Origin of the sequence: Paraburkholderia monticola (genome assembly GCF_001580545.1) — a bacterium.
Classification (GTDB): domain Bacteria; phylum Pseudomonadota; class Gammaproteobacteria; order Burkholderiales; family Burkholderiaceae; genus Paraburkholderia; species Paraburkholderia monticola.
This window is the reverse complement of record NZ_LRBG01000002.1, coordinates 1-115,343: the sequence shown is the minus strand read 5'-3', so window position 1 is coordinate 115,343 and position 115,343 is coordinate 1. Positions and strand designations below refer to the sequence as shown.

Genomic DNA, 115,343 nt, shown 5'->3' with positions numbered 1-115,343 from the left:
CGTTCGCGTCGATGTCGAAGCTCACTTCGATCTGCGGCACGCCGCGCGGTGCCGGCGGAATGCCTTCGAGGTTGAACTCGCCGAGCAGCTTGTTGCCCGCTGCCATTTCGCGTTCGCCCTGGAACACCTTGATCGTCACGGCGCTCTGATTGTCGTCAGCCGTCGAGTAGACCTGCGCGTGCTTGGTCGGGATCGTGGTGTTCTTGTTGATCATCTTCGTCATCACGCCGCCGAGCGTTTCGATGCCGAGCGACAGCGGGGTCACGTCGAGCAGCAGCACGTCCTTGCGGTCGCCCGACAGAACCTGGCCCTGGATCGCGGCACCGACGGCCACGGCTTCGTCCGGGTTCACGTCACGGCGCGGGTCCTTGCCGAAGAACTCCTTCACCTTTTCCTGCACCTTCGGCATACGGGTCATACCGCCGACCAGGATCACGTCGTCGATTTCGCCGACCTTCACGCCTGCGTCCTTGATGGCCACGCGGCACGGCTCGATCGTACGTGCGATCAGTTCTTCAACCAGCGCTTCGAGCTTCGCACGCGTAATTTTCAGGTTCAGGTGCTTCGGACCCGATGCGTCGGCCGTGATGTACGGCAGGTTGATTTCGGTCTGCTGGCTCGACGACAGCTCGATCTTGGCCTTTTCAGCCGATTCCTTCAGGCGCTGTAGCGCGAGCACGTCCTTCGACAGATCGACGCCCTGCTCCTTCTTGAACTCGCCGATGATGTAATCGATGATGCGCTGGTCGAAGTCTTCACCGCCGAGGAACGTATCGCCGTTCGTGGACAGCACTTCGAACTGCATTTCACCGTCGACGTCCGCGATTTCGATGATCGAGATGTCGAACGTGCCGCCGCCGAGGTCGAACACGGCGATCTTGCGGTCGCCCTTTTCAGCCTTGTCCAGCCCGAATGCCAATGCGGCCGCGGTCGGTTCGTTGATGATCCGCTTGACTTCCAGACCGGCGATGCGGCCTGCATCCTTGGTGGCCTGACGCTGGCTGTCGTTGAAGTACGCGGGCACCGTGATCACGGCTTCCGTGACGGTCTCGCCGAGGTAGTCCTCAGCGGTCTTCTTCATCTTGCGCAGCACTTCGGCGGAGATCTGCGGCGGCGCGAGCTTCTGGTCGCGCACTTCGATCCATGCGTCACCGTTGTCGGCCTTCATGATCTTGTAGGGCATCAGGCCGATGTCCTTCTGCACTTCCTTCTCTTCGAAGCGGCGGCCGATCAGGCGCTTGACCGCGAACAGCGTGTTGCGCGGGTTCGTGACCGACTGACGCTTCGCAGGCGCGCCAACGAGGATCTCGTTGTCTTCCATGTACGCGATGATCGACGGCGTGGTGCGCGCGCCTTCCGAGTTCTCGATCACCTTGACCGAGTTGCCTTCCATGATCGCCACGCACGAGTTGGTCGTGCCGAGGTCGATGCCGATGATTTTGCCCATTTTTACAAATCTCCTGACTTTGATCGCTGCGGAAAGCGCCCGGTTGGCCCATCTGGCGGCGGGACGATCCGCTCTCAATTCATACCTGCACTCAAAATAAGTGCGGCCACATCGTTTTCAAGACCTCTTTTGCGATGCGGTCTTTAATTTTTTTCAATCATGGGGCGGGCTCCTGAATCTTCGCTGCGAGCCCGCTCCGTCAGCCTGCATGGCGCCCCGGCGCGGCGCGCCGGAAGTGCCTGAATCGACTGGATTTTTTGCGACACGAAGCAACGTTGCAGGCGCGAGGGAGCAAACGCCCGAGCAGCGCCTCGCCGTGCTTACTTCGGCGCCGCGACGGTCACGAGCGCGGGACGCAGCACCCGATCCGCGATCACGAAACCCTTTTGCAGCACCGCGACGACGGTATTCGGCTCCTGGTCGGCCGGCACCATCGAAATGGCCTGATGGCGATGCGGGTCGAACTTTTCGCCGACCGGATTGATGGCCACGACCCGGCCCTTCTCGAGCGCGCCGCTCAACTGACGCAGCGTCAGCTCGACGCCTTCGCGGACCTTCTGCAGGTCGTCGGACGAATGGGCAACGGCCGCCTCGAGACTGTCGACCACCGGCAGCAGATGCTCGGCGAAGCTCTCGATCGCAAACTTGTGCGCCTTGGCGACGTCTTCCTGAGCGCGACGGCGCACGTTTTCGGTTTCGGCCTTCGCGCGCAGGAAGCTTTCCTGCAAATCGGCGATCTTCGCCTGAGCGTCGGCCAGCGCCTGCTCGCCGGCAGCCTGGGCCGGTTCAGTGGTGGCGCCGGTGTCCTGCTGCTGAGCAGCGGCCCCAGCGGCCTCGGCGGCCTGGCGCGCGGCTTCGTCGGCGGGCGTGGGATTCTGGCTCGTCGGGTTCTCTTGCGTGTTTTCCATGTCGCTGAAAGTCGTAAAAAAGTAAAAGCCAAAGGCGGTGAAAGCCGCTTCGACGCGCGGCGATCCGTGCGTTGCCAGATCGCGACACGCGTCTTCGCGCCGAGCCGCCAGTCCGGACCCCAGATGGGGCCTGAAAAAGCCGTTTCAAGCGGCTCAGCGGGTTTTTTCGCACCACCGGTGTGCAGGCGAAACGCGCCGTAACAACCATTATCCTGGCGCAATCAGATAGGGATTGAGTGCGGCTCGCAACTGACCTATTCTCCAGTCATGGAGCGGAAACGCCACGTTAACCCTAATTTAACGTAAGCCTTACCGAAGCCTGACAGTTGTACCGATAGCCTGTCTCAGCCCACCACCTTCCCAAGGGGAGTACCGTGAAACTGACCTTTGCAATCGGGGTGGTCGCACTGGTACTGATCGCGGGCACCACGACCATCTGCATGTCCGGTGCGGTCAACGACCACACCACCGAGTACGGCGGCGTTCACGCCACGATGGAGCAGTTTTTCAATCCCCACCTGAAAATCTGTCGATAGTGCGCCGGTCGCGTTTGGTCGGTCGCCCGTGCAGCGCGGCGGCCGGCTCGTGGTACACCTTGCGCCGCTCCTGCTCGACCCGCCGCTTCGCCTTGCTCTCCTCGGTTTCCACATAAAGCGTCTGCGCGACGCTCGCCGGGCCACGTACGTCGCACACGCCCAGCACTTCCACCTGCCACACGAACCGCTCGATCTCGATTTCGACGAGATCGCCGACACGCACGTCCTTCGCCGGCTTCACGGCCGCGCCGCCGATGCGCACGCGCCCCTTCTCGACCGCGTCCGCCGCCAGCGACCGCGTCTTGAAAAAGCGGGCGGCCCACAGCCATTTATCGATGCGCAGCTTCGCGCCCGGTTCGGTTGAGATGCGGTAGTTCATCTGCGTATTCAAGCTCCCGTGGTGTGCGGCACAGGCGCCGCCTGCACCGGCCAGCCCTGCAGGTTCTGCGCGACGATTTCGCCGAGCGCGGCAACCCAGGGTTGCGACGCGTTCAGACAGGCGATCCGGTGAAACTCCTTGCCTCCCGCCTGCAGAAATTCGCCGCGCACTTCCATGCCGATTTCCTCGATCGTTTCGAGGCAGTCGGCGGTGAAGCCCGGACAAAACACGTCAGCACGTCGCACGCCTGCCGCGCCGAGTTCCTTCAGCGTCGGTGCCGTGTAGGGTTGCAGCCATTCGGCCTTGCCAAAGCGCGACTGGAACGTGATGCGGCATTCCACCGGCGTGAGATCGAGCGCCTGCATCAGCAGCGCGCCGGTCTGCTGGCATTGCTCGTGGTACGGATCGCCCAGGTCGAGGGTGCGCTTGGGCACCCCGTGGAAACTGAGCACGAGCTTGTCGCCTGCCGCGAAGTCGGGGCGGCCATGCAGATGCCAGTAGTGATGCACCTGCGCGGCGAGCGCCGCGATATACGCCGGGTGATCGGCGTATTGACGCACCGTGCGAATCTCCGGCTGATTGCGCATGCGCTTGAGCGCGGAAAAGGCTTCGTCGAAAGCGGTTGCGGTGGTCGACGACGAATACTGCGGATACATCGGCATCAGCAGCACGCGCTCGGCGCCCGCGAGCTTCAGCTGATTGAGCATCGCCGGAATGCCGGGTGTGCCATAGCGCATCGCGTAGTCGACCAGCACCGTGTAGTCGTTCAGTTGCAACAGGTGGCGCAACCCCTCCACCTGCTTTTCGGTATGCACGCGCAGCGGCGAGCCCTCCGGCATCCAGACCGCCGCATACTTCTTCGCGGAGCTGCGGCTGCGAATCGGCAGGATCAGCAGACGCAAAATGAGCTGCCACAGCAACGCTGGAATTTCGACTACGCGCGGGTCGGACAGGAACTGCGCGAGATAGCGGGACACCGCGCGCGGCGTCGGCGCGTCGGGCGTGCCGAGATTGATCAGCAACACGGCGACGCGATGCGACGCAGCGTTCTGTGAAGGCCGCTCGAGATCGAAGCGCATAGGCAGCAGAATTCACCGCTTTACGCGGCGAGTCGATTCAGTGGAGATTCATTATAGCGGCGCGGGTTCTGCCTGGCGCCGCCAGACACCCCTGGCCATTCGGACGATTGGCAGACGCCGCGGGTTCGCGCATCATGACCGGCACGGGCTGCGATGACGGCAGCGCCGCGCGGCGAGAGGACTACTGCTGGCTGAGCGTCATGGACAGCAGCCGCGCGGTGATGTCGACGATCGGAATCACGCGGTTGTAGGCCATGCGGGTCGGCCCGATCACGCCGAGCGTGCCGACGATCTTGCCGTTTACCTCGTACGGCGCGGTGACGACGCTCATTTCCTCGATCGGCACCAGAGTCGATTCGCCGCCGATGAAAATCTGCACACCCGCCGCGTGACTCGACACGTCGAGCAACTGGAGCAGGCTGGTCTTCTGGTCGAAGACATCGAACAGCTTGCGCAGGCGCGCCATGTCCGACGAAAGATCGGCGACTTCGAGCAGATTGCGCTCGCCCGAGATCAGCACGGTCTCGCCGGTGTCGGATTCGTCGGTGCTCGCGGTGACGGCCGCGTGCATCAGCGAGGTCATGTCGCCGCGCAGCTCGTCGATTTCCCCGCGCAGGCGGCGGCGCACTTCGTCGAACGACAGGCCCGCGAAGTGCGCGTTGATGTAATTGGAGGCTTCCACCAGCTGCGACGGCGAAAAGTCGCGCTGGGTCGCGAGGATGCGGTTCTGCACGTCGCCTTCGGGCGTCACGATGATCAGCAGAATGCGCTTGTCGGACAGACGCATGAATTCAATCTGCTTGAACACGTGGCTGCGGCGCGGTGTGAGCACGACGCCGGCGAACTGCGACAGGTTGGACAGCACGCTCGCCGCCGCGGCGACGATTTTCTGCGGCTCGCCCGCCTGCAGCGTGGTCTTGACGGTGCGCATCACCGCTTCCTCGTCCGCGGCGGATTCGACCGTCAGCATCGTGTCGACGAACAGGCGGTAGCCACGCGGCGTCGGAATGCGCCCCGCCGACGTATGCGGACTGATCACGAGCCCCAGATCCTCGAGGTCGGACATCACGTTGCGGATCGTGGCCGGACTGAGTTCGAGGCCCGAATAACGTGACAGGGTGCGCGAGCCGACCGGCTGACCTTCGGCGATGTAGCGCTCAATCAGCGTCTTGAGGAGGGTTTGTGCGCGAGGATCTAGCATGACGAAAAATTTTAGCTCAGTGGCACCGCAGCCGGGAGCGCCCGCGGCGCCCGCTCCCGTCGCATGGATCGCCGTCAGCCGGCTCGCATGTCATCGGGTCTTCACCATTCTAACGATAATCACGGCATGCGCAGACGCCCCGCGTGCGCCGGCCCGCTCCCGGGTCGGTCTGCGGTTCTTTTCAGGCCCTACCTATGGTGTAATGCCGGCATGCAAGTGACCAGCCAGTTCAAGACCGTCGCGCTCGTCGGGCGCAGCAATACGCCGGGCATCGGCGAGCCGCTCCTCGCGCTCGCCGAGGTCATCGCGAAGCTCGGCCTCGAAGTCGTGTTCGAAGCCGACACCGCGGCCGAAATCGGCGTAACCGACTACCCGGCGCTGCGCGCCGCCGAAATCGGCGCGCGCGCCGACGTCGCCGTGGTGCTCGGCGGCGACGGCACGATGCTCGGCTTCGGCCGCCAGTTGGCGCCGTATCGCACGCCTTTGATCGGCATCAACCACGGGCGGCTCGGCTTCATCACCGACATCCCGATCTCCGACATGCTCGAGATCGTGCCGCAAATGCTCTCCGGCAATTTCGAGCGCGAGGAGCGCGTGCTGCTGGAAGCGCGCATCGTGCGCGACGGCACGCCGATCTATCACGCGCTCGCGTTCAACGACGTGGTGGTCAACCGTAGCGGCTTCTCGGGCATGGCGGAGTTGCGCGTGTCGGTCGACGGCCGCTTCATGTACAACCAGCGCTCGGACGGCCTGATCGTCGCGACGCCGACCGGCTCGACCGCGTACGCGCTGTCGTCGCAGGGGCCGATCCTGCATCCGCAACTGCAGGGCTTCGTGCTGGTACCGATCGCGCCGCATGCGCTGTCGAACCGGCCGATCGTGCTGCCGGACGAGTCGAAGGTCAGCATCCAGATCGTTTCCGGGCGCGAAGTGAACGTCAATTTCGACATGCAGTCGTTCACGTCGCTGGAACTTGGCGACACGATCGAGGTGCGTCGTTCGCGTCACACGGTGCCGATGCTGCATCCGGTCGGCTACAGCTATTACGCGACGTTGCGCAAGAAGCTGCACTGGCACGAGTACCCGTCGCACGAAGAAGACCAGAAGCCGCAAGCGGCTCCTTGAGGCGCACACGCCGCCGCGGCCGCCACCCGAACCCCAAGCTCATCCCGACGACCTCCATGCTTCGCCATCTCTCGATACGCGACTTCGTCATCGTCGCCGCGCTCGACCTCGAATTCGACAGCGGCTTTACCGTTTTCTCGGGCGAAACCGGCGCCGGCAAGTCGATCCTGATCGACGCCCTCGCGCTCGCGCTCGGCGCACGTGCCGAGGCGAGCGTCGTGCGTACCGGCGAGAGCCGCGCCGACATCACCGCGGAGTTCGAAACCCACGCGCAGGTCGACGAGTGGCTCGACGCGCAGGCGCTCGGCGCGACTGACGACGACAGCCAGCACGGCGGCACCGTGATGCTGCGACGGGTGGTCGACGCGAACGGCCGCTCGCGCGCGTTCATCAACGGTACGGCGGCCACGCTCGCGCAGCTGCGCGAAGTCGGCGAAATGCTCGTCGACATTCATGGTCAGCACGCGCATCAGTTGCTGATGCGCCCGGACGCGCAGCGCGAACTGTTCGACACGCACGCGGGTCTGTCAGACATGGCCGCCGCGGTGACGCGCGCATGGCGCGCGTGGCGCGACAAAGCGCAGGCGGTCGAGCACGCGCAGACGCGCGATCGCGAGCTGCAACTCGAGCGCGAGCGACTCGCGTGGCAGCTCACCGAGCTCGACAAGCTCGCGCCGCAGCCGGGCGAATGGGAAGAGGTCAACACCGAGCATCGGCGGCTGTCGCATTCGGCGAATCTGATCGACGGCGTGCAGGGTGCGCTCGGCGCGCTGTCCGAATCGGACGAGGCGATGATCACGCAGCTCGGCTCGATCGTGTCGAAGGTGCGCGACCTCGCTGAGATCGACCCGGCGCTGAACGACGTGCTCGCCGCGCTCGAACCGGCCGAAATCCAGTTGCAGGAGGCCGCGTACTCGCTGAGCCATTACGCGCAGAAACTCGAGCTCGATCCGGAGCGGCTCGCGCAGGTCGAAAAGCGCCTCGACGCGCTGCATTCGACGGCGCGCAAATTCCGCCTCCAACCCGAGACACTGCCTGAAGAACACGAAGCGCGCCGCAAGCAACTGGCGGCGCTCGACGCGGCCGCCGACCTCGACGCGCTGCGCGCCGCCGAAGCGCAAGCGAAGGAAGTGTTCATCGCGGAGGCGAAAAAGCTCTCGAAAGCGCGCGCGAAAGCGGGCAAGGCGCTCGGCGAGGCGGTTACGACTGGCATGCAGGAACTGTCGATGAAAGGCGGCAGCTTCGAAGTCGCGCTGGTGCCGCTGCCCGAAGGCGGCGCGCATGGGCTCGAGCAGATCGAGTTTCGTGTCGCCGGTCACGCCGGCGTGCCGCTGCGGCCGCTTGCGAAGGTCGCCTCAGGCGGCGAACTCGCGCGGATCAGTCTCGCGCTGGCGGTCATCGCGAGCGCGGCCAGCCCAACACCGACGCTGATCTTCGACGAAGTGGACACCGGCATCGGCGGTGGTGTGGCCGAAGTGGTCGGGCGGCTGCTGCATCAGCTCGGCGAGGCGCGCCAGGTGTTGTGCGTGACCCATCTGCCGCAGGTCGCCGCGCGCGGCGATCATCATTTTCAGGTCGCGAAGACCGGCAACGGCCAGGGCGGCACGCTCAGCAGCGTGACCTCGCTCGACAAGGCGAGCCGTATCGAGGAAGTCGCGCGGATGCTCGGCGGCCTCGAAATCACGGCGACCACGCGCAAGCACGCGAAGGAAATGCTGGCCGCCTGAGTTGGTGCCGTGCGTCGGCCACGGCATGTCAACTGCTTCGGGTTGGCCGGGACCTCGCACTGATCCCGGCCACGCAGGATGCACTACGCGAAGGTCGGCGCCCTCACCCGAACACCCTCTTCCACAACGCCAGCACCGCCTCGCGCTCGGTCGCGACCAGCGCGGGTTCGACCCGCGCCTTCTCCATCCCGTCGAGCCGCAGCGTGTGCTGCAGCTTGCGATAGCGCCGATACGCCGCGCCGACCGTCTCCGCTTCGGCCTCGCTCATCAGCCCGAACCGCGACACCTCGCGCAACAGCGCGATATTGCCGGTATTGCGGATCAGCTCGGGATCGCGCGCCGCATGCAGCAGTACCCAGTACTGCACGGTGAACTCGATATCGACCATGCCGCCGCGGTCGTGCTTCAGGTCGAACAGGTCCGGCGTATGGTTCGGGTGGCCCGCCTCGACGCGCGCGCGCATCTCGACGATCTCCTTCGCGAGCGGCGGCGCTTCGCGCGGCGTCGTCAGCACCTGTTCGCGGATCGCCTCGAACTTCGCGCCGATCTCCGGATCGCCCGCGCAGTAGCGCGCCCGCGTCAGCGCCTGGTGCTCCCACACCCACGCGGTGTTCGCCGCGTCGCCCTCGCGCAGCTGGTAGCGGCGAAACGCATCGAGGTCGGTGACGAGCAGGCCCGACTCGCCATTCGGCCGCAGCCGCAGATCGATGTCGAACAGCGTGCCGGCACCGGTCGCGGTCGTGAGCCACGTGATCAGGCGCCGCGTGTAGGTCGCGTAGACGTCGGCGGCGGCATCGTCGGGGTCGTCGTAGAGGAAGATCAGGTCGAGATCCGACGCGTAGCCGAGCTCCTTGCCGCCGAGCTTGCCGTAGGCGATCACCGCGAAGCGCGGCGCGTCGCGGTGACGCTTCGCCAACTGGTTCCAGACGGCTTCGAGCGTCACGTCGAGCACCGCGTCGGCGAGTTCGGACAGCCGGTCGCTGACGTGCTCGACGGAGAGCTTGCCGGCAAGATCGATCAGCAGAATGCGAAACACCTCGGCCTGATGCGCGTGGCGCAACAGATCCATCTGCTGCTCGACGCCGTCGGCGGCCGCGAGCCGCCGGCGCAACGTGCGCTTGAATTCGGGCCAGTCGAACGGGCTGTTGATCGCGTCGCCGTCGAGCAATTCATCGAGCAGCTGCGGATGGCGGATCAGATAGCCTGCCGCCCAGCGCGAGCCGCCTAGCACCGACAGCACCTGATGCAGCGCTTGCGGATATTCGGTCAGCAGCGCCAGATAGGCGCCGCGCCGGCTCACCGCTTCGAGCAGATCGAAAAAGCGCGCGACCGTATCGCCACGCCGCCCGGCCGGCTCCAGCGTGCGCGCGGCTTCGAGCGCGCGCTGCGCGACGATGTCGAAACGCTGCCGGCTGCGCTCGTTCAGGCCCATGTAGCGCGACGAACGCCACACCGCCTGCAGCCGCACGAGCAGTTCGTTCGGCGCGGCCACACCCAGTTCGACGAGCCGCGCGCGCAGCGCGTCGTCGGCGCTATCGTCGGCGAGCGCGCTGCTCCACACCCACGCGGCGGCGCCATCCTCGGGTGCCGCGCAGCCGTCGCGGCCGCCCACCTTGTCGGCGAAAATCTGGTCGAACTGCTGTTCGACGAACTCGCGATGCGCATCGAGCTTCGTCATCAACTGCGGATAGTCGTCGCAGCCCATCGCGCGCGCGAGCGCCACGCGGTCTTCGGGGTCGACCGGCATCGCGTGGGTCTGCGCGTCGTTGCGGTATTGCAGACGATGTTCGAGCTCGCGCAAAAAGCGATAAGCCAGCGACAGCTTCACGCACACCGACGGGTCCATCAGCCCGTGCGTGGCCGCGTGGCGCAGCACGGCGAGCGTCGGCCGCACGCGAAAACCGGCGTCCTGGCCGCCGCGGATCAGTTGAAACACCTGCGCGCTGAATTCGATCTCGCGGATGCCGCCACGGCCGAGCTTGATGTCGTCGGCCTTGTCGGGCCTCATCGACGCGCGGCGCTGCGCCTCCTGGCGAATCTGCAGATGCAGCGCGCGAATCGCGCTAATGACGCCGAAGTCCAGATAGCGTCGATAGACGAACGGCGTGACGATCGCATCGAGCTGCTTGTGCAGCCGTTGCGCCGAAGCGCTCGCGCCCTCGGACACGAGCCGGCCCTTGATCCACGCGTAGCGCTCCCACTCGCGGCCCTGCACGTAGAAATACTCTTCGAGCATGCCGAGGCTGCACACGAGCGGCCCCGAATCGCCGTTCGGCCGCAGACGCATATCGACGCGAAAAACGTAGCCGTCGGCGGTGACTTCGGCGAGCGCGCCGATCAGCCGCTTGCCGAGGCGCGCAAAGAACTCCTGGGTCGCGAGCGGCGCACGCTGGCCGCCGGCGGTCTCGCCGTCGTCCTCGTAGACAAAGATCAGGTCGATATCCGACGACACGTTCAGCTCGCGGCCGCCCAGCTTGCCCATGCCGACCACGCCGAGCGTGAGCCGTTCGCCCTGCGGGCCGCGCGGCTCGCCATAGAGCGCTTCGAGTTCGGCGGAGAGCACCGTCAACGCGCGCTGGATCGTCGTTTCCGCGAGATCGGTCATCGCGCCGGTGACTTCGGCGATGTCGGCTTCGCCGGCCAGGTCTCGCTCCATCACCGCGCAGAACACTTCGGTGCGCAGCCGGCGCAGCGCGCGCTTCAGCGCATCTTCATTGACCGGTGCGCCGGCTGGGCCAGCCGCCTCGGCGCACAGTGCGTCGAGACGCGCTTCGATGCGCTCGCGCGTCAGCGGTTCGTCGGCCAACGCGCTGACATGCGCGACGAGTTGCGGACGCGCCGCGACGGCGCGAGCGGCGTAGTGTGAATAGGTGGAACTCAAAAGAGTGGCGTCAGTCATCAAAAGTCTGGCTCGCTCGTTGCTTGATCGAATTTGTCCGGCGGTATCTGGCGATGTCCCCGGGGTCGTTGTCGTGTCGTTTTGTTGCGCAATCGGCACACGGCGACCAGCGCGCCGAAGGCCGTGCCGGAAAGCCTCGCCCGACCCCGTCAAGGGCCGCGGCGCGGCGTGCGGACAGGGTTTGCCGGAAGTCCGCCGACGCTTTCCCGTGTGTTACATTTCGTCGTTAATTCGCAAAACTACCATACGCCCAGCCGCCGCAGCATGCCCGAGCGAAACGAATCCGCCGACCCGCAATCCACGTCGCAGGTCCGGCATGTGAGCGGAAGCGACCACATCGTGTTGCGTCGGACCTTGCGCGTGCTCGCCACGTTCGCGCTCGTCCTCTATTTCATCGCGACGGGACTGTTTCTGGGCTTGCGCTATGTGGTGCTGCCGCGCATCGACAGCTTCCGGCCGCGCATCGAAGCCGCGGTGTCCGACAAGCTGCGCACCCAGTTCACAATTGGCCGGCTCGCGCCGCACTGGAGCGGCTTCCAGCCCGGCGTCGACGTCACCAACCTCGTCATTCGCGATCGCGACGGCCAACCCGCGCTGACGATTCCGCACGCCACCGCGACGGTATCCTGGCGCTCCCTGTGGGAATTTCACCCCGCGCTGTCGAGCCTGATCGTCGATCAACCGGACGTGCTGGTGTCGCGCAGCGAGGACGGCGTCATGTCGGTCGCGGGCGTGCCGGTGCCGACGCGCCACAGCGGCAACGACACGCTGTCCACCTGGCTGTTGCGCCAGCAGGCGATCGTCGTGCGCGGCGGCGTGCTGCGCTGGCGCGACGCGACGCACACAGCGCCGGAACTCGCGCTGCGCGACATCCGCATCGCGATCCTCAACGACGGCCACGACCACCGCATGGCGCTCCAGGCACCGCCCGACGGCCAGGTGTTGAAGGGCCCGCTCGATTTCCGCACGCGCTTTCGCCACACGCCGCTCTCCGCGATCGGCAAGCCGATCAACTGGACCGGCCAGGTGTACATGTCGACGGGCCCAGTCGATCTGCCGACGCTCGCGCGCTACGTCAACTTCCCGATCGAGGCGTTCGCCGGCCGCATCGACAACGCCATCTGGATCGACTTCGCCGAAGGCCGCATGACCCAGGCTGGCGGCCAGTTGAACGGCAACGACGTCGCGCTGCGCGTGCGGCCGACCCAGCCGAAGCTGCTCGTGCCGATCGCCCATTTCACCTGGCGCGTGCAGGCGGGCGAAGGCGACTACACGCTGCAACTGACGGACCTGCGCGCCGAACTCGGCCAGCCGCCGCTCGAAGACGGCACGCCGCTCACGCGCATCCTGCGCTTCCAGACCCTCGACAGCCGCTACCGGACCGCGTCGCAGCAGCACGGGCAGCTCTTGAGCATCAGCGGTGATCGGGTCGATCTCGGCATCCTCGCGGAATTCAGCCGCGCGCTGCCCCTGCCGCGGCACTTTCTGAACGAACTCGTGCGCATCAATCCGCGCGGGCTCGTCGCGAACTACCTGATCGAGGTCGAACGCGGCAAGCCGGAATCCGGCGAGTTCGGCGCCGACCGCCGACCGACCGGCGCGGAGCCGATCGAGCGATATCGCTTCAAGGGCGATCTGCAGGGCATCAGCTTCGCCGCCCAGGAGCCGGGGCCGGGTCTGACACCACGTGGCCACCCGCGCGCCGGCGTTCCCGGCATCGAAAACCTGTGGGGCAACGTCGACGCCGACGAAAAGGGCGGCCACGCGAATCTCGACACGTCCAACGTGGCGATCACGCTGCCAGGCGTGTTCGACGACCCTCGCCTCACGATTGCCCGTCTACACGGCCGCGCCGAGTGGACGATGGGCGCGAAGGCACCGGGCGACACCCGTCCGGCGTTCGCGGTCAAGCTCAGCGATTTCGGCGTATCGAACCCCGACGTCGAGGCGACCGCGACCGCGAGCTACAGCAATCCCGGCCACGGCCGCGGCTCGCTCGACCTGAAGGCCGACTTCAAGCGCGCGCAGGTGACGCGCATCGCCCGCTACCTGCCGACCGCGATCAGCGAGAAGCTGCGCGTGTACCTGGGCCACGGGTTGCAGGCCGGCGTGTCGCGCGGCGGTACGATCGAAGTGCACGGCGACCTGACCAAATTCCCCTATGCGCGCGACCCCGACGCCGGCGTCTTCCACATCGTCGCGCCGTTCACCGGCGGCAAGTTCGATCCGACGCCTTTCCCGCCGCGCAACATGCGCAACGGCACGCCAAACGTTTGGCCGCCGTTCGACGGCATCGACGGCGTGTTCGAGCTCAAGCAGAACCTGCTGCGCTTCGACATCGACCGTGGGCGCTACGAGCGGGTCGTGCTGACCGGCGTGAACGGCCGCATCGACGACCTCGGCACGAAAGGCTCGAACCTGACGATCCAGGGCAACGGCCGCGGCCCGCTCGCCGACATGCTCGATTACGTGAACGGCAGCTCGCTCGGGATCATGGCTCGGCATCAGACCGAGAAGATCCGCGCCGAAGGGCCTGCGTCACTCGCGCTGAAGCTGACGATCCCCCGTACGCCAAAGCCGCATATCGGCGTGGAAGGCGCGCTCGGCTTCCAGAACAACCGCTTGAGCGTGAATAACGTGCCGCCGCTGTCGCAGCTGAACGGCCGGGTGCGCTTCACCGAGCACACGGCCGAGGTCGACCGGCTTTCCGGGCGCTTCCTCGGCGGCGACGTGCATGCGAACGGCGGCTTGCGGCAGGACGGCACCTACGCGCTCGCGCTCGACGGCCATATCGCCGTCGATGCCGCGCGCGAGCTGAGGCTGCACGGGCCGGCCGCCCAGGTGCTCGCGCATATGAGCGGCAGCGCGCCTTACGCGCTGAGCGTCACTGGCGCGAAGGGCCGCCTGCCGGAAGTCAGCGCCGATTCCGATCTGACCGGGCTCGGCCTCGACTTTCCGGCGCCGTTCAGCAAGCCGGCCGGCAAGGCGTTGCCGCTGCACTTCTCGGTCAATCCGTCGAGGGCGCCGGGCGAGGCCGGCCTCGAGCGCGCCGACCTGACGTTCGGGCCGGTCGCTGCCGCGTATCTGCTGCGCTATCAGCCGAAGGTGCAGCCGAATACGCCACCGACCGTCGTACGCGGCGCGATCGGCGTGAACCGGCCGGCCGATCTGCCGTCCGAGGGTGTGGTTGCGGCGGTCGACATCAAGGAGTTCAACGCCGACGCCTGGCGCGCGCTCGCCGCGCAACTGCGTGCAGGCGCGGCCGAGGCCAATGGCGCGAGCAGTTCCGCCGCCACGAGCGGCACGGCTGCCCCCGCCGCCGCGCCGAATCCCACGCTCACGCAATTCCTGCCGAATCGCTTCGCGGTGCACATCGACAAGCTGACGCTGCTCAAGCGCCACTGGGACAACGTGATCGTCGGCGCGTCGCACATCGACCGCACCTGGCAGGCGAACATCGCGTCGAACCAGGTGTCCGGTCACGTGTCGTGGCTGCCGGGCGCGACCCGCGAATCGCCGGGCGAACTGGAAGCGCGCTTTGCGCGCGTCGTGATTCCGTCGGTCGAGGACAAGGACCTGCTCGGCCCGGCGATGCAGGCGCCCGCGCTGAACATGCCGTCGATCGATCTGGTGGTGAACGAGCTGATCGTGCGCGATCGCAACGTCGGCCGGCTCGAGGTCGACGCGCACAACTACGACGAGAACGGCGTGCCGGTCTGGCAGCTCGACAAGCTCGACGTGACGAATCCCACCGCGACCCTCACGGCCACCGCGAACTGGCGCACGTCGACCGAGCTGCCCGCCTCGGCCGAGGAAGCCACCCCGCGTCGCACCGTGTTCGATTTCAAGCTCGACATCAAGGATGCCGGCGCGATGCTCGAGCGCTTCGGCCTGCCAAAGACGCTCAAGAGCGGCAGCGGCTCAATTTCGGGCAAGGCGGTGTGGCAAGGTGGCCCGACCACGATCGACTATTCGACCCTGAACGGCAACGTCGCGCTCGATCTGCGCCATGGCCAGATCCTCAAGGTCGAACCGGGGGTCGCGACGCTGCTCGGCGTGCTGAGCCTGCAAAGCCTCGCGCGCATCGCCACGCTCAATTTCCGTGACGTGATCGGCGAAGGCCTGCCCTTCTCGAGCGTGACCGGGAGCGCGCAGATTCATGACGGCATCGCCCGCACCGACAACTTCAGGATGGTGACCGCGCCCGCGCGTGCCGAGATGGTGGGCACGGTCGACATCGCGCAGAAAACCCAGGACCTGCATCTGCACGTGGTGCCGACCATCAGCGCGGGCTCGGCGGTGATCGCCGCGACGATCGTGAATCCGTTGATCGGCCTCGGCGCGCTGATCGCCGATGTCGCGTTCTCGCATGGGGTGTCACAGGTGTTCGCGCGCGAGTACGCGATCACGGGCTCCTGGACGAAACCGCACATTGAGCGGGTGCAGGCTGAAGGGGGTAAGATGGACGCTCCGGCTTCGGCCGTGGAAGCGCACTGAGTTTTGCCGGTTCGATGGGCCTTGGCGGCCCTGCCCCGAAGGTCCGTCAGAATCGGCTCGCATTGTGCGACGTCGTGTTCCCGAACCACGTCGCCAGCGAGGAAGCCGCGCCAACCCAGTGCGTCGACAGCGGCGCAGCCAGCCGAGAACCATGCGGGCGGTGCGCGCATCCCGCACCGCCGCCCCGCCGGGAGTCTTTTCACACGCTCATGAGCGAAACACACGTCACTTCATCCGCGTTGGCCCCCACATCCGGTGACCCTGGTGCCGGCCCCTTCCGGGTCGCCGCGTTGCAGATGGTCAGCACACCGGATCGCGAACGCAATCTCGCCGACGCAGAACGCCTGATCGCCGAAGCCGCCGCCGACGGCGCGCAACTGGTGCTGCTACCCGAATACTTCTGCTTCATGGGCTTCAAGGACACCGACAAGCTCGCAGTGCGCGAGCCGTATCAGGACGGTCCGATCCAGCGCTTTCTCGCCGACGCCGCGCGCCGCCACCAGATCTGGGTGATCGGCGGCACGCTGCCGATCATCGCGCCGGAGGCGTCGCGGGTGCTGAACACGACGCTCGTGTTCGATCCGCACGGCAACGAAGCCGCGCGCTACGACAAGATCCATCTGTTCAATTTCGAAAAAGGCGAAGAATCGTTCGACGAAGCGCGCACGATCCGCCCCGGCACCGCGGTGCAAGGCTTCGACGCGCCATTCGGCCGGGTCGGCCTGTCAGTCTGCTACGATCTGCGCTTTCCCGAGCTGTACCGGCGCATGGGCGACTGCGCGCTGATCGTGGTGCCATCGGCGTTCACCTATACGACCGGCCGTGCGCATTGGGAGCTGCTGCTGCGTGCCCGCGCGGTCGAAAACCAGTGTTACGTGCTCGCCGCGGCGCAAGGCGGCAAACATGAAAACGGCCGCCGCACCTGGGGCCACAGCATGCTGATCGACCCGTGGGGCGAGATCGTCGCGGTGCGCGACGAGGGCGCCGGCGTGGTCGCGGGCAACCTCGAACGCGCGCGCATCGACGAAGTGCGGCAGAGTCTGCCGGCATGGCGTCATCGCGTGCTGACCTGAAACCGACATTGAAACTGCGGCGCCTGACATGCATATAGAGACGCAGGCGCTCCCCGACCCCTTCGTATCGAGCAGAACATACTTCGCATGAACATCATCGAACCCGGTATCCGTAATCTCGCCGCCGCCAAGGACATCCTCCTCACGCCCTATGGTCTCGACGAGTCGTTGCTCACGCGCACGCTCGCTGAAATCTTCACGCACCGCGTCGACTACGCGGACCTGTACTTCCAGGCCACCCGCAGCGAAGCGTGGAGTCTCGAAGAAGGCATCGTGAAGTCGGGCAGCTTCAGCATCGATCAGGGCGTCGGCGTGCGCGCCGTGTCGGGCGACCGCACCGCGTTCGCCTACTCGGACGACCTCTCGCCGGAAGCGATTCGCCAGGCGGCCATCGCCACGCGCGCGATCGCCAAGGCGGGCGGCGGCAAGCAGAAGATCAAGGTGGCGTCCTCGCTCACCGGCATCGCCGGGCGTGATCTGTATCTGCCGTCGGACCCGCTGCATTCGCTCGACGCAACCGCCAAGGTCAAGCTGCTCGAGCGCATCGAGCAGATGGCGCGCGGCCGCGATCCGCGCATCCAGCAGGTGATGGCGGGCCTCGCCGGCGAATACGACGTGGTGCTGGTCGCGCGCAGCGACGGCGGCTTCGCGGCCGACATCCGGCCGCTCGTGCGCGTATCGGTCACGGTGATCGCCGAGCAGAATGGCCGCCGCGAAATCGGCAGCGGCGGCGGCGGCGGGCGCTTCGACTACGGCTATTTCACCGACGAAGTGCTGTCGCGCTACGTCGACGACGCGGTGCACGCGGCGCTCGTCAACCTCGACGCGCGTCCGGCGCCGGCCGGCGCGATGACCGTGGTGCTCGGCCCGGGCTGGCCCGGCGTGCTGTTGCACGAGGCGATCGGCCACGGGCTCGAAGGCGACTTCAACCGCAAGGGGTCGTCGGCGTTCGCGGGACGCATCGGCGAGCAGGTCGCCGCGAAGGGCGTCACCGTGGTCGACGACGGCACGCTGCCGAACCGCCGCGGCTCGCTCAACATCGACGACGAAGGCAACCCCACCCAGTGCACGACGTTGATCGAGGACGGCATCCTGAAGGGTTACATCCAGGATACGCTGAACGCGCGCCTGATGAAGATGCCGGTCACCGGCAACGCACGGCGCGAATCCTACGCCGCGCTGCCGATGCCGCGCATGACCAACACGTACATGCTGAACGGCGACAAGGATCCGCAGGAGATTCTCGAATCCGTGAAGAACGGCCTGTATGCGGTGAACTTCGGCGGCGGCCAGGTCGACATCACGAACGGCAAGTTCGTGTTCTCGGCCTCCGAGGCGTACATGATCGAGAACGGCAAGATCACGTATCCGGTCAAGGGCGCGACGCTGATCGGCAGCGGCCCGGAATCGCTGAAGTACGTCACGATGATCGGCAACGACATGAAGCTCGATTCGGGCGTCGGCGTGTGCGGCAAGGAAGGCCAAAGCGTGCCGGTGGGTGTCGGTCAGCCGACGCTGCGCATCGAACGCATGACGGTTGGCGGAACGGCCTGATTTCGCAGTGCATGCATGCTTCGCGCACGCAACGCGCGAAGCATGCGGGTTTTCCGCATTTTTCGACGTCCCAGCTTGTCAGCCGAGCCTGTACCGGGTTATAAAGTCACTCACCCTTTTTTGACCAGCGACGCATTTAATTCGCCATGTCCGCCAAATTTTATTTTTACTTTTTTTGGTATCTCAGACCGCTGGCGGATCGAGAGGGGTGTTAGTGCACGCAGGACACCAAGAATTCCCGAAAAACCGCCAGCTAGCCTGGCGGTTTTTTTTCGTCTCACGCTTTTCGACACCTGGCTGACATTTTGTCGTTGACCATTATTTGATCGTCGTCCGCTCTGGCATCGCTGCCGGCGAACACGCTACGAACCGATTCAGGAGAACCCCATGCCCCCGCACAACACCGACGATGTCCGCATCCGCGAATTGAAGGAACTCACGCCGCCCGCTCACCTGATCCGCGAATTTGCCTGCGACGAGACGGTGTCGAATGTGATCTACGACTCGCGCACCGCGATGCACCGCATTCTGCACGGCATGGACGATCGTCTGATCGTCGTGATCGGCCCGTGCTCGATTCACGATCCGAAGGCCGCGATCGAATACGCGGGGCGACTGATCGAGCAGCGCAAGCGCTTCGCCGGCGAGCTCGAAGTCGTCATGCGGGTGTACTTCGAAAAGCCGCGCACGACGGTGGGCTGGAAAGGCCTCATCAACGACCCGCACATGGACAACAGCTTCAAGATCAACGAAGGTCTGCGCACCGCGCGCGAGTTGCTCTTGCGCATCAACGAACTCGGCCTGCCGGCCGGCACCGAGTACCTCGACATGATCAGTCCGCAGTACATCGCCGATCTGATCTCGTGGGGGGCGATCGGCGCGCGCACGACCGAATCGCAGGTGCATCGTGAACTGGCTTCGGGACTGTCGTGTCCGGTGGGCTTCAAGAACGGCACGGACGGCAACGTGAAGATCGCCGTCGACGCGATCAAGGCCGCCTCGCAGCCGCATCATTTCCTGTCGGTCACGAAGGGGGGGCACTCGGCGATCGTATCGACCGCGGGCAACGAGGACTGCCACGTGATACTGCGCGGCGGCAAGACGCCGAACTACGACGCCGACAGCGTCAACGCGGCCTGCGCCGATATCGGCAAGGCGGGTCTCGCCGCGCGTCTGATGATCGACGCGAGCCATGCGAACAGTTCGAAGAAGCACGAGAACCAGATTCCGGTGTGCGCGGATATCGGCCGTCAGATCGCCACGGGTGACGAGCGGATCGTCGGCGTGATGGTGGAGTCGCACCTCGTCGCGGGGCGCCAGGACCTGCAGGAAGGCCGCGAGCTCACGTACGGGCAGAGCATTACCGATGCGTGCATCGGCTGGGACGAAAGCGTCGCCGTGCTCGAAGGCCTCGCCGAAGCGGTCAGGCAGCGCCGCATCGCGCGTGGCAGCGGTAACTGAACACCTGGGCTAGCGCCACTGCGACGACTGCTCAGTAGTCCGTGGAAAAACCCGGTTCAATTTCGAACCGGGTTTTTTTATTTGATTGGCCATTCGGACGAATGGTACTCAGCCGGCCACCTCGATATCGTCATAGCTCGTTGCCTGGTCGCATGCATGACTTGACCGGGCTGGAGAATGCGTATAAGATTTTATACATGAGGTGGCGATGGAGCAGGAAAAAGAAATTCGCTGGCTAGGCTCCAGCTACCGCGATTTGCTCGCTTTTCCCGACGAAGCACGTCGTCTCGCAGGGTTTCAGCTTCACAAGATTCAGTCCGGACTCGACCCCGACGACTGGAAACCATTCGACTCGATCGGCGCGGGAACGCGCGAAATTCGCATCAAAGACGAGAACGGCATCTATCGCGTGATGTATGTGACCAAATACGCCGAAGCGTTGTACGTGCTGCATTGCTTTCAGAAGAAAACGCAGAAGCTCGGACTGCACGACAGAAAAATTGCCGAAACGCGCTACCGCGCCATCACTCATTACAGGACGACCCAGCCATGACGATCGACACGAATATTCGTCACGTAACGCGACCCGGCGCGAATGTGTTCCTCGAACTCGGTTTTTCCGCCGAGGAAGCAAAGCGCCTTCACGCCGCGTCGAAAAAGCAGATCAACGATACACGGCTGCTCAAGGAACAACTGATGACCGAGCTGTCCACGTGGATCGAACAGCATCATCTGAAGCAAGCCGAGGCGGCCGAAATCCTGATGGTCTCGCGCCCGCGCGTCTCTGACGTCGTCAACAAGAAGACCACCAAGTTCACGATCGACACGCTCGTCGAAATGCTGAGCCGCATCGGCAAGCCGGTGACGCTCGCCGTCGGTTGAGCGTCGGCTCGCGCCAATCACCATGCGTGGCTATGTGCGCTTGTGCGCTGCCGTTCAATGCGCGCCGCGATCGTGCTGCCACAGCACGTCGGTGCCGCCGTCCGCGCGATTGAGCACGCGCGCCAGCACGAACAGCAGATCGGACAGCCGGTTCACGTACTGACGCGGCGCCGCGTTCAGCGCCTCGTGTTCGCCGAGCGCGACGATCGCGCGCTCGGCGCGGCGGCATACCGTGCGGCACACATGCGCGAGCGCAGCCGCGCGCGAACCGCCCGGCAAAATAAATTCCTTCAGCGGTGGCAGCGTGGCGTTGTAGTCGGCGAGCCAGCCGTCGAGCTGCGCGAGATGCTGCTCGGTAATCATCGTGTGACCGGGAATGCACAACTCGCCGCCAAGATCGAACAGGTCGTGCTGAATGGCGACCAGCGCCGCGCGCACGTTCTCGGGCAGGTTTTCGCACAACAGCACGCCGAGATTCGAATTGAGCTCGTCGACGTCGCCAATCGCGGCGATACGCTCACTGTTCTTGCGCACGCGACGGCCGTCGCCGAGACCGGTGGTGCCGTCGTCGCCGGTGCGCGTCGCGATCTTGCTGAGGCGATTGCCCATGATGTCTCCCCCTCCGTTCAGTGGCGATGCGGCCACCACGTTTATCCATATTGCACGCATCGTGAAATCGTCGCCATTATATGAGCGCAAGTCGGCCTGGCGCCGGCCAGCGGGCGAACGGCGTAAAATGAAACAGCTGCTGTAAACAGGCTGCTCTATAAAGATTTTTCCGACACAGGAGACATGCGTGAACCATCCCGTGCCGCCGGCCCCGCTGCGCCGGCCGTTTCCCGCCGAATTGCTGAATCAGCTCAAAGCCGCCTTCGGCGAGCGCGTGTCCGTCGCCGAATCCGTGCGTACGCACCACGGCCGCGACGAATCGCCTTTCGATCCGCAACTGCCGGACGCCGTCGTCTTCGCGCGTACGACCGAAGACGTGCAAACCGCCGTCAAGCTATGCGGCCAGTACGACGTACCGATCATTCCGTACGGCAATGGCTCCTCGCTCGAAGGACATCTGCTTGCCGTGCAAGGCGGCGTGTCGATCGATCTGTCGGAAATGAACCGGGTGTTGTCGATCAACGCCGAAGACCTGACCGTCACCGTCGAGCCCGGCATCTCACGCAAGCAACTGAACGAAGCGCTGCGCGACACGGGCCTGTTCTTCCCGATCGACCCGGGCGCCGACGCGAGCATCGGCGGCATGTCGGCCACGCGCGCCTCGGGCACCAACGCCGTGCGCTACGGCACGATGCGCGAGAACGTGCTCGGCCTGACGGTCGTGCTCGCCGACGGCCGCGTCATCAAGACCGGCTCGCGCGCGCGCAAATCGTCGGCGGGGTACGACCTCACCCGTCTGTTCGTCGGCTCGGAAGGCACGCTCGGCGTGATCACCGAAATCACCGTGCGTCTCTATCCCCAGCCGGAAGCGGTATCGGCCGCGGTGTGCGCGTTCCCGTCGATGGGCGATGCAGTGCGTGCGGTCATCGAGACGATCCAGATCGGCGTGCCGATCGCGCGCGTCGAGTTCGTCGATGCGCTTGCAATCCGCTCGATCAATCGCCATTCGAACCTGACGTTGCGCGAAGCGCCGACGCTGTTCTTCGAATTTCACGGCACCGAGGCCGGCGTCAAGGAACAGGCCGAACTCGTGCAGGAAATCGCCGCGCAAAATGCAGGCGAAGGCTTCGAATGGGCGACGCGCCCCGAAGACCGCAGCCGTCTGTGGAACGCGCGTCACAACGCCTATTTTGCGATGCTGCAACTGAAGCCCGGCTCGCGCGCGGTCACCACCGACGTCTGCGTGCCGATCTCGCGTCTCGCCGAATGCGTGGTCGAAACGGAGCAGGATCTGTTGGCCTCGCCGCTGCCCTGCCCGATCGTCGGCCATGTCGGCGACGGCAACTTCCACGTCGCGATCCTGATCGACCCGAACAAGCCCGAAGAGCTCGAGGAGGCCGAGCGCCTGAACCATCGTATCGTGCAGCGCGCGCTGCGCATGGACGGCACCTGCACCGGCGAGCATGGCGTGGGGCTGCACAAGATGGGCTTTCTGCTCGAAGAGCATGGCGACGTCGCGGTCGATACGATGCGCTCGATCAAGCACGCGCTCGACCCGCGCAATCTGATGAATCCGGGCAAGATCTTCGCCTGGGCGGCGGCCTGATTACGAAAGTGACGCGAAGCAGGCTGCACGAAACAGCCGGCTCGAACCAGCAAGCCGGATTGGCGCAAGCCACGAGGAGACAACTCACATGAACGCACCCGCTGAACTGTCGGCCGAAGTCCTCGCGCAGCGTCAGCGCGAAGTCGTGCAGGCGCTGATGGCCGTGTTGCCGACCCACTGTCTGCTGTATCGCGAGGAAGATACCGTCGCGTACGAATGCGATGGTCTCGCCGCGTACCGGCGGCTGCCGCTCGCCGTCGCGTTGCCGGAAACCGAATCCCAGGTGCAGCGCATCGTGCAGATCTGCCATCGCCTCGACGTGCCCATCGTGCCGCGCGGCGCGGGCACCGGCTTGTCGGGTGGCGCGATGCCGATTCGGCACGGCGTGGTGGTGTCGCTCGCGCGCTTTCGCAAGATCGTCGAGGTCGACTCGTATGCGCGCACCGCGACCGTGCAGCCGGGCGTGCGCAATCTGGCGATCTCCGAGGCCGCGGCGCCGTATGGTCTTTACTACGCGCCGGACCCGTCGTCGCAGATCGCCTGCACGATCGGAGGCAACGTGTCCGAGAATTCCGGCGGCGTGCATTGCCTGAAGTACGGCCTCACCGTGCACAACGTGCTGCGCGTGCGCGCGGTCACGATGGAAGGCGAGATCGTCGAATTCGGCTCGCTCGCGCCGGACGCGCCGGGGCTCGATCTGCTCGCGGTGCTGATCGGCAGCGAGGGCATGTTCGCGATCGTCACCGAGGTCACCGTCAAGCTGATCCCGAAGCCGCAAATGGCGCAGGTCATCATGGCCAGCTTCGACGACGTCGTCAAAGGCGGCGACGCGGTTGCCGGCATCATCGCGGCAGGCATCATTCCGGCCGGTCTCGAGATGATGGACAAGCCCGCCACGCGCGCGGTCGAGGAGTTCGTCAACGCGGGCTACGACCTCGACGCGGCCGCGATCCTGCTATGCGAATCGGACGGCACACCCGACGAAGTCGCGAACGAAATCGTGCGCATGACCGCGGTGCTGCGCGAGCACGGCGCGACCCGAATCCAGATCTCGCGCACGGAAGCCGAGCGGCTGCGCTTCTGGTCCGGGCGCAAGAACGCATTTCCGGCCGCCGGCCGCATTTCGCCGGATTACTACTGCATGGACGGCACCGTGCCGCGCCGCAGTATCGGACCGCTGCTCGCACGCATCGAGGAGATGGAGAAGACCTACCAGCTGCGCTGCATCAACGTGTTCCATGCCGGCGACGGCAACATGCACCCGCTGATCCTGTTCAACGGCAACGACCAGGACGAGTGGCATCGCGCCGAGTTGTTCGGTTGCGACATCCTCGAAGCCTGCGTCGAGCTGGGCGGCACCGTGACGGGCGAGCATGGCGTCGGCATCGAGAAGATCAATTCGATGTGCGTGCAGTTCTCTCCCGAGGAACGCGACACGTTCCACGCGGTCAAGCGTGCCTTCGACGCGCCCGGCCTGCTGAACCCCGACAAGGGCATCCCCACGCGGGCGCGCTGCGCCGAATACGGCAAGATGCACGTGCGCGGCGGGCTGCTGCCTCATCCCGAGCTACCGCGCTTCTAACGGCTGGCGCAGCCACCGTTCGCCGCGCCCGCGCCGGTCCTCGCGCGGGCGCGGCGCCGTGAGCCTCCTCCGACTGAAGTACCGACGCGCGGCGCTCCCCGTGCGGGTGCGCTCCGGCTTGTCAGCGGGCCCCCGCCCGGTACAATCAAACGAAACACAACGAGCAGGACACCATGGAAGAGGACGACATCGTCGCCGTATGGTCCGAACGCGTGCGGTCGGCCAGCGCCGAGGGACGCGCGCTGCGCGTCCGCGGCGGCGGCACCAAGGACTGGTATGGCCAGACGCTGGAAGGTGAGATCCTCGACACGCGCGCTTATCGCGGCATCATCGCGTACGATCCGGCCGAGCTCGTGATCACTGCGCGCGCGGGCACCCCGCTGCTGGAAATCGAAGCCGCGCTCGCCGAGCACGACCAGATGCTGCCGTTCGAGCCGCCGCACTTCGGTCCGCAGGCCACCTTCGGCGGCTGCATCGCCGCGGGCATTTCCGGGCCGCGCCGGCCTGCCGTCGGCGCCGCGCGCGACTTCGTGCTCGGCGCCGTCGTGATGAACGGCCAGGGCCAGGTGCTGCACTTCGGCGGCCAGGTCGTGAAGAACGTCGCGGGCTACGACGTGTCGCGGCTGCTGGCGGGCTCGCTCGGCACGCTCGGGCTGATCCTCGAATTGTCGGTCAAGGTGCTGCCGCGGCCGCAGGTCGAAGCCACACTGAAGTTCGACATGAACGGCACCGACGCGGTACGCAAGCTCAACGAATGGGGCGGCCGGCCGCTGCCGATCACCGCGAGCGCATGGCGCCACGGCACGCTCGCGGTCCGGCTCGGCGGCGCGGAAGCCGCGGTCAAGGCCGCGCGCACCGGGCTCGGCGGCGAGGTCGTCGATGCGGTCGAAGCCGAACGTTTCTGGGCCGGCCTGCGCGAACAGACCGATTCGTTCTTTGCCGGAATTCCGCCGAAGGCCGCGCTGTGGCGCCTCGCGCTGCCGACGATCACCGAGCCGCTGCAACTGCCCGGCGCGCAACTGATGGAATGGGGCGGCGGCCAGCGCTGGTGGATCACCGATACCGACGCGCAAACCGTGCGCATCAGCGCGAAGCAGGCCGGCGGCCACGCCACGATCTTCCGCTGCGGCCACGGCTACGACCGCAGCGCCGGTGTGTTCACGCCGCTGCCCGCGCCGCTGATGAAAATCCATCGCGGCCTCAAACAAGCATTCGACCCGGCCCGGATCTTCAACCGCGGCCGTCTCTACTCCGACTTCTGAGCGACGCGATGCAAACCAACCTCGCGGACTTCATTCGCAATACGCCCGATGGCAACGAAGCGGACGCCATCCTGCGCAAATGCGTGCATTGCGGTTTCTGCACGGCCACCTGCCCGACCTATCAACTGCTCGGCGACGAGCTCGACGGCCCGCGCGGGCGCATCTATCTGATCAAGCAGATGGTCGAAGGCGCGCCGATTACGCGCAGCACGCAGGTTCACCTCGACCGCTGCCTCACCTGCCGCAACTGCGAGTCGACGTGCCCGTCGGGCGTGCAATACGGGCGGCTCGTCGAAATCGGCCGCAAGCTGACTGAAGAGAAAGTCACGCGTCCGCTCAATCAACGGCTGATGCGGCGTCTGCTCGCGAGCGTGCTGCCGAACAGCGCGATCTTCACGCCCGCGATGCGCCTCGGCCAGCACGTGCGCGGCCTGTTGCCGAAGAAGCTGCGCGACAAGGTGCCGGCGCGCCAGCGTCCGCTCGAATGGCCGAGCGCGAAACACGAACGCAAGGTGCTGATGCTGGCGGGTTGCGTGCAACCGTCGATGATGCCGAACGTCAACATCGCGACCGCGCGCGTGTTCGATGCGCTCGGCATCGAGACGCTGGTCGCGCCCGAGGCCGGCTGCTGCGGCGCGATCCGCCTGCACCTCGGCTACCACGACGAAGCGCTCGACGACCTGCGCGCGAACATCGACGCATGGTGGCCCTACGTCGAACAGGGCGTCGAAGCGATCGTGATGAACGCGTCGGGCTGCGGCGCGACGGTCAAGGAATACGCGCACCTGCTGCGCCACGATCCCACGTATGCGGAGAGAGCGCGCCGCATCGTCGAACTGACGCGCGACGTCGCCGAGATCCTGCCCGAGTTCGAAGAACAGCTCGTCGCGATCACACGGCGCCGCTCGGTGCACACGGTCGCGTTTCATCCGCCCTGCACGCTGCAGCACGGTCAGCAGATCCGCGGCAAGGTCGAGCAACTGCTCGGCGCGCTCGGCGTCGAAGTGCGCCTGCCCGCCGATAGCCATCTGTGCTGCGGCTCGGCCGGCACCTATTCGCTGCTGCAGCCGCGCCTGTCGTATGCGCTGCGCGATCAGAAGCTCGAGCGTTTGCAGGCGCAGGAGCCGCAGGTGATCGTGTCGGCGAACGTGGGCTGCATCGCGCATCTGCAAAGCGGCACCTCGACGCCGGTCGCGCACTGGATCGAACTGGTGGAGCACATGCTGTCCGTATAATCGGGGCATCGTCTTCGCTGAATACCGGTTCGTTCCATGTCCGATCTGCTTCACTCTCTGCGTCACAACCTCGCTGACGTGCAGCAGCGCATCGCGAGAGCCGCGCAAGCGGCCGGCCGCGATGCGCAGTCCGTCACGCTGCTCGCGGTCTCCAAGACGTTTCCCGCCGATGCCGTGCGCGCCGCTCATGCGGCCGGTCAGCGTGCGTTCGGCGAAAACTACGTGCAGGAAGCGCTCGACAAGATCCAGACGCTCGCCGATCTGCGCGCGTCGCTCGAATGGCATTTCATCGGGCCGCTGCAATCGAACAAGACGCGGCCGGTCGCCGAGCATTTCGACTGGGTGCATTCGGTCGATCGGCTGAAGATCGCGCAGCGGCTCTCGGAGCAGCGCCCCGACAATCTGCCGCCGCTCAACGTGTGCCTGCAGGTCAACGTCAGCGGCGAGGCGTCGAAGAGCGGCGTCGCGATCGCCGAGGCGGCCGCTATCGCGCATCAGATCGCCGCGCTGCCGAAGCTGAAGCTGCGCGGCCTGATGTCGATTCCCGAACCGGCCGGCGATCTCGACGCGCAACGCGCGCCACATCGCGAACTGCGCGAGCTGTTCGAGCGCTTGCGTAACGACGGGCTCGCGCTCGATACGCTGTCGATGGGCATGTCGGCCGATCTCGAAGCCGCCGTGCTCGAAGGCGCGACGATCGTGCGCGTCGGCACCGCGATCTTCGGCGCGCGCGATTATTCGCGCTGAGGTTCGAAGCCCTCACTCGCATTTCCGCCTCTCACCTGAACCTATCCGGACCATCATGAAAATTGCGTTTATCGGCGGCGGCAACATGGCCGCGGCGTTGATCGGCGGCCTCATCAAACGGGGCGTCGCACCCGCGGACCTGTACGCGATCGATCCGAACGAAGACGCGCGCAAGCGCAACGAGCAGCAATTCGGTATCCGCACCGGCGCGGCCGCGGACGGCGCGCTCGCCGCCTACGACGCGGTTGTGCTCGCGGTGAAGCCGCAGATCCTGAAGAGCGTGGCCGAATCGGTGGCGCCGCATCTGCGCGCGGCGCAGCTGGTCGTCAGCATCGTCGCGGGCATTCGCATCGGCGACATGTCGCGCTGGCTCGCTGGCCATAGCCGCATCGTGCGCGTGATGCCGAATACCCCGGCGCTGATCGGCATGGGCGTGACGGGCCTCGTCGCCAGCGGCAGCGTCGACGAAGCGGGCCGCGCGCTGGCCTCGCAAGTGCTCGGTGCGGTCGGCGAAACGGTCTGGTTCGACGACGAAGCGAAGATCGACGCGGTCACCGCGATCTCAGGCAGCGGACCGGCCTACGTGTTCTATTTCATCGAAGCGCTGCAAGAAGCCGCGCGCCAGCTCGGCATGGACGAAGCGCAGGGCCGCGCGCTCGCGGTCGCGACGTTCACCGGCGCCGCGCAACTCGCGGCCAATTCCGACGAGCCGCCGAGCGTGCTGCGCGAGCGCGTGACGTCGAAAGGCGGCACGACCGCGGCGGCGCTCGCCTCGTTCGACGCGAGCGGCATCAAGGATGCGATCGTGCGTGGCGTGCTGGCCGCCGACGCGCGAGCGCGCGAGATGGGCGACGAGTTCGGCAAGCAGTAAAGGGAATCGGCGGGAACCGGCGGGCACCGGCGTCGCGAGGGAACAGCAGCGCTCCGACGCCGGCAATCCGCGTACGTGAATTAAAACGAAGCCACCACGTAGTGCGCGGCAATCCCCGCGAACAACGCGCCGCCGAGCCAGTTGTTGTGCCGGAACGCAGCGAAGCACGGCATGCGCTCGCGGTTGCGGATCAGCGTGTAGTGATAGCACGCGCACCCTGCCGCGGCCGCCCAGCCGAGCCAGTACAGCAGACCAAACCCGAGCGTCACGCCGATGCCAACGTAAATCCCGAGCGTCACGGCATAGCACAACATGACCGCGGTCACGTCGAAACGGCCGAAGGTCAGCGCCGACGTGCGGATGCCGATCTTGATGTCGTCATCGCGGTCGACCATCGCGTATTCGGTGTCGTACGCGACGGCCCAGAAGATATTCGCGATCAGCATGACCCAGGCGAGCGGCGGCACGTGATCCTGCACCGCGGCGAACGCCATCGGAATGCCAAAGCCGAACGCGATGCCCAGGTACGCCTGCGGAATCGCGAAGAAGCGCTTCATGAACGGATACGTGCCGGCGACGAACAACGCAACCACCGACAATTCCTTCGTCAACGCATTGAGCGGCTGAATCAGCAGAAACGCGACCAGCGACAGAACGGTGGCCAGCACGACCGCTTCCCATGCATTGATCTTGCCGGACGTGATCGGCCGGTTTTCGGTGCGCTTCACGTGACGGTCGAAATCGCGGTCCGCGTAGTCGTTGATCGCACAGCCGGCCGAGCGCATCAGCACCGTGCCGAGCGTGAAGATCACCAGCAGCTGCCACGATGGATGACCACCTGACGCGATCCACAGCGCATTGAGCGTCGGCCACAGCAGCAGCAGGCTGCCGATCGGCTTGTCCATGCGCACGAGGCGCAGATACAGGGGAAGTCGAGCGAACATGGGACGAACTCGGTGAAGTGCGAACACGGTCCGCCTATTTTACGGGAAGCGCACTGCGGCCCGGAGACGCGCGCCGGCTGCGCAAAAAACAAAGCCTCCCGTGCAGGGAGGCTTGTAGGCTTTCAGCTCAGCGCAGGCGTTGCCCACGCCGGCATCAGACGTGACTCGAGCGGCTTAACCGCGGCAACTCAGGCGAGCAGCGAGCGCAGCATCCACGCGGTTTTTTCGTGCGTCTGCATGCGTTGCGTGAGCAGATCGGCGGTCGGTTCGTCGTTAGCGGCTTCCGTCGACGGGAAGATCGCGCGCGCGGTGCGCACCACGGCTTCCTGACCTTCGACCAGCTGGCGGATCATGTCTTCCGCGGCCGGCACGCCATCCGCTTCGGGGATCGACGACAGCTTCGCGAAATCCCTGTAGCTGCCCGGCGCATGCACGCCCAGCGCGCGGATACGTTCGGCGATCGCATCGACCGCGAGCGCGAGTTCGTTGTACTGCGTTTCGAACATCAGATGCAGCGTGTTGAACATCGGACCCGTCACGTTCCAGTGAAAGTTGTGGGTCTTCAGATACAGCGTGTAGGTGTCGGCGAGCAGACGCGACAGACCATCGGCGATCTTCTTGCGATCCTTGTCGCTAATGCCGATGTTGACTTGCGGTGCGGCTGCGGTTTCTTTCTTGGCCATGATGACTCCTTCGAAGAGTGATACGAACCGGTCGGCAGATGACGGTCTGCGGAAACAGAGATAAAACGTTCGACAGTGTAGCGTGAAATGCCGCGAGGTTTCCGTGAGCCGTGCCTGAAAGCCTTGCTGCGCGGCCGTCCTGGCGGCCCAGCGCTCAGGCGCCCAGCGCGTGTTGCAACGCCTGCGCGGCGATCACCGCAAAGCCGCTCGCGACGATCGCAAAGCCCATGACCTTGCGCAGCATGACCGCCTGCCGTTGCGCCTCGATGTCGCGCGGGGCGACTGGAGCGCCAATGGTTGCCAGCATCGTCTGAATCATGATCGTACTCCCGGTTCGTATCGTGACGGCCGCGACGCAATGCGCCGCGGCGTCGGTTACCTTGTTACTGCTTACCTTTCTGCAATGCGGCGAGCGCCGCGATCACCCCTTGCGCGTAAGCCGGATCAGCGCGACGGAAATGCTCGATCTGACGCGCGACGATCTCCTGCGGCACGCCATCGATATGTCGCGCGATATTGCCGAACAGACGCTCACGCTGGGCGTCGTCGAACAACGCGAACAGCATGCGCGGCTGCGTGTAGTAGTCGTCGTCCTCGCGATGCTCGTAACGCGCGACCGCTCCCGCCGCGAGCGACGGCTCCGCGGCATTCGCGTCCTGCGCGAAGTCGCCGAAGCGATTCGGCTCGTAGTTCACGTTGCCGCCGAGATTGCCATCGGTGCGCATCGCGCCGTCGCGATGGAACGAATGCGCGCGCGGCACACGCGGCGCGTTCACCGGAATCTGATGGTGGTTGATACCGAGCCGGTAACGCTGGGTGTCACCGTACGAGAACAGACGCCCCTGCAACAGCCGGTCCGGCGAAAAGCCGATGCCCGGCACCACGTTCGCCGGCGTGAACGCTGCCTGTTCGACGTCCGCGAAATAGTTCGCCGCGTTGCGGTTCAACTCGATCGTGCCGACGTCGATCAACGGATAGTCCTTCTGCGACCACACCTTCGTGATGTCGAACGGGTTGAAGCGGTAATTCGCCGCGTCCGCTTCCGGCATCACCTGAATCGCGAAGCGCCACTTCGGGAAGTGGCCCGCGTCGATACTGTTCACCAGATCGCGCTGCGCGCTCTCGCGATCATTGGCGACCACCTGGGCGGCTTCGGCGTCGGTGAAGTTCTCGACGCCTTGCAGCGACTTGAAGTGAAACTTGACCCAGAAGCGCTCATCGTTCGCGTTGATGAACGAGTACGTGTGCGAGCCGAAGCCGTGCATCTGCCGGTAATTCTTCGGGATGCCGCGATCGCTCATCAGAATCGTCACCTGATGCAACGACTCAGGATGACGCGACCAGAAATCCCACGCGGCGACATTGCTGCGCAGATTCGTGTACGGATCGCGCTTTTGCGTATGAATGAAGTCCGGAAACTTCAAAGGATCGCGGATGAAGAACACAGGCGTGTTGTTGCCGACCACGTCCCAGTTGCCTTCTTCGGTGTAGAACTTGATCGAGAAGCCGCGCACGTCGCGCTCGGCGTCGGCCGCGCCACGCTCGCCGGCCACCGTCGAAAAGCGCATGAACAGCGGCGTTTCCTTGCCGACCTGCGCGAATACCTTCGCCTTCGTGTAGCGCGAAATGTCGTGCGTCACGCTCAGCGTGCCGAACGCACCCGAACCCTTCGCGTGAACACGACGCTCGGGAATCACTTCGCGATCGAAATGGGCGAGCTTTTCGAGCAGCCAGACGTCCTGCAACACGACCGGACCGCGCGGGCCGGCGGTCATCGAGTTCTGGTTGTCGGCGACGGGGGCGCCGGCGGCGTTGCTGAGCTTATGTTCGGACATGCGTACTCCTGCGTGAATTTTTTCGGATCAGAGGAAAAGCGCGCGGCATCCGCTCGGCGGATGCCGTGGTGGATCGACAGGTCAGGCGCCCAGCACCCGGTCGACCAGCAACGACACGGCGATCGTGCGGATGCTTAGCGCGACGGCCGCGGTGGCCGGTTGAGCAGGAACAGCGTGGATGGACTGAGAATCCGCTTGCATGGTGTTTTCCTCCGGGCTGGCCTCACGCCCCTAGTCTTGGGACGGGCGCTGAGCCTTGTCGAATAAGGGGATCGGGCGATCCCTGGAGGAAACTATATCAACCCTATCGAATATTCGTATTTGATTAATTTTATCTATTCGATAGGGCTTGCGCCCTTTTATGCAGCGCGACGGCGAGTCAGTTGACGGCGGCCGGCAGATCGAGCTTTCTGACGCCCGGCAGGTCGCAGGCGGCGATGGCTTCGCAGATCGCCTCGATTGCGGGCATGCGCGTGAAGCTCTTACGCCACGCGAGCACGACGCGGCGATCGGGGACCGGCTCGTCGAACGCGACGTAGCTGAGCAGGCCCGCATCGATACCGCCCGCATGCGGCTTGACCTCGTGCACCGACATGCGCGGCAGCACGGTAATACCGACGCCGCTCGCGACCATATGGCGGATCGTTTCGAGCGACGAGCCCTCGAAGGTCTTCTGGATGCCATCCGCGTTCTGCGAGAAGCGCATCAGCTCGGGACACACGCCGAGCACGTGATCGCGGAAACAATGGCCGCTGCCGAGCAGCAGCATGGTTTCCTGCTTCAGGTCGTCAGGGTCGATCTTCGGGCGGCTTTCCCACGCGTGACCGGACGGCAGCGCGACGACGAACGGCTCGTCGTACAGCGGGCGCAGCATCAGACCCGTTTCGGGAAACGGCAGCGCCATGATCGCGACGTCGATTTCGCCCTGCTTGAGCAGCTCGATCAGCTTCAGCGTGTAGTTTTCCTGCAGCATCAGCGGCATTTGCGGCACGCGCCGGATCATCTGCTTGACGAGCGTCGGCAGCAGGTACGGTCCGATCGTGTAGATCACGCCGAGGCGCAGCGGACCGATCAGCGGGTCCTTGCCCTGCTTGGCGATTTCCTTGATGGCGAGCGTCTGCTCGAGCACCCGTTGCGCCTGCGTGACGATCTGTTCGCCGATCGGCGTGACGCTGACCTCGCTGGTGCCGCGCTCGAAAATCTGCACGTTCAGCTCGTCTTCGAGCTTCTTGATGGCCACGGACAGCGTGGGCTGGCTGACGAAACACGCTTCGGCGGCGCGGCCGAAGTGCCGCTCGCGGGCCACCGCCACAATGTATTTCAATTCGGTGAGCGTCATTCGGGGATCAATCAGTCCGATGGATTCGATAGATTCTAGTTATACACCTATAGGGTCGGTTCGCCAAGCTTTTAGCCGATCCGCAGACCGCGGGCGCTGCGCTCAAGCCTTCAGATACTGCTCGCGCGCGCCGAGCCAGCGCGCCAGATGCTGGAGAACGACGTCCGGATACTGCTCGAGCAGCGTCGCGGCGGCTTCGCGCGCCGGCTCGATCAGGTGCTGATCGTTCTGCAGGTCGGCGAAACGCAGCATCGCCGCACCCGACTGCCGCGCGCCGAGAAACTCGCCGGGGCCGCGGATTTCGAGGTCGCGCCGGGCGATCTCGAAGCCGTCGGTGGTTTCGCGCATCGTCTGCAGGCGTGCGCGGGCCGTCATCGAGAGCGGCCCGGTGTAGAGCAGCACACAGACCGACGCGGCACTGCCGCGCCCCACCCGTCCGCGCAACTGATGCAGCTGCGCGAGACCGAAGCGCTCGGCATGCTCGATCACCATCAGCGACGCGTTCGGCACGTCGACGCCCACTTCGATCACCGTGGTCGCGACCAGCAGCTGGATCTCGTTGCGCGAGAACGCGTCCATCACCGCGGCCTTTTCGGCCGGCGCGAGACGCCCATGCACGAGCCCGACCTTCAGCTCCGGCAGCGCGGCCACCAGCGTCTCGTAGGTCTCGACCGCGGTTTGCAATTGCAGCGTCTCGCTTTCCTCGATCAGAGGACACACCCAGTACACCTGGCGCCCCGTCAGCGCCGCCTCGCGCACGCGGCCGATCACCTCTTCGCGGCGCGCGTCGGACACGAGCTTCGTGAGGATCGGCGTGCGGCCGGGGGGCAGTTCGTCGATCGTGGAGACGTCGAGGTCCGCGTAGTAGGTCATGGCGAGCGTGCGCGGAATCGGCGTCGCCGACATCATCAATTGATGCGGCTGGAAGTCGGCCGCGCCGTCGGCGGCGCCCTGCGCCTTCGCGCGCAGCGCGAGCCGCTGCGCGACGCCGAAGCGATGCTGTTCGTCGACGATCACGAGCCCCAGGCGCGCGAACTCGACCGCGTCCTGGATGATCGCGTGCGTGCCGATCACGAGCTGCGCGGTGCCGAGCGCGGCCGCTTCGATCGCGGCGCGCTTCTCCTTCGTCTTCAGACTGCCCGCGAGCCACGCGACGCTCACGCCGAGCGGCTCGAGCCAGCCGCGCAACTTGCGCGCGTGCTGCTCGGCGAGGATTTCGGTCGGCGCCATCAGCGCGGCCTGGTAGCCGGCGTCGATCGCCTGCGCGGCGGCGAGCGCCGCGACGATCGTCTTACCGCTGCCGACGTCGCCCTGCAACAGCCGCTGCATCGGATGCGGCTGCGTCAGATCGAGCGCGATCTCGCCGCCGACGCGCTCCTGCGCGGCCGTCAGCGAAAACGGCAGCGCCTTCTGGAGCCGCGCGACCAACGCCGCCTCGTCGCCGAGCTTACGGCGCGGCATCGCCGGCGCGGCGCGCTCGCGACGCTCGTCGTGCGCGCGCTTGAGCGACATCTGCTGCGCGAGCAGTTCCTCGAGCTTGATGCGCACCCAGGCCGGATGCGTACCGTCGATCAGCGCCGTTTCGTCCGACTGCGCGCCCGGATGATGCAGCGTGCGCACCGCGTCCATCAGCGACGGCACGCCGAGCGGTTCGAAAAACGCGCGCGCGACCGGCTCGGGCAGCAGCTCCGGCAGCGAGGTGCGCGCGAGCGCGTTGTCGATCGCCTTGCGCAGATATGCCTGCGACACGCCCGCCGTGCTCGGATAGACCGGCGTCAGCGCCTGGGGCAGCGGCGTGTCTTCGTCGACGACGCGCACGGCGGGGTGCACCATCTCCATGCCGAAGAAGCCGCCGCGCACGTCGCCGCGCACGCGCAGGCGCGCGCCGGGTGCCATCTGCTTGACCTGCGAGCCATAGAAATTCAGAAAGCGCAGCACGAGTTCGTCGCCGTCGGCGTCGCGCAGCTTCACGAGAAGCTGCCGGCGCGGGCGATAGGCGATCTCGTTGTCGAACACCACGCCCTCGGTTTGCGCGATGCCGCCCGGCAGCAGGTGGCCGATCGGCGTCAGCGAGGTTTCGTCTTCGTAGCGCATCGGCAGATGCAGCACGAGATCGATGTCGCGCGTGAGGCCGAGTTTGGCGAGCTTGTCGGCGGTTTTGACGGGGGCTTTGGGGGCGGACTTTGCCGTGGTGCCGCCTTCGGCCGCCTCGCTCTCCCCCGTCTCCGCTCGGGCACCGGGGCGCCGCGGTTCGGCGCCCGCTTCGAGGGTGGCAACGGACGTTCGGCGGTCGGACAAAGGCATGGGCTGCTTCGCAAGTACAATATCGGCTGCTGTCGAAAGGAAAGTCGTGCCGCCCTTCGCGCGTCCAACGTAGGCAGGATGCGGCTCAGGGCGCGCGCGGGCTGCTTCGGCGTCCCGCCATCATAGCCGCCCGGCTCCGGCTTCGGCTCAATTCAGTCCCAAATCCAGTTCAACCCGGCAGTCCCAACCCGGCAGTCCCAACCCGCTTCCAGTCTTTCGCATGTTTACGCTTTCCGATTTCGATTTCGATCTGCCGCCCGAGCTGATCGCGCAAGTCGCGCTGCCCGAGCGCAGCGCCAGCCGTCTGCTCGACGTGGACGCCGCAGGCGCCGCCGATGGCGCCGCTCGCCTGATCGACCGTCGCTTCACCGAGTTGCCCGAGTGCCTCGCGCCGGGCGATCTGCTCGTCTTCAACGACACCAAAGTGCTGAAGGCGCGCTTCTTCGGCCAGAAGGCGAGCGGCGGCAAGGTCGAAGTGCTGGTCGAGCGCCTGACCGGCGAGCGCAGCGCGCTCGCGCAGATTCGCGCGAGCAAGAGCCCGCAGGCGGGCACGGCGATCCGCCTCGCGGATGCGTTCGACGTCACCGTCGGCGAGCGCGTCGATCAGTTCTACACGCTGCATTTCCCCGCCGACTGTCTGACGCTGATCGAGCAGTACGGCCGTCTGCCGCTGCCGCCGTACATCGAGCACGATCCCGACGCAACCGACGAAACCCGCTACCAGACCGTGTTCGCCCAAAACCCGGGCGCGGTCGCCGCGCCGACCGCCGGCCTGCACTTCGACGACGCGCTGCTCGCGAGGCTCGACGCGCATGGCGTCGAACGCGCAACGCTGACGCTGCACGTCGGCGCCGGCACGTTCCAGCCGGTGCGGGTCGAGAACATCGCCGAGCACAAGATGCACAGCGAGTGGTATCACCTGCCGCAAGCGCTCGCGGACAAGATCGCCGCGACCAAAGCGCGCGGCAACCGCGTGATCGCGGTCGGCACGACCTCGATGCGCGCGCTCGAAGCCGCCGCGCGCGACGCCGAAGCCGCCGGCCACCCGCTCGCCGCGGCGAGCGCGGAAACCGACATCTTCATCACGCCGGGCTACCGGTTTCGCGTGGTCGACCGGCTGGTCACGAACTTCCATTTGCCGAAGTCGACGCTGCTGATGCTGGTGTCGGCGTTCGCGGGCGTCGAGACGATTCGCGCCGCGTACCGTCATGCGATCGAGGAGCGCTACCGCTTTTTCAGCTACGGTGACGCGATGCTGCTCACGCGGCGCGATGCATAGACCGGTTCAAGCGCCGCTTCGACGTTTTGCCGCTTCGACGGTTTGCCGTTTTCCCAGCCGCCGCGATCCGTCGTGGCGGTTTTCATTGATTGCGCCGGACTGTTTTCCGGTAGCACAGGAGTGAACCCAATGACCCTCGGTCATCCCTCGCAACAGACTGCCCACGAGCGCCCGCAAGACGACATCGGCGGCCTCAAATTCGAACTGCTCGGCACCGACGGCCTCGCGCGCCGCGGCCGCGTCACGCTCAATCACGGCGTGGTCGAAACGCCGATCTTCATGCCGGTCGGCACCTACGGCACCGTGAAGGCGGTCCAGCCGCGCGAGCTCGAAGAAATGCACGCGCAGATCATCCTCGGCAACACGTTTCACCTGTGGCTGCGCCCCGGCCTCGAAACGATCGAGGCGCACGGCGGCCTGCACGGCTTCATGGGCTGGAACAAGCCGATCCTGACCGACTCGGGCGGCTTCCAGGTGTTCTCGCTCGGCGATCTGCGCAAGATCACCGAGGACGGCGTCACGTTCGCGTCGCCGATCAATGGCGACCGGCTGTTCCTGTCGCCGGAAGTGTCGATGCAGATCCAGAAGGTGCTGAACTCGGACATCGTCATGCAGTTCGACGAGTGCACGCCGTACGCGACCAACAACATCCCGACCTCGCACAAGGACGCGGCCGAATCGATGCGCATGTCGATGCGCTGGGCGCAACGCTCGATCGACGAATTCCAGCGCCTCGGCAATCCGAATGCCCTCTTCGGCATCGTGCAGGGCGGGATGTTCGAGGATCTGCGCGACGAGTCGCTCGCCGGCCTCGCGGAAAAGAACTTCCACGGCCTCGCGATCGGCGGTCTGTCGGTCGGCGAGCCGAAGGAAGACATGATGCGCATCCTGAACCACATCGGCCCGAAGCTGCCGGCCGACAAGCCGCACTACCTGATGGGCGTGGGCACGCCGGAAGATCTCGTGGCCGGCGTCGCGGCCGGCGTCGACATGTTCGACTGCGTGATGCCGACCCGCAACGCGCGCAACGGCTGGCTCTTCACGCGTTTCGGCGACGTCAAGATCCGCAACGCCACGCACAAGAACTCGCTGCGCCCGCTCGACGAGCAATGCGGCTGCTACACCTGCCGCAATTTCACGCGCGGCTATCTGCACCACCTGCACCGCGTCGGCGAAATCCTCGGCGCGCAGCTGAACACGATCCACAACCTGCACTACTACCTGGAACTGATGCAGGAAATGCGCGACGCGATCGAGGCAAAGCTGTTCGACGCCTTCCGCAAGCGCTTCCACGAAGATCGCGCGCGCGGCGTCGAAGCGTCGTCCTGACGGCGCGGCGCGCGGATTCCGCTAAGGAATCCGCGCTTTCATCGCGTGCCGCAGGTCGACAACTTACAATTCACTTTCGCCGAGTGCTGAATTTGCCCCGAATCGGACCGATAAACGGTTGATCGCAAAGCCGATTCGCCGCGCCGGCGCGCGTGTGGCCGGTGGTAGAATAATCGGCTGACTTTTTAGCTACTTTTGACTGAGAACGGAGAGACCAACGTGTCGTTTATTTCCAATGCCTATGCACAAGGCGCAGCAGCTGGTGGCATCGAATCGAACCTGATGAGCTTCCTGCCGCTGATCCTGATGTTCGGCGTGCTGTACTTCATCATGATTCGCCCGCAAATGAAGCGCCAGAAGGAACATCGCAACATGCTCTCAGCGATGGCCAAGGGCGACGAAGTCGTGACGAACGGCGGCATCGTCGGCAAGGTGACGAAGGTCGGCGAAGCCTACGTCGGCGTCGAAATCTCGGAAGGTACGGAAATCACCGTGCAAAAGGCGTCGATCACGACGATTCTCCCGAAGGGCACGATCAAGTCGCTTTAAGGCCTGCTCTCCCGCGTCCGGCGCGGCCTCGCCGGCAGTTCAGGCACTTCGCCGAACCGCCCGCGCTCATCGCCGGACGCATCGCATCCAAGCCAACCTTCCCGTTGGACCACTCATGAATCGCTACCCCCTCTGGAAATACGCCGTGATGCTGGTGGCTCTGGTCATCGGCCTCGTGTACACGCTGCCCAATCTGTACGGCGAAGCGCCGGCGGTGCAGGTGTCGAGCGGCAAGGCCACGGTCAGGCTCGACGCCACCACGCTCGCGTCGGTCGAAGCCGCGCTCGCGTCCAATCAGATCAAGCCGACCGCGGTCACGTTCGACAACTCGCAGACCAACGCGAACATCCGCGTGCGCCTGACGGACACGGACACGCAGCTGCGCGTGAAAGACCTGCTGCAGAAGTCGCTCAATAGCGACCCGAACGACCCGCAGTACATCGTCGCACTGAACCTGCAAAGCGCGTCGCCGAGCTGGATGACCGCGCTGCGCGCACTGCCGATGTACCTCGGTCTCGACCTGCGCGGCGGCGTGCACTTCCTGCTGCAGGTCGACATGGCCGGCGCGCTGAACAAGAAACTCGATTCGGACGCCTCGGACGTGCGCACGCTTTTGCGCGACAACAACGTGCGCGACGGCGGCGTGAATCGCGTGGGCCAGTCGGTGGTGGTGAATCTGGCCGACCAGGCCACGGCGGACGCGGCGCTCAAGCTGCTCGGCCGCGGCGTCAGCGAACTGCAGTGGGCGTCGCAGCCGAACACCGGCGCGGACGGCGGCGTGCAGCTCGTCGGCACTTTCACGCCGGCCGTGCAGCGCGCGGTGCAGGACGCCGCGCTCAAGCAGAACATCACGACGCTGCATAACCGCGTGAACGAACTCGGCGTGGCCGAGCCGGTGATCCAGCAACAGGGCGCGGACCGCATCGTGGTCGAGCTGCCGGGCGTGCAGGACACCGCGAAGGCGAAGGACATCATCGGCCGTACGGCGACGCTCGAAGCGCGCCTCGCCGACCCGGTCAACACGCATCCGAATCCGAACGACCCGGTGCCGCCGGGCGATGAACTCTTCACGCAAGGCAACCAGGCGCCGGTGCTGCTGCGCAAGCAGGTGATCTTCACCGGCGACCGCATCATCGACGCATCGGCGGGCTTCGACGAGCATCAGCGTCCGTCCGTCAACATCCGTCTCGACTCGGCCGGCGGCCGCGCGGTGCGCGCGGTATCGCGCGACAACATCGGCAAGCCGATGGCGATGGTGCTGTTCGAGCGCGGCAAGGGCGAAGTGCTGACGGTCGCGACCATTCAGTCGGAACTCGGCGACCGCTTCCAGATCACCGGCCAGCCGACCCCGCAAGCGGCCGCCGACCTCGCGCTGCTGCTGCGCGCCGGTTCGCTCGCCGCGCCGATGGAAATCATCGAGGAACGCACGATCGGCCCGAGCCTCGGCGCCGACAACATCAAGAAGGGCTTCCACTCGGTCGTGTGGGGCTTCGCGGCGATCGCCGTGTTCATGATCGCGTACTACATGCTGTTCGGCGTGATCTCGATGATCGGCCTGTCCGTGAACCTGCTGCTGCTGGTTGCGGTGCTGTCGATGCTGCAGGCCACGCTCACGCTGCCGGGTATCGCCGCTATCGCGCTCGCGCTCGGTATGGCGATCGACGCGAACGTGCTGATCAACGAGCGCGTGCGCGAAGAACTGCGCAACGGCGCGCCGCCGCAACTGGCCATCCAGAACGGCTACGCGCATGCATGGGCCACGATTCTCGACTCGAACGTGACCACGCTGATCGCCGGCCTCGCGCTGCTCGCGTTCGGCTCGGGTCCGGTGCGCGGCTTCGCGATCGTCCACTGTATCGGCATTCTGACGTCGATGTTCTCGGCGGTGTTCTTCTCGCGCGGCATCGTCAACTTCTGGTACGGCGGCAAGAAGAAGCTGAAGTCGCTGTCGATCGGCCAGGTATGGCGTCCGCAAGCGGCGGCGGCAGGCTCGGCCGCCTATGCGGGCAACAGCCTCGGCGAGAACGACGCCGCGACCGACACCGCGCAGGCCATCGCCACGGCGAAGGCGAGCGCGAAGGCAAGTTCGAAGGCACCGGCCGCGGCCGGCGCGCAGGGTCGCGCGAAGCCGACCGTGCGTCGCCGCAATACGCCGGGTACGTCGACGTCGAACGACTCGACGCCGCAGAAACCGGGTTCATCCCGCTGAGTCCCGGAGAACAAGACCATGGAATTTTTCCGTTTCCGTAAAGACATTCCGTTCATGCAGCGCGCGTTGATCTTCAACGCGATCTCGCTGATCACCTTCCTCGCCGCCGTGTTCTTCCTCGTGCATCGCGGGCTGCATCTGTCGGTGGAATTCACCGGCGGCACCGTGATCGAGGTGCAGTATCCGGGCGCGGTGCCGCTCGACCCGGTGCGTAACACGCTCGGCAAGCTCGGCTACGCCGACGCGCAGGTGCAGAACTTCGGCTCCTCGCGCGACGTGCTGATCCGTCTGCCGCTGAAGTCGGGCTACACCTCCGCCCAGCAGAGCGAGCAGGTGATGGGCGCGCTGAAGGCCGAGACGCCGGAGGTGCAATTGCAGCGCGTCGAGTTCGTCGGTCCGCAGGTCGGCAAGGAACTCGCCACCGACGGTCTGCTCGCGCTCGCGTGCGTGGTGGTCGGTATCGTGATCTACCTGTCGTTCCGCTTCGAATGGAAGTACGCGGTGGCCGGCGTGATCGCTAACCTGCACGACGTCGTCATCATTCTCGGCTTCTTCGCGTTCTTCCAGTGGGAGTTCTCGCTCTCGGTGCTGGCCGCGGTGCTCGCGGTGCTCGGCTATTCGGTCAACGAGTCGGTCGTTATCTTCGACCGGATTCGCGAAACCTTCCGCCGTGAACGCAAGATGAGCGTGATCGAAGTGATCAACCACGCGATCACCAGCACGATGTCGCGAACCATCATCACGCACGGCTGTACGCAGATGATGGTGCTGTCGATGTTCCTGTTCGGCGGCCCGACGCTGCATTACTTCGCGCTCGCGCTGACGGTCGGTATTCTGTTCGGTATCTACTCGTCGGTGTTCGTCGCCGCGGCGCTCGCCATGTGGTTCGGCGTCAAGCGCGAAGACCTGATCAAGGACAAGAAGGAACGCATCGATCCGGACGATCCCAACGCGGGCGCGCAGGTTTGATGCGCGCGTAGCCTCAGGCGTGCGCAAATAAAGAAGGCCGGTTCTGTCGAACCGGCCTTTTGCGTTTACTCCGCCCTGATGAAGTAGCGTCTAGCGGAACCCCAGCTTGCGCCGCGCACCGAGCAGCGCCGCGATGCTCAGGAGCGCGGCAAACATCACGTAGAAGCTCGGCGCGGCCTTCGAGCCGGTCGCGCTGATCAGCCACGCGATGATGAACGGCCCGAAGCCGCCGAAAATCGTCACCGCGACGTTATACGCGAGCGACATGCCGGTCGTGCGCGTTTGCACCGGGAAGATCTCCGAGAGCAGGCCCGGCGTCGCGCCGAAGTAGCCGCTGACGAGAAAGCCGAACACGATCTGCCACACGATCAGCGTGCCGAAGCTCGGATGCGCGATCAGATACGCGAACGCCGGATAGACGAGCACGAGCAACAGCACCGCCGCGCTCAGCATGATGCGCGTGCGTCCATGCAGATCCGACCAATGCCCGGCCACCGGCGAGAACACCATCTGGATCAGCCCCGTCACCGCGATCGCCGCGAACGCGACCGATGGCGCGAGCCCCAGTTGCCGCACGCCATAGGTCGGCATGAACAGCATCAGATACGCGGAGACGGTCCCGAGGATCACCACGCCCATCGCGATCACGAGCCGCAGCTTCTGCGTCGCGAACGTATCGCGCAACGGCGTCTGCGTGGTTTCGGCGGCGAGGAATTCGGGCGTCTCGTCGAGCCGGGTGCGGATGTAGAACGCGACCGGCCCGATCAGCAGACCGAAGAAGAACGGCACGCGCCAGCCCCACGACGCCATCTGCTCCGGCGACAGTTGGCCGGTCAGCAACGCGCCGAAGCCGGCGGCGAGCAGCGTCGTCAGACCCTGACTCGCCATCTGCCAGCTCGCGTAGAAACCGCGCCGCCCCGGCACGTGCTCGGCGAGAAACGCGGTTGCGCTGCCGAACTCGCCGCCCGCCGAGAAGCCCTGCATCAGCCGCGCGAGCACGAGGATCAGCGGTGCAGCGACGCCGATGCTCTGATAGGTCGGCAGAATCGCGATGATCAGCGTGCCGCTCATCATCAGCAGGATGGAAAGCGTGAGCGCCGCCTTGCGGCCCGCGCGGTCCGAGTACGCGCCGATCACGATCGCGCCGAGCGGCCGCATGAAGAACGACACGCCGAACGTGCCGAGCGTGAGCAGCAGCGAGACGGTCTCGTTGCCCGCCGGAAAAAACAGCCTCGAGATGATCACGGCGAAAAAGCCGTACACCACGAGGTCGAACCATTCGAGCGCGTTGCCGATCGAGGCGGCCGCCACCGCGCGCCACGAATTCTGTCGGCTTCCGGCGACGCTTGCTGCTGTCGTTGCATTCATCCAGATCTCCTGTGCTGCGCGAAATAGTTATCGACGCGAACGCATGACGCCCGCGCTGGCCGCACCGGCAACGCGCACCGCCGGCATGACTCGATGCGCTCTATTTAACTGAAAAAATAAAAGTGACGCGAGCGGCAAATGGACGATGCCCGCCCCGTATGGGCGCGGCGGGCGCGGCGGTCGCGACAGGCGATAAAAAAAAACCGCTTCGTCGGCGAACGACCGAAGCGGTTTTCGTGTTGCGGCGCAGCGCGCGCCGCCAGTTGCCAAGGCGGGAGCGCGCTTGCTACTGCTTGATGCCTTCCGACTGGATATGCAAGCGCGTCTGCATGCTGAAGCCGTACTTCGCACCGAAGTCCATGCCGTAATCGGCGCGATTGAATTCGGTGCTGGCCTCGACGCCGCACACTTCGCGCTTGAGCACCGGATGCTGCATGCACTTGAACGAATCGATCTTCAGATTCACCGGCTTCGTGATGCCGCGAATCGTCAGCGTGCCGATCACCTCGACCGGCTTGTCGCCATCGAACTTTATCTGCGTGCCTTTGTAGGTCACGCTCGGATACTTCTCGACGTCGAAGAACTCGGGGGACTTCAGATGCTCGTCGAGCTTCGGGTTGCCGGTCTGCACCGAAGCAGGATCGACGCTCACGTCGACGGTGCCGGTTTTGGCCGCGCGATCGAGCGTCACCGTGCCGGTGGTCTTCGTGAACTTGCCGCGCCAGATCGACAGACCGCCGAAGTGATCGGCCTCGAAGCTCGGAAACGTATGCATCGGATCAAGCGTATAGGTGTCGGCGGCGAAGGCGCCTAGCGACAGCGACGAAGCCAGCGCGCCAACTGCGATCAACATGGACGTTTTCAATTCGTGCTCCTGTTTGCGTTGAAAATCGCGGTGCAACCTGCGATGGAAAAGCGGCCGCGCCCCACGTGGCGCGGCAGACATCGCGAACGCCGCGCGGGTTACTTGTGCGCGGCGACGATATGAAACTTGATCACGACCTCGTCGGCGACGACCGACGTGTCCTTCCATTCGCCAGTGCCGACGTCGAACTGCGAGCGCTTGATCGGCAGCGCGCCGTCGAAGGTCCGCGTCGCGCCCTGCTGGCTCACCGTGACCGGCACCACGACGGTCTCCGACTTGCCCTTGATGGTCAGCTTGCCGGTCACCTTGAACTGGTTGCCGCCGGCCGGCGCGATCGCGCTCGACACGAACGTCGCGCTCGGCCAGGTCTTCGCGTCGAACCAGTCCTTGCCGCGCACCTGCTCGTTGTAGCTCTCGTCGCCGAGGTCGTAGCTGCCGACGTCGATGTCGATCTGCGCGCTACCGGCCGCCGGCTTGGCCGGATCGAAGCTGAGCTGGGCGGTGAACTTGCCGAACTTGCCTTCGACCGGCACGTTCATCTGCTTCGAGGTGGCCGTCACCGAGCTCTTCGCGACGTCGACCTGCGCAAGCGCCGCGCCCGCGGCGGAGAGCGACGCGGCCGCGAAGGCGGCGAGCATGTAGCGATAAAACGAGACCTTCATGGTTGTCCTTATTTGAGGAAAGGGAGCATGCGCGACAGCAGGCCGTCGCGATCCAGCCATTGATGCTTCAGCGCGCCCGCGACGTGCAGCGCGACCAGCACCAGCAGCGTGTAGTTCAGCGCGATGTGCAGGTTCTTCAGCACTTCCTTCAGGTGCGGATCGGGCGCGATCAGGCGCGGCAGCGGAATCAGCCCGAGATAGACGACCGGCACGTTCGCCGCCGAGCTATACAGATAGCCGGACGCGGGAATCACGATCATCAGCACGTACAGCAGCAGATGCACGAGATGCGCGGCGCCGCGCTGCCAGTTCGGCATGCCGCTCGGCATCGCCGGCGCGCCGTGGGTCGCGCGCCACAGGATGCGCACGATCGCGAGCGCGAACACGGTCACGCCGATCCATTTGTGCCACGAGAAATAGCGCAGCTTGGTCGGCGTGAAGCCCGGGATGTCGGTCATCACCCAGCCGAGCGCAAAGCCGCAGACGATCAGGAGCGCGATCAGCCAGTGAAACGCGATGGCGGTCCGCGTGTACGACTGCTGGGTATCGAACGATGGATTCAGTGTCATGACAGATCAACGCAAGCTGGTAGAAGTTAACGGCGCGCCGCGGCCACCTATTCCGTGCTCATCGCCATTCAGCGACATGGCGCGCGGCCGACGGGGCGGGCATCAGCGCCAGCAACGGCCGCCGAGGACGCTAAGGCCGCCATGCTACCCCAAGCGCGAAAAGCTGGCAGAAGCGCATCGGAGCGACGGGTCCGGATATTGCGACACAACGCCCCGGCGGGTTCGCTCCGACGCCGGCGTGCTCAAAAAATCGGGGACGGGAAAGCCCCGGTTCCCCGGCGACCGGGCCAAACCCCGCGCCAGGCGCGCTTCACGCCGCTCGCGGGGGCGCGTTTGGTACTATTGCTGCTCACCGCCGCCTGCCTCCTCATCGAAAACAGGCCTTGCACGCCGCCACCACGTCGTTAGCCCATCCGCCGTATGGAACATGACAACCTGATCGCGTGCCATGAATGCGATACGCTGTTCCGCAAGCCACGGCTTGTCGGGCGCACCGCCGCGCGCTGTCCGCGCTGCGGCGCGACGCTCTATCGCGGCGTCTCGCGCAAGCTCGACGCGATCTGCGCGCTGACGCTCGCCGCCCTGATCACATTCGTGATCGCGCAGGGCTTTCCGATCGTCGAACTCGACGCCAACGGCATCACCTCGCAGACCACGCTGTTCGGCGCGCTCGTCGCGCTGTGGGGCGAGGACATGCAGATCGTCGCCGTGATGGTGTTCTGCTCGACGATCCTCTTTCCGCTGACCGAACTCGTCGCGCTGCTGTACGTGCTGGTGCCGCTGCGCGCCGGCTACGTGCCCGCGCACTTCAACCGCGTGCTGCGCGCGATCCAGTTCGTGCGGCCGTGGGGCATGATCGAAGTGTTCATGCTCGGCGTGCTGATCACGATCGTGAAGATGGTGAGCCTCGCGCGCGTGATTCCCGAAGCGGCGCTGTTCGCGTTCGGCGCGCTGACGCTGATGTTCGCGGTCGTCGTCACGTTCGATCCGCGCGTGCTGTGGGACCTCGCCGATGAAATCGACGCGCGTGGCGACCGGCCCTTGCCGCGCACCTCAGCCGACAGCGCGGCGCTCGCGGTCGGCCCGCTCGCCGCTCCGCCGGCGCCGTCCGCGAGCATCGCTGAGCCGGCCGGTGGCGCCGCTGACGGCCCGTCGGATCGCCCAGCGGGCGCCGCTCCGCCCGGCTTGCCGCCCACGCCGCGCGAAGGATGAGCCCGCGATGAAATACGTCACCGCAAGACGCTCGGGCCTCGTCTCCTGTCATTCGTGCGGGCGCGTCGAGGCGCGCATCCGCTCGGTCACGCCGCAGCACTGCAGCCGCTGCGGCGCGCACCTGCACTCGCGCAACCCCGACAGTCTGATGCGCACGTGGGCGCTGCTGATCGCCGCGGCGCTGCTGTATATTCCCGCCAACCTGCTGCCCGTGATGCACACGTCGTCGCTGCTCGGCTCCGAGGACGACACGATCATGAGCGGCGTCGTCTATTTCTGGACTTCGGGCGACTGGCCGCTCGCGGTGATCGTGTTCATCGCCAGCATCATGGTGCCGATGCTGAAGCTCTCGGTGCTGGTGCTGCTCACCGTCACGGCGCAGCGCCGCTCGCGCTGGCGCCCGCAGCAGCGCACGACGCTGTACCGGATGGTCGAGCGGATCGGCCGCTGGTCGATGCTCGACGTGTTCGTCGTCACGCTCACCGTGGCGCTGGTGCGCTTCAAATCGCTGGCCGTGATCACGGCCGGACCGGGCGCGATCGCGTTCGGCTCGGTCGTGATCCTGACGATGTTGGCCTCCATGCAATTCGATCCACGACTCATCTGGGACCCCGTGGAAGGCAGTACCCCAAAACCTCAGGATCTTCACCATGACTAGCCCGCAAGGACCGACGCCCGCCTCCGATGACGCGCCGCGCAGCGATTCGAACGGACCCAGACTGCCGCCCCAACTGCCCGACCCCGACATCGAGCCACGCAGCCGCTGGTTGCCTTCGCTCGTCTGGGTGATTCCGCTGATCGCCGCGCTGATCGGCATCGCGCTCGTGATCAAGTCGGTGACCGAGCGCGGGCCCGTGATCACGATCAGTTTCACCAGTGCGGAAGGGCTCGAACCGGGCAAGACCCAGGTCAAGTACAAGGACGTCACCGTCGGCTCGGTGAAGACGATCACGCTGTCGCAAGATCTGTCGCACGTGCTCGTGCAGGTGCAGCTGACCAAGGAAGGCGGGCAGTTCGCGGTCAAGGACTCGCGCTTCTGGGTGGTGCGTCCGCGCGTCGGCGCGAGCGGCGTGTCGGGCTTGACCACGCTGCTCTCGGGCGCCTACATCGGCGCCGACGCGGGCCGCTCGAGCGACAGCGCGAGCAACTTCGTCGGTCTCGAGACGCCGCCGCCCATCACCGGCGACCAGAAAGGCCGCCAGTACACGCTGCACGGCGATTCGCTCGGCTCGATCGACATCGGCTCGCCGATCTTCTACCGGCGCGTGCAGGTGGGCCAGGTGGTCGGCTTCTCGCTCGACAAGGACGGCACCGGCGTGACGATGCAGGTATTCGTGTCGTCGCCGTTCGACCAGTACGTCGGCACCAACACGCGCTGGTGGCATGCGAGCGGCGTCGATCTGCGGCTCGATTCGAGCGGCTTCAAGCTGAACACGCAGTCGCTCGCGACGGTGATCGTCGGCGGTCTGTCGTTCCAGTCGCCGCCAGGCCAGAACATGGGCCCACAGGCGCCGAACAACAAGACGTTCCGCCTCGGCTCCGACGAAGCGGACGCGATGCGCGAACCGGACGGCATCCCCTTGCGCGTCGTGATGAACTTCAACCAGTCGCTGCGCGGGCTGTCGATCGGCGCGCCGGTCGACTTCCGGGGCATCGTGCTCGGCCAGGTGACCAATATCGGCATCGACTACGATCCGAAGACGCAGAGCTTCACGATGCCGGTCACGATGAACGTGTACCCGGACCGCCTCGGCAAGCGCTTCCGCGAGACCGCGCCGCAGCCGGGCACGCTCGCCGGCCAGAACATGCTGCAGGAACTGGTCAGGCACGGCCTGCGCGGCCAGCTGCGCACCGGCAATCTGATCACGAGCCAGCTGTATGTGGCGCTCGATATCTTCCCGAAAGCGGCGCCGGCCAAGGTCGACGTGACGAGCGACCCGCTCGAGCTGCCGACCATTCCGAACACGCTCGACGAATTGCAGCTTCAAGTCGCCGACATTGCGAAGAAGCTCGACAAGGTGCCGTTCGACCAGATCGGCGACAACCTGAACAGCGCGCTGAAGAACGCCGACCAGCTGTTCACGCGTCTCGACAAGGAAGTCGTGCCGCAGGCGCGCGATACCTTGAGCGCCGCGAAGCAGACCTTCAGTTCGGCCCAGGCGACCCTGCAGCAGGACTCGCCGTTGCAGTCCGACGTCCATCAGGCGCTGCAGGAACTGACGCGCACGTTGCAATCGCTGAACGCACTGTCGGATTACCTCGAGCGTCATCCCGAATCGCTGTTGCGCGGTAAATCAGGAGATAAACCATGATGCTTGCCCGGCTCCCCCGCCCGCCGCGCGCGCTCGTGCGCGGTGCCGTACGCGGCGTCGTGTATGGCGGCGCGCTGGCCGCGGCGCTCGCCATCGCGGCGTGCTCGACGCCGTCGAGCCGTTTCTATACGTTGGGCGGCGCGGACAGCGCAGGCGCCGCCGCGACGGGTGGCACGCCGGCCGTCGCGCGCACGGGTGTCGCGCCGGCGTGGCTGATCGAAGTCGCCCCGGTCAACGTGCCGCCGCAAGTGGCCAGAAATCAGCTGGTCGTGCAGACCGGGCCGACTCAGGTGCAGTTGCTCGAACAGGAGCGCTGGGCCTCGCTGCCCGGCGATGAAATCCGGCGCGCGCTGTCGACGAATCTGACGCAGCAGCTCGGCACCATCGATGCGTTCGGCACCGCGCGCCCCGACGACGTGGCCGTGTACCGGATCGCGATGAACGTGCAGCGCTTCGAATCGTGGCCCGGCTCGCATGCGTTGCTCGACGCGGTATGGAGCGTGCGGGCCGTGCGCAGCAATGCGGTGATGACGTGCCGCAGCGTGGTCAGCGAGACGGTCGGCGGCGGGTATGACGCGCTCGTCGATGGACATCGGCGCGCACTCGCGGAAGTGTCGACGCAGATCGCGGCCGGCGTGCGGGCGATGGCGGCGGCTGCCGTTTCTACCCCGGCCACGCCGGGCAAGGCGTCGTCTTCGGCGAGGCCGGCAGCGGCGCCGGTCGTGCCGCCCTGTCCTGCCGCATCACCGGCCGCGGCAGCCGGCGCCTGATCGAGCCGCGCCGGTCTCGAAGCCCCGCTTCGGCCGGCGCGTGCTCGCAACATTTTGCAGTCGAGCCGATTGCGCGAGCCTACGCAGGAAGAACCCATGTTCGACTCGATCAAACGACTGGTCAAAAAATGGCGCGCATCGCGCGACGGCGGTCATCAGCTCGACACGCTGCTCGCGATCGCGGACAAGCGCGCGCCCTATGCGGAACGCAGCGAATGGCTGATCGAACTCGCACACTGGATTCGCCGCGGTCATGCTGTGCGGCCCGCTGCAACTGACACCGCCGACACCGCCGCCCCGCAGTCCGACCCCGCGCACACGCGCATCCGCTACCTGCTGCGCGTGCTCGACCGAAACCCCGCGTGGAAGGCGCACGTCGCCGGCATTCTGCGCGCGCTCCTACGCGAAAGCGACGGCCTCTCGCTACTGTGCGACGCCGGCATGCCCGTGCATTCGGGCTTCTTCGGCGCGGTATTCGAGCGTCTCGAAGCGTCGCTGATTCCACCCGCGCCGAACCGCCGCGACCTCACGGCGATCGTCACGCTGATGTTCAACGCCGAGCGTGACGCCGAATGGATCGACACGCTGCCCACCGATCTGCTCGCGCGCATCCACGCGCTATTCGATTACGCGCCCGATGACGAAGAAGACCAGCGCGACAGCACGCCCTTCTCGCTCGACCTGTTGGCCGCGCTGCACAACCTGACCTGCCAGATCAGTTCGACCGGTTTGTCGCAAACCGTGCGCAGCCGCCTCGGCGGCGAGCGCACCGACGACCGCCTTGACGACACGCGCGACGCACGCACCGCCAATGGCAGCGACGTGCGCGCCGCGATGGAAAATCAGCCGTTCTACCGCCTCACCCGCGCGATGCTCGCGGTCGAAGCCGCGCACGATGCGTCCGCGGCGGGCGGCCCGCAGGAGCCGCTGCTGCGCGAGGTCAACTATCTGCGGCTGCTGCTCGACGAATGCCGCTGCGCGACCGACAACGTATTCGCGCACCTGTACCGCAACGGCGTGAGCGTGGACATCGTGTTTCAGGTCCAGCGCATGCGCATGCGCATCGAGCGCGCCGAGCATCTGCTCGATGCGTGGATGGCGCAGCACGATCTGCGCGCGGCCGCGCGTCTGACCGCCGAGCTCGTGCGCGCGAATCAGGCGAGCCAGAGCGTCGCGCATCTCGCGCGCAGCAATTCTTCGCTGCTCGCGCGCAAGATCGTCGAGTACAGCGCGGATACTGGCGAACATTACATCGCGCGCGATCGCGCCGAGTATCTGAAGATGATGCAAATGGCGGCCGGCGGCGGACTCGTGACCGTCGTCACCGTGTGCGTGAAGTTCGGCATCACGGGCGCGCATCTGCACGCGATGCTCGAAGGCGTGCTCGCCGGCTTCAACTACGCGGCGAGCTTTCTGCTGATGCACTTTCTGCACTTTTCGCTCGCGACCAAGCAGCCCGCGATGACCGCGCCGACGCTCGCGCGTGAACTCGACGGCGCGGACACGCCAGCGGGCGTCGACAGTTTCGTGAGCTCGGTGACCGCGCTGATGCGCACGCAGGCCGCCGCGGTGCTCGGCAACGTACTGGTGGTGTTCCCCGTCAGTCTTTGCGTGGATCTGCTGTGGAGCGCGATGTTCAACCACGATCTGATTTCGGCCGACAAGGCCATCGCGACGCTGCAGTCGTTCTCGCTGCTCGGGCCGACGCCGTTCTATGCGGCGCTGACCGGCGTGCTGCTGTGGTCGTCGAGCCTTCTCGCGGGCTGGGCGGACAACTGGTTCATCCTGCATCGCGTCGCCGACGCGCTCGCCTACAACCGGCGCCTGCGCATGACGCTCGGCGTCGCCGCTGCCGACCGCCTCGCGCGTTTCTGCCGCGCGAACGTCGCGGGCGTGGTCGGCAATGTCACGCTCGGCCTGATGCTCGGGCTCGTGCCGGTCATCCTGACCGCGTTCGCCTTCAAGTTCGACGTGCGTCACGTGACGCTCTCCGCGGGCTCGATCGGCGTGGCCATCGGCGTGCTCGGCGAAAGCGCGCTGAAGATGCCGGCGCTGTGGTGGGCGGTGGCGGGCGTCGGCAGCATGGCGATACTCAACGTCGCCGTGAGCTTTGCGCTGGCGTTTTACATGGCGACGAAATCGCGCGATTTGCGGGGCAGTGCGGTGCGCTCGCTGCGCGGGGCGATCTGGCAACGGCTCAGGCGGCATCCGCTGGAGCTGGTGTGGCCGGCCAAGGCGGTACGCGAGACCAGCTGACGCGAGTCCAGAGGACGTCAGCGGACGCCCCGGCGCGCCGATCGCGTCGGGCCGCCGACCCCGACCGCGTACAATAGCGCCTTATCCAACGCCTTCCGGCAACCTCAATGTCCTTCGATTTCTTCCTTCCTTGTCCGCGCGGGCTCGAAGCTCCGCTCGCGGCCGAACTCGCCGAAATTGCCGCCCAGCATCTGGACGGCGCCGCCTTCACGGCGGGCGCCCAGGTGCCGGGCGGCGTGCATTTCCGCGGCGGCTGGGCCGCCGGTATGGCGGCCAATCTGCACTCGCGTCTGGCGAGCCGCGTGCTGCTGAAGATCGCGCAGCGCCCCTATCGCAGCGAGCAGGACATCTACGCGCTCGCGCTCGAACAGCGCTGGGAGCAGTGGTTCTCCGCGCACGAGACGCTGCGCGTCGATGTGACCGCGATCAAGTCGCCGCTGCGCAGCCTCGAGTTCACGACGCTGCGCGTGAAGGATGCAATCTGCGATCGTCTGCGTGAAAAAAGCGGCGCGCGGCCGAGCATCGACACCGCGATGCCCGACGTGCGCGTGTTCGCGTTCCTGACCGCGACCGACTGCACGCTGTACCTCGACACCTCGGGCGATCCGCTGTTCAAGCGCGGCTGGCGCCTGGACAAGGGCGCGGCGCCGCTGCGCGAAAACCTCGCGGCGGGCATTCTGCGTCTGACCGGCTGGCAGGCCGGCACGCCGCTCTACGATCCGATGTGCGGCAGCGGCACGTTCCTCGCGGAAGCAGCGCAGGTCGCGTTGAACATCGCGCCGGGCGTCGAGCGACGCTTCGGCTTCGAGAAGCTCAAACAGTTCGAGGCGCGCAGCTGGCAAGCGCTGAAGGGCGCCGCGCTCGAAGCGAAAAACGCGGCGCGCAGCTCGCGCGCCGATCTGCAGATTTTCGGCAGCGACATCTCCGGCGACATGCTCGAAAAAGCCCGCGCGAACTTCGAACGCGCCGGTTTGCCGGCCATCGCGCTCAAGCAGCTCGACGCGCGCGACATGGCGCCGCCCAGCTCGGCACCGGGCATCCTCGTCGCGAATCCGCCGTATGGCGAGCGGATCGAAGTGCGCGGCCGCAATGCGCGCGGCGAGCTTCGCGAAGGCCGCGGCAATCGCGACGACGACGGCTTTCGCCGCGTTCAGGAAGAAGCGCCGGACAGCGAGTTCTTCCAGTTGCTCGGCAATGCGTTGAAGCAGCGCTTCACTGGATGGCATGCGTTCATCCTGACGTCGGATCGCAAGCTGCCGGGCCAACTGCGCTTGCGCGAATCGACGAAGACGCCACTCTTTAACGGCGCGCTCGAATGCCGGCTGTTCCGCTTCGATCTGATCGCGGGCAGCGTGCGGCAGCGTCCGCAGGGCGAGACGCCGGCCGCTTGAGGCAGCGTCGAGCGGGCAGCGCGCTGTCGTTGTCGTTATCCTCGTCGTTGAGATGAAAACCGCGGTCCTCGAGCCGCGGTTTTTTATTGCGCCAGCTGAGCGCGTCACCGCGCGTGCGGGCACGGTTACGGTATTCTTCCTGTCCCCATATCGACAGGACAACACACATGATCCGCTTCGCATCCCTGCTGGCCACTGCAGGAATGTGCGCACTGACCGGCCTCGTGCCGGCCCACGCTGCGACCGCCGAACCCGCTTCCGCGCAGGCGGCCGATTTCACCGAGCACGACTTCCAGTTCGCCGACGGCACCTCGTTGCCGGAGATCCGTATTCACTACGTGACGCTCGGCACACCGCACCGCGATGCGCACGGCGAGATCGACAATGCGGTCCTGCTGTTGCACGGCACCACGGGTACCGGCAAGGCCTACCTGACACCGACGATGCAGCGCGAACTGTTCGCCGCGGGCCAGCCGCTCGACACGAGCCGCTATTTCATCGTGATCCCCGACGGCCTCGGCCGCGGCGGTTCGAGCAAGCCGAGCGACGGCATGCACGCGCGCTTCCCGCACTACGGTTATGGCGACGTCGTCGAGGCGAACCATCGGCTGCTCGTCGAGGGCTTGCAGGTCCAGCATCTGCGCCTCGTGCTCGGCACGTCGATGGGTGGCATGCAGACCTGGATGTGGGGCGAGCGCTATCCGCAGATGGCCGACGCGTTGATGCCGATCGCGAGCCAACCGATCGCGATGGCCGGGCGCAACTGGCTGTGGCGTCAGATGATCGTCGGCGCGATTCGCAACGACCCGGGCTGGCAGGGCGGCGACTACGCGGCGCAACCGGGCCAGTGGACCCGCGTGATGCCGATTTTCACGCTGATCACCAACAACCCGGCGCGCATGCAAAGCGAAGCGCCCACGCGCGACGCGTCCTCGAAGACCTATGACACGCTCGTCGACAACGCCGGCAAGACCGACGCCAACGACGTGCTGTACTGGTTCGAGTCGTCGTGGGACTACAACCCCGCGCCGGAGTTGTCGAAGATTCGCGCGCGGCTGTTCGCCGTCAATTTTGCCGACGACCTGATCAATGCCGCTGACCTCGGCGTGATGCAGCGTGAGATGAAGGCCGTGCCGAACGGCGGCTTCGTCGAGATGCCGGAGACCGCGCATTCGTACGGCCACCAGACGCTGGCTCATCCGGAAGTGTGGAAGCCGTACCTCGCGCAGTTGCTGAGCGATACCGGCAACACGCACTGAATTCACCGCACCGTCCTTCGCGGGACCGACTCGCCGAGCGGTCCCGCAATCGCCTGCCCCGCTGTTCCCCTTCCGTCGAACGCCCTCGCTTTCGATCCTGCCCTTCATATTTGCAAACGTTTGCCGTAAACCCTAATGACCTGCGTACCGTCCCGGTACGCCGCATTCCCCGTTCCGTTGTTTCGAGGCATCCATGTTTTCGAACCTCACGATCCGCACGCGTCTGGCCCTCGCGATGGGCTTTCTCGGCTTGCTGATGGCGATCGGCGCCGCGCTCGGCGTCACCGGCATTGCGTTGAGCAACGCCGACCAGAAGGAGCTGTACAGCAACGAGCTTGCGTCGGCGAGCGCGCTCGGCAAGTTCAACTTCTTCTACGCGCGCGGCCGGCTCGTGCTCGACCGCATCGCGGCCCAGCCGGATCGTGCGGACATTGCGAGCCTCGAGCAACACGCGCGCGAGCAGTTCGCGATCGGCGACAACGCCTGGGCCGCCTACCGCGCGCTGCCTTCGGATGCACAGGAACGGCAACTCGCCGATGCGGTCGAGGCTAAACGGGCCGCGGCGCTGAACGGCCCGGTCGCGCAGGTGTTCGCCGCGATTGAGCGGCACGACACCACGCAGCTCGCCGATCTGATCTCGAACCAGATGACGGACCCGTTCAACGAAATCACGGACCGTTCCGCGAAGCTCGAGAAGATGCAGGGCGACAGCGCGCGCGAGCGCTACGAAGCCGCCCAGCAGCGCTTTCACGCGATTCTCGCGATCGCCGCGGTCGGCCTCGTGCTGGGATTGTCGATGGCCGCGTTCGCATGGCATGCGCTGCGCAAGTCGATCGCCGGTCCGCTCGAAGAAGCCACCGGCCACTTCCGCGCGATTGCCAATGGCGATCTGAACCGGCGTATCGACGTGCATTCGCGCGACGAGATGGGACGCATGATGGAAGACCTGCGCACGATGCAGTCGCGCCTCAGGCAAGCGCTGCTGTCGGTGCGCGACGGCACACAGTCCATTTCCACCGCGACCGCGCAGATCTCTGCGGGCAACACCGATCTGTCGCAACGCACCGAAGAGCAGGCCGCGTCGCTGGAGGAAACCGCGTCGAGCATGGCCGAGCTGACCTCGACCGTGCGCCAGAATGCCGATAACGCGCATCAGGCGAGCGAACTCGCGCGGGCAGCGGTCGGCGTCACCACCGAGGGCAGCGACGTGGTCTCGAAGGTCGTGAAGACGATGGGCGAGATCGACGCCAGCTCGAAGCAGATCGCGGAAATCATCGGCGTGATCGAGGGCATTGCGTTCCAGACCAATATCCTCGCGCTGAACGCCGCCGTCGAAGCGGCGCGCGCCGGCGAACAGGGTCGCGGCTTCGCGGTCGTGGCGGGTGAAGTGCGCACGCTGGCGCAACGCAGCGCGTCGGCGGCCAAGGAAATCAAGACGCTGATCAGCGAATCGGTCGAGCGCGTCGGCAATGGCACCGAACTGGTCGGCCGGGCCGGCAAGACCATGACGGAGATCAACGACGCGGTGCGCCGCGTGACCGACATCATGGCCGAGATCGCGGCCGCATCGGAAGAACAGAGCGACGGCATCGAGCAGGTCAACCGCGCCGTCTCGCAGATGGACGAAGTCACCCAGCGCAACGCGGCGCTCGTCGAGCAGGCCGCGGCCGCGGCGGCGTCGCTCGAGGAGCAGGCCACGCGCATGAGCGAGGTGGTGGGCGTGTTTCAGTTGCCGGCGCAGTGACGCTGTTGCGTTGCCCTACCCTACTGCCACCACGCTGTCAGTAGCCCCCCCGCACACTCCTTCTCACGCCATCCGGCGCTTGAACGGCCTACTGCCAACCGAAGGAGAGTGTCATGTCCGCATTGCCCAAACTCGTTGCCTGGTTCGAGATTCCGTCCGTCGATTTCGAGCGCGCGGTGCGCTTTTACGAAGCCGCGCTCGACACCACGTTGAACCGTCAGGATTTCGGCGGCCAGCCGATCGCCGTGTTCGGCTACGAGGAGCCCGCGACCGGCGGCGCGATCGTCCATAGTCCGTCGATGACACCCGCCGCCGACGGCGTGATCGTCTATCTGAACGCGCAGCCCACCGTCGACGCCGCGCTGGCGCGGATCGAACGGGCGGGCGGCAAGACCGACGGTCCGGTGATCAAGCTGCCGCAGGACATCGGCTATATCGCGTTCTTCACCGATACCGAAGGCAACCGCGTCGGTCTGCATTCGCTCACCAACGGCTAAGCGCGCCTGCAGTCGCCACGACCCGACCGAAGGCCGCCATGCGGCGCTATCATCGCGGGACCGTCCCCCTCGTTCCCTACCCGACGCCCACGATGACGCGCCGCGCCGACCGCCTGTTCCAGATCGCCGAGCTGCTGCGCGGCCGGCGCCTGACCACCGCGCAGCAACTGGCCGACTGGCTGAACATCTCGCTACGCACCGTCTATCGCGACGTACGCGATCTGCAATTGTCAGGGGTGCCCATCGAAGGCGAAGCGGGCATCGGCTACCGCTTGTCGCGCTCGGCCAGCCTGCCGCCGCTCACCTTCACCGCCGACGAACTCGCCGCGCTCGCGGCCGGCGCGCGCATGCTCGAATCGTGGGGCGGCGCGGGCTTCGCGAGCGGCGCGCGCGGCGCACTGGCGAAGATCGCCTCGGCGATGCCCGCCGACAAGCGCGCGACGCTCGAACGGCTCGCGATCTTCGCGCCGTCGTTTCACATCAAGGGGGATTTTTCGACGCAGCTCGACACGCTGCATCGCGCGATCGATACGCGCCTGGTGGTGCGCTTCGCGTACACCGACGCGACCGGCGCCGACACCGAGCGCCGCGTCTGGCCGCTTGCGCTCGCGTACTGGGGAGCACGCTGGACGCTCGGCGCATGGTGCGAACTGCGCGGCGACTTCCGCAATTTCGGGCTGGAGAAGATGCGCGATCTCGAAGTGCTCGAATCGTATCCCGATCAGGAAGGCCGACGGCTCGCGGATTTGCTGCGGCATCTGAACGCGAAGCCGAACAGATAAAAGGGATCGCGGCGACGCACCGCGATCCCCAGGTCACGGCTAACGTTCTACTCGACCGACTTCACCATATCCTCGATCACTTTCTTCGCGTCGCCGAACACCATCATCGTCTTGTCCATGTAGAACAGGTCGTTGTCGAGCCCGGCGTAGCCCGCCGCCATCGAGCGCTTGTTGACGATCACGGTGCGCGCCTTGTACGCCTCGATGATCGGCATGCCCGCGATCGGCGACTTCGGATCGTTCTTCGCGGCGGGATTCACCACGTCGTTCGCGCCGAGCACCAGCACCACGTCGACCTGGCCGAACTCGCCGTTGATGTCGTCCATCTCGAAGACCATGTCGTACGGCACTTCGGCTTCCGCGAGCAGCACGTTCATGTGACCCGGCATGCGGCCGGCCACCGGGTGAATCGCATACTTCACCTCGATGCCCTTCTCGACCAGCTTGTCGGTCAACTCCTTCAGCGCATGCTGCGCGCGCGCCACGGCGAGCCCGTAGCCCGGCACGATCACGACGGTCTCGGCGTTGCCGAGCATGAACGATGCGTCATCGGCCGAACCGGATTTCACCGGACGCTGCTCCGCCGAACCCGCCGCGGCCGCGCCCGGCTCGTTGCCGAAACCGCCGAGGATCACGTTGAAGAACGAGCGGTTCATGGCCTTGCACATGATGTACGACAGGATCGCACCCGAGGACCCCACCAGCGACCCCGCGATGATCAGCATCGCGTTGTTCAGCGAGAAGCCGATGCCCGCCGCCGCCCAGCCCGAGTACGAGTTCAGCATCGACACGACGACCGGCATGTCCGCGCCGCCGATCGGAATGATGATCAGCACGCCGAGCACGAACGCGATGATCGTCATGATGATGAACGGCAGCCACGACTGCGTGAGGAAGAACAGGATGCCGAAGCCGAGCATGGCGAGCGCGAGCATCAGGTTGATCAGATGCTGGCCGCCATACACCACCGGCGCGCCCTGAAACAGCCGGAACTTGTACTTGCCCGACAGCTTGCCGAACGCGATCACCGAACCGGAGAACGTGATCGCACCGACGAACGTGCCGATGAACAGTTCGATGCGGTTGCCGTACGGCAGGAAGCCCTCGATCGGCACGTCGGGATCGACGAGGCCGAACGCGGCCGGCTCCGACACGACCGCGTACGCGATGCACACGGCCGCGAGACCGATCAGCGAGTGCATCGCCGCGACGAGTTCGGGCATCTTCGTCATCTCGACGCGCGCGGCGACGAACGCGCCGACCGAGCCGCCGATCACGAGCCCGAACAGCAGCAAGCCGAGACCGAGGCCGAGATTGGAGCCGAGCGCTTCGGCCTGTCGCGAGATCAGCGCGATGGTCGTCAGAATCGCGATCGCCATGCCGACCATGCCGAAGGTATTGCCGACGCGTGCCGTCTTCGGATTCGACAGCCCCTTGAGCGCCTGGATGAAGCAGACCGAGGCGATCAGATATAGCAGCGTGACGACGTTCAGGCTCATTTACGTACCCTCCTTGCCAGCCGCCGGGAGCTTCTTCGGTTCCTTCTTCTTGAACATTTCCAGCATTCGCCGCGTGACGAGGAATCCGCCGAACACGTTGACGGCCGCGAGCGCCACGGCGATCGTGCCGAAGAACTTGCCCGCGCTGCCGACCGTCAAACCCGCCGCGAGCATCGCCCCGACGATCACGATCGCCGAGATCGCATTGGTCACGGCCATCAGCGGCGTGTGCAGCGCGGGCGTGACGTTCCAGACCACGTGATAGCCGACATAGATCGCCAGCACGAAGATGATCAGATTGATCACTGTGTGATTGATGACTTCCATCTTCGGCCTCTCCTATGCCTGGCGCGTGACCTGACCGTCGCGAGCCAGCAGCGTGGCCGCGACGATGTCGTCCGCGAGATCGATGTTAAGCAGGCCTTCCTTCGTGACGATCAGCTTCAGGAAGTCGAACAGGTTGCGCGCGTACAGCGCTGAAGCGTCGGCGGGCACCATCGCGGCCAGATTCGTATAGCCGACGATCTGCACGCCATAGCGCACCACCACCTGATCGGCCTCGGTCAGTGGACAGTTGCCGCCGCGCCTGCCTTCATATTCGGCGCCGCGGCCGGCCGCGAGATCGACGATCACCGAGCCCGGCTTCATCGCCTGCACCATGTCGACCGAGATCAGCGTCGGCGCGGCGCGGCCCGGAATCAGCGCGGTCGAGATCACGATGTCGGCCTGCTTCGCGCGCTCGTGGACCAACGCCGCCTGGCGCGTGAGCCACGACGGCGGCATCGGCCGCGCATAGCCCCCGACGCCCTGCGCGGCCTCGCGCTCTTCGTCGGTCTCATAGGGCACATCGAGAAACTTCGCGCCGAGCGATTCGATCTGCTCTTTCACGGCCGGACGTACGTCGGACGCTTCAAGCACGGCGCCCAGGCGCTTGGCGGTCGCGATCGCCTGCAGGCCGGCCACGCCCGCGCCGAGAATCAGCACGCGCGCGGCCTTCACGGTGCCGGCCGCGGTCATCAGCATCGGCATGAAGCGGGGATAGAGCGTCGCCGCGAGCAGCACCGCCTTGTAGCCGGCGATATTGGCCTGCGACGACAGCACGTCGAGGCTTTGCGCGCGCGTCGTGCGCGGCGCGGCTTCGAGCGCGAACGCGGTCACGCCGGCCGCGGCGAGCTTGCCCGCGTTCTCGGCGTTGAACGGATCGAGCATGCCGACCAGGGTCGCGCCGCGCTTCAGGAGCGGCAATTCGGAATCGGTGGGGGATTGGACTTTGAGGACGAGATCGGCACCGAACGCGGTGGCGGCATCGACGATTTCCGCGCCCACGGCCGTATAGGCTTCATCGGGAAAGCTCGCGCCGGCGCCGGCGCCGCTCTGGAGCGTGACGCGGTGGCCTTGCGCCGCGTACTTCTTGACCGTCTCGGGCGTCGCGGCAACGCGGGTTTCATGCGCGCGCGTCTCGGCTGGCACTCCGATGTGCATCGTTGGTTCTCCTCGACTTCCTGTTTGACGACAGATCCGCCGACGAGGCTCGCCGGCTTGCACATGCAACGGCTAACGCAGGCCCCACTGTAACCGAAACCGCCAGCTCGCCATAATCGGGGTCGATGCGAATGCGCGGCAGACCGCCAAAACAGTTGCCGATCTGTCACGAACCTGCTACGAACCGGCTGCGAACCCGCCGCCAGCCGCCGCCGGCCGTAGCCCGGCCCGGCGCCGACCCGCCGCCCGGCAGCCGGCGCGCATAACCGGTAAAATGCGCAGCCATGAAACCGGAAACCTGGCTGCCGCACGTGACCGTCGCGGCGATCGTCGAGCGTGACGGGCGCTTCCTGCTGGTCGAGGAACACACCGCCGCCGGCCTGCGCCTGAACCAGCCCGCCGGCCATCTCGAGGCGGGCGAAACGCTGCTGGAAGCGGTGGTCCGCGAAACGCTCGAGGAAACCGCCCATCCGTTCGCGCCCGAGGCGCTGGTCGGCATGTACATGACCCACTTCGAGCGGCCGGGCCGCGCGGGCACCACGTACTTGCGCTTCACCTATTGCGGCGGGGGCGGCGAGCCGGACCCGGCGAGTTCGCTCGATCCCGACATCGTCCGCACGCTGTGGATGAGCGCCGACGAACTGCGCGCATGCCCCGAGCGGCATCGCACGCCGCTCGTGATGCAGTGCATCGACGATTACCTGGCCGGCCGGCGTTTCCCGCTCGACTTCGTGCATACGCATTCGGTCGGGCCGAAGCAATAAGGCCGTCACGAGCGGCCCCCACGATCCATGCAGTGATGCAGCACCCAGTGAGTACCTTATGAGCAAGCGCAAAGTCGTAGTAGGCATGTCGGGCGGCGTCGATTCGTCGGTCACCGCGTGGCTGCTGAAGGAACAGGGCTACGACGTGGTCGGCCTGTTCATGAAGAACTGGGAAGACGACGACGACAGCGAATACTGCTCGACGCGGCAGGACTGGATCGACGTGGTCTCGGTGGCGGACCTGATCGGCATCGACGTCGAGGCGGTCAACTTCGCGGCCGAGTACAAGGACCGCGTGTTCGCCGAGTTCCTGCGCGAATATTCGGCCGGCCGCACGCCAAACCCCGACGTGCTGTGCAACGCCGAAATCAAGTTCAAGGCCTTTCTCGATCACGCGATGTCGCTCGGCGCGGAAACCATCGCGACCGGCCACTATGCGCGCGTGCGCGAGAACAATGGCCGCTTCGAACTGCTGAAGGCGCTCGATCATACGAAAGACCAGTCGTACTTCCTGCATCGGTTGAACCAGGCGCAGTTGTCGAAGACGCTGTTCCCGCTCGGTGAGATTCCCAAGACGAAAGTGCGGGAAATCGCCGCGCAGATCGGCTTGCCCAACGCGAAGAAGAAGGACTCGACCGGCATCTGCTTCATCGGCGAGCGGCCGTTTCGCGACTTCCTGAACCGCTATCTGCCGACCAAACCGGGCCCGATGAAGACCACCGACGGCAAGATCGTCGGCGAGCACATCGGCCTCGCGTTCTACACGTTCGGGCAGCGCAAGGGCATCGGTCTCGGCGGCAGCAAGGACGGCAGCGGCGAGCCGTGGTTCGCGGCGGGCAAGGATATTCCGACCAATACGCTGTACGTCGCGCAGGGGCACGACCATCCGTGGCTGCTGTGCCACACGCTGGCGGCGGGCAACACGAGCTGGGTCGCGGGCGAGCCGCCTGCCGACGGCTTCGCGTGCGGCGCGAAGACACGCTACCGCCAGGCCGACGCGTCGTGCACGTTCAAGGCGGCGGCTGGCAGTGCGGGCGAAGGCCTGTTCGAGCTCAACTTCGAGGCCGCGCAGTGGGCCGTCACGCCGGGGCAATCGGCGGTGCTGTACGACGGCGACGTATGCCTCGGCGGCGGCATCATCGAGCGCGCGATGACCGGGCAGCCCGCCGAGCTGCCGCAGGATCAGACGCCGAAACAGACGCGCGCGCAACGCCGCAAGCAGGCGCACAAGCCGAAGCAGCCGCAAGGCCAGCCGCAGGACGAGCCGCAACCCTCGCGCCAGAAAGCGGCGCTGCTCGGCGCGCGTTGATCGATGCATCACGGCGAGCGCGAGGTCGGGTCCTACCACTGCGACACCCGCGCGCCGTGCTGCTGGTTTGCCCCGCCTCGCGCAGTCACACACGCTTCACCTTCGCGTGCGACGCTTGACCTCCATTCGCACGCCTTATCTTCGCGCCTCCCCGCCCCACGCCACGCCGCGACCCGCAGCCGGCAGATTTCCTTCGTGACGGATTCCGCCCGCGCCCCTCGCGCGGACGATCCCGCCGCATCGATCTTCACTGCACTGGAGTCCCCATGTTTTCTCGACGCTATCTGGCCATGTGGTGCGCAATCGTGCTCACCGCGGTGTGTGTCGCGCTCGCCGCGACGCATCGCCTGCCGTGGTTCTGGATCATCGTGCCGGCCGCGCTGGTCGCGCTCGGCGTGTTCGACCTGACGCAACAGCGCCACGCGATCCTGCGCAATTACCCGCTGTGGGGGCACCTGCGCTTCATTTTCGAATTCATCCGCCCGGAGATCCGTCAATATTTCGTCGAAGACGATACCGACGAGAAACCGTTCTCGCGCGCGCAACGCAGCATCGTCTATCAGCGCGCGAAGAACGACGTCGACAGCCGCCCGTACGGCACACGGATCGACGTGAAGGCGATCGCGCACGAGTGGATCAGCCACTCGCTCGCGCCGACCACGCTCGACGGTCACGACTTTCGCATCGTCGTCGGCCCCGATCGCGCCAAGCCGTATTCGATGTCGATCTTCAACGTTTCGGCGATGAGCTTCGGCTCGCTCTCGGCCAACGCGATCATGGCGCTGAACCTCGGCGCGAAGAAAGGCAACTTCGCGCACGACACCGGCGAAGGCTCGATGTCGAAGTATCACCGCGAGCATGGCGGCGACATCATCTGGGAAATCGCTTCCGGTTATTTCGGCTGCCGTAACGACGGCGGCACCTTCAACGCGGAGAAGTTCGCGAAGCAGGCCGCCGAGCCGCAGGTGAAGATGATCGAGGTGAAGCTGTCGCAAGGCGCGAAGCCCGGTCACGGCGGCGTGCTGCCGGCCGCCAAGATCACGCCCGAAATCGCCGAGACGCGCGGCGTGCCGATGGGCCGCGATTGCATTTCGCCGGCGACGCACTCCGAATTCTCGACGCCGCGCGGGCTGCTCGAATTCGTCGAGCGGCTGCGCACGCTGTCGGGCGGCAAGCCCACCGGCTTCAAGCTGTGCATCGGGCATCCGTGGGAATTCTTCGGCATCGCGAAGGCGATGCTGGAAACGGGGATCCTGCCGGACTTCATTGTCGTCGACGGCGCGGAAGGCGGCACGGGCGCGGCGCCGCTCGAATTCACCGATCACGTCGGCGTGCCGTTGCAGGAAGGCCTGCTGCTCGTGCACAACACGCTGGTCGGCATCGGCCTGCGCCAGCGCATCCGCATCGGCGCGAGCGGCAAGATGATCACCGCGTTCGACATCGCGAAGACGCTCGCGATCGGCGCGGACTGGGTCAACGCGGCGCGCGGTTTCATGTTCGCGGTCGGCTGCATCCAGGCGCAGACCTGCCACACCGGCCGCTGCCCGACTGGTGTGGCGACCCAGGACCCGGTGCGCCAGCGCGCGCTGGTTGTGCCGGACAAGGCCGATCGCGTTTTCAACTTCCACCACAACACGCTGCACGCGTTGCGCGAGATCATCCAGGCCGCCGGGCTCCGGCATCCGGCCGAGCTGCGCGCGCATCACATCGTGCGGCGCGTGTCGTCGCACGAGGTACGGCTGATGTCGGATCTGCTCAAGTATCTCGAACCGAACGATCTGCTCAACGGCACCTATCGCTATACGCTGTTCGAGAAGTACTGGCCGATCGCCCAAAGCGATTCGTTCTCGCCGAAAGCCGAGCTGGCGGCGAGCTGAACTGCCGCGCGGCCCCTTCCCGCCCAGCCTGTCGCCGAAAAACCGCAGCGCGGTCCGTCCGTCCCCGTAAAACGGGCCGCGCCCTTCCCTTTCCGTTAAAATCTCGGGTTTAGCACTTCGCTCCACGGCCCGCTCGCGCGCTTAGGCGCACGCGGCATGGCCTCATGCCCGAAAGGCACTTCATGCTCACGTTTCAGCAAATCATCCTGACCTTGCAGTCCTACTGGGACAAGCAGGGCTGCGCGTTGCTCCAGCCGATCGACATGGAAGTCGGCGCGGGCACGTCCCACGTCCATACGTTCCTGCGCGCGATCGGCCCCGAACCGTGGCGCGCCGCCTACGTGCAACCGTCGCGCCGCCCCAAGGACGGCCGCTACGGCGAGAACCCGAACCGTCTGCAGCACTACTACCAGTACCAGGTGGTGCTCAAGCCCGCGCCGGAAAACATTCTCGACCTGTACCTCGGCTCGCTCGAAGCGCTCGGCTTCGACCTGAAGCAGAACGACGTGCGTTTCGTCGAAGACGACTGGGAAAACCCGACGCTCGGCGCCTGGGGGCTCGGCTGGGAAGTGTGGCTGAACGGCATGGAAGTGACGCAGTTCACGTACTTCCAGCAGGTCGGCGGTCTCGACTGCAAGCCGGTGCTCGGCGAAATCACCTACGGTCTCGAGCGACTCGCGATGTATCTGCAGAAGGTCGAGAACGTCTACGACCTCGTCTGGACCGAGTGGGAAGAACAAGGCCCGAACGGCCCCGAACTGCGCCGCCTGACCTACGGCGACGTGTATCACCAGAACGAGGTCGAGCAGTCCACGTACAACTTCGAGCACGCGAACGTCGATCTGCTGTTCACGTTCTTCAACAGCTACGAAGCGGAAGCGAAGCGCATGATCGATGCGCAGATCGCGCTGCCCGCCTATGAGCTCGTGCTGAAGGCCGGCCACACGTTCAACCTGCTCGACGCGCGCGGCGCGATCTCGGTCACGGAACGCGCGGCGTACATCGGCCGGATTCGCGCGCTGTCGCGTCTGGTCGCGCAGGCCTACTACGAGTCGCGCGAAAAGCTCGGCTTCCCGATGCTCGGCAACCCGGTGCACGGCGTGCCCGGCCTCACCACCGACGAGCAGGAAGCCGCGATGCCCGCGTGGGCGCCGCCGCTGAAAGTCGAACGCAAGATCGACCAGGACTGACGAGAACTTCAACCAATGACTCAATCTCAACACGCTACCCTGCTCGTCGAGCTGCTGACCGAAGAACTGCCGCCGAAGGCGCTCGCGCGCCTCGGCGACGCCTTCGCCGAAGGCATTGCGCAGCGCCTCGCGGCGCGCGACCTGATCGAAGGCGAGCCGTCGTTCGAACGCTATGCGACGCCGCGCCGCCTCGCGGTGACCATTCACAACGTTCGCGCGGTCGCGCCGGAAAAGCACGTGCGCGAAAAAGTGCTGCCGGTTTCCGTCGCGCTCGATAAAGACGGCCAGCCCACCGCGCCGCTCGCGAAGAAACTCGCCGCGCTCGGCTTCCCCGACTTCACCGTGAACGACCTCGAACGCGCGCAGGACGGCAAGGCCGAAGCGTTCTTCCTGCGCTACGCGGCGCCGGGTGCGACGCTCGCCGAAGGCTTGCAGGGCGCGCTCGACGAGACGCTCGGCAAGCTGCCGATTCCGACGCCGATGACGTATCAGCGCCCGGACGGTTCGAGCGTGCAGTTCGTGCGTCCGGTGCATCGTCTGACTGCGCTGCACGGCGAGGAAGTCGTGCCGGTCAGCGCGCTCGGCATCGATGCCGACGACACCACGCTCGGCCACCGCTTCCTGTCCGAAGGTTTCGTGCAGATCCAGCACGCGCAGTCGTATGCCGAAACCCTGGAACACCGCGGCCGCGTGATCGCGAGCTTCGCCAGGCGCAAGGAAGCGATCCGTTCGCAACTGCTCGCGCACGCCGGTGACGACAAGGTCGTGATGCCCGAAGCGCTGCTCGACGAAGTGACGGCGCTGGTCGAATGGCCGGTCGTCTACGAGTGCCGCTTCGAGGACGAATTCCTGCAGGTGCCGCAGGAGTGCCTGATCCTGACGATGCAGACGAACCAGAAGTACTTCGCGCTGACCGATGCGAACGGCAAGCTGCGCTCGCGCTTCCTGATCGTGTCGAACATCGAGACGGCAACGCCGGTCGAGATCGTCGAAGGCAACGAGCGCGTGGTGCGCCCGCGGCTGGCCGACGCGAAGTTCTTCTTCACGCAGGACAAGAAGAAGCCGCTCGCGGACCGCGTGCCGCTGCTCGCGAACGTCGTCTATCACAACAAGCTCGGCTCGGCGCTGCAACGCGTCGAGCGTCTCGAAGGGCTGGCCGGTGCAATTGCTGGCCTGATCGGCGCCGACGTCGCGCTCGCGAAGCGCGCCGCGCGTCTCGCGAAGGCCGACCTGATCACCGACATGGTCGGCGAATTCCCCGAACTGCAAGGCACGATGGGCACGTACTACGCGCGCCACGACGGTGAGCCCGAAGAGGTCGCGCTCGCGTGTTCGGAGCACTATCAGCCGCGCTTCTCGGGCGACGCATTGCCCGTCACCGCGACCGGCACCATCGTCGCGCTCGCCGACAAGCTCGAAACGTTGGTCGGCATCTGGGGCATCGGCCTGCAGCCCACCGGCGAGAAAGACCCGTTCGCGCTGCGCCGTCATGCGCTCGGCGTGCTGCGCATTCTGGTCGAGAAGCAACTGAACGTCGACTTCGTCGAGCTGCTGCGCGCCGCTTACGCGCAATTCGCCGGCGTGCCCAACGTCGCCGATTCGACCGACGCGATCTACGAGTTCAGCATGGATCGCCTGCGCGGCCTGTTGCGTGAACGCGGCTACGCGGCCGGCGAAATCGACGCGGTGCTCGCGCTGAACCCGACGCGGCTCGACGACATCGTCGCGCGCCTCGACGCGGTGCGCGAATTCGCATCGCTCGCCGAAGCGGCGTCGCTCGCGGCGGCCAACAAGCGCATCTCGAACATCCTGAAGAAGTCGGAAGGCGTGAAAAACGGCGGCGTGCAGCCCGCGCTGTTCACCGAAGCAGCGGAAAAGGCGCTCAACGCGCAGCTCGAACAGGTGACGCCGCGCGTGCAGTCGCAACTGGCCGCGCGCGACTACACCGGCGCGCTCACGGCACTCGCCGCGCTGCGCGAGCCGGTCGACACGTTCTTCAACGACGTGATGGTCAACGCCGAAGACCCGGCGTTGCGCGCGAACCGTCTGGCTCTGCTCGGCGCGCTGCATCAGCAGATGAACTGCGTCGCCGATATTTCCCGACTCGCCGCCTGAGCACCGCGCCATGCCGACCAAGAAAGTGGTGATCCTCGACCGCGACGGCGTGATCAACGCCGACTCCGACGCGTTCATCAAGTCGCCGGACGAATGGGTCGCGTTGCCCGGCGCACTGGAAGCGATCGCGCGCCTGAACCAGGCGGGCTATCGCGTCGCGATCGCGACGAACCAGTCGGGCATCGGCCGGGGTCTGTTCGACATGGACGCGTTGAACGCGATGCATCTGAAGATGCACCGGATGGCCGCGTCCGTCGGCGCACGCATCGACGCGGTGTTCTTCTGCCCGCACACGGCGGAAGATCACTGCGAATGCCGCAAGCCGAAGCCCGGCATGCTGAAGATGATCGCCGAGCGTTTCGAGATCGATCCGGCGCATACGCCCACGGTCGGCGATTCGCTGCGCGATCTGCAGGCGGGCGCGGCGCTCGGTCATCCGACCCATCTCGTTCTGACTGGCAAGGGCCGCAAGACCCTCGCCGCCGGCGGCTTGCCCGAAGGCACGATCGTGCACGACGACCTGCGCGCATTCGCGCTCGACTTCCTCGCCGACGTCCAGGAGTAACGCGCACCGCGCGTTCCCAACCCTCACCAACCACGCCGATGCGCTTTCTCCGTTCCCTGCTGCTGCTGATCTATTTCGTTCTGGTCACGGTACCGTACGCGACCGCCTGCTTCATCGCATTTCCGTTTTTGCGCGCGGAAAACCGCTACTGGATGGCGGCCGGCTGGTGCCGTCTGACGCTGTGGACGGTGCGCTATCTGAACGGCATCCGCTACCGCATCGAAGGTTTCGAGAACCTGCCCAACGGGCCGGCCGTGCTGCTGTCGAAACATCAGTCGGCGTGGGAAACGCTCGCGTTTCCGGCGATCATGCCGCGGCCGCTGTGCTATGTGTTCAAGCGCGAGCTGCTGTACGTGCCGTTCTTCGGCTGGGCGCTCGGCATGCTGAAGATGGTTCACATCAACCGCAAGGAAGGCAAGTACGCGTTCGAATCGGTGATCAACCAGGGCAAGGCGCGCATGGCCGAAGGCGCGTGGGTCATCATGTTTCCGGAAGGCACGCGCACGCCGACCGGCAAGCAGGGCAAGTACAAGACCGGCGGCGCGCGCTTCGCGATCGCGACCGGCGCGCCGGTCGTGCCGATCGCGCACAACGCGGGCCGCGTGTGGCCGCGCAACTCGTTTACGAAATATCCGGGTATAGTCACGGTGTCGATTGGCAAGCCGATCGACACGACGGGACTCACGCCCGACGAAGTGAACACGCGCGTCGAACAGTGGATCGAAGCCGAAATGCGCCGCATCGATCCAACTGCCTATAGCGCGGCGGCCGACAGATCCGCCGCCGCTCCTATCTGACGCGCCACGCCCTCGAAGCCCGAAGGCGTATTGCGCGAAGCGAAGCCGATGCAGAAGTCTCCTACGCCGCAACCCGCCGCGGCGCTCGAAAACCGGCAGCTCGATCTCCCGCTCTTCGCCGAGCCGGGGTCGGCTGCGTCGTCTCCTTCACCTTCCACATCGGGTTCATCTGACGCCGCGCCGGCCATGCCGCCCGCCGTGCCGCTCGCGCCGGACGGCAGCAAGCTGCGCAGTCTCACCATCGGTTCGCGTACGCTGTACTACGCGCTCAAGCGTTCGTCACGCCGCTCGATCGGCTTTGCAATCGACAGCACCGGTCTCACGATCACCGCACCGCGCTGGGTCACGCTGGCCGATATCGAAACCGCGATCACCGAAAAACAACGCTGGATTTTCACGAAGCTGATCGAATGGCAAACGCGCGTCGAACAGCGTGCGCTGCCGAAGATCGACTGGAAAGACGGCGCCGAAGTGCCCTATCTCGGTCAGCCGGTGCGCGTGACGCTCGGCGCGCCGCGAGGCATGCTCGCGTTCAGCGCGGAGCACGCGGCGCTGCAATTGCCGCTGCCGTTGCAAGCCGATCCGCAGCAGATCAAGGATCGTGTGCAGGGTTGGCTGCAAGGCGAAGCGAAGCGGCTGTTCGGTGAGCGTCTCGAGATTTACGCGCAAAAGCTCGGCGTCAACTATCGCACCTATGCCTTGTCTTCAGCGGCGACCCGCTGGGGCAGCTGTTCGAGCGACGGCAAGATCCGCCTGAACTGGCGGCTGATTCACTTTCCGTTGTCGATCATCGACTACGTCGTCGCGCACGAGCTATCGCATCTGCGCGAGATGAATCACAGTCCGCGCTTCTGGCAGACGGTCGAATCGATCTTTCCGGAGTTCCGCGAGGCGCGGCAGACACTGAAGTCGCATCCGCCGGAGTTATTGCCGACGCTTTGAGGCCGGGCGGCAATCCGCTCGAGCGCGCATCGAACGCGAAACGCTATCTCTGCGAGAGCGCCTTCGCGGACTGCAACAGATCGTCGAGCATCGCGCCGCGTCGGTCCGGGCTCGTGTCGCGCCCGGTCATGAAACACAGCGCTGCGATCGGCAAGCCCGCGCGATCGCGAATCGGCGCCGCCATGCATAGCCTGAACGCGTTCGAGAGTCCTTCGGTGCAGCAATAGCCATGTTCTTTGGCGGCCTGCACGTCCTTCAGGAACTGGTCGAACTCGATGCTCACCCCGTTGTCGAGGATGAAGTCTTCGGCCGGAATCAGCGAGCGAATCTCGTCGGCATTCAGGTGACCTAGCAGCAGGCGCCCCGTGGCGGTCCACGGAATCGGCACTCTCACTCCGATGTCCGAACTGATGTTGAACGGCCGGGCACTGTTCTCCGACAACACGACCGTGTACTTGTTGCCTTCCAGCATGCACATCTGCGTGGTCTCGTCGTACTTCCTCACCAAGGCCAGAATGGATTGATGCGCGCGGCTGATGAGATCGTTGTGGGTGGCATAGTCCGACCCGTAGTAGTGCATCTCGCGCCCGAAGAACACGTTTCCGTCCGCGGACGTCTCGAGCCAGCCCACCTCCGCGAGAATCGCCACCAGCTCGTAAATGCTCGAACGCGGTGCGCCGGTCGCCTCGATCAACTCGCGCATCGACAGCGGGCGTTGAGCGATATGCAATTGCCGGAAGATGGCGATGACGCGATCCACGCCTCTCGCCCGTGACGATTCTGTAACAGCCATGCATTCACTCCGTAAAGCGTTCATCCGACCGGTTGGTTTTCAAGCGCGAGAGTGTATCGCGCGACGGGCCCGCCAAAGCGACTTTCAGGCCGCTCTGCGTCAATGGTCGAGAACTCGATGCAGAAACTGCCGGGTGCGCTCGTTCGCGGGATTGACGAAGATCTGTTCCGGATCGCCCTGCTCGGCGATGACGCCCTTGTCCATGAACACGACGCGATCGGCGGTCTTGCGGGCAAAACCCATTTCATGCGTGACGACGACCATCGTCATGCCGTCGCGCGCGAGCCCGCGCATCACCTCGGTGACCTCGCCGACCAGCTCCGGGTCGAGCGCGGACGTCGCCTCGTCGAAGAACATGATGCCGGGCTCGACCGCGAGCGCCCGCGCAATCGCCACTCGCTGCTGCTGACCGCCCGACAGCTGGCTCGGATAATGTTCCGCGCGATCCGCGAGCCCGACGCGGTCGAGCGCGTCCATCGCGCGCTTGCGCGCGTCGGCCGGACTCATGCGGCGTGCCTTGATCAGCGCGAGCGTGACATTGCCGAGCGCGGTCTTGTGAGGAAACAGATTGAACTGCTGGAAGACCATGCCGACGTGGCCGCGAATCTCCCGTGCCCGGCGCGGATCGTGCAACGGCACCTCGTTGACCCAGACCTCGCCGGAATCGCTCGTCTCCAGTCCCGCCATGATTCGCAGCACGGTGCTCTTGCCCGAGCCGGACGCGCCAATCAGCACCAGCACTTCACCCGAGCGGACTTCGAGATTGATTTCGTTCAACACACGGGTCGAGCCGAATGCTTTACTGACGCCCGTCAACGAAATGATGGGCTTGGGTTGGCTTTGGTTACTCACGACAATCTCCTGCGGTCATGGTGGCGTACCCATTGCGAGAGCGGGAAGCACACGGCGAAGTAAATGAGTGCGACGAGTCCGTAGATTTCCACGGGCTTACCGATCCGATCGACGATGGCCTGGCCACCGTGCATCAACTCGGACATACCGATCATGCTGACGATCGAGGTGTCCTTGATCAGCGACAGATACTGGCCGACGAGAGGCGGCAGCACGATCTTTCCGGTCTGAGGCAGCACGACGAACGAGAACGCCTGAGGCCGCGTGAGGCCAAGGATTTGCGATACCTCCCATTGGCCCTTGGGCACCGATTCGATCCCCGAGCGAAAAATCTCGGCGATGTAGGCGCCCTGGTACACGCTCAAGCCGATGACGCCGGCTGCGAACACATCGATCGCGTAACCGAAGTACGACACGCCGAAATAGATGAACATCAGCGTGATCAGCACGGGCGTGCCGCGAAAGAGTTCCGTGTAGAGCCTGGCGACGCGACCGGTGCCCCACGGCCCGAACGAGCGCAACACCGCGGCGAACAGGCCGATCAGCGTGCTGCCCACGATGGCGGCAACCGACAGCAACAGCGTCGTCACCAGACCCTGCAGCAGGATCGAGAGACTGGTTTTCAGTAATTCGACTGACATGATCCAACTCCAATCCGGGAATCAGGCCCGCTTCGTCCGGCGCAGGAAACCTCTGCCGAAACCGTTGCGCGCCGGCATGACGAGGGGAGGATGAAAGATTCGCGCTCCGAGCTGGCCCGCGAGCCAGGACAGGACGTTGCTGAGCACGAGATACGCGACGAGCGTCACGCTGAACGTTTGCAGGTAGAGAAGCGTGCGCGAGTTGATCACGGTCGCCGTGCCGGTCAGCTCCGGCAACGCAATCGCGGACAGCAACGACGTGCCGAGCAGCAACTGGATCAGGTAGTTGACGATGGCCGGATAGACCGCGCGCGTGGCCTGCGGCAGCACGACCTCGGCGAAGATCTGGGCGCGCTCGAGTCCGAGAATGCCGGCGGCCTCGAGTTGACCGCGCGGCACCGACTGGATGCCGGCGCGGAACACTTCCGAGAGATACGCACCCACGTTCAGGCCGAGTGCGATGACGCCCGCCCAGTATGCGTCGAGCGAAATACCCGCCGACGGCAGACCGAAGAAGACGATGAAGATCTGCAGCAGAACAGGCGTGTTGCGGATGATTTCAACGTAGCCACGGGCGATCCACCGAATCAGCGCGAGCGGCGAAGCACTCGCAACCGCGGTCAGCAGACCCAGCGCCACCGCCAGGATGAAGGCGAGCACGGTCACCTGCAACGTCAGCCAGCTCGCGGTCAGAAACTCGGGCACGTAGCCCCATAAAGTCAGCCACTCGTAACTCATCGCGGACTCCCCACCGTTCGGGTTTGATCAGTTATCGGCATCTCCCGCTCCTTAAAACTGCGGATTGAGCGGGTAGCGCGGATCGGTGCCGAACCACTTGTTGTAGAGCTGCGCGTTGAGCTTCGACGCATTGATGTTGAAGAGGAACAGATTCAGATAATTGAGCCACTCCTGATCGCCGGCCTTGACGCCGAACGCGTTGTATTCGAGCGGGACCAGCGCTTCGTTCGTGACCGCGAGCTCAGGGTCGAGCTTGGCCTGATACGCGAGGAAGTTGTTGTCCTCGATCATCGCGTCGGCCTGTCCCTGCTTGACGGCCAGAATCGCGGCCTGCGAGCTGTCGTATTCCTGAATCTTGATCGGGATATTCAGCGAGCGAACTTCGTCGCCATTGGTCGAGCCCTTGACCGTCGCAATCGTGCGGCCGCCCATGTCCTTGATCGACTGGATGCCGCTATTTTTTCTGACCAGCAGGGCTTCGCTGGCAACCACGTACGGGGTCGTGAATTCGATCACTTTCGCGCGCTCCAGATTGCGCGTGAAGTTGCAGAACACCACGTCTACTTTGCTGGTCTGCAGATTCGGAATCCGGTTTGCGCTCGTGGTATTCACGACCTCGAGCTTCACGCCCATCTGCTTCGCGAGTTCCTTCGCGAGGTCCACGTCATAGCCGTCCGCCTGGCCGTCCTTGTTGTAGAACCCGAACGGCGCGAACGTCAGACAGTCGCCGACCCGCAGCGTGCCTCGCTGCAGCACGGCCTGAAGCGTCGACGGAGCTGCCGCCGCCCCCTGCTGCCCCGGCGTGGCAATCTTGGTGCAGCCCGTGATGGCGAGCAATCCAGCAACAGCGAACAGAAAGGCGGCTTTGGCGCCTCGTTGGGCAAGTTTCATGAGCAGGGTCCTAAGCGGAGAGGAGTATTCCGGAGCGGACGATTCGGCTTCAGCACCTTTCGGCACGCTCGAAATTCGCCGGATCACGCATCGAATGTCCGATATACCAGACTGCTATCTGACAAACCGGATTGATGCTGAGTTTTGGACACTAATATCAAACGGGCAACTGGACACAACACCTATTGCCGTTTCCTTTTTGTTCGAATAGGTCAGATCAAATGTCTCGACCTCGCGCATCGGGTTGGCTGCGTGCCGGTCGGCCCGCGCGGCGTCGCTCACGGTATGAGGCGATCATTTACAATTGGCGCAATGTCAGTGCATTTGTCGACCAACCATCAAAGGATTTCTCATGCGCATCTTGCATACCATGCTTCGAGTCGGTGATCTCGACGCATCGATCCGTTTCTACACGGAAGTTCTCGGCATGCGCCTGCTTCGAAAGAGCGACTACCCGGACGGCAAGTTCACCCTCGCATTCGTCGGTTACGAGGATGAATCCGAAGGCGCGGCGATCGAACTGACTCACAACTGGGACACCAGCAAGTACGACCTCGGAAACGGGTACGGCCACATCGCGCTCGAGGTCGACGACGCCTATGCGGCGTGCGAAGAAGTGAAGAAACGCGGCGGTGTCGTGACTCGTGAGGCGGGACCCATGAAACACGGCACGACTGTGATCGCCTTCGTCGCCGATCCGGACGGGTACAAGATCGAGCTGATCCAGAAGAAGGGACGCGTCGACTGAGGTCCGGCGGCGCGCAAAAGGCGCGCCGCAATCGACTTTGACACGTCGCACCCGAGGATCCTGATGCCGGGTGAATCCGCCCGGCCATCCTGGCTTGTGCCAGCAGCATCGAAAAATCGCGGACGGCCAAGGCTCGGCTCTGCGCGCGAAAAATCCGGCAATTCAAACGCGCCAGCAACCGACACCCGGCCGAACCCGTTCCCCATCGCCACATCACCACCTGGCCACCCCGTCGCCCATGAGCACGACCACCGCCCTGCCCGCGCGCCGCGCCCTGGATAGCTTCGCCATCCTGTTGATGATCGGTCTGTGCGCAATCTGGGGGCTTCAACAGGTCGCGATCAAGACCACCAATGCGACGGTGCCGCCGGTCTTTCAGGCGGGGCTGCGCTCGACGATCGCAGCGGTGCTCGTCTGGGCGTGGGCGCGCTCGCGCGGCACGCCGCTCTTTCGCGATGACGGCACGCTCGGCGCGGGGCTGCTTGCAGGTGTGCTGTTCGCGGCCGAGTTCGTGTGCATCTTTCTCGGCCTGACGCTGACGAGCGCGTCGCGCATGGCGGTCTTTCTGTACACGGCGCCGTGCTTCACGGCGCTCGGTCTGCACTGGTTCGTCGACGGCGAACGCATGCGGCGTATCCAGTGGCTCGGCATCGGTGTCGCGTTCCTGGGGATGGCGCTCGCATTCGCGGATGGCTTCCTGCACGCGGGCGCCGCTGCCGGTGCAGGCGCCCACGGCTCGACGCTCGCGGGCGCGGCCGGCGATGCGCTCGGCGTGCTCGCCGGCATCACGTGGGCCGCGACTACGGTGGTCGTGCGCGGATCGCGGCTCGCGCATACAAGCGCGAGCAAGACGCTGTTCTATCAGTTGACGGTGTCGGCGGTGGTGCTGCTCGCGCTGGCGGTTGGGCTCGGCCAGGTGCGCGTAGAAACCGTCACGCCGCTCGCGCTCGCGAGCCTCGCGTATCAGGCGGTGATCGTCGCGTTCGTCAGCTATCTGTTGTGGTTCTGGCTGCTGACTCGCTATATCGCGTCGCGGCTGTCGGTGTTTTCGTTCTTGACGCCGATGTTCGGCGTGACCTTCGGCGTGCTGCTGCTCGGCGAGTCGTTCAGCGCGCGCTTTCTGATCGCCGCGTTGCTGGTGCTGACCGGCATCGCGCTCGTCAACGCGCCGGCGAAACGGACCGCCTGACGGCGGCGGCCCGCGCCGTCGGGATTGCGCTTACTCGGGCGCCGCCGCCGAGCGCGCCTTCGCCACGGCCTGCGCCACGCTCACGTATTCGGCGACCGGCACGTCCTCCGCGCGGCGTTGCAGATCGAAGCCGAGCGCGTCGAAATCGACGGTATCGCGCAGCGCGGCAAGCGTATTGCGCAACATCTTGCGACGCTGCGAGAACGCAGCCGTCACCACCTCGCCGAGCACCTTTTCGTCGACCGCCGGCAGTTCGTGCAGTTCATACGGGATCATCCGCACGATCGCCGAATCGACCTTCGGCGGCGGCTGGAATGACTCGGGCGGCACATCGAGCTGCTTGTCGATCACATAGCGGTATTGCAGCATCACCGACAGCCGGCTGAACGCCTTCGTGCCCGGCTCCGCCACCATCCGCTCGACCACCTCGTTTTGCAGCATGAAGTGCTGATCGATCACGCGCTCGGCGAACGTCGCCAGATGAAACAGCAGCGGGCTCGAAATGTTGTACGGCAGATTGCCGACGATGCGCAGCGACGCCTTCTCGCCAGGCGCCGCGAGCGAGCCGAAGTCGAATTCGAGCGCGTCGCCCGAGTGCAATTCGAGCAGGTCGCCGAACTTCGTCTTCAGACGGCCGATCAGATCGCGGTCGAGTTCGACCGCGTGCAGCGGCGCCTCGGGGGTGGCGAGCCGCTCGATCAGCGGCCCGGTCAACGCGCCGAGGCCCGGCCCGATCTCGACCATGCGCTCGCCGCGCTGCGGCCGGATCACGTCGACGATCGAGTCGATCACGCCCATGTCGACCAGAAAATTCTGACCGAAACGCTTGCGCGCGAGATGGCCCTGGTGCCGGCCTTGCTGTCTGCTGGTGGACATCGGAGAAACGCTAGAAAGAAAACTGCTTGAGAATGAAATACGTCACGTGGCACAGACCTCGCCGCGCGGCGCGCCATGCGCACCACCGCAACCGCTCACATGACCTGAGCGTGAGCCTGAGCCTCAGCCCGCGCGACGATGCTGCGCCACCGACACCGCCGTGTCGATCGCGGCCATCAAACTGCCCGCGTCGGCTCGACCGGTGCCGGCCAGATCGAGCGCGGTGCCGTGGTCGACCGACGTGCGAATGATCGGCAAGCCGAGCGTCACGTTGATCCCTTCGCCGAACGTCGCGAACTTCAGCACCGGCAGGCCCTGGTCGTGGAACATCGCGAGCACGCAGTCGGCTTCGTCGAGATAACGCGGCTGGAACAGCGTGTCGGCCGGATAGGGACCGCGTGCGTCGATGCCGTCGGCGTTCACCTGCTGCAACGCCGGCGTGATCACGTCGATTTCCTCGCGGCCCAGGTAGCCGTTTTCGCCCGCGTGCGGATTGAGCCCCGTCACGAGGATGCGTGGCGCGGGCAAGCCGAAGTGGTAACGCAGGTCGTGATCGATGATACGCAGCGTCTCGACGAGGCTTTCGATCGTCAAGGCAGCCGACACGTCTTTCAACGGCAGATGCGTGGTCGCGAGCGCGACGCGCAGCGGCCGCTTGCCGGTGCCCGCGAGCATCATCACGACGCGCGGCGTATGGGTGCGCTCGGCCAGATATTCGGTGTGGCCGGTGAACGGCACACCGGCGTCGTTGATCGTGCTTTTTTGCAGCGGCGCGGTGACGATCGCGTCGAACTTGCCGGCGAGAGCGCCGTCGATCGCTGCGTCGAGCAGATCGAGCACATAGCGGCCGTTCGCGGCGTCGAGCTTGCCCGTCCGCGATGGTGCGCCGAGCGCGCGATGCTCGACCCGCACGCGCGGTCCCTGCGCGAGCAATGCCGCCCAATCGACGCCGACCACGCGCGCGCGCTCGGCGAGCAATTGCGCATCGCCGAGCACCGTGAACTGCGCGTGAGGCCAGTGCGCCGCCGCGCCGGCCAGCGCCTGCGCGGTCAGCTCGGGACCGACGCCGGCGGGCTCGCCGGTCGTGATCGCGATCTGCACCGGGCGGTGGTCGGACAGGGTAGCGCTCGTCATGGTCTTGGCTCGGTTACTGCACGCTCACCGCGGCCGGCTTCACTTCCACGTACGCGGTGTCGCGCAGCTCGCGCAGCCAGTCGGCGTACGCCTGTTCCGCCTTGCGTTGGCCGATGGCCTGGCGCGCGAGATCCATCTGTTGCGAAATCGAGCCTTCCGCATCCCGGCGGCCGAGCACCTGGATCAGGTGGTAGCCGTATTCGCTGCGCACCGGCTCGCTGATCTGGCCGTCCTGCAGCGCGTTCATCGCGCGCTCGAATTCGGGCACCGTCTCGCCCGGGCTGATCCAGCCGAGGTCGCCGCCTTGCGACGACGAGCCGTCCTGCGAATAGGTACGCGCGAACTTCGCGAAGTCACCGCCCGCGGCAATCTGGTTGCGGATGTCGAGCAGCTTCTGGCGTGCCTGCGGCTCGGACATGCCGTCGCCGACGCGCAGCAGGATGTGACGTACGTGCGTCTGCACGAGCTTCGGCGCGTCCGCGCTGGTACCCTGGCCGGTGCGGCGCTCGACCAGACGCACGATTTCGAAGCCGTCGCTGGTGCGGACCAGATCCGGGCTGATCTCACCCGGACGCAGGCTCGAGGCGGCCTTCACGAACTCGGGCGGCAGCTTCGACGGTGCGAGAAAGCCGAGATCGCCGCCGTTCTTCGCCGCGTCCGGTGCCTGCGAATTGGCTTTCGCAAGCTTTTCGAAATCCGCGCCGCCCTTCGCCTCGGCGAGCAAGGCCTCGGCCTTCTTCTGCGCCGCCTCGATGTCGGTCTCCGGCGCGTTCAGCGGCGCCTTCACGAAGATGTGCTGCATGTGCAGGTCGCTCGTCTGGCCGGCGCCCGGGCCGCGCTGGCTGGCGATGTAGTTCGCGACCTCGGCGTCCGTCACCGTGATCTTGCTATCCACTTCCTTCTCGCGCAGACGCGACAGCGTCAGCTCCGTGCGCGCGTCGCTCGTGAAGGTGGCCCAGGGCACGCCTTGCGCCTCGATGCGCGCGCGGTACATTTCGAGCGACATGTTGTTCGCCTGCGCGAGACGCTCGAGCGTGCGCTGCACGGCTGCGTCGTCGATGGTGATGCCGTCTTCCTTGGCCTTTTGCAGCTGGATGCGCTCGAGCACCATCTGCGCGAGCACTTGCTGGCGCAACTGGTCCATCGGCGGCACCGGGGCGTTTTGCTGGCTCAGCCGTTGCGAGATCAGGTGGACCCGTTCGTCGAGTTCGCGCTGGGTGATCACACCGTTGTTGACTACCGCGGCGATGCCGTCGACCGGCTGGCCGCTATTGCCGCCCAACGCCTGCGCCTGTACCGACGCTACGGGAAGGAAAGACGCCGCGGCGACGAGACCCGCCGCGAGCGTTGCCAAGCGAAGCTGTTTCATGATTGCCACAGATACTCCAATGATGTCGGGCGCTTCGCCCGTCTTTTCGCAAGCCATGAATGATCGGGCGACCGTCATTCGTAGTTGGTGAACCGCGACTCCGGCGGCGGCGGCGGCGGCAACGGCGTATAGCCGGCCACACTGCTGCGGAACGCGGTCATCAGTCCGTTGTCGACGCTCGACAGACCCTTGAACGTCAACTGCGCCAGAAACCGCGTGCTCGATTGAGTCTGCCCCGACGTGTTGAGGCCGTTCGCATAGCGCTGGAGGCCGGCGCCGAGCGTCCAGCAGTCCGCGTCGTATTGCAGGCCGACCAGTCCGTCGACGATTCGGTGGCCATTCAGGTCGTAGTTGAACCGGCCGACACCGTACATCCGGTGCGACAGCGGCCATTGACCCGAAATCAGCACCTGATTGATCGGAGTGTTGTCGAGCGTGGTGTTGGCGCGCGTGTAGCGGTACGCGACGTTGATGACCTTGCCGCTCTCCGGACTGAACCCGAAGCCGACACTCGTCTTCGTGAGCTGGTTGTTGTCCGCATTATATTGGAACGCGGTTTCCGAATTGAAACCGGCGCCCAGCTTGAGCGACGCACCCGCGATCAGGTCCGAGTGCGTGGCCTCGGTGCTGGTCTGGTTCGGCTGCAGCGTGACGCGCTGATCCTGGAAGTAATACTGCTGCGCGATCACGAAACGCGCGCGTTCGTCGCCGCTCGCCGGGTTGATGAAGCGCGTGGTGAGACCGACGGTCAGGCGGTTCGCGTCGGCGATCCGGTCGTTGCCGACGAACGTGTTCGGCGTATAAATTTCCGCGAGGCCGAAGTCGGATTCGGCGGTATCGAACAGCGGCGCGTTGTTCTGGTTGCGGTACGGCGTGTACACGTAGTACAGGCGCGGCTCCAGCGTCTGGATATAGTCCGCGCCGAAAATGCGCACCGAGCGCTCGAACGTCAGGCCCGTATCGAACGTGAAGGTCGGGATCGACTCGGTGAAATTCTTCTGCGGGTTCGGCACGCCCGCCAGATCGGTACCGATGTTGTTCAGGTTGTACGACGCGAAGTGCCACTGCACCTTCGGCGTCACGAAGTAGCCCGGCCCCACCACCGAATACGCCAGGTACGGGTTGAACAGCACCCGCTGGCCTTCCGTCAGATCCGCGGTGGTGATGCGGAAGTTCGTGTAGTCGGCCTCGGCGCCGAAGTCGAAGCCGCCGATGTTGTACTTCGCATACTTCACGTTCAACTGCGGCTCGCGGCCGTATGGCGCCGCCGACGACTCCAGCGTCTGCCAGTGCTGCTCACGCGCAAGCACGGACCACGGCCCGTTGTTGTAGGTCAACCCGGCTTCCTGCTGGTACAGGAGCTGGAGGCCATTCATGAACTGGTTGGCCGACGACGACAGGTCTTCCGGGTACGTGTTGTCCGACACCCGGTTGTAGTAAATGTAGCCGCCGAAGCCGTTGCCGAAGTTCTGGTTGTGCTGGAGATAAATCGCGTAGCGATTCGTATGCGTCAGATGATCGTCCGGCAGGAATTCGCCGGTGATCGAACCGGAATACGTCGGCGACAGATAACGGAACGTGCTCTGCAGCTGCACACCGCGCTTCGAGATCAGACGCGGCGTCACCGTCAGATCGCGATTCGGCGCGATGTTGAAGTAATACGGCACCGACAGCTCGACGCCGTTCGTCGAGCTCAGCGAGAACGTGGGCGGCAACAGGCCGCTGCGCCGGTCGCCCGACAGCGGGAACGACAGCCACGGCGACGCGAACACCGGCACGCCCTGGAAGAACAGCACGCTGTTGTAGGCGACGCCTTCGTCCGCGCCGGTGTCGAAATCGAACTCGCTGCCCTTGATGTACCAGGCCGGATTGTCCGTGCACGCGCACGCCGTGTAGGTACCTTTCGTGAACACCGAGCGCTCGGCGTCGAGCAGGTCGACGCGCTGTGCGCTGCCCGAGCCGCCCGTCACCGTGAAGTGGTACTTCGGCGCGGTCATGAAGCCTTCGGTCGAATCGACGCGCAGATGCGCTTCAGGTCCGATGAAGGTATTGCCAGTGTTGATCACGTGGACATTGCCGTATGCATCGGCCATGTCCGTGTCCTGGTCGTAGTGCAGGTCGTCGGCCTTGATCACGGCCGTGTTGTGACGCACTTCGGCCGAGCCCTTGGCGGCGAGATCCTGGTCGATCGTGCCGCTGGCGTGGTCGCCGAGCACGAAGGTGGCCGGCCGCTGGCCCGTTTGCAACGGATGATCTTCGAGCTGCGGAGCAAGCTGCATGCCCCACGGCGGGTAGACCGGTTGCGGTTGCGCAGCTTCCCCCGCCAACTGGGCGTACGCAAGCGCGGGCATCAGGCCCGGAACGGCGATCAACGCCGCGACGAGCCGCCTTTTGCGCGGCACTACTGCACAGGAAGGAGTCGTATAGGAAAGCTGTCTGGGCGGCATGTATCGGTTGGCGAGTCGACCCGTGGGCAAGCTTGCGCCGTCACGATCCACCGCCTGCACACCGCGACCGTGAGAGTCGGCTGCACGTCTGGATTCCCAATTTGCCGAATGATAAGGCGGGCGGTAAAACGGAGCACGCGAAAGCTGGCGTGTGAGTCGCGTCAAAAAAGTCGTGGGGTATTATATGGCAAGACGTTGCCCCCAAGAATTTGCCGCCGCTTTTCATGACGCTGCCCTCCACCCAAGATTTCACCGACTCCCGTCTCTCCCTGCTCAAGGCCTGGCTGCAAGGCCACGCCGCGCGCCATGCGCTCGAGCCCGACACCCTCGTTCCGGCCTCGTCCGACGCCAGCTTTCGCCGTTATTTCCGGCTCGCCGGTAAGGCGGCGCAAGGCAACGGCGCGGGAACGCTGATCGCCGTCGACGCCCCGCCGCCCGAAAAATGCCGCGAATTCGCGCAGATCGCGCAGTTGCTCGAGGCCGCCGGCGTGCACGTGCCGCGCGTGCTCGAAGCCGACTTCGACGCCGGCTTCATGCTCGTCACCGATCTCGGCACGGCGTCGTACCTCGGCGCGCTGACCGACGCGCAAGCCGCGGGCGACATGCGCGCGGCGCGCACGCTGATGCGTGACGCGCTCGACGCGTTGATCCGCTGGCAGCTCAGCTCGCGCGAAGATTTGCTGCCGCCGTTCGACGAAGCGTTCCTGCGCCGCGAAATGGAGCTGATGCCCGAGTGGTTCATCGGCCGTCATCTCGGCCGCGAGGTCGACGCCGCGACGCGCGAGCTGCTCGATCGCACGTTCGCGTTGCTGATCGCGAGCGCGCGCGCACAGCCGCAAAGCTTCATGCTGCGCGATTTCATGCCGCGCAATCTGATGATCGTGGAGCCCAACCCCGGCGTGCTCGACTTCCAGGACGCGGTGTACGGCCCGATCACGTACGACGTCGTGTCGCTCTTGCGCGACGCGTTTCTCAGCTGGGACGAGGAGTTCGAACTCGACTGCTTCGCGTACTACTGGGAACGCGCGAAAAAAGCCGGCCTGCCGGTCGATGCCGATTTCGGCGAGTTCTACCGCCAGCTCGAATGGATGGGGCTGCAGCGCCACATCAAGGTGCTGGGTCTCTTCTGCCGCATCAACTATCGCGACAGCAAGGCGCATTACATGAACGACCTGCCGCGCTTCATCGGCTATGCCCGCAAGGTGGCGGAGCGTTACGCGCCGCTGCGCGGGTTCGCGAAACTGCTCGACGACCTCCAGGGCCGCGCGCAGGAAGTCGGCTACACCTTCTGACCGATGACGATGTCCGTGAAGAAAGCGATGATTTTCGCCGCGGGCCGCGGCGAGCGCATGCGTCCGTTGACCGACGCGTGCCCGAAGCCTTTGCTCGAAGTGGGCGGCAAGCCGCTGATCGTGTGGCAGATCGAACGGCTCGCGCGGGCCGGCATCCGCAGCATCGTGATCAATCATGCGTGGCTCGGCGCGCAGCTCGAAGCGGCGCTCGGCGACGGCTCGCGCTGGCAGGTCGAGTTGCGTTACTCGCCCGAGCACGAGGCGCTCGAGACCGCGGGCGGTATCGCGCAGGCGCTGCCGCTCCTGACCGATGACGGCGCGGATCACGTGTTCGTCGCGGTGGCCGGCGACGTGTACACCGAATACGATTACGCCGCGCTGCACGTGCGCGCCGGCGAGCTGCGGGCGCTGCCCGAGCCCGGCATGCATCTGGTGATGGTGCCGAATCCGCCGTTTCACCCGAACGGTGACTTTGGGCTCGTCGAGGGCGTGGTATCGCTCGATGCGCAGCCGCGCCTCACGTTCGGCAGTTTCGGCCTCTACGACACTCGGATGTTCCGCGATCTACCGCGCGGCACGCGGCGCGCGCTGAGCCCGTACTATCGCGAGACGATCGCGCGAGGGCTGGCTAGCGGCGAACTGTACGACGGGTTGTGGGAGAACGTCGGCACCCAGGCGCAGCTCGAAGCGCTCGATCGGCTGTTGCGCTCGCGCTGAGCTTCACTTCGCCGCGCTCTCGTTCGCGCCGACCGCTTCCGCCCCTTCCAGCGCCTGGGTCGTCTGCGCGGCGCGCTGCTGCAACGCCCACATCTGCGCGAACAGGCCGTTTGCGCGCAACAGCTCGGCATGCGTGCCGCGTTCGACGATGCGGCCCTTGTCCATCACGATGATCTGCTGCGCGTGCACGACCGTCGACAGCCGGTGCGCGATGATCAGCGTCGTGCGTTCGCGGGCGATCTGGTCGAGCTCGTGCTGGATCGCGCGCTCGGAGCGCGAATCGAGTGCGGACGTCGCTTCGTCGAACAGCAGGATCGGCGGATTCTTCAGGATGGTCCGCGCGATCGCGACACGCTGCTTTTCGCCGCCGGAAAGCTTGAGCCCGCGCTCGCCGACTGGCGTGTCGTAGCCTTTCGGCAAACTTTCGATGAACTCGTGGATATGCGCGGCGCGCGCCGCCGCGATCACCTCGTCGCGCGTCGCCGATGGCCGCCCGTACGCGATGTTGTAGTAGATCGAGTCGTTGAACAGCACCGTGTCCTGCGGCACGATGCCGATCGACGCGCGCAGCGAATCCTGCGTTACGTCGCGAATATCCTGCCCGTCGATACGGATCGCGCCGCCCGTCGCGCGGTCGAGATCGTAGAAGCGGAACAGCAGCCGCGCGAGCGTCGATTTGCCCGAGCCGCTATGGCCGACCACCGCCGTCGTCGTGCCGGCCGCGATCGTGAAGCTCACGTCGTGCAGAATCGAGCGCGCTGGCTCGTAAGCGAAGCTCACGTTCTCGAAGCGCACCTGCGCGCCGCTCACCCGCAAAGCCGCCGCATCCGGCGCGTCGGGCACCTCCTGCGGCGCGCCGAGCAGCGAGAACATTCGGTCCATATCGGTCAGGCTCTGCTTCAGCTCGCGATAGACCACCCCGAGAAAATTCAGCGGAATATACAGCTGCAGCATGAACGTGTTGATCAGCACCAGGTCGCCGAGCGTCAGGCGCCCGGCCATCACGCCCTGGGTCGCGCGCCACAGGATGAACACGAGCCCCGTGCCGATGATCGCCTGCTGCCCGAAGTTCAGCGCCGACAGCGAGCGCTGCGACTTGATCGCCGCCGTGCGATAGCGCTTCAGGTTTTCGTCGTAGCGGCTCGCCTCCCACTCCTCGTTGCCGAAGTACTTGACGGTCTCGTAGTTCAGCAGCGAGTCGATCGCGCGCGAATTCGCCTTCGAATCGAGCTCGTTCATCGTGCGTCGGAAGTGCGTGCGCCACTCGGTGACTTTCACCGTGAACGCGATGTACATCGCGAGCGCGACGAACGTGACGATCGCGTAATAGGCCTCGTACTTGACGACGAAAAAGCCGAGCACGAGACCGACTTCGACGAGCGTCGGCAGGATGCTGTACAGCGAATAGGAAATCAGCTGCGTGATGCCCCGCGTGCCGCGTTCGATATCGCGCGACATGCCGCCCGTCTGCCGTTCGAGATGAAAGCGCAGCGACAGCCCGTGCAGATGGCGGAACACCTTCAGCGCGAGCTGACGCACCGCGCTTTCGGTCACCTTCGAAAACAGGATTTCACGCAGCTCGGTGAAAAGCGAAGTGGACAGCCGCACCACCGCATACGCGACCACCAGCAAGCCGATGCCGCCGAGCAGCACGACGCCGGGCGCGTCCTGCGCGCGGCCGAGCGCGGTCAGATGCCGGACTGACGCAAGGCTGTCGACGATGCGCTTCATCACGATCGGCACGCCGAGATTGGCGACCTTCGCGCCGATCAGGCAGGTCAGCGCAAAGCCGACGCGCCATTTGTAGGTCGCGAGATACGGCAGCAGCGACAGGATCGTCTGCCAGTCGTTGCGCGGTTGGGTGGAAATCGGCGAGGGTTCGGACGGAAGCGAGCGGCGCATGGATCGTGGGGAGAGGGCGGAACTGCCGGAGTTCGCAGCGGCGCGCGGCGCGCGCGCTTCGCTGGGCGCTTTCCCGTACAATTCCTGATCTCTGTATTGTCGCAGAAGCCGGCTGGCGCCGCTTTTCATGGCCCACGGTCGAGCCGGCCCAGCCAATCCGTCAATACGCGCGAACACGCTTCTCAAGGATGTCCCGATGACCGATCTTCTTCAACTCCCGTCCAAGCCTTGCGCGCTGCGCGTCATGCCGCAGCCCTCGGACGCGAACATCCACGGCGACGTGTTCGGCGGCTGGATCATGGCGCAGGTCGACATCGCCGGCTCGATCCCGGCGAGCCGGCGCGCCAACGGGCGCGTCGCGACGATCGCGGTCAACTCGTTCCTGTTCAAGCAGCCCGTGTTCGTCGGCGATCTGCTGAGCTTTTACGCGGATATCGTGAAGACCGGCAATACCTCGGTGACGGTATCGGTCGAGGTCTACGCGCAGCGGATGAGCCTCGCGCAGGAAGTCGTCAAGGTCACCGAAGCGATCCTCACCTACGTCGCCACCGACAGCGACCGCCGTCCGCGCGCGCTGCCGGTGCTGGACTGAGCCAACGTTGATGCTTAAGCTAGCGCTTCCACGCGTCACGCGCCGCGCCGCCAGCTAGCTAGCCGTTTCAGCCGATCAGCGCACGCGGCCCGGGCGCCCGATAGTCGTTCTTCCAACGGAAATCGTGATGAAACTGATCGGTATGCTCGATTCGCCCTACGTGCGGCGCGTCGCCATCTGCATGAAGCTGCTGAAGCTCGACTTCGCCCACGAGTCGATTTCGGTGTTCCGCACCTACGACCAGTTCGCGACGATCAACCCCGTCGTCAAGGCACCGACGCTCGTCGCCGACAACGACGCGGTCCTGATGGACTCGACGGTGATCCTGCAGTATCTGGCGACGCTCGCCGGCCCCACCCCGCTGTTCCCGACTCAAGCCGACGCGGCATTGCGCGCCGCGCGTCTGACGGGTCTCGCGCTTGCCGCGTGCGAAAAGAGCGTGCAGATCGTCTACGAGCGCAATCTGCGGCCAGAGGACAAGCAGCATGAACCGTGGGTCGAGCGCGTACGCACGCAGCTGCTCGCCGCCTACGCCGAACTCGAACGCGAGTTGCGCGAAGGGCCGCTGCCCGACACGCAGGAGCAGTTCACCGCGGCGGACGTGGCCGTCGCCGTCGCGTGGCAATTCACGCACATGATGCTGCCGGAGATGGTCAGCAAGGCCGGGCATCCGCGGCTCGAGACGTTTTCCGCGTTCGCGGAGAGCCTGCCGGTGTTCATGGACACGCCGCCGGAGTGAACGGCGGTTGAGAGGTCAAGGGGCGTCAAGGGGCGTCAAGGGGCGACCCACGGCGTCACGCGCCGCGCGTCGCGCCGCGCTCACGCCGGCTCCAGCTCCCGCACCAGCCCGCCGTGCAGCAGCGCGGAAATCCCTTCCGTCGATAGCGGCTTGGCGAAATAGAAGCCCTGCATTTCGTCGCACGCACGTTCCTTCAGGAAGTCGAGTTGCGCGGACGTCTCCACGCCCTCGGCGATCACTTGCAGCTTCAGCGAATGCGCGAGCGCGATGATCGCGGACGTGATCGTCTCGTCGTCGCCCGACACGCCGATATCCGACACGAACGAGCGGTCGATCTTCAACCGGTCGACCGGGAAGCGCTTCAGATAGCTGAGACTCGAATAGCCGGTGCCGAAGTCATCGATCGCGAGACCGATGCCGAGCGCGTGCAGCTCGTGGAGCATCGACACGGCTTCTTCCGCGTTGCGCATGATCGTGCTCTCGGTCAGCTCGAGTTCGAGGTACTTCGGTTCGAGCCCGGTCTCGGCAAGCACCTGCATCACGAGCTTCGCAATGTCGCGCTGGTGGAATACGCGCGCCGACAGATTCACCGACACGCGTGCGGGCGGCAAGCCCTGATCCTGCCACGCCTTGTTCTGCCGGCACGCCTCGCGCAGCACCCATTCCGACAACGGCCCGATCAGCCCGCTTTCCTCGGCGAGCGGAATGAACGACGACGGCGGCACGAGCCCGACCTCGGGATCGTGCCAGCGCACCAGCGCCTCGATGCCGACGATCTGACCGCTGCCGATATCGACCTGCGGCTGATAGTGCAGCAGGAACTCGTTGTCGCGCAGCGCGCGACGCAAGCGTCGTTCGAGATTCAGACGCGCGCCCGCGCTCGCGTTCATCTCCGGCTGATAAAACTGGAACGTGTTGCGACCCATGTCCTTCGCGCGGTACATCGCGACGTCGGCTTTCTTCATCAGCGTCTCGGCGTCGTCGCCGTCCTGCGGGAACAGGCTCGCGCCCATGCTGCAGCCAACGTACAGCTCCGTGCCGTCGAGCCACACCGGCTCGGCGATCGACGCGCGCACGCGCTCCATCCACGTGATCAGCGATTGTTCGTCGACGGTGTCGGTCATCACGATCACGAACTCGTCGCCGCCGTGGCGCGCAACGGTATCGCTGGTGCGCGAGCAGCGCGCGAGCCGTTCGGCGACCACCCCGAGCAGCCGGTCGCCGACGCTATGGCCGAGGCTGTCGTTGACGTTCTTGAAGCCGTCGAGATCGAGGAACACGACCGCGACGCCGGTGTGATGCCGCTGCGCGACGACGAGCGCATGCTCCAGCCGGTCGCGCAGCAGGTTGCGGTTCGGCAGCCGCGTGAGGCCGTCGTAGTTGGCCTGGTATTCGAGCTGCTCCTGATAGCGGATCAGCTCGGTCACATCGTTGATGACGCCGATATGATGGGTGATCACGCCGTCCGCGTTCGGCACCGGCGCGATGAACAGCTGATTCCAGAACAGCGCGCCGTCCTTGCGATAGTTGCGCACCACCGCGCTGACCTCGCGATTCGCCGCGAGCGCCTCGCGGATCAACGCGACGCCCTCCTGGTCGCGGTCGTCGCGTTGCAGCACGCGGCAGTCGTGGCCGATCACTTCGCTGGGATCGTAGCCGGTGATGCGCATGAACGCCGGATTCACGTATTCGATCAGATTGCCCGACGGCGACGGCGCGGTGATCAGGATCGCGTTGACGCTCGCGTCGAGCGCGCGGCTTTGCAGGCGCAACGCGAGATCGGCGCGCTTTTGCTCGGTGATGTCGGTGTAGGAGCCGAGCACGCCGATCACCTCGCCGTCGCCGCCGGTGAACGGCAGCTTGCTCGTCACCCTCGTGCGATGCACACCGTCGATCACGAAGTCGACCTCGAAGTTCATCTTCGGCACGCCGGTGCTCGCGACTTCGTGATCGTGCTCGTTCAGCAGATCGGCGAACGCGCGCCACGGCAGCTCGGCGTCGCTCTTGCCGACCACCTGCTCGGGATACGCGAGCCCCGCGTCGCGCGCGAACGCCATGTTGCAGCCGAGGTAGCGCGAATTCAGGTCCTTCCAGAAGATCCGCTGCGGAATGTTGTCGATCACCGCTTCGAGCATCTGGTTCGAGCGCTGCGCTTCGGCTTCGGCGTTGATCTGGTCGGTCACGTCGTCCGCCAGCACGAAGGACGCGTCGCGGCCCATGAAATTCAGCGCGTGATACGACACGTTGACGCTGATGATCGAGCCGTCCTTGCGCCGATGCCGCCAGATGCCCGCCATCGTGTGGCTCTGGCGCAGGTCGGCGCTGCGCTGCAGATGCTTCTCGAGGCGCGCGATCTCGGAGTTCGGCCGAATCGCGCGAATCGTCATGCCCAGAAACTCGCTTTCCGTGTAGCCGTATTGCTGGATCGCGGCCGCGTTGACAGCGAGAAAGCGCAGCGTATCGCGCTCGAAGATGTACATCGGCACCGAGTGATCGTCGAACAGGCTGCGAAAACGCTCGTCGTTGCGCACCAGCGCGCGGGCGTCGCGCAGCTTTTCGCGCGCGCTGTTCTCGCGCACGCCGAACGTGAGCATCAGCAGCACGCTGCCGGTGAGCATCGTCACGAGCAGCACGAACGTCGCGCGCTCGCTGTCGCTCGCCGATGCCGCGAGCGAGGTCTGCAACGAACGGTTTTCCTCGCGGCGCAGCGTGGCCAGCGCGGTTTCGATGCGCTCGCGCGCGCTGGCGAGATCGGCTGGCGCGGTGTCGACGATGGGCGAGTCGGTTGACGCGTCAAGCGCGTCGCTCCCGTCTTTGCGCAGCGTGTCTTCGATATCGTGTTGCAGCGCCTCTCGCGCCGCGCTCAGGCCGGCGAGCGCGCCCGACAGGGACGGCTCGTCCGCGAGCTCGTCGCGCAGTTCGTGCTCGCGGCTCGCGAGGGGTTTCGTGATCGAATCGGCCGCGTCGGGCGGCACCGGCTTGCCCGATGCCTTCAGGCGGTGCAGCGCGGTGAGCGCGTTATCGAGCGCGGCGTGATACGCATCGAGGTTCTGGCGCACGCTGGTCGAGCGCTGCAGGCGCGCATCGGCGTCGCGCTGCCCGCGAATCTGCGTGTACGCGACGAAAGCGTTCGCGCCGACCGCGACGACCACGATCGCGATATTGATCAGCAGCCGCTTCGACAAAAAAGGAGTCATGGGTTCCGAACGTCAATCGTTCCGAGGGCGGGAGCGCGCGCTCGCTGTCGGCGGGTCGGGCCGCATCGATGCAAGTCTTTTTACGCGCCAACCTTTGGATATCGGCAGCGTTCGGAAGCGGGTTGAGGGTCCGCGTGAAAAAAATATGAGGATTGGGTGAAAGGGCGCTCCTAGCCGGCCGCACTTAGCCAGCCGCACCTAGCCGGCCGCACCAAATTCCTTCATCGCCGGGATGAAATCGTGGTTCGCCTCGGGCTTGCGCGACAGCTTCGCCAGCACGTAGCGCTTGAATGGATCGAGCTCGGCCCAGCGCGCGACGCTCGGCGCGGCGAGACCGGCCAGCCCCGCCTGATGCGAGACATCGTCGGGCACGCTGTCGGTTTGGCGCCAGACAGGCGACTCCTCCGGCGTGAACCACTCTGGCTCGACGTTCGCGTGCGTGCGCAGCATCTCGAACAGCGCGTGATCGAAATTCGGTTCGATCTGCGTGTCGTCTTCGACCGGGAAACGCGCCAGCAGCTTGCGGTCTTCGAGCGGCAACTGCTGCCATTGCGCGAGCGAGATGCGCAGCCCGAAACGGTCGAGGTTGAAGCGCACAGACATCGGGATATAAGTGAAATTCTCCGAAGACGCGACTTCGAAGTCGAACAGAAGCGGTGCTTCGTTGAGTCCCATGTCAGTGCTCCTTGTCGGTGACGGACAGCATGCGGGCGTCGCTTGAGGTATTTTAGAACCTTATTCGCGCCACGGCGGACGCCTGAAGGCGCGGCATGGTACAGGAGTGAAGCAGCTTGAACTCACAGGAAAGCAGGCAGGCAACCGGCCAGCCCCACCCCGTCGACACCGACGAACAACCCGGCGCGGTGCAACTCGAAGTGCGGCGCCATCGCGGCGCCGCGGTCGAAACCGTCACCGATCACGTCGGCCAGGAGTGGCCGGTCGCGCTGGTGTTCAACGGCATCTCGCACGCGGTGATGATGTGCACGCCGCGCGATCTCGAAGCGTTCGCGGTCGGCTTCGCGATTTCCGAGGGTATCGTCGAGCGCGGCAGCGACATCCAGGACATCGAGGTCGAGCTGCACGATCACGGCGAGTTGCCGCATGCCGAGGTGCAATTGCAGGTCGTGCAACAGGCGTTCGCCGGTTTGAAGGAAAAACGCCGCGCGCTCGCCGGGCGCACCGGCTGCGGCGTGTGCGGCATCGAAAGCATCGATCTGCTCGATCTGAAACCGCAGCGCGTGCCCGACACCGGCTTTTTGCAGCGACTCGCGCCCGATGCGATCGCGCGCGCCGCGCGTGCGCTGCCCGAGCACCAAGCCCTCACGCGTCTGACAGGCGGCCTGCACGCGGCCGCGTGGTGCGATGCCGAAGGCGCGATCCGCTATGCGTTCGAGGACGTCGGCCGTCATAACGCGCTCGACAAGCTGATCGGCCAGCTGGTGCTCGACCGAGCCGACACGCGCGACGGCTTCGTGTTTCTGTCGAGCCGGGCGAGCTACGAGCTGGTGCGCAAAGCCGCGCGCGTCGACGTGCCGATGGTCGCGACGATCTCGGCGCCCTCGTCGCTCGCGATTGCGATCGCGCGCGAGGCGGGCGTGCGGCTCGTGAGCTTCTGTCGCGAAGGCAGCTACGTCGATTACGACACGTGGCAACCGCAGGCTTGAGCGAATGAAGCGGCAAAGCGCGGATTCAGGACCACCCGCCCGAATCGCGCTGATGCCGCACGCCCCTTAGTCGAACTGCCGGAAATCCGGCTTGCGCTTCTCGAAGAACGCCTTGAACGCTTCGCGCGCTTCGGGCGCGAGCAGCATCTTGCCGAAGTGCACCGCTTCCTCGGTCATCTGAGTCTGCAATTCCTGCTGGCTCGCGCGCTTCATCAGGCTTTTCGTCGCGCGCAAGGACGACGCCGGCAGCGCCGCCAGCTTCGCAGCCTGGGCCGCCGCGAACGCGTCGACTTCGCCCGCCGGCAGCACCCGATTCACGAAGCCCATGCGATGCGCTTCCGCCGCGTCGAACGCCTCGCCGAGCAACAGCTTTTCCGCCGCTCCCTGATAGCCGGCTATGCGCTGCAGCAGCAGGCTCGACGCCGCCTCCGGGCACAGCCCGAGCTGCGTGAACGGCAGCGAAAAGCTCGCAGTATCGGCCGCGTAGACCAGATCGCAATGCAGCAGCATGGTCGTGCCGATACCGACCGCCGGCCCCGCCACCGCCGCCACGACCGGCTTTTCCGCCGTGCTGATCGCGCGCAGGAACTGGAACACCGGCGCGGTTTCGCCGACCGGCGGCGACTTCATGAAGTCTTCGAGATCGTTGCCCGCGCTGAAAATGCCCGCGCTGCCGCGAATCAGGATTGCGCGCACGGACGCGTCGCCCTGCGCTTCGACTAGCGCGTCAGCCATCGTCTGATACATCGCGGCCGTGATCGCGTTTTTCCTGCCGGGCCGGTTCAAGGTGATGGTCAGCACCGCGTCGGCGCGCTCGACCAGAATATCCGTCGTCATCCCGTTCATCTCCTTTCGCTCCTGCTGAATGTAAAAACGGTTCGCAAGCCTGGCGGCCTGCGAACCGTTGCGGTCCTAGCGGATCACTTGAAGGAACCCCCGTTCGATCAAATGCTCACAGACGCTCGATAATGCCCGCCGCGCCCATCCCGGTACCGACGCACATCGTCACCATGCCGTACTTGTAATTGCGGCGACGCAAGCCGTGCACCACGGTCGCCGCACGGATCGCGCCCGTCGCGCCGAGCGGATGACCCAGCGCGATCGCGCCGCCGAGCGGGTTGATCTTCGACACGTCGAGACCGAGGTCCTGGATCACCGCCAGCGACTGCGCGGCGAACGCCTCATTCAGCTCGATCCAGTCGAGATCGTCCTGCGTGAGGCCGGCGGCCTTCAGCGCGGCCGGAATCGCTTCCTTCGGGCCGATGCCCATGATTTCCGGCGGCACGCCGCGCACCGCGAAGCTGACGAAGCGCGCAAGCGGCGTCAGGTTGAACTGCTTGAGGATCTTTTCGGACACGACGATCAGCGCGCCGGCGCCATCCGAGGTCTGCGAGCTGTTACCGGCCGTGACCGAGCCTTTGTTCGCGAACACCGTGCGCAGCTTCGCAAGCCCTTCCATCGACGTGTCCGCTCGCGGACCTTCGTCGAGCGCCACCTCGCGCGTCTTCACGCGGATCTCGCCGCTCGCGAGATCGGGCACTCGCTCGGTCACCGTGTACGCGGCGATTTCGTCGTTGAATTCGCCGGCCTGCTGCGCGGCGATCGCGCGACGGTGCGATTCGACCGAGAACGTGTCCTGCGCTTCGCGGCTGATCTTCCAGCGCTCGGCGACCTTCTCGGCGGTCAGGCCCATGCCGTATGCGATGCCGACGTCTTCGTTGCGATCGAAGATATGCGGCGACAGCGACGGCTTGTTGCCCATCATCGGCACCATGCTCATCGACTCGCAGCCGCCCGCGATCATCGCGTCGGCCTCGCCGACGCGAATGCGGTCCGCGGCCATTGCGAGCGCGGTCAGGCCCGACGCGCAGAAGCGGTTCACCGTGACGCCGCCGACCGTGTTCGGCAGACCGGCGAGCAGCGCGCCGATCCGCGCGACGTTCAGGCCCTGCTCCGCTTCGGGGATCGCGCAACCGACGATCGCGTCTTCGATCACGGCGGTGTCGAGGCCGGGCACCTGAGCGACGGCCGACTTGATCGCGTGAACCAGCAGCTCATCCGGGCGCGTGTTCCTGAACACGCCGCGCGGCGCCTTGCCGATCGGCGTACGGCTCGCGGCGACGATATATGCGTCTTGCAATTGCTTTGCCATTTGAATCTCCTGTGTCGACCGGAGCTAACGCATCAGCGCTTACTCCGGTCCCATGCACATTGTGCGGTCGCCGCTTAGTTACGCACCGGCTTGCCGGTCTGCAGCATGCCCATGATCCGTTCCTGCGTCTTCTGCGTGCCCAGCAGATCGACGAACGCGCGCCGTTCGAGTTGCAGCAACCATTCTTCGTCGACGAGGCTGCCCGCTTCCACGTCGCCGCCGCAGATCGCCTCGGCGATGCGGCTCGCGATCAGGAAATCGTGCTCGCTGATGAAGCGGCCGTCGCGCATGTTGACGAGCGACGCCTTGATCGTCGAGATCGCCGAGCGGCCCGCGACCGGCACCTGGGTCGCGCGCAGCGGCGCACGATAGCCCGCCGCGGCGAGCGCGCGCGCTTCTTTCTTCGCGACGTCGAGCAGTTCGAACACGTTGAAGACGATCGTATCGGACGGCTTCAGGTAGCCCATCGTGCGGGCGTCGAGGGCCGAGCCCGACACCTTCGCCATCGCCGCGTTCTCGAACGACTTCTGCACGAACTTCAGCAGATCGTTGGTCGCGCCGACCTGGGTGGCTGCTTCGGCCGCGCGCAGCGCCGCTTCCTTCAGGCCGCCGCCCGCGGGCACGAGACCCACGCCGACTTCGACGAGACCCAGATAACTTTCGATGTGCGCGACGCGCTTCGCGCTATGCAGCGCAAGCTCGCAGCCACCGCCGAGCGCGATGCCCGAGATTGCCGCGATCACCGGCACGTTCGCGTACTTCACGCGCAGCATGCCCTGCTGGAATTTCTTCACGAACGGCTCGATGCCCTTCGCGCCGCCCATCATGAACGCGGGCATCGCCTCCTCGAGGTTCGCGCCCGCCGAGAACGGACCGCCCGGCGTGCCGAGCTTCAGCGAGGTCGGCTGCCACACGACGAGGCCCTTGTAGTCCTTCTCGGCCAGTTCGATCGCCTGCGTCAGACCGTCGATCACTGCCGGTCCGATCGTGTTCATCTTGCTCTTGAACGACACGATCAGGACGTCGTTTTCGCCCGCGCGATCGTCGACCCATGCGCGCACCGCATCGGTCTCGAACAGGGTCTTGCCGTAGGTCTTCGGATCGGCGCCGGTTTCGCCGACGAGCGGCGCGCGGAACACCTGCTTGCGGTACACGTCGAGCGACGAGCGCGGCACGAAGCTCTTCGTGGCTGGCGACCACGAACCTTCAGCCGTGTGCACGCCGCCCTTCTCGGCGACCGCGCCTTCGAGCACCCACTGCGGCAACGGCACGTTGGCGAGGCCCTTGCCCGCCGCGATGTCCTCCTGCACCCACTCGGCGACCTGCTTCCAGCCGGCCGTCTGCCAGCCTTCGAACGGGCCTTCGTTCCAGCCGAAGCCCCAGCGGATCGCGAGATCGACGTCGCGCGCGTTATCGGCGATCGACTCGAGATGCACGGCAATGTAGTGATAGACATCGCGGAAGATCGACCACAGGAACTGCGCCTGCGGGTGCTGCGTTTCGCGCAGCAGCTTCAGACGTTCGGCGGCAGGGCGCTTCAGAATGCGGGCAACGATTTCGTCCGCCTTGCCGCCGCCGCCGACGTACGCGCCCGTGTTCGGATCGAGCACCTTGATCGCCTTGCCTTCTTTGCGGTAGAAGCCGGCGCCGGTCTTCTGGCCGAGCGCGCCCTGCTTCACCAGTCCGGCGAGCACGGCGGGCGTTTCGTAGACCGGCAGGAACGGATCGTCCGGCAGCGTGTCCTGCATCGTTTTGATCACGTGCGCCATCGTGTCGAGACCGACCACGTCGGCGGTGCGGAACGTCGCCGACTTCGCGCGGCCAAGGCGCGCGCCGGTCAGGTCGTCCACTTCGTCGAAACGCAGGCCGAACTTCGCGGCTTCCGCGATGACCGCGAGGATCGAGAAAACACCGACGCGGTTCGCGATGAAGTTCGGCGTATCTTTCGCGCGCACGACGCCCTTGCCGACCACGCTGGTCAGGAACGTTTCGAGCTGGTCGAGAATTTCAGGGCGCGTCGTCGCGGTCGGGATCAGTTCGACCAGATGCATGTAGCGCGGCGGATTGAAGAAGTGCACGCCGCAAAAGCGCGCCTTCAGGTCGTCCGCGAAACCTTCGGACAGTGCGGTGATCGACAGACCCGACGTGTTGGTCGCGAAGATCGTGTTCGGGCCGAGGTGCGGCGCGACCTTCTTGTACAGGTCGTGCTTCCAGTCCATCCGTTCGGCGATCGCTTCGATCACGACGTCGCATTCGGCGAGCTTGGCAATGTCGTCGTCGTAATTCGCGGGCTGGATGTATTGCGCGTCGTCCTTCACGCCGAACGGCGCTGGCGACAGCTTCTTCAGATTCTCGATCGCCTTCAGCGCGATCCCGTTTTTCGGGCCTTCTTTTGCGGGCAGGTCGAACAGCAGCACGGGCACCTTGGCGTTGATCAGGTGCGCGGCGATCTGCGCGCCCATCACGCCGGCACCGAGCACGGCTACCTTGCGAATGATCAGATTGCTCACGTCGTCTCTCCGGAGAGTTGTGCGGTGGCGCGAAGCGTCAGGCATGCTTCGCGCGATGGGTGTGGCGTTGAGCGAGGCAGCGCGGTTTCGGTACGCGCGGGTGCCTCGCTCGCTGGGTGAGCGTCAGAACAACGCTTCTTCGACGTCCATCATCGGCTTCGAACCGGCGCGTGCCTGGCGGATCGTCATCGCCGTTTCGGGCAGCAGCTTCGCGAAGTAGAAACGGGCGGTCGCGAGCTTCGCCTTGTAGAACGGATCGCCCGATGCCTCTTTGTCCAGCGCGATTCGCGCCATGCGCGCCCAGAAGTACGAGAACACCAGATGGCCGACCGTGCGCAGATACGGCACCGCCGCGGCGCCGACTTCGTCCGGGTTCTGCATGGCCTTCATGCCGATTTCCATCGTCAGCTTCTGCACCTTTTCGCCGATGTCGGCGAGCGGGTTCACGAACTCCTGCATTTCCGGCTTGATGCCTTCGGCCTCGACGAACCCGGCGACCAGCTTGCCGAACTTCTTCATCTTCGCGCCCATGTCGCCGAGCACCTTGCGGCCGAGCAGGTCGAGCGACTGGATGCCATTGGTGCCTTCATAGATCATGTTGATGCGCGCGTCGCGCACGTACTGCTCCATGCCCCATTCGGCGATGAAGCCGTGGCCGCCGTAGATCTGCATCGCGTGATTGGTGCCTTCGAACGCGTTGTCCGACAGGAACGCCTTCAGGATCGGTGTGAGCAGCGCGACGAGGTCGGCGGCTTCCTTGCGCTCGGCTTCGTCCGCGTGCGACAGCTCCTTGTCGATCTGCAGCGCCGACCAGTACGAGAACGCGCGGGCGGCTTCGGCGTAGGCCTTCTGCGTGAGCAGCATGCGACGCACGTCCGGATGCACGATGATCGGGTCCGCTGCCTTCTCCGGCGCTTTCGGGCCGGTCAGCGAGCGCATCTGCAGACGCTCTTTCGCATACGTGAGCGAGTTCTGATACGCGACTTCGGTGAGGCCGAGGCTCTGCATGCCGACGCCGAGACGCGCGGCGTTCATCATCACGAACATCGCGTTGAGGCCCTTGTTCGGCTCGCCGACCATCCAGCCCCTGGCGTTGTCGAGGTTGATCACGCAGGTCGCGTTGCCGTGGATGCCCATCTTGTGCTCGATCGAGCCGCACTTGACGCCGTTGCGCTCGCCGGGCTCGCCCGCTTCGTTCGGCACGAACTTCGGCACGATGAACAGCGAGATGCCCTTGGTGCCCTTCGGCGCATCCGGCAGACGCGCGAGCACGAGGTGAACGATGTTCTCCGCCAGATCGTGCTCGCCGCTCGAAATGAAAATCTTCGTGCCGCTGATCGAGTACGAGCCGTCGCCGTTCGGCTCGGCCTTCGTGCGCAGGATGCCGAGGTCGGTGCCGCAATGCGGCTCGGTCAGACACATCGTGCCGGTCCAGACGCCCGCGACGAGCTTCGGCAGATAGCGCTGCTGCAGCTCCGGCGTGCCGTGCGCGTGCAGGCATTCGTACGCGCCGTGCGACAGCCCCGGATACATCGTCCACGCCTGATTCGCCGAGTTCAGCATTTCATAGAGCGCGTTGTTGACGAACGCGGGCAGCCCCTGGCCGCCATATTCCGGGTCACAGCCCAGCGCCGGCCAGCCGGCTTCGACATATTGTTGGTAGGCTTCCTTGAAGCCCTTCGGCGTGGTCACGACGCCGTCGCCGGCATACGTGCAGCCTTCCTGATCGCCGCTGTGGTTGAGCGGGAACAGCACTTCGGAGCAGAACTTGCCGGCTTCTTCGAGGACCGCGTTGATCGTCTCGGCGTCGAGATCGGCGTGCTTCGGCATCTGCCGAAGCTCAGTCTCGACGTTGAGCAGTTCGTGCAACACGAATTGCATGTCGCGCAGCGGCGCGGCGTACTGTCCCATGACTCTCTCTCCCTAGTTTGACAAAAAGCCAGGCCGTTGGCCGGGTCCGTGGACGGACCTTCTGCGCTGCGCGTTTGCCGGCAAGTTCCGGCGACGCCGCTAACGGCTTTCGCTTTGATACGAATTGATCAGTTTTTCCAGTGCGGCCCACGTGAGACGCACCGCATCCGGCAGATGCAGGAAGCGCGCGTCGTGATGCAGGCCGAGCGTGACGCTATACAGTTCGAACAGCATCAGCTGCGGATCGGTGTCGGCGCGCAAATGCCCTTCTTCCATCGCCTGCGAAATCGCGCGCGTGAGCGCCGCACGCCACATCGTCACGCTCGACACCAGTTGCTCGCGCACCTGGCTGTCCGCGCGATCGTCGTATTCGACCGCGCCGCTGATGTAAATGCATCCGGTCGTCACTTCCTGAATGCGTTTCTCGATCCAGCGGGAGATCATCGCGCGCAAACGCGGCAGACCGCGTGGCTCGCGCAGGCTCGGGAAAAACACCTCGTCTTCGAAACGGCGGTGATATTCGCGCACGACCTCGACCTGTAGATCCTCGCGCGACCCGAAATGCGCAAACACACCGCTTTTGCTCATCTGCATGCGCTCGGCCAGGAGGCCAATAGTCAGACCTTCCAGCCCGTCCCGGCTGGCGAGATCGAGTGCTGCGTCGAGAATTGCGGCTCGGGTTTGTTCGCCTTTTCGCATAGCTGTTTTTACCGTTCTAATGTGACCGAATTGAAAATCGAACGGCCGTACTATTATTGAGTGCTGCCGTCCGCGAAACAAGGACTTTATTAGAAAGCGGTTTCTAACCGGTTCCTAATTTTGCGGCTTTCGACCATCAGATCAATCATATTTTTAGAGGCGTTTGCCTTGAATCGATGGTTGCCGATCAGCGCGCGTGTGTTCTCTTTCTTTGCCCGCGTCCGCTGGCGCCGGGCGATGGCCGACATCATGCAGCAAGCACGGGCCCGCGTGTCAGTGCTGTCAGTCGTAGCCGCCCACGGTCAGCAGCTTCATTGCCAGGCGGTAGCTCGTGTACGCAATCCAACTCAGCGCGCGCAGGCGCGCCGGCCGCGATTCGTAGTGCGCTTCATCGATCGGGCGCGCGTCCGCGAACGCGTCGAGAATCGCGTCGCGCAGTCTGGCGATCACCGCATCGTTGACGAGCACCACGTTTGCTTCGTTGTTCAGCATCAGGCTGAGCGCATCGAGATTCGACGAACCGACCGTGCCCCAGTTCGAATCGACTACCGCGACCTTGCCGTGCAGCAAGGTCTTCTCGTATTCGGCGATCTGCACGCCCGCGCGCAGCAGCGCGTTGTAGAGGAACGGCACCGCGTAATCGAGCGCCTTGAACTCCTTGCGGCCGATGATCAGCTTCACGACCACGCCGCGCCGCGCCGCGAACACGAGCGCGCGACGCAGCTTGCGCCCCGGCATGAAGTACGGATTGGCGAGCAGGATTTCGTGGCGCGCCTGGCCGATCGCGGCCAGATAGGCCTTCTCGATCGCGCGGCGGTTGATCAGGTTATCGCGCGCGACGAACGCGACGCACGGCTCGCCGCCCGCCCATAGCTGCTCGTTGCGGCGCCGGCGACGCCGTCGCAGACTGCCGAGCGAGCTCGCATCCTGCGGCGCGAGGTCGGGCTTCATCGAGTCGAGCGGCCGATGGCCGACGCGAATCCGTCGCCACTGCACGTCGATCGCGTCGCGCACGTCGGCGACCACAGGCCCGCGCAGCTCGACCGCGAAGTCCCAGCGGCGGTACGGCAGCCTCTCGCCGTTGTTCTCGTAATCGTCGACGATATTGATGCCGCCGCAATACGCGATCTGATCGTCAATCACCGCGAGCTTGCGGTGCGTGCGCGAGAAGCCGAAGCGGCCGAACAGGTGCGGATTGTAGATGCGATGTTCGATGCCGCCAGCCGGCCATTGCTCGAACATCTTCAGGCGCGCGGTGCCGATGCCGTCGGTGATCACGCGCACCCTGACGCCGCGCGCGGCCGCGCGCAGCAAGGCGTCGCTGACCTCCTGGCCGGCTTCGTCATCGCAGAAGATGTAGGTTTCGAGCGCGACGCTGTGCTCGGCCGCGTCGATACGACCGATCAGCGCGTCGAAGAAAGCGTCGCCGGAGCGCAGCAGCTCGACCTGGTTGTTACCGGTGAAGCGGTAGCGCTGCCAGTAGCGGCGGCCGAGCAACGTTTGCCGCAGACGCGCGAAACGGCCCGAGCCGCCTGCGCTCACTGGCCACACTCCCCGGCCTGCGGGCCGGTTCGCGGATCGGTGTGCGGAACCACGGGCCGCGCGGCGAGCCGGCGCGGCAACTGCAGGATCGCGTCGGCATTCGACGACGAAAAGCAGCGCGATGCCGCCTCTTCATGCGGCAGCCACATAAAGGCGGTGTGTTCGCGCGGCGCGAGCGTCACCTCGATGCGCTCGGGCACCTCCAGGCTGAACCAATGCTCGGTGTTCTGGAGCACGCCCGCTTCGTAGCGGTATCGAAATTCCGGATAAATCTCGTAGTCGATTGAGTACTGCCAGTCGAACAACGCGCTATGCGGCACCAGCGGACCGCCGATCGCGATGCCGGTTTCCTCGCCGACCTCGCGCACCGCCGTGTCGGCGAGCGGCTCGTCGAGCCGGTCTTTCGAGCCCGTCACCGACTGCCAGAACGCCGCATGATCGGCGCGCTCGAGCAGCAGCACGTCGAGCGCGGGCGTATGGATGATGACGAGGACGGACTGCGGAATTTTCGGCGGTTTCGGCATGGCTCAAAACTGGGCGCGACGATACGCGCGGTACATGTCGGATGACGGTCGAAAGGGTCTGGAAAGCGGTGACTTCACTGTAACGCAAAAAGTCAAAAAGGCGCTGAGGTGGAGATCACCTCAGCGCCTTTTCGTTTCGCTTGTGTGGCTTTTTTGCGGCTGCCGGCTCGGTGGCCGGCATCGCAAGACCGCTTGCCGGCCGCGCGTGGCGGCCGCGGTTTTAGACCTTCGGTTCCGGCTGACGCAGACGGATGTGCAGCTCGCGCAGCTGACGCTCGTCGACTTCGCTCGGCGCCTGCGTGAGCAGATCCTGCGCGCGCTGCGTCTTCGGGAACGCGATCACGTCGCGGATCGAGTCGGCACCGGCCATCATCGTGACGATGCGGTCCAGACCGAAGGCGATACCGCCGTGCGGCGGCGCACCGTATTGCAGCGCGTCGAGCAGGAAGCCGAACTTGGCCTGCGCTTCTTCCGCGTTGATCTTCAGTGCACGGAACACCTTGCTCTGCACTTCCTCACGATAGATACGCACCGAGCCGCCGCCGATTTCCCAGCCGTTCAGCACCATGTCGTAGGCCTTCGCGAGGCAGCGCGCCGGATCGGTTTCGAGGTACTCGAGGTGTTCGTCCTTCGGGCTCGTGAACGGGTGATGCGCGGCGACGTAACGGTTGTCTTCCTCGTCGTATTCGAACATCGGGAAGTCGATGACCCACAGCGGCTTCCAGCCGGACTCGACCAGACCGTTGGCCTTGCCGAATTCCGAATGGCCGATCTTCAGACGCAGCGCGCCCAGGCTGTCGTTCACGACCTTCGCGCGATCCGCCGCGAAGAAGATGATGTCGCCGTCTTGCGCGCCGGTGCGCTCGATGATCGCCTTCAGCGCTTCGTCGTGCAGGTTCTTGACGATCGGGCTTTGCAGACCGTCACGGCCCTTCGCGACTTCGTTGACCTTGATCCACGCGAGACCCTTCGCGCCATAGATACGCACGAATTCCGTGTAGCTGTCGATGTCGCCACGCGAGAGCTCGCCGCCCTTCGGCACGCGCAGCGCCGCGACGCGGCCGTCCTTCGTGTTGGCGGGCGTGCTGAACACCTTGAAGTCGACGTCGCGCATCGCGTCGGTCAACTCGGTGAATTCGAGCTTCACGCGCAGGTCCGGCTTGTCCGAACCGAAGCGGCGCATCGCTTCCGCGTACTCCATGACCGGGAATTTCTCGGCGAGCTGAACGCCGATCGTGGTCTTGAACACGTGACGGATCATCGCCTCGAACAGATCGCGAATCTCCTGTTCCGACAGGAACGAGGTTTCGCAGTCGATCTGCGTGAATTCCGGCTGACGGTCGGCGCGCAGGTCTTCGTCGCGGAAGCACTTGGTGATCTGGTAGTAACGGTCGAAGTTCGCGACCATCAGCAGCTGCTTGAACAGCTGCGGCGACTGCGGCAGCGCGAAGAATTGACCCGGGTTCGTGCGCGACGGTACGAGGTAGTCGCGCGCGCCTTCCGGCGTGCTCTTCGTGAGCATCGGCGTTTCGATGTCGATGAAGCCCTGCTCGTCGAGGTACTTGCGCACTTCGATCGCGACGCGGTAGCGCAGACGCAGGTTGTGCTGCATCTGCGGACGGCGCAGGTCGAGCACGCGGTGGGTGAGACGCGTGGTTTCCGACAGGTTGTCGTCGTCGAGCTGGAACGGCGGCGTGACCGACGCGTTCAGCACGATCAGTTCGTGGCACAGCACTTCGATCTTGCCGCTCTTCAGCGAGGCATTGGTCGTGCCTTCCGGACGGCCGCGCACGATGCCCTTGACCTGCACGCAGAACTCGTTGCGCACGCCTTCGGCGACCTTGAACATGTCCGCGCGATCCGGATCGCAGACGACCTGAACGAGCCCTTCACGATCGCGCAGGTCGATGAAGATGACGCCGCCATGGTCGCGGCGGCGGCTTACCCAGCCGCACAGCGAGACGGATTGGCCCAGCAGTTCTTCGGTCACCAGACCGCAGTATTCAGATCTCATCGACATGATGTTTGTCTTTCGTTTTGCATTGGTTGAACGGCGCGCCGCAGACGATCCTGCATGAAGCGTTGCGCGCCGGCATTACAGCGGAGGCTCGACGGTGGCGCGACGCACCGGCGCCGGCGGCGGCGCGGACGGCGCCACGACGCCCATCGAGACAATGTACTTGAGCGCAGCGTCGACCGTCATGTCGAGCTCGATCACTTCGCTTTTCGGCACCATCAGGAAGAAGCCGGACGTCGGGTTCGGCGTGGTCGGCACGTAGACGCTGACGTAGTCTTCTTTCAGATGGTTGACCACGTCGCCGCCCGGAATGCCGGTCAGAAACGCGATCGTATAGGAACCGCGGCGGGGGTATTCGATCAGCAACGCCTTGCGGAATGCATTGCCGCTGCTCGACAGCAGGGTGTCGGACACCTGCTTGACGCTGGTGTAGAGCGGACCGACCACCGGGATGTGCGCGACCAGCAGTTCCCACCACTTCACGAGCTTCTGCCCAATGAAGTTCTGCGTCAACAGCCCGACGACGAAGATGAACGCGAGCGTGAGCACCGCCCCGAGGCCGGGCAGACGATAGCCGATCGCGCGTTCCGGCTGCCACGAGGTGGGCAGCAGCAGCAGCGTCTGGTCCATCGTGCCGATGATGAGGCCGAGCACCCACAGTGTGATGGCCAGAGGCACCAGCACCAGCAGGCCAGTCAGAAACACTGATTTGAGCGTGGTTTTCTTCGTCGTCATGTGTACCGCCAGAAAGCTGCGCGGGCCGAAGCCCATGCGCGGTAGATATACCGCCCTTGCAGGGCGGCAGTCCCACTAAGCGCTGCCGGAACCGCTCGGGTTCGCGGCGGCGGGCGCAGCGGCAGAGGCCGCGGGCGCGGCAGCGGTTGCGGCCGGGGCATCAGCCGCAGCCGGCTCGGACTTCGCATCCGAGGTGGCCGGCGCGCTGTTGCCGCCGCTGCCGCCGCGGAAATCGGTCACGTACCAGCCGGAGCCTTTCAGCTGGAAGCCGGCGGCGGTGAGTTGCTTGCTAAATGTGTCTTTTCCGCACTCGGGACACTGCGTCAACTGGGGGTCGCTCATCTTCTGGAGCACGTCCTTCCCGAAGCCGCATGACCCGCAACGATAAGCGTAGATCGGCATGATCCTTTCCTACTCCAAATCCCTACTGAAATCTTGTAAACGCTTGCAAAGCCTTGAATTATAGCCGCAAACGATGTCCGTTCCCCGGATTTCGGGAAGCGCACGCGTGACGCGCCCGCCATCGCGTCAAATGGGGGCGAGCCACGGACCTCTCAAGAGCGACGCGCGCCGTTACCCGCGACGCCGCCAGGTGAGCCAGCGCTCACGTCCGGCGAACACGGCGATCGAGTCGTCCACGGCTTCGTCTTCGATCAGTTCGAAGTGCGGCGTGAGCAGCGCGTCGAGTTCGTCGCGCTCGACGCCGAACGGCGGTCCCTTCGGCGTCGCGCCAATAAAAAAGAAGCCCGCGAGCAACGCGGCCGGCAGGAGTTCGGCCATGCGCTGCGCGTAGTCGGCGCGGCGCGCCGGCGGCAGCGCGCAGAAGAACGCGCGCTCATAGATCCACGTCGGTGCGAACGGCGGTGCGTAGGTGAAAAAATCCGCCTGTTCGACGAGTGACGCGTGCTGCGCGCCGAGCTGCTCGCGCGCCGCCGAGACGGCCGCCGGCGAGAAGTCGATCGCGCGCACGCGGTTGCCCTGGTGCGCGAGCCAGACCGCTTCGTACGCGCTGCCGCAGCCAGGAATCAGCACGGCGGCATCGCGGTGGCGTTCGGCGAACGCGCGAAACGAAGACGGCACGCCGGCCTGATCCCACGGTAGGAAGTGACGCTCGAAGCGTTCGTTCCAGAACTCGGGCGAGTTGGGATCGCGAGTCACGAAATCAGGTACGGGGGGTTGGGTCGGATCGCTCATCGGATTCTATCCACCATAGGCCAGTGCCAGAAACGCCCGCGCGAGCATCGCACCGACGCCGACCGCAACCCCGAACAACAGCAGGCCTTGCAGCAGACGGTTGGTGCGCTTCTGCTCGAGCAGAATCTGGCGGATCACGTCGTCGTTCGCGCCGCCGACCGGATGGTGACGCTCGGCCAGCATGTTGTGGACGAGGCGCGGCAGTTGCGGCAACGTCTTGCTCCACTGTGGCGCCTCGATCTTCAGACGCTCGTACCAGCCACGCAAGCCGATCTGCTCGTTCATCCAGCGCTCGAGGTAAGGCTTCGCGGTCTTCCACAGATCCAGTTCGGGATCGAGCGAGCGGCCGAGGCCTTCCACGTTCAGCATCGTCTTTTGCAGCAGCACGAGCTGCGGCTGGATCTCGACGTTGAAGCGGCGCGACGTCGAGAACAGCCGCATCAGCACCTGGCCGAGCGAAATGTCCTTCAGCGCGCGATCGAAGTACGGTTCACAAACCGCGCGAATCGCGCTTTCGAGCTCCTCGACGCGCGTGGTCGGCGGCACCCAGCCCGACTCCAGATGCAGCGTGGCGACGCGATGGTAGTCGCGCTTGAAGAACGCGAGGAAGTTCTGCGCGAGGTAGTTTTTGTCGAAGTCCGACAACGCGCCGATGATGCCGAAGTCGAGTGCGATATAGCGGCCGAAGTGCGCGGGATCGAGGCTCACCTGGATGTTGCCGGGGTGCATGTCGGCGTGGAAAAAGCCGTCGCGGAACACCTGCGTGAAGAAAATCTCGACGCCCTCGCGCGCGAGTTTCGGAATGTCGACGCCCGCCGCGCACAACGTATCGACCTGGCTGATCGGCACGCCGACCATGCGCTCCATCACGAGCACCGTGGGCGTGCAGAACTCCCAGTACATCTCCGGCACGAGCAGCAGGTCGAGCCCCTGGAAATTACGCCGCAGCTGGCTGCCGTTGGCGGCCTCGCGCATCAGGTCGAGTTCGTCGTGCAGGTACTTGTCGAATTCGGCGACCACTTCGCGCGGCTTCAGGCGCTTGCCGTCGGCCCACAGGCGCTCGGCCCACACGGCGATGTCGCGCAACAGCGCGAGGTCCGAATCGATCACCGGCAGCATGTTCGGGCGCAGCACCTTCACGGCGACCGACTTGCCCGCATGCTGGCCGGCCTTCACCTTCGCGAAGTGCACCTGCGCGATCGATGCGCTTGCGACCGGCACCCGCTCGAAGTCGTCGAACAGCACGTCGACCGGCGCGCCGAGCGACTTCTCGACGAGCGCGATCGCGACCGCCGAATCAAATGGCGGCACCTGATCCTGCAGCTTCGCGAGTTCGTTGGCGATGTCGACAGGCAGCAGATCGCGACGCGTCGACAGCACCTGGCCGAACTTGACGAAGATCGGCCCCAGGCTTTCGAGCGCGAGACGCAGACGCACGCCCGGCGGTGCATCGAACTTGCGGCCGAGCGTCGTGATACGCAGCAGCAGACGCACGCGGCGGTCGTTGATGCGGCTCAACATCATTTCGTCGAGGCCGAAGCGGATGACCGTGAAAAATATCTTGAGAAAACGCAGAAAACGCATGACTTGGCCCGGTGACTAGCGCGTGCCGCGCGACGTGGCGGCGCCGCCAGGCGCTTGCGCGCCGCGGGCTTCGACCTTCTGTTCGAGACGCTCGATGCGCTTTTCGACGCGCGCCAAAGAATCGCGCGCACGCGCCAGCTCGACGTTGAAGTCCGCGAGCGCGGTGCGGCGCACCAGCTGCGGATTCTCGTCGAGCAGATACTCGGCGGCGCTGTCGAGCAGGTTGCGACCGGTGCGTTGCATATGCTCGCCGACCGAGCGCGCCAGCGAGGTGATGCGCCATGCCGGCCCATCGCCGATCAGCTTCGCGAGATCTTCCTCCGGTTCCCAGCGCAGATGCTCGGCGAGCTTCGCGATCACGGTCGCGAACTCGGCGTCGCCCTCGATCTTTACGTGCTTCATCACCGCGGCCTGGCCGCCTTGCACGAAGGCCGGCAATGCGTCGGACGGCACCGAGATCGTCACGTCGAACTGATGCGCGTCGGCTTCGCCGAGCGTGCCCAGGTAGCCGTCGGGCTGCACGAGCAGCGCCAGCACGACCGGCGGGCATGACAGACGAGCGGTCTTGCCCGCGTACGGGGCGAGGCGCTCGCGGGCCCACGATTCGCGGGCGAGCAGATGATTGACAGCAGCAGCGAAGGGCTTGGCGGCGAGGGTCATCGAAAGTGGCAAGAAAAAACCCGCGCGAGCGAGGTGCTTGCGCGGGTTCCCATTGTAACGTCCGTTCGCTTCGTGGCCTGCTATGCCGAACGGCCTAAGCCATGCGCGCAGCGAGGAATCGCTGTGCCGTGGCCGGCAGTTTTAGCGGCGAACCCGACTCGATGCTTCGGCATGTCAGTGCTGCTTGACCTGCTGGATGCCGGCGAGCAGCCAGCCCTCGCCCGGACGATTCGCCTTCGTCAGATTCCATACTTCGACGAACGGCTCGGCCGCCGCGCCCGGCTCCTCGCGAATCAGGCCGGAAAAGCGCACGCTCGCGAAGTACTCGCTCGCGCGCTCCTCGACACCGAGCAACTCGGCATTCAACTGCACGACGTCGGTCTGGTTCGGCTGCGTGCCTCGCGACGCGAGATCGACACGCACTTCGGCGAACATTTCCGGCGTCGTAAATTCGCGGATGTCCTCGACGTTGCCGACGTCCCACGCGGCCTGCAGACGCACGAAATACACCTTCGCGTTGCGCAGGAACGCTTCCGAATCGAAACCGGCCGGCACCGAAGGCGTCGCGCCGATGGACGGCGTGCTCAACGGATTGCCTTGCGGCTCGAGGTACGCGCCCGTGGGCGGCGCCGAGTAACGCGGCTCCTGCATATAGCCGGTGCCGTTCGTGTTCAGCGACGGCGCCGTGCCTGCGTAAGCCGGTTGCGTCGTGTCGCGCTTGCGGCCCGTGAAGCGGCGGATCAGCCAGATCACCACCATCGCGATCAACGCGATCACGATCACGTTGGAGAGCATGCCGGCGAATGCCTCGCCCAGCCCGAAATGCGACAGCAACGCGGCGATGCCAAGACCGGCCGCGAGACCGGCGATCGGCCCGAGCCAGCGATTACGGTTCGGCGCGGCGGGCGGCGTGGGCGTGGTGGCGGGGGCAGGTTGCGCGCGTTGCTGCGTCGCCTGGCTGTTCTGCGCGGGCTGCGACGGCGGAGTCTGGCTCTGCTGCACGCTATTCGATTGACGACCGAAACTGCGGCCGCCGCCCATGCGGCGTGCTTCGGCATCGAGAGAGGCAAGGGTGCCGGCCATCAGCAGACCGACCATCGCGATCAGTCCGATTCTTCTCGCCAGCGCCCCTTTAACCTTACGAGTAGATAACAACTTCGAATCGAACATTTCGCACTTTCCTTTAAAAATCGATGGGTTAGGAACCCTAGTACTTGGTCCCCACATGTAAAGCTACCACGCCAGCTGACAAATTGTAATATTTGACGCCGTCGAGACCAGCTTGTTCCATCATTGTTTTCAAAGTTTCCTGGTCCGGATGCATGCGGATCGATTCCGCCAGGTACTGGTAGCTGTCCGCGTCCCTGGCGAAGCGCTGGCCGAGCCACGGCAGCACCTTGAACGAATACAGATCGTAGACCTTCTTCAGCGGATCCCATACCTTCGAGAACTCGAGCACGAGTAGCCGCCCGGCCGGCTTCAGCACACGGCGCATCTCGGCGAGCGCGACATCCTTGTGTGTCATGTTGCGCAGACCGAAGGCGACTGTCACGACGTCGAAGTAGTTGTCCGGAAACGGAATCTTCTCGGCATCGCAGAGCAGCGTCGGGGTGATGATGCCCTTGTCGAGCAGCCGGTCGCGGCCCACGCGCAGCATCGATTCATTGATGTCGGTATGCCAGACCTCGCCGGTCTCGCCCGCCTGTTTCGCGAACACCTTCGACAGGTCGCCCGTGCCGCCCGCGATGTCGAGCACCTTGTAGCCCGGCCGCACGTTCGCCTGGGCGATCGTGAACACCTTCCACGCCCGGTGCAATCCGCCCGACATCAGGTCGTTCATCAGGTCGTAGTTTGCGGCCACCGAGTGGAACACCCCGGCCACTTTCTGCGCCTTGTCCTGTTCGTCGACCGATTGAAAGCCGAAGTGGGTTTTGCTCATCGCGCTCGTCCTTTCGCGTGTTCTTTCTTGAATGTTGCGCCGCTCGAGCGGCGTTCGGGGGCGAATCGTATCAGTGACAGTGCCCGTGCGCAGCGCCGGCGGGCACCATCGGCGTATCGCGATCGATGCCGGCCGCTGCCAGTTTGGCGAGATAGTCGCGCCAGAGTTCATCCTGACGCACCGCCATGTCGTACAGCAGGTCCCACGAGTAGATGCCGGTGGCGTGTCCATCGGAGAAGGTCGGCTGCAGCGCGTAATTGCCGACGCCTTCGATCATGGTGATCGTCACCTCGCGCTTGCCGGTCTGCAGCGTTTCCTGGCCGGGCCCGTGACCCATCACTTCCGCCGACGGCGAATACACGCGCAGCAGCTCGAACGGCAGGCGGTACGCTTCACCATTCGCGTACTGCAGTTCGAGCACGCGCGACTTCGAATGCACGACCACGCCGGTCGGCACCGGCGTCTCGGGAGTCAATCCGCTCATGTTGACCTCATCAGATAACGGCGGGTGATAGCGGGGGCGACGCCCTTCACGCCGGCGGGAGCCCGGCGGCGCGCGGCGACGGATTCAGCGACGCTCAGCCCAGCGCCTGTTCGATTTCCTGCCGCACCGCTTCACGCAGCAGCGTGGCTTGCGCGCGACGCGACGACAGCATCGCTTCGGACACCGTGCGCTGGCGCGGCGCCCAGATCGGCAGGGGGAAATGCGCGTCGTTCGAGAAACGCGGAATCACGTGCCAGTGCACGTGCGGCACCTGGTTGCCGAGGCTCGCGAGATTGACCTTCGCGGGCTGCATCACGCGCCGCTGCGCGCGCTCGACCGCGTACACGGCCTTCATCACGTGATCGCGCTGGTCGGCCGAAAGGTCCGAAAACTCCGCGACATGCGCGTTCCAGATCACCCGGCAAAAGCCCGGGTAATCGTGTTCGTCGGCGAGGACGACCCGCAGCGAGTCGTCCTGCCACAGCACATCGCCGCCGTCTTCACGGCAAAAAACGCAGTCCATCGTCGTCCTCGGCAAAAATCGTTGGTCGTGCCATTAAACCAGCACGCGCTCGATTCCGCCATTGTTCGCCCGTTGAACGTAGTCCGCCATCCAGTTTTCGCCCAGCACATGGCGTGCCATCTCGACCACGATGTAGTCCGCCTCGGTACCGGCGTCTTCGTTGTAGCGCGACAGCCCTTGCAGGCAGGACGGGCAGCTCGTGAGGATCTTCACGTCGGTCGTGCCGGCCGGTTGCGGGCCGTCGCCGGCCTTCAGCACGGAACCGTTCGGCGCACCCGCGGCGCCGGCCGATGCATTGGCCGGGTTGATCGCGTTCGCGCCCGCTTCGGCGACAAGAGGAATACCCCGCAGCTTCGCCGCGCCCTTGCGGATCTCCTCTTCCTTGCGGAAGCGGACCTGCGTGGAAATGTCGGGGCGCGTGACCGCGAGCGTGCCCGATTCGCCGCAGCAGCGATCGTTCTTCTCGATCTTGTAGCCGTCCTTTTCCGAACCCATCAGCTGATTGACGAGCTTGACCGGGTCCATCGTCTTGATCGGCGAATGGCACGGGTCGTGGTACATGTAGCGCACACCGTTCACGCCGTCGAGCTTGATGCCCTTCTCGAGCAGATACTCGTGAATGTCGACGATCCGGCAGCCCGGGAAAATCTTCTCGAATTCGTAACCGGCGAGCTGGTCGTAGCACGTGCCGCACGACACCACCACCGTCTTGATGTCGAGGTAGTTCAGCGTATTGGCGACGCGGTGGAACAGCACGCGATTGTCGGTGACGATCTGCTCGGCCTTGTCGTACTGGCCCGAGCCGCGCTGCGGATAGCCGCAACACAGGTAGCCCGGCGGCAGCACCGTCTGCACGCCCGCTTCCCACAGCATCGCCTGGGTCGCGAGACCGACCTGCGAGAACAGGCGCTCGGAGCCGCAGCCCGGGAAGTAGAACACCGCTTCCGTGTCGGCGGTGGTCGTCTTCGGATTGCGGATGATCGGGACGATCTTGTTGTCCTCGATATCGAGCAACGCGCGCGCGGTCTTCTTCGGCAGGTTGCCCGGCATCTTCTTGTTCATGAAGTGAATCACCTGCTCGGTGATCGCCGGCTTGCCGACCGTGGCGGGCGGATGCGCGGTCTGCTTCTTCGCGAACTTCTTCAGCACCTCGTTGCCCAGACGCTGCGCCTTGTAGCCGACGCCCATCATCGCGGTGCGCGCGAGGTTGATGGTTTGCGGGTTGGTGGCGTTCAGGAAGAACATGCCCGCCGCGTTGCCCGCGTTGAACTTCTTCTTGCCCATCTTGCGCAGCAGGTTGCGCATGTTCATCGTCACGTCGCCGAAGTCGATCTTCACCGGGCACGGCGTCACGCACTTGTGGCAGACGGTGCAGTGATCGGCGACGTCGTTGAACTCGTCCCAGTGCTTGATCGACACGCCGCGGCGGGTCTGCTCTTCGTACAGGAACGCCTCGACCAGCAAGGACGTGGCGAGAATCTTGTTGCGCGGGCTGTACAGCAGGTTCGCGCGCGGCACGTGCGTCGCACAGACCGGCTTGCACTTGCCGCAACGCAGGCAGTCCTTGATCGATTCGGAAATCGCGCCGATATCGGACTGCTGCATGATCAGCGATTCGTAGCCCATCAGGCCGAAGCTCGGCGTGTACGCGTTGCGCAGGTCCGCGCCTTCGAGCAGCTTGCCCGCGTTGAAGCGGCCATGCGGATCGACGCGCTGCTTGTACTGGCGGAATTCCGCGATCTCGTCGTCGGTCAGGAATTCGAGCTTCGTGATGCCGATGCCGTGCTCGCCGGAAATCACGCCATCGAGCGAACGCGCAAGCTTCATGATGCGCGCGACCGCGCTGTGCGCGTCCTGCAGCATCTCGTAGTTATCGGAGTTGACCGGCAGGTTCGTGTGGACGTTGCCGTCGCCCGCGTGCATGTGCAGCGCGACGAACACGCGGCCGCGCAGCACCTGTTTATGGATCGCCTGGGCTTCGTCGAGGATCGGCTTGAACTCGCCGCCGTTGAAAATCTGCCGCAATTCGGCGCGGATTTCCTGCTTCCACGACACGCGGATCGTGCGGTCCTGCGCGAGGTGGAATACGGTTGCGTCGGGCTGCGCATCGACCCGGTCGGCGAACCGCTCGGCGAGCGATTCGTAGCCGAGGCCGACCAGATAGTGCTGCGCCTCGCGCAGTGACAGGTCGAGCTTGTCGCGCACGAATTCCCAGCGCGTGCGCACGCGCGCGAGCAGGTCGAGCGCCTGCTGCACGCGGTCTTCGAGCAGCTCGGCGCTCGGGATTTCGTTCGCGTCGTCGCTCTTGCCGAGCGGCAGCTTGCCGCCCTTGAAGAACGCTTCGAGCGCATCGACCAGTTGCAGCTTGTTCTTCAGCGACAGCTCGATGTTGATGCGCTCGATGCCGTCCGTGTACTCGCCCATGCGGTCGAGCGGAATCACGACGTCTTCGTTGATCTTGAACGCGTTGGTGTGCTTCGCGATCGCGGCGGTGCGGCTGCGGTCGAGCCAGAAGCGCTTGCGGGCCTCGGCGCTGACCGCGACGAAACCTTCGCCGCTCTTGCCGTTGGCCATGCGCACGACTTCCGAGGTCGCCTGCGCGACCGCGTCCGCATCGTCACCGACGATGTCGCCGATCAGCACCATCTTCGGAAACGCATTGCGCTTGCTCTTGGTCGCATAACCGACCGCGCGCAGATAGCGCTCGTCCAGATGCTCGAGGCCGGCGAGAATCGCGCCGCCCTGACGCGACGTCTCGAACAGATAGTCCTTGATTTCGACGATGCTCGGGATCGCCTCGCGCGCCTGGCCAAAGAACTCGAGACAGACGGTGCGCGTATGCGCGGGCATCTTGTGCAGCACCCAGCGCGCGGACGTGATGAGCCCGTCGCAGCCTTCCTTCTGCACGCCCGGCAGACCGGCGAGGAATTTATCGGTGACGTCCTTGCCGAGGCCTTCCTTGCGGAACACGCGGCCCTTGATGTCCAGCGCTTCGGAGCGCAACAGCTTTTCGCCCGGCGCGTAGTTGCCGTCGAACCACTTCAGCTCGAAGCGCGCGACTTCGATGTCGTGGATCTTGCCCATGTTGTGCTCGAGGCGCGTGACTTCGAGCCAGTTCCCTTCCGGGTCGACCATGCGCCACCAGGCGAGGTTATCGAGCGCCGTACCCCACAGCACCGCTTTCTTGCCGCCCGCGTTCATCGCGACGTTGCCGCCGACGCAGGACGCGTCGAGCGAGGTCGGATCGACCGCGAATACGAAGCCGGCCTGCTCGGCCGCCTCGGTCACGCGACGCGTGACGACGCCCGCGCCCGAGAAAATCGTCGCGACCTTGCGATCGACGCCCGGCAGGTCGGTCATCTCGACCGGACCGAGTTGTTCGAGCTTTTCGGTATTGATGACGGCCGAGAACGGCGTGAGCGGCACCGCGCCGCCCGTGTAGCCGGTGCCGCCCCCACGCGGAATCACGGTCAGGCCGAGTTCGAAGCAGGCCTTGATCATGCCGGCGATCTCGGCTTCGCTGTCCGGTGTCAGCACGACGAACGGGTATTCGACGCGCCAGTCGGTCGCGTCGGTCACGTGCGAAACACGCGACAGGCCGTCGAACTTGATGTTGTCCTTCTGCGTGACCTTGCCGAGCACGCGCGTGGTGCGGCGGCGCAGGTCGTAGGTCTGCTGGAATTCGCTGGCGAATTGGTCGACCGCTCGGCGCGCGGCCAGTACCAGCTTTTCGACACGCGCGGCGCGATCGACGCCGGCTTCGTCGCCGTGTTCGCGCAGATCGGCGCGGCGGCGCTTCTCGATTTCAGCGAGACGGTGATTGAGTGCCTCGATCAATAGCGCGCGGCGCTTCGGATTGTCGAGCAGATCGTCCTGCAGATACGGATTGCGGCGCACGACCCAGATATCGCCGAGCACTTCGTACAGCATGCGCGCCGAGCGGCCCGTGCGGCGTTCGGCGCGCAGTTCGGCGAGCGCGTCCCAGGCGTCGTTGCCGAGCAGGCGGATGACGATTTCGCGATCGGAGAACGACGTGTAGTTGTAGGGAATTTCGCGCAGACGCGCTTCGGGATCGGCGGCCACCGCAGCGGCGGCGCCGTGCGGATCGAAAACTTGAGGTGCGTTCATGTTTGGACGACTCGGTAGGTCAGCCTGGCGCGCTCGTCACGAGGCGTCGGCGGACAATGCGCGTGGGGCGCAATGCTTGAAATCTTCTAGGGCTTCCAGGGGAGCGAGCACGACCGGCGGCCAACTCACGGCGGTCGTTTCGCGGCACTCAGAGACAGCTACACGATCGCGCGTGGCGGACATGCCGCTCCGCCGCGGGGCAGGATTCGCGCGGGACGGGCATTAAATGGGCGATCCGAGGCTGCCAGTGCATCTTCCGATCCTTATTCCAAAATGGAATTCTACCGCATCATTCCGCCACGCGTTGATGGCGGGAATCGGGGCTGCGGGGGCGGTTCGGGGGTTTTGACGGTGAATCCGGCGCGTTTCGCACGCGGTCCTCCGCATGCAGCCGATTAACCAACCGGTCGGGTGGCCTATCTTCCATCGCGCGATGCCAAATTGGCTGGCGCAAGGGCGTGGCGCCCTTCTCGCGGAGCGGGTCGAACGGCCAGAGCGAGCACCGTTGGCGCTATCATTGACCCTTTCCCGTCTTACACAGCGCACCGCGCCACCCGCATGGCTTCCCACGACTACCTGAAAAAGACCCTGACCGCCCGCGTCTACGACGTCG

General features: G+C 65.3%; 95 protein-coding genes (1 of these 95 running past the window's edge). 45 read left to right on the top strand and 50 right to left on the bottom strand.

Annotated features, from left to right (window positions below):
• Window positions 1-1,447 carry the 5' portion of a molecular chaperone DnaK gene (dnaK, locus tag CI15_RS02610; RefSeq protein ID WP_062124091.1) on the bottom strand. 503 nt of this gene lie to the left of the window's left edge, so the window shows 1,447 of its 1,950 coding nt (coding positions 1-1,447); its start codon is at window positions 1,445-1,447; the stop codon falls past the left edge of the window.
• 320 nt (window positions 1,448-1,767) lie between these two features.
• Entirely contained in the window at window positions 1,768-2,355 is a 588-nt protein-coding gene (grpE, locus tag CI15_RS02605; RefSeq protein ID WP_062124088.1) for a nucleotide exchange factor GrpE, read from the bottom strand.
• Window positions 2,356-2,729: 374 nt separating this feature from the next.
• Between grpE and CI15_RS37220 the strand changes: the two genes are divergently transcribed.
• Entirely contained in the window at window positions 2,730-2,891 is a 162-nt protein-coding gene (locus tag CI15_RS37220; RefSeq protein WP_162842037.1) for a hypothetical protein, read from the top strand.
• Here the strand turns inward: CI15_RS37220 and CI15_RS02600 are convergent.
• The 3 genes from CI15_RS02600 to hrcA all read right to left on the bottom strand — a co-directional run bounded on the left by CI15_RS02600 (window position 2,863) and on the right by hrcA (window position 5,550).
• On the bottom strand, window positions 2,863-3,270 hold the full coding sequence (locus CI15_RS02600; protein WP_062124086.1) for an RNA-binding S4 domain-containing protein: 408 nt from the start codon (window positions 3,268-3,270) through the stop codon (window positions 2,863-2,865). The genes CI15_RS37220 and CI15_RS02600 overlap by 29 nt on opposite strands.
• A gap of 8 nt (window positions 3,271-3,278) precedes the next feature.
• Window positions 3,279-4,349, bottom strand: coding sequence for a ferrochelatase (gene hemH / locus CI15_RS02595; protein ID WP_062124085.1), 1,071 nt, complete (start codon window positions 4,347-4,349; stop codon window positions 3,279-3,281).
• 181 nt (window positions 4,350-4,530) lie between these two features.
• A complete protein-coding gene (gene hrcA, locus CI15_RS02590; protein WP_062124083.1) occupies window positions 4,531-5,550 on the bottom strand; it encodes a heat-inducible transcriptional repressor HrcA in 1,020 nt (339 codons plus the stop codon).
• 210 nt (window positions 5,551-5,760) lie between these two features.
• Between hrcA and CI15_RS02585 the strand changes: the two genes are divergently transcribed.
• Both CI15_RS02585 and recN read left to right on the top strand, forming a co-directional pair.
• On the top strand, window positions 5,761-6,675 hold the full coding sequence (locus tag CI15_RS02585; protein WP_062124081.1) for an NAD kinase: 915 nt from the start codon (window positions 5,761-5,763) through the stop codon (window positions 6,673-6,675).
• A gap of 56 nt (window positions 6,676-6,731) precedes the next feature.
• Window positions 6,732-8,402, top strand: a complete 1,671-nt coding sequence (gene recN, locus CI15_RS02580; RefSeq protein ID WP_062124079.1) for a DNA repair protein RecN — start codon at window positions 6,732-6,734, stop codon at window positions 8,400-8,402.
• A gap of 103 nt (window positions 8,403-8,505) precedes the next feature.
• Here the strand turns inward: recN and glnE are convergent, their stop codons facing one another.
• Window positions 8,506-11,301 (bottom strand): bifunctional [glutamate--ammonia ligase]-adenylyl-L-tyrosine phosphorylase/[glutamate--ammonia-ligase] adenylyltransferase, encoded by a 2,796-nt coding sequence (glnE, locus tag CI15_RS02575; RefSeq protein WP_062124077.1) that lies wholly within the window; start codon window positions 11,299-11,301, stop codon window positions 8,506-8,508.
• 264 nt (window positions 11,302-11,565) lie between these two features.
• Here glnE and CI15_RS02570 point away from each other — a divergent pair, with 264 nt between their 5' ends.
• The 6 genes from CI15_RS02570 (at window position 11,566) to CI15_RS02545 (ending at window position 20,768) form a co-directional block, all read left to right on the top strand.
• Window positions 11,566-15,798: a YhdP family phospholipid transporter gene (locus tag CI15_RS02570; RefSeq protein ID WP_062124074.1), complete on the top strand. Its 4,233-nt coding sequence runs from the start codon at window positions 11,566-11,568 to the stop codon at window positions 15,796-15,798.
• A gap of 209 nt (window positions 15,799-16,007) precedes the next feature.
• Window positions 16,008-16,871, top strand: a complete 864-nt coding sequence (locus CI15_RS02565; RefSeq protein ID WP_062124072.1) for a carbon-nitrogen hydrolase family protein — start codon at window positions 16,008-16,010, stop codon at window positions 16,869-16,871.
• A gap of 87 nt (window positions 16,872-16,958) precedes the next feature.
• A complete protein-coding gene (gene tldD, locus CI15_RS02560; RefSeq protein ID WP_062124070.1) occupies window positions 16,959-18,425 on the top strand; it encodes a metalloprotease TldD in 1,467 nt (488 codons plus the stop codon).
• Window positions 18,426-18,812: 387 nt separating this feature from the next.
• Entirely contained in the window at window positions 18,813-19,886 is a 1,074-nt protein-coding gene (gene aroG / locus CI15_RS02555; RefSeq protein ID WP_062124068.1) for a 3-deoxy-7-phosphoheptulonate synthase AroG, read from the top strand.
• Window positions 19,887-20,094: 208 nt separating this feature from the next.
• A complete protein-coding gene (locus CI15_RS02550; RefSeq protein ID WP_062124066.1) occupies window positions 20,095-20,439 on the top strand; it encodes a type II toxin-antitoxin system RelE/ParE family toxin in 345 nt (114 codons plus the stop codon).
• Window positions 20,436-20,768, top strand: a complete 333-nt coding sequence (locus tag CI15_RS02545; RefSeq protein ID WP_062124064.1) for a helix-turn-helix domain-containing protein — start codon at window positions 20,436-20,438, stop codon at window positions 20,766-20,768. Before CI15_RS02550 ends, CI15_RS02545 begins: the two co-directional genes overlap by 4 nt.
• A 54-nt stretch (window positions 20,769-20,822) precedes the next feature.
• Here CI15_RS02545 and CI15_RS02540 read toward each other — a convergent pair whose 3' ends face one another.
• Window positions 20,823-21,377, bottom strand: coding sequence for a cob(I)yrinic acid a,c-diamide adenosyltransferase (locus tag CI15_RS02540; protein WP_062124062.1), 555 nt, complete (start codon window positions 21,375-21,377; stop codon window positions 20,823-20,825).
• Between the two features lie 187 nt (window positions 21,378-21,564).
• Here CI15_RS02540 and CI15_RS02535 point away from each other — a divergent pair, with 187 nt between their 5' ends.
• The 6 genes from CI15_RS02535 (at window position 21,565) to proC (ending at window position 28,680) form a co-directional block, all read left to right on the top strand.
• Window positions 21,565-22,983: an FAD-linked oxidase C-terminal domain-containing protein gene (locus tag CI15_RS02535; protein ID WP_062124060.1), complete on the top strand. Its 1,419-nt coding sequence runs from the start codon at window positions 21,565-21,567 to the stop codon at window positions 22,981-22,983.
• A gap of 88 nt (window positions 22,984-23,071) precedes the next feature.
• A complete protein-coding gene (locus tag CI15_RS02530) occupies window positions 23,072-24,565 on the top strand; it encodes an FAD-linked oxidase C-terminal domain-containing protein (RefSeq protein WP_062124058.1) in 1,494 nt (497 codons plus the stop codon).
• A 173-nt stretch (window positions 24,566-24,738) separates the two neighbouring features.
• Entirely contained in the window at window positions 24,739-25,827 is a 1,089-nt protein-coding gene (gene glcE, locus CI15_RS02525; protein ID WP_062124056.1) for a glycolate oxidase subunit GlcE, read from the top strand.
• Between the two features lie 8 nt (window positions 25,828-25,835).
• The gene (glcF, locus tag CI15_RS02520; RefSeq protein ID WP_062124055.1) at window positions 25,836-27,062 is read left to right on the top strand and encodes a glycolate oxidase subunit GlcF; all 1,227 of its coding nucleotides are present in this window, start codon (window positions 25,836-25,838) and stop codon (window positions 27,060-27,062) included.
• 36 nt (window positions 27,063-27,098) lie between these two features.
• Complete coding sequence (locus CI15_RS02515) at window positions 27,099-27,809, top strand: YggS family pyridoxal phosphate-dependent enzyme (protein ID WP_062124053.1); 711 nt, start codon at window positions 27,099-27,101, stop codon at window positions 27,807-27,809.
• 55 nt (window positions 27,810-27,864) lie between these two features.
• The gene (proC, locus tag CI15_RS02510) at window positions 27,865-28,680 is read left to right on the top strand and encodes a pyrroline-5-carboxylate reductase (RefSeq protein WP_062124051.1); all 816 of its coding nucleotides are present in this window, start codon (window positions 27,865-27,867) and stop codon (window positions 28,678-28,680) included.
• An 80-nt stretch (window positions 28,681-28,760) separates the two neighbouring features.
• On the opposite strand, the gene ubiA is transcribed toward proC, so the two are convergent.
• From ubiA to recG, 6 genes are all read right to left on the bottom strand, one after another.
• Complete coding sequence (ubiA, locus tag CI15_RS02505; RefSeq protein ID WP_062124049.1) at window positions 28,761-29,624, bottom strand: 4-hydroxybenzoate octaprenyltransferase; 864 nt, start codon at window positions 29,622-29,624, stop codon at window positions 28,761-28,763.
• 188 nt (window positions 29,625-29,812) lie between these two features.
• Window positions 29,813-30,307, bottom strand: a complete 495-nt coding sequence (locus CI15_RS02500; RefSeq protein WP_062124047.1) for a Dps family protein — start codon at window positions 30,305-30,307, stop codon at window positions 29,813-29,815.
• A 154-nt stretch (window positions 30,308-30,461) separates the two neighbouring features.
• Window positions 30,462-30,626: a hypothetical protein gene (locus tag CI15_RS37215; protein WP_162842036.1), complete on the bottom strand. Its 165-nt coding sequence runs from the start codon at window positions 30,624-30,626 to the stop codon at window positions 30,462-30,464.
• 64 nt (window positions 30,627-30,690) lie between these two features.
• Window positions 30,691-32,142, bottom strand: coding sequence for a catalase (locus tag CI15_RS02495; RefSeq protein WP_062124045.1), 1,452 nt, complete (start codon window positions 32,140-32,142; stop codon window positions 30,691-30,693).
• A gap of 379 nt (window positions 32,143-32,521) precedes the next feature.
• Window positions 32,522-33,481: a LysR substrate-binding domain-containing protein gene (locus tag CI15_RS02490; protein WP_062124043.1), complete on the bottom strand. Its 960-nt coding sequence runs from the start codon at window positions 33,479-33,481 to the stop codon at window positions 32,522-32,524.
• A 102-nt stretch (window positions 33,482-33,583) separates the two neighbouring features.
• Window positions 33,584-35,785: an ATP-dependent DNA helicase RecG gene (gene recG, locus CI15_RS02485; RefSeq protein ID WP_062124041.1), complete on the bottom strand. Its 2,202-nt coding sequence runs from the start codon at window positions 35,783-35,785 to the stop codon at window positions 33,584-33,586.
• Window positions 35,786-36,005: 220 nt separating this feature from the next.
• On the opposite strand from recG, the gene queA reads away from it, so the two are divergent.
• From queA to secF, 5 genes are all read left to right on the top strand, one after another.
• Window positions 36,006-37,064: a tRNA preQ1(34) S-adenosylmethionine ribosyltransferase-isomerase QueA gene (queA, locus tag CI15_RS02480; RefSeq protein WP_062124039.1), complete on the top strand. Its 1,059-nt coding sequence runs from the start codon at window positions 36,006-36,008 to the stop codon at window positions 37,062-37,064.
• Between the two features lie 129 nt (window positions 37,065-37,193).
• Window positions 37,194-38,393 carry a tRNA guanosine(34) transglycosylase Tgt gene (gene tgt, locus CI15_RS02475; RefSeq protein WP_062124037.1) on the top strand — a complete coding sequence of 400 codons (1,200 nt, stop codon included), beginning with the start codon at window positions 37,194-37,196 and terminating at the stop codon, window positions 38,391-38,393.
• A 219-nt stretch (window positions 38,394-38,612) separates the two neighbouring features.
• Window positions 38,613-38,942, top strand: coding sequence for a preprotein translocase subunit YajC (gene yajC, locus CI15_RS02470; RefSeq protein WP_062124035.1), 330 nt, complete (start codon window positions 38,613-38,615; stop codon window positions 38,940-38,942).
• A 115-nt stretch (window positions 38,943-39,057) separates the two neighbouring features.
• Window positions 39,058-41,151 carry a protein translocase subunit SecD gene (gene secD / locus CI15_RS02465; protein WP_062124033.1) on the top strand — a complete coding sequence of 698 codons (2,094 nt, stop codon included), beginning with the start codon at window positions 39,058-39,060 and terminating at the stop codon, window positions 41,149-41,151.
• A gap of 18 nt (window positions 41,152-41,169) precedes the next feature.
• Entirely contained in the window at window positions 41,170-42,120 is a 951-nt protein-coding gene (gene secF, locus CI15_RS02460) for a protein translocase subunit SecF (protein ID WP_062124031.1), read from the top strand.
• A 90-nt stretch (window positions 42,121-42,210) separates the two neighbouring features.
• Here the strand turns inward: secF and CI15_RS02455 are convergent, their stop codons facing one another.
• The 4 genes from CI15_RS02455 to CI15_RS02440 form a co-directional block, all read right to left on the bottom strand.
• The gene (locus CI15_RS02455) at window positions 42,211-43,488 is read right to left on the bottom strand and encodes an MFS transporter (protein ID WP_062124029.1); all 1,278 of its coding nucleotides are present in this window, start codon (window positions 43,486-43,488) and stop codon (window positions 42,211-42,213) included.
• A 286-nt stretch (window positions 43,489-43,774) separates the two neighbouring features.
• On the bottom strand, window positions 43,775-44,341 hold the full coding sequence (locus CI15_RS02450; protein ID WP_062124027.1) for a YceI family protein: 567 nt from the start codon (window positions 44,339-44,341) through the stop codon (window positions 43,775-43,777).
• A 110-nt stretch (window positions 44,342-44,451) separates the two neighbouring features.
• Window positions 44,452-45,015 carry a YceI family protein gene (locus CI15_RS02445; protein ID WP_062124025.1) on the bottom strand — a complete coding sequence of 188 codons (564 nt, stop codon included), beginning with the start codon at window positions 45,013-45,015 and terminating at the stop codon, window positions 44,452-44,454.
• Between the two features lie 8 nt (window positions 45,016-45,023).
• Window positions 45,024-45,584 (bottom strand): cytochrome b, encoded by a 561-nt coding sequence (locus CI15_RS02440; protein WP_062124023.1) that lies wholly within the window; start codon window positions 45,582-45,584, stop codon window positions 45,024-45,026.
• 420 nt (window positions 45,585-46,004) lie between these two features.
• On the opposite strand from CI15_RS02440, the gene CI15_RS02435 reads away from it, so the two are divergent.
• The 10 genes from CI15_RS02435 (at window position 46,005) to CI15_RS02390 (ending at window position 57,807) form a co-directional block, all read left to right on the top strand.
• Entirely contained in the window at window positions 46,005-46,796 is a 792-nt protein-coding gene (locus CI15_RS02435; protein ID WP_062124021.1) for a paraquat-inducible protein A, read from the top strand.
• A gap of 7 nt (window positions 46,797-46,803) precedes the next feature.
• Window positions 46,804-47,454 carry a paraquat-inducible protein A gene (locus tag CI15_RS02430; protein WP_062124020.1) on the top strand — a complete coding sequence of 217 codons (651 nt, stop codon included), beginning with the start codon at window positions 46,804-46,806 and terminating at the stop codon, window positions 47,452-47,454.
• Entirely contained in the window at window positions 47,447-49,108 is a 1,662-nt protein-coding gene (locus CI15_RS02425; RefSeq protein WP_062124017.1) for a PqiB family protein, read from the top strand. Before CI15_RS02430 ends, CI15_RS02425 begins: the two co-directional genes overlap by 8 nt.
• The gene (locus CI15_RS02420; protein ID WP_062124015.1) at window positions 49,105-49,878 is read left to right on the top strand and encodes a PqiC family protein; all 774 of its coding nucleotides are present in this window, start codon (window positions 49,105-49,107) and stop codon (window positions 49,876-49,878) included. The genes CI15_RS02425 and CI15_RS02420 overlap by 4 nt, the downstream gene beginning before the upstream one ends.
• Before the next feature lie 96 nt (window positions 49,879-49,974).
• Window positions 49,975-52,134 carry a site-specific recombinase gene (locus tag CI15_RS02415; protein WP_062124013.1) on the top strand — a complete coding sequence of 720 codons (2,160 nt, stop codon included), beginning with the start codon at window positions 49,975-49,977 and terminating at the stop codon, window positions 52,132-52,134.
• 107 nt (window positions 52,135-52,241) lie between these two features.
• The gene (locus CI15_RS02410) at window positions 52,242-53,525 is read left to right on the top strand and encodes a THUMP domain-containing class I SAM-dependent RNA methyltransferase (RefSeq protein ID WP_062124011.1); all 1,284 of its coding nucleotides are present in this window, start codon (window positions 52,242-52,244) and stop codon (window positions 53,523-53,525) included.
• Between the two features lie 167 nt (window positions 53,526-53,692).
• The gene (locus tag CI15_RS02405; RefSeq protein WP_062124009.1) at window positions 53,693-54,784 is read left to right on the top strand and encodes an alpha/beta fold hydrolase; all 1,092 of its coding nucleotides are present in this window, start codon (window positions 53,693-53,695) and stop codon (window positions 54,782-54,784) included.
• 193 nt (window positions 54,785-54,977) lie between these two features.
• Window positions 54,978-56,528 carry a methyl-accepting chemotaxis protein gene (locus CI15_RS02400; RefSeq protein WP_062124007.1) on the top strand — a complete coding sequence of 517 codons (1,551 nt, stop codon included), beginning with the start codon at window positions 54,978-54,980 and terminating at the stop codon, window positions 56,526-56,528.
• A 113-nt stretch (window positions 56,529-56,641) separates the two neighbouring features.
• Entirely contained in the window at window positions 56,642-57,025 is a 384-nt protein-coding gene (locus tag CI15_RS02395) for a VOC family protein (protein ID WP_062124005.1), read from the top strand.
• Window positions 57,026-57,063: 38 nt separating this feature from the next.
• On the top strand, window positions 57,064-57,807 hold the full coding sequence (locus CI15_RS02390) for a helix-turn-helix transcriptional regulator (protein WP_062124003.1): 744 nt from the start codon (window positions 57,064-57,066) through the stop codon (window positions 57,805-57,807).
• A 47-nt stretch (window positions 57,808-57,854) separates the two neighbouring features.
• Here the strand turns inward: CI15_RS02390 and CI15_RS02385 are convergent, their stop codons facing one another.
• From CI15_RS02385 to CI15_RS02375, 3 genes are read right to left on the bottom strand one after another with little or no spacing between them, the layout of a single operon-like run.
• Window positions 57,855-59,306: an NAD(P)(+) transhydrogenase (Re/Si-specific) subunit beta gene (locus tag CI15_RS02385; protein ID WP_062124001.1), complete on the bottom strand. Its 1,452-nt coding sequence runs from the start codon at window positions 59,304-59,306 to the stop codon at window positions 57,855-57,857.
• Window positions 59,307-59,633, bottom strand: a complete 327-nt coding sequence (locus CI15_RS02380) for an NAD(P) transhydrogenase subunit alpha part 2 (RefSeq protein WP_062124000.1) — start codon at window positions 59,631-59,633, stop codon at window positions 59,307-59,309.
• 12 nt (window positions 59,634-59,645) lie between these two features.
• Window positions 59,646-60,788 (bottom strand): Re/Si-specific NAD(P)(+) transhydrogenase subunit alpha, encoded by a 1,143-nt coding sequence (locus CI15_RS02375; protein WP_062123998.1) that lies wholly within the window; start codon window positions 60,786-60,788, stop codon window positions 59,646-59,648.
• 284 nt (window positions 60,789-61,072) lie between these two features.
• Here CI15_RS02375 and CI15_RS02370 point away from each other — a divergent pair, with 284 nt between their 5' ends.
• From CI15_RS02370 to CI15_RS02335, 8 genes are all read left to right on the top strand, one after another.
• Window positions 61,073-61,552, top strand: coding sequence for an NUDIX hydrolase (locus CI15_RS02370; RefSeq protein WP_062123996.1), 480 nt, complete (start codon window positions 61,073-61,075; stop codon window positions 61,550-61,552).
• Between the two features lie 58 nt (window positions 61,553-61,610).
• A complete protein-coding gene (gene mnmA, locus CI15_RS02365) occupies window positions 61,611-62,861 on the top strand; it encodes a tRNA 2-thiouridine(34) synthase MnmA (protein ID WP_062123994.1) in 1,251 nt (416 codons plus the stop codon).
• 266 nt (window positions 62,862-63,127) lie between these two features.
• A complete protein-coding gene (locus CI15_RS02360) occupies window positions 63,128-64,738 on the top strand; it encodes an FMN-binding glutamate synthase family protein (RefSeq protein ID WP_062123992.1) in 1,611 nt (536 codons plus the stop codon).
• Window positions 64,739-64,920: 182 nt separating this feature from the next.
• Window positions 64,921-65,928 carry a glycine--tRNA ligase subunit alpha gene (gene glyQ / locus CI15_RS02355; RefSeq protein WP_075643646.1) on the top strand — a complete coding sequence of 336 codons (1,008 nt, stop codon included), beginning with the start codon at window positions 64,921-64,923 and terminating at the stop codon, window positions 65,926-65,928.
• Window positions 65,929-65,943: 15 nt separating this feature from the next.
• Window positions 65,944-68,043 carry a glycine--tRNA ligase subunit beta gene (gene glyS / locus CI15_RS02350; RefSeq protein ID WP_062123990.1) on the top strand — a complete coding sequence of 700 codons (2,100 nt, stop codon included), beginning with the start codon at window positions 65,944-65,946 and terminating at the stop codon, window positions 68,041-68,043.
• A gap of 10 nt (window positions 68,044-68,053) precedes the next feature.
• Complete coding sequence (gene gmhB, locus CI15_RS02345) at window positions 68,054-68,608, top strand: D-glycero-beta-D-manno-heptose 1,7-bisphosphate 7-phosphatase (RefSeq protein ID WP_062123988.1); 555 nt, start codon at window positions 68,054-68,056, stop codon at window positions 68,606-68,608.
• A gap of 38 nt (window positions 68,609-68,646) precedes the next feature.
• Window positions 68,647-69,405: a lysophospholipid acyltransferase family protein gene (locus CI15_RS02340; RefSeq protein WP_062123986.1), complete on the top strand. Its 759-nt coding sequence runs from the start codon at window positions 68,647-68,649 to the stop codon at window positions 69,403-69,405.
• Window positions 69,406-69,453: 48 nt separating this feature from the next.
• A complete protein-coding gene (locus CI15_RS02335) occupies window positions 69,454-70,347 on the top strand; it encodes a M48 family metallopeptidase (RefSeq protein WP_062124301.1) in 894 nt (297 codons plus the stop codon).
• A gap of 43 nt (window positions 70,348-70,390) precedes the next feature.
• Here the strand turns inward: CI15_RS02335 and CI15_RS02330 are convergent, their stop codons facing one another.
• The 5 genes from CI15_RS02330 to CI15_RS02310 form a co-directional block, all read right to left on the bottom strand.
• Complete coding sequence (locus CI15_RS02330) at window positions 70,391-71,140, bottom strand: IclR family transcriptional regulator (protein WP_062123984.1); 750 nt, start codon at window positions 71,138-71,140, stop codon at window positions 70,391-70,393.
• A 99-nt stretch (window positions 71,141-71,239) separates the two neighbouring features.
• Window positions 71,240-71,992, bottom strand: a complete 753-nt coding sequence (locus CI15_RS02325; RefSeq protein ID WP_062123982.1) for an amino acid ABC transporter ATP-binding protein — start codon at window positions 71,990-71,992, stop codon at window positions 71,240-71,242.
• Window positions 71,989-72,633: an amino acid ABC transporter permease gene (locus CI15_RS02320; RefSeq protein WP_062123980.1), complete on the bottom strand. Its 645-nt coding sequence runs from the start codon at window positions 72,631-72,633 to the stop codon at window positions 71,989-71,991. Before CI15_RS02320 ends, CI15_RS02325 begins: the two co-directional genes overlap by 4 nt.
• 21 nt (window positions 72,634-72,654) lie before the next feature.
• A complete protein-coding gene (locus CI15_RS02315) occupies window positions 72,655-73,371 on the bottom strand; it encodes an amino acid ABC transporter permease (protein WP_062123978.1) in 717 nt (238 codons plus the stop codon).
• A gap of 51 nt (window positions 73,372-73,422) precedes the next feature.
• Complete coding sequence (locus CI15_RS02310; protein ID WP_062123976.1) at window positions 73,423-74,262, bottom strand: ABC transporter substrate-binding protein; 840 nt, start codon at window positions 74,260-74,262, stop codon at window positions 73,423-73,425.
• 352 nt (window positions 74,263-74,614) lie between these two features.
• On the opposite strand from CI15_RS02310, the gene gloA reads away from it, so the two are divergent.
• Complete coding sequence (gene gloA / locus CI15_RS02305; RefSeq protein ID WP_062123974.1) at window positions 74,615-75,010, top strand: lactoylglutathione lyase; 396 nt, start codon at window positions 74,615-74,617, stop codon at window positions 75,008-75,010.
• 238 nt (window positions 75,011-75,248) lie between these two features.
• Complete coding sequence (locus CI15_RS02300) at window positions 75,249-76,199, top strand: DMT family transporter (protein ID WP_062123972.1); 951 nt, start codon at window positions 75,249-75,251, stop codon at window positions 76,197-76,199.
• A gap of 30 nt (window positions 76,200-76,229) precedes the next feature.
• On the opposite strand, the gene rsmA is transcribed toward CI15_RS02300, so the two are convergent.
• The 4 genes from rsmA to CI15_RS02280 form a co-directional block, all read right to left on the bottom strand.
• Window positions 76,230-77,075 (bottom strand): 16S rRNA (adenine(1518)-N(6)/adenine(1519)-N(6))-dimethyltransferase RsmA, encoded by an 846-nt coding sequence (rsmA, locus tag CI15_RS02295; RefSeq protein WP_062123970.1) that lies wholly within the window; start codon window positions 77,073-77,075, stop codon window positions 76,230-76,232.
• 123 nt (window positions 77,076-77,198) lie between these two features.
• The gene (gene pdxA / locus CI15_RS02290; RefSeq protein ID WP_062123968.1) at window positions 77,199-78,209 is read right to left on the bottom strand and encodes a 4-hydroxythreonine-4-phosphate dehydrogenase PdxA; all 1,011 of its coding nucleotides are present in this window, start codon (window positions 78,207-78,209) and stop codon (window positions 77,199-77,201) included.
• A gap of 13 nt (window positions 78,210-78,222) precedes the next feature.
• Window positions 78,223-79,587, bottom strand: a complete 1,365-nt coding sequence (locus CI15_RS02285; protein WP_174543191.1) for a peptidylprolyl isomerase — start codon at window positions 79,585-79,587, stop codon at window positions 78,223-78,225.
• 65 nt (window positions 79,588-79,652) lie between these two features.
• A complete protein-coding gene (locus CI15_RS02280; protein ID WP_062123964.1) occupies window positions 79,653-82,025 on the bottom strand; it encodes an LPS-assembly protein LptD in 2,373 nt (790 codons plus the stop codon).
• Window positions 82,026-82,249: 224 nt separating this feature from the next.
• Here CI15_RS02280 and CI15_RS02275 point away from each other — a divergent pair, with 224 nt between their 5' ends.
• Together CI15_RS02275 and murU are read left to right on the top strand one after the other, a co-directional pair.
• Complete coding sequence (locus tag CI15_RS02275) at window positions 82,250-83,317, top strand: aminoglycoside phosphotransferase family protein (protein ID WP_062123962.1); 1,068 nt, start codon at window positions 82,250-82,252, stop codon at window positions 83,315-83,317.
• Between the two features lie 3 nt (window positions 83,318-83,320).
• On the top strand, window positions 83,321-84,034 hold the full coding sequence (gene murU, locus CI15_RS02270; RefSeq protein ID WP_062123960.1) for an N-acetylmuramate alpha-1-phosphate uridylyltransferase MurU: 714 nt from the start codon (window positions 83,321-83,323) through the stop codon (window positions 84,032-84,034).
• 3 nt (window positions 84,035-84,037) lie between these two features.
• Here murU and CI15_RS02265 read toward each other — a convergent pair whose 3' ends face one another.
• Window positions 84,038-85,936, bottom strand: coding sequence for an ABCB family ABC transporter ATP-binding protein/permease (locus CI15_RS02265; RefSeq protein WP_062123958.1), 1,899 nt, complete (start codon window positions 85,934-85,936; stop codon window positions 84,038-84,040).
• Window positions 85,937-86,132: 196 nt separating this feature from the next.
• Between CI15_RS02265 and CI15_RS02260 the strand changes: the two genes are divergently transcribed.
• Together CI15_RS02260 and CI15_RS02255 are read left to right on the top strand one after the other, a co-directional pair.
• Entirely contained in the window at window positions 86,133-86,528 is a 396-nt protein-coding gene (locus CI15_RS02260) for an acyl-CoA thioesterase (protein ID WP_062123956.1), read from the top strand.
• 127 nt (window positions 86,529-86,655) lie between these two features.
• On the top strand, window positions 86,656-87,267 hold the full coding sequence (locus tag CI15_RS02255) for a glutathione S-transferase family protein (protein ID WP_062123954.1): 612 nt from the start codon (window positions 86,656-86,658) through the stop codon (window positions 87,265-87,267).
• 80 nt (window positions 87,268-87,347) lie between these two features.
• Here CI15_RS02255 and CI15_RS02250 read toward each other — a convergent pair whose 3' ends face one another.
• A complete protein-coding gene (locus CI15_RS02250; RefSeq protein ID WP_062123953.1) occupies window positions 87,348-90,464 on the bottom strand; it encodes an EAL domain-containing protein in 3,117 nt (1,038 codons plus the stop codon).
• Window positions 90,465-90,662: 198 nt separating this feature from the next.
• Window positions 90,663-91,139, bottom strand: a complete 477-nt coding sequence (locus CI15_RS02245; protein WP_062123951.1) for a nitrate reductase associated protein — start codon at window positions 91,137-91,139, stop codon at window positions 90,663-90,665.
• Window positions 91,140-91,255: 116 nt separating this feature from the next.
• Between CI15_RS02245 and fdhD the strand changes: the two genes are divergently transcribed.
• On the top strand, window positions 91,256-92,128 hold the full coding sequence (gene fdhD, locus CI15_RS02240) for a formate dehydrogenase accessory sulfurtransferase FdhD (protein WP_062123949.1): 873 nt from the start codon (window positions 91,256-91,258) through the stop codon (window positions 92,126-92,128).
• A 66-nt stretch (window positions 92,129-92,194) separates the two neighbouring features.
• Here fdhD and CI15_RS02235 read toward each other — a convergent pair whose 3' ends face one another.
• The 18 genes from CI15_RS02235 to CI15_RS02150 all read right to left on the bottom strand — a co-directional run bounded on the left by CI15_RS02235 (window position 92,195) and on the right by CI15_RS02150 (window position 114,730).
• Window positions 92,195-92,965 carry an enoyl-CoA hydratase gene (locus tag CI15_RS02235; RefSeq protein WP_062123947.1) on the bottom strand — a complete coding sequence of 257 codons (771 nt, stop codon included), beginning with the start codon at window positions 92,963-92,965 and terminating at the stop codon, window positions 92,195-92,197.
• Between the two features lie 115 nt (window positions 92,966-93,080).
• Window positions 93,081-94,280: an acetyl-CoA C-acyltransferase gene (locus CI15_RS02230; protein ID WP_062123945.1), complete on the bottom strand. Its 1,200-nt coding sequence runs from the start codon at window positions 94,278-94,280 to the stop codon at window positions 93,081-93,083.
• Window positions 94,281-94,354: 74 nt separating this feature from the next.
• Window positions 94,355-96,790 carry a 3-hydroxyacyl-CoA dehydrogenase/enoyl-CoA hydratase family protein gene (locus tag CI15_RS02225; RefSeq protein WP_062123944.1) on the bottom strand — a complete coding sequence of 812 codons (2,436 nt, stop codon included), beginning with the start codon at window positions 96,788-96,790 and terminating at the stop codon, window positions 94,355-94,357.
• 123 nt (window positions 96,791-96,913) lie between these two features.
• Window positions 96,914-98,701 (bottom strand): acyl-CoA dehydrogenase C-terminal domain-containing protein, encoded by a 1,788-nt coding sequence (locus tag CI15_RS02220; protein WP_062123941.1) that lies wholly within the window; start codon window positions 98,699-98,701, stop codon window positions 96,914-96,916.
• A 99-nt stretch (window positions 98,702-98,800) separates the two neighbouring features.
• A complete protein-coding gene (locus CI15_RS02215; RefSeq protein WP_062123940.1) occupies window positions 98,801-99,400 on the bottom strand; it encodes a TetR/AcrR family transcriptional regulator in 600 nt (199 codons plus the stop codon).
• 282 nt (window positions 99,401-99,682) lie between these two features.
• Window positions 99,683-100,942: a cardiolipin synthase ClsB gene (gene clsB / locus CI15_RS02210; RefSeq protein ID WP_062123938.1), complete on the bottom strand. Its 1,260-nt coding sequence runs from the start codon at window positions 100,940-100,942 to the stop codon at window positions 99,683-99,685.
• Entirely contained in the window at window positions 100,939-101,466 is a 528-nt protein-coding gene (nudB, locus tag CI15_RS02205; protein WP_062123936.1) for a dihydroneopterin triphosphate diphosphatase, read from the bottom strand. The genes clsB and nudB overlap by 4 nt, the downstream gene beginning before the upstream one ends.
• Window positions 101,467-101,686: 220 nt before the next feature.
• Window positions 101,687-103,486, bottom strand: a complete 1,800-nt coding sequence (aspS, locus tag CI15_RS02200; RefSeq protein WP_062123934.1) for an aspartate--tRNA ligase — start codon at window positions 103,484-103,486, stop codon at window positions 101,687-101,689.
• A gap of 75 nt (window positions 103,487-103,561) precedes the next feature.
• Window positions 103,562-104,218 (bottom strand): DUF502 domain-containing protein, encoded by a 657-nt coding sequence (locus CI15_RS02195; RefSeq protein WP_062124300.1) that lies wholly within the window; start codon window positions 104,216-104,218, stop codon window positions 103,562-103,564.
• A 75-nt stretch (window positions 104,219-104,293) separates the two neighbouring features.
• On the bottom strand, window positions 104,294-104,620 hold the full coding sequence (locus CI15_RS02190; RefSeq protein WP_062123932.1) for an FmdB family zinc ribbon protein: 327 nt from the start codon (window positions 104,618-104,620) through the stop codon (window positions 104,294-104,296).
• A gap of 171 nt (window positions 104,621-104,791) precedes the next feature.
• Window positions 104,792-105,412 carry a methyltransferase domain-containing protein gene (locus CI15_RS02185; protein WP_062123929.1) on the bottom strand — a complete coding sequence of 207 codons (621 nt, stop codon included), beginning with the start codon at window positions 105,410-105,412 and terminating at the stop codon, window positions 104,792-104,794.
• 6 nt (window positions 105,413-105,418) lie between these two features.
• Entirely contained in the window at window positions 105,419-106,996 is a 1,578-nt protein-coding gene (gene ubiB, locus CI15_RS02180) for a ubiquinone biosynthesis regulatory protein kinase UbiB (protein ID WP_062123927.1), read from the bottom strand.
• Window positions 106,997-107,011: 15 nt separating this feature from the next.
• A complete protein-coding gene (locus tag CI15_RS02175) occupies window positions 107,012-107,656 on the bottom strand; it encodes a ubiquinone biosynthesis accessory factor UbiJ (protein ID WP_062123924.1) in 645 nt (214 codons plus the stop codon).
• A 174-nt stretch (window positions 107,657-107,830) separates the two neighbouring features.
• Window positions 107,831-108,826 carry a Tim44 domain-containing protein gene (locus CI15_RS02170; protein ID WP_062123922.1) on the bottom strand — a complete coding sequence of 332 codons (996 nt, stop codon included), beginning with the start codon at window positions 108,824-108,826 and terminating at the stop codon, window positions 107,831-107,833.
• A 37-nt stretch (window positions 108,827-108,863) separates the two neighbouring features.
• Window positions 108,864-109,595: a bifunctional demethylmenaquinone methyltransferase/2-methoxy-6-polyprenyl-1,4-benzoquinol methylase UbiE gene (gene ubiE / locus CI15_RS02165; RefSeq protein ID WP_062123921.1), complete on the bottom strand. Its 732-nt coding sequence runs from the start codon at window positions 109,593-109,595 to the stop codon at window positions 108,864-108,866.
• Between the two features lie 70 nt (window positions 109,596-109,665).
• On the bottom strand, window positions 109,666-110,079 hold the full coding sequence (locus CI15_RS02160; protein WP_062123919.1) for a gamma-butyrobetaine hydroxylase family protein: 414 nt from the start codon (window positions 110,077-110,079) through the stop codon (window positions 109,666-109,668).
• Between the two features lie 94 nt (window positions 110,080-110,173).
• A complete protein-coding gene (locus CI15_RS02155) occupies window positions 110,174-110,602 on the bottom strand; it encodes an HIT family protein (protein ID WP_062123917.1) in 429 nt (142 codons plus the stop codon).
• 33 nt (window positions 110,603-110,635) lie between these two features.
• Window positions 110,636-114,730 carry a DUF3683 domain-containing protein gene (locus CI15_RS02150; RefSeq protein ID WP_062123915.1) on the bottom strand — a complete coding sequence of 1,365 codons (4,095 nt, stop codon included), beginning with the start codon at window positions 114,728-114,730 and terminating at the stop codon, window positions 110,636-110,638.
• Between the last annotated feature and the right edge of the window lie 613 nt (window positions 114,731-115,343).

What these genes read in the sequence shown, in the direction of transcription:
- grpE (WP_062124088.1), bottom strand. Translation starts at nt 2,355, where the DNA reads ATGGAAAACACGCAAGAGAACCCGACGAGCCAGAATCCCACGCCCGCC.
- CI15_RS02600 (WP_062124086.1), bottom strand. Translation starts at nt 3,270, where the DNA reads ATGAACTACCGCATCTCAACCGAACCGGGCGCGAAGCTGCGCATCGAT.
- hemH (WP_062124085.1), bottom strand. Translation starts at nt 4,349, where the DNA reads ATGCGCTTCGATCTCGAGCGGCCTTCACAGAACGCTGCGTCGCATCGC.
- hrcA (WP_062124083.1), bottom strand. Translation starts at nt 5,550, where the DNA reads ATGCTAGATCCTCGCGCACAAACCCTCCTCAAGACGCTGATTGAGCGC.
- CI15_RS02585 (WP_062124081.1), top strand. Translation starts at nt 5,761, where the DNA reads ATGCAAGTGACCAGCCAGTTCAAGACCGTCGCGCTCGTCGGGCGCAGC.
- recN (WP_062124079.1), top strand. Translation starts at nt 6,732, where the DNA reads ATGCTTCGCCATCTCTCGATACGCGACTTCGTCATCGTCGCCGCGCTC.
- glnE (WP_062124077.1), bottom strand. Translation starts at nt 11,301, where the DNA reads ATGACTGACGCCACTCTTTTGAGTTCCACCTATTCACACTACGCCGCT.
- CI15_RS02570 (WP_062124074.1), top strand. Translation starts at nt 11,566, where the DNA reads ATGCCCGAGCGAAACGAATCCGCCGACCCGCAATCCACGTCGCAGGTC.
- CI15_RS02565 (WP_062124072.1), top strand. Translation starts at nt 16,008, where the DNA reads ATGAGCGAAACACACGTCACTTCATCCGCGTTGGCCCCCACATCCGGT.
- tldD (WP_062124070.1), top strand. Translation starts at nt 16,959, where the DNA reads ATGAACATCATCGAACCCGGTATCCGTAATCTCGCCGCCGCCAAGGAC.
- aroG (WP_062124068.1), top strand. Translation starts at nt 18,813, where the DNA reads ATGCCCCCGCACAACACCGACGATGTCCGCATCCGCGAATTGAAGGAA.
- CI15_RS02550 (WP_062124066.1), top strand. Translation starts at nt 20,095, where the DNA reads ATGGAGCAGGAAAAAGAAATTCGCTGGCTAGGCTCCAGCTACCGCGAT.
- CI15_RS02545 (WP_062124064.1), top strand. Translation starts at nt 20,436, where the DNA reads ATGACGATCGACACGAATATTCGTCACGTAACGCGACCCGGCGCGAAT.
- CI15_RS02540 (WP_062124062.1), bottom strand. Translation starts at nt 21,377, where the DNA reads ATGGGCAATCGCCTCAGCAAGATCGCGACGCGCACCGGCGACGACGGC.
- CI15_RS02530 (WP_062124058.1), top strand. Translation starts at nt 23,072, where the DNA reads ATGAACGCACCCGCTGAACTGTCGGCCGAAGTCCTCGCGCAGCGTCAG.
- glcE (WP_062124056.1), top strand. Translation starts at nt 24,739, where the DNA reads ATGGAAGAGGACGACATCGTCGCCGTATGGTCCGAACGCGTGCGGTCG.
- glcF (WP_062124055.1), top strand. Translation starts at nt 25,836, where the DNA reads ATGCAAACCAACCTCGCGGACTTCATTCGCAATACGCCCGATGGCAAC.
- CI15_RS02515 (WP_062124053.1), top strand. Translation starts at nt 27,099, where the DNA reads ATGTCCGATCTGCTTCACTCTCTGCGTCACAACCTCGCTGACGTGCAG.
- proC (WP_062124051.1), top strand. Translation starts at nt 27,865, where the DNA reads ATGAAAATTGCGTTTATCGGCGGCGGCAACATGGCCGCGGCGTTGATC.
- ubiA (WP_062124049.1), bottom strand. Translation starts at nt 29,624, where the DNA reads ATGTTCGCTCGACTTCCCCTGTATCTGCGCCTCGTGCGCATGGACAAG.
- CI15_RS02500 (WP_062124047.1), bottom strand. Translation starts at nt 30,307, where the DNA reads ATGGCCAAGAAAGAAACCGCAGCCGCACCGCAAGTCAACATCGGCATT.
- CI15_RS37215 (WP_162842036.1), bottom strand. Translation starts at nt 30,626, where the DNA reads ATGATTCAGACGATGCTGGCAACCATTGGCGCTCCAGTCGCCCCGCGC.
- CI15_RS02495 (WP_062124045.1), bottom strand. Translation starts at nt 32,142, where the DNA reads ATGTCCGAACATAAGCTCAGCAACGCCGCCGGCGCCCCCGTCGCCGAC.
- CI15_RS02490 (WP_062124043.1), bottom strand. Translation starts at nt 33,481, where the DNA reads ATGACGCTCACCGAATTGAAATACATTGTGGCGGTGGCCCGCGAGCGG.
- recG (WP_062124041.1), bottom strand. Translation starts at nt 35,785, where the DNA reads ATGCCTTTGTCCGACCGCCGAACGTCCGTTGCCACCCTCGAAGCGGGC.
- queA (WP_062124039.1), top strand. Translation starts at nt 36,006, where the DNA reads ATGTTTACGCTTTCCGATTTCGATTTCGATCTGCCGCCCGAGCTGATC.
- tgt (WP_062124037.1), top strand. Translation starts at nt 37,194, where the DNA reads ATGACCCTCGGTCATCCCTCGCAACAGACTGCCCACGAGCGCCCGCAA.
- secD (WP_062124033.1), top strand. Translation starts at nt 39,058, where the DNA reads ATGAATCGCTACCCCCTCTGGAAATACGCCGTGATGCTGGTGGCTCTG.
- secF (WP_062124031.1), top strand. Translation starts at nt 41,170, where the DNA reads ATGGAATTTTTCCGTTTCCGTAAAGACATTCCGTTCATGCAGCGCGCG.
- CI15_RS02455 (WP_062124029.1), bottom strand. Translation starts at nt 43,488, where the DNA reads ATGAATGCAACGACAGCAGCAAGCGTCGCCGGAAGCCGACAGAATTCG.
- CI15_RS02450 (WP_062124027.1), bottom strand. Translation starts at nt 44,341, where the DNA reads ATGTTGATCGCAGTTGGCGCGCTGGCTTCGTCGCTGTCGCTAGGCGCC.
- CI15_RS02445 (WP_062124025.1), bottom strand. Translation starts at nt 45,015, where the DNA reads ATGAAGGTCTCGTTTTATCGCTACATGCTCGCCGCCTTCGCGGCCGCG.
- CI15_RS02440 (WP_062124023.1), bottom strand. Translation starts at nt 45,584, where the DNA reads ATGACACTGAATCCATCGTTCGATACCCAGCAGTCGTACACGCGGACC.
- CI15_RS02435 (WP_062124021.1), top strand. Translation starts at nt 46,005, where the DNA reads ATGGAACATGACAACCTGATCGCGTGCCATGAATGCGATACGCTGTTC.
- CI15_RS02430 (WP_062124020.1), top strand. Translation starts at nt 46,804, where the DNA reads ATGAAATACGTCACCGCAAGACGCTCGGGCCTCGTCTCCTGTCATTCG.
- CI15_RS02425 (WP_062124017.1), top strand. Translation starts at nt 47,447, where the DNA reads ATGACTAGCCCGCAAGGACCGACGCCCGCCTCCGATGACGCGCCGCGC.
- CI15_RS02420 (WP_062124015.1), top strand. Translation starts at nt 49,105, where the DNA reads ATGATGCTTGCCCGGCTCCCCCGCCCGCCGCGCGCGCTCGTGCGCGGT.
- CI15_RS02415 (WP_062124013.1), top strand. Translation starts at nt 49,975, where the DNA reads ATGTTCGACTCGATCAAACGACTGGTCAAAAAATGGCGCGCATCGCGC.
- CI15_RS02410 (WP_062124011.1), top strand. Translation starts at nt 52,242, where the DNA reads ATGTCCTTCGATTTCTTCCTTCCTTGTCCGCGCGGGCTCGAAGCTCCG.
- CI15_RS02405 (WP_062124009.1), top strand. Translation starts at nt 53,693, where the DNA reads ATGATCCGCTTCGCATCCCTGCTGGCCACTGCAGGAATGTGCGCACTG.
- CI15_RS02400 (WP_062124007.1), top strand. Translation starts at nt 54,978, where the DNA reads ATGTTTTCGAACCTCACGATCCGCACGCGTCTGGCCCTCGCGATGGGC.
- CI15_RS02395 (WP_062124005.1), top strand. Translation starts at nt 56,642, where the DNA reads ATGTCCGCATTGCCCAAACTCGTTGCCTGGTTCGAGATTCCGTCCGTC.
- CI15_RS02390 (WP_062124003.1), top strand. Translation starts at nt 57,064, where the DNA reads ATGCGGCGCTATCATCGCGGGACCGTCCCCCTCGTTCCCTACCCGACG.
- CI15_RS02385 (WP_062124001.1), bottom strand. Translation starts at nt 59,306, where the DNA reads ATGAGCCTGAACGTCGTCACGCTGCTATATCTGATCGCCTCGGTCTGC.
- CI15_RS02380 (WP_062124000.1), bottom strand. Translation starts at nt 59,633, where the DNA reads ATGGAAGTCATCAATCACACAGTGATCAATCTGATCATCTTCGTGCTG.
- CI15_RS02375 (WP_062123998.1), bottom strand. Translation starts at nt 60,788, where the DNA reads ATGCACATCGGAGTGCCAGCCGAGACGCGCGCGCATGAAACCCGCGTT.
- CI15_RS02370 (WP_062123996.1), top strand. Translation starts at nt 61,073, where the DNA reads ATGAAACCGGAAACCTGGCTGCCGCACGTGACCGTCGCGGCGATCGTC.
- mnmA (WP_062123994.1), top strand. Translation starts at nt 61,611, where the DNA reads ATGAGCAAGCGCAAAGTCGTAGTAGGCATGTCGGGCGGCGTCGATTCG.
- CI15_RS02360 (WP_062123992.1), top strand. Translation starts at nt 63,128, where the DNA reads ATGTTTTCTCGACGCTATCTGGCCATGTGGTGCGCAATCGTGCTCACC.
- glyQ (WP_075643646.1), top strand. Translation starts at nt 64,921, where the DNA reads ATGCTCACGTTTCAGCAAATCATCCTGACCTTGCAGTCCTACTGGGAC.
- glyS (WP_062123990.1), top strand. Translation starts at nt 65,944, where the DNA reads ATGACTCAATCTCAACACGCTACCCTGCTCGTCGAGCTGCTGACCGAA.
- gmhB (WP_062123988.1), top strand. Translation starts at nt 68,054, where the DNA reads ATGCCGACCAAGAAAGTGGTGATCCTCGACCGCGACGGCGTGATCAAC.
- CI15_RS02340 (WP_062123986.1), top strand. Translation starts at nt 68,647, where the DNA reads ATGCGCTTTCTCCGTTCCCTGCTGCTGCTGATCTATTTCGTTCTGGTC.
- CI15_RS02335 (WP_062124301.1), top strand. Translation starts at nt 69,454, where the DNA reads ATGCAGAAGTCTCCTACGCCGCAACCCGCCGCGGCGCTCGAAAACCGG.
- CI15_RS02330 (WP_062123984.1), bottom strand. Translation starts at nt 71,140, where the DNA reads ATGGCTGTTACAGAATCGTCACGGGCGAGAGGCGTGGATCGCGTCATC.
- CI15_RS02320 (WP_062123980.1), bottom strand. Translation starts at nt 72,633, where the DNA reads ATGTCAGTCGAATTACTGAAAACCAGTCTCTCGATCCTGCTGCAGGGT.
- CI15_RS02315 (WP_062123978.1), bottom strand. Translation starts at nt 73,371, where the DNA reads ATGAGTTACGAGTGGCTGACTTTATGGGGCTACGTGCCCGAGTTTCTG.
- CI15_RS02310 (WP_062123976.1), bottom strand. Translation starts at nt 74,262, where the DNA reads ATGAAACTTGCCCAACGAGGCGCCAAAGCCGCCTTTCTGTTCGCTGTT.
- gloA (WP_062123974.1), top strand. Translation starts at nt 74,615, where the DNA reads ATGCGCATCTTGCATACCATGCTTCGAGTCGGTGATCTCGACGCATCG.
- CI15_RS02300 (WP_062123972.1), top strand. Translation starts at nt 75,249, where the DNA reads ATGAGCACGACCACCGCCCTGCCCGCGCGCCGCGCCCTGGATAGCTTC.
- rsmA (WP_062123970.1), bottom strand. Translation starts at nt 77,075, where the DNA reads ATGTCCACCAGCAGACAGCAAGGCCGGCACCAGGGCCATCTCGCGCGC.
- pdxA (WP_062123968.1), bottom strand. Translation starts at nt 78,209, where the DNA reads ATGACGAGCGCTACCCTGTCCGACCACCGCCCGGTGCAGATCGCGATC.
- CI15_RS02280 (WP_062123964.1), bottom strand. Translation starts at nt 82,025, where the DNA reads ATGCCGCCCAGACAGCTTTCCTATACGACTCCTTCCTGTGCAGTAGTG.
- CI15_RS02275 (WP_062123962.1), top strand. Translation starts at nt 82,250, where the DNA reads ATGACGCTGCCCTCCACCCAAGATTTCACCGACTCCCGTCTCTCCCTG.
- murU (WP_062123960.1), top strand. Translation starts at nt 83,321, where the DNA reads ATGACGATGTCCGTGAAGAAAGCGATGATTTTCGCCGCGGGCCGCGGC.
- CI15_RS02265 (WP_062123958.1), bottom strand. Translation starts at nt 85,936, where the DNA reads ATGCGCCGCTCGCTTCCGTCCGAACCCTCGCCGATTTCCACCCAACCG.
- CI15_RS02260 (WP_062123956.1), top strand. Translation starts at nt 86,133, where the DNA reads ATGACCGATCTTCTTCAACTCCCGTCCAAGCCTTGCGCGCTGCGCGTC.
- CI15_RS02255 (WP_062123954.1), top strand. Translation starts at nt 86,656, where the DNA reads ATGAAACTGATCGGTATGCTCGATTCGCCCTACGTGCGGCGCGTCGCC.
- CI15_RS02250 (WP_062123953.1), bottom strand. Translation starts at nt 90,464, where the DNA reads ATGACTCCTTTTTTGTCGAAGCGGCTGCTGATCAATATCGCGATCGTG.
- CI15_RS02245 (WP_062123951.1), bottom strand. Translation starts at nt 91,139, where the DNA reads ATGGGACTCAACGAAGCACCGCTTCTGTTCGACTTCGAAGTCGCGTCT.
- CI15_RS02235 (WP_062123947.1), bottom strand. Translation starts at nt 92,965, where the DNA reads ATGACGACGGATATTCTGGTCGAGCGCGCCGACGCGGTGCTGACCATC.
- CI15_RS02230 (WP_062123945.1), bottom strand. Translation starts at nt 94,280, where the DNA reads ATGGCAAAGCAATTGCAAGACGCATATATCGTCGCCGCGAGCCGTACG.
- CI15_RS02220 (WP_062123941.1), bottom strand. Translation starts at nt 98,701, where the DNA reads ATGGGACAGTACGCCGCGCCGCTGCGCGACATGCAATTCGTGTTGCAC.
- CI15_RS02215 (WP_062123940.1), bottom strand. Translation starts at nt 99,400, where the DNA reads ATGCGAAAAGGCGAACAAACCCGAGCCGCAATTCTCGACGCAGCACTC.
- nudB (WP_062123936.1), bottom strand. Translation starts at nt 101,466, where the DNA reads ATGCCGAAACCGCCGAAAATTCCGCAGTCCGTCCTCGTCATCATCCAT.
- aspS (WP_062123934.1), bottom strand. Translation starts at nt 103,486, where the DNA reads ATGTCGATGAGATCTGAATACTGCGGTCTGGTGACCGAAGAACTGCTG.
- CI15_RS02195 (WP_062124300.1), bottom strand. Translation starts at nt 104,218, where the DNA reads ATGACGACGAAGAAAACCACGCTCAAATCAGTGTTTCTGACTGGCCTG.
- CI15_RS02190 (WP_062123932.1), bottom strand. Translation starts at nt 104,620, where the DNA reads ATGCCGATCTACGCTTATCGTTGCGGGTCATGCGGCTTCGGGAAGGAC.
- CI15_RS02185 (WP_062123929.1), bottom strand. Translation starts at nt 105,412, where the DNA reads ATGAGCGATCCGACCCAACCCCCCGTACCTGATTTCGTGACTCGCGAT.
- ubiB (WP_062123927.1), bottom strand. Translation starts at nt 106,996, where the DNA reads ATGCGTTTTCTGCGTTTTCTCAAGATATTTTTCACGGTCATCCGCTTC.
- CI15_RS02175 (WP_062123924.1), bottom strand. Translation starts at nt 107,656, where the DNA reads ATGACCCTCGCCGCCAAGCCCTTCGCTGCTGCTGTCAATCATCTGCTC.
- CI15_RS02170 (WP_062123922.1), bottom strand. Translation starts at nt 108,826, where the DNA reads ATGTTCGATTCGAAGTTGTTATCTACTCGTAAGGTTAAAGGGGCGCTG.
- ubiE (WP_062123921.1), bottom strand. Translation starts at nt 109,595, where the DNA reads ATGAGCAAAACCCACTTCGGCTTTCAATCGGTCGACGAACAGGACAAG.
- CI15_RS02160 (WP_062123919.1), bottom strand. Translation starts at nt 110,079, where the DNA reads ATGAGCGGATTGACTCCCGAGACGCCGGTGCCGACCGGCGTGGTCGTG.
- CI15_RS02155 (WP_062123917.1), bottom strand. Translation starts at nt 110,602, where the DNA reads ATGGACTGCGTTTTTTGCCGTGAAGACGGCGGCGATGTGCTGTGGCAG.
- CI15_RS02150 (WP_062123915.1), bottom strand. Translation starts at nt 114,730, where the DNA reads ATGAACGCACCTCAAGTTTTCGATCCGCACGGCGCCGCCGCTGCGGTG.